Annotated in this window: 77 protein-coding genes; 45 read left to right on the top strand and 32 right to left on the bottom strand. The window is 40.7% G+C overall.

Annotated features, from left to right (window positions below):
• A partial coding sequence (locus tag VK664_RS24595; RefSeq protein WP_461401373.1) for a T9SS type A sorting domain-containing protein occupies positions 1 to 1,666 on the top strand: 1,666 nt, incomplete at its 5' end.
• A gap of 560 nt (positions 1,667 to 2,226) precedes the next feature.
• On the opposite strand, the gene VK664_RS24590 is transcribed toward VK664_RS24595, so the two are convergent.
• Positions 2,227 to 3,594 (bottom strand): serine hydrolase domain-containing protein, encoded by a 1,368-nt coding sequence (locus VK664_RS24590; RefSeq protein ID WP_461401372.1) that lies wholly within the window; start codon positions 3,592 to 3,594, stop codon positions 2,227 to 2,229.
• A gap of 221 nt (positions 3,595 to 3,815) precedes the next feature.
• On the opposite strand from VK664_RS24590, the gene VK664_RS24585 reads away from it, so the two are divergent.
• The 6 genes from VK664_RS24585 (at position 3,816) to VK664_RS24560 (ending at position 12,130) form a co-directional block, all read left to right on the top strand.
• Complete coding sequence (locus VK664_RS24585; RefSeq protein WP_461401371.1) at positions 3,816 to 4,949, top strand: sensor histidine kinase; 1,134 nt, start codon at positions 3,816 to 3,818, stop codon at positions 4,947 to 4,949.
• Positions 4,942 to 5,646: a LytR/AlgR family response regulator transcription factor gene (locus VK664_RS24580; RefSeq protein ID WP_461401370.1), complete on the top strand. Its 705-nt coding sequence runs from the start codon at positions 4,942 to 4,944 to the stop codon at positions 5,644 to 5,646. Before VK664_RS24585 ends, VK664_RS24580 begins: the two co-directional genes overlap by 8 nt.
• A 64-nt stretch (positions 5,647 to 5,710) precedes the next feature.
• Positions 5,711 to 7,375, top strand: a complete 1,665-nt coding sequence (locus VK664_RS24575) for a M28 family metallopeptidase (RefSeq protein WP_461401369.1) — start codon at positions 5,711 to 5,713, stop codon at positions 7,373 to 7,375.
• 517 nt (positions 7,376 to 7,892) lie between these two features.
• Positions 7,893 to 8,564: a DUF6565 domain-containing protein gene (locus tag VK664_RS24570; protein WP_461401368.1), complete on the top strand. Its 672-nt coding sequence runs from the start codon at positions 7,893 to 7,895 to the stop codon at positions 8,562 to 8,564.
• Positions 8,565 to 8,757: 193 nt separating this feature from the next.
• A complete protein-coding gene (locus VK664_RS24565) occupies positions 8,758 to 10,941 on the top strand; it encodes a carbohydrate binding family 9 domain-containing protein (protein ID WP_461401374.1) in 2,184 nt (727 codons plus the stop codon).
• 109 nt (positions 10,942 to 11,050) lie between these two features.
• Positions 11,051 to 12,130 carry a peptidyl-alpha-hydroxyglycine alpha-amidating lyase family protein gene (locus tag VK664_RS24560; protein WP_461401367.1) on the top strand — a complete coding sequence of 360 codons (1,080 nt, stop codon included), beginning with the start codon at positions 11,051 to 11,053 and terminating at the stop codon, positions 12,128 to 12,130.
• Between the two features lie 233 nt (positions 12,131 to 12,363).
• Here the strand turns inward: VK664_RS24560 and VK664_RS24555 are convergent, their stop codons facing one another.
• The 5 genes from VK664_RS24555 to VK664_RS24535 are packed head-to-tail and all read right to left on the bottom strand — an operon-like array spanning position 12,364 to position 15,118.
• A complete protein-coding gene (locus VK664_RS24555) occupies positions 12,364 to 12,576 on the bottom strand; it encodes a hypothetical protein (RefSeq protein ID WP_461401366.1) in 213 nt (70 codons plus the stop codon).
• Positions 12,577 to 12,625: 49 nt separating this feature from the next.
• Positions 12,626 to 12,937 carry a hypothetical protein gene (locus tag VK664_RS24550; RefSeq protein ID WP_461401365.1) on the bottom strand — a complete coding sequence of 104 codons (312 nt, stop codon included), beginning with the start codon at positions 12,935 to 12,937 and terminating at the stop codon, positions 12,626 to 12,628.
• Positions 12,938 to 12,972: 35 nt separating this feature from the next.
• Complete coding sequence (locus VK664_RS24545) at positions 12,973 to 13,377, bottom strand: AraC family ligand binding domain-containing protein (protein WP_461401364.1); 405 nt, start codon at positions 13,375 to 13,377, stop codon at positions 12,973 to 12,975.
• A 2-nt stretch (positions 13,378 to 13,379) separates the two neighbouring features.
• On the bottom strand, positions 13,380 to 14,105 hold the full coding sequence (locus VK664_RS24540; protein ID WP_461401363.1) for a LytR/AlgR family response regulator transcription factor: 726 nt from the start codon (positions 14,103 to 14,105) through the stop codon (positions 13,380 to 13,382).
• A complete protein-coding gene (locus VK664_RS24535; RefSeq protein WP_461401362.1) occupies positions 14,105 to 15,118 on the bottom strand; it encodes a sensor histidine kinase in 1,014 nt (337 codons plus the stop codon). The genes VK664_RS24540 and VK664_RS24535 overlap by 1 nt, the downstream gene beginning before the upstream one ends.
• Before the next feature lie 335 nt (positions 15,119 to 15,453).
• On the opposite strand from VK664_RS24535, the gene VK664_RS24530 reads away from it, so the two are divergent.
• Together VK664_RS24530 and VK664_RS24525 are read left to right on the top strand one after the other, a co-directional pair.
• Positions 15,454 to 15,849 carry a DUF6223 family protein gene (locus VK664_RS24530; protein WP_461401361.1) on the top strand — a complete coding sequence of 132 codons (396 nt, stop codon included), beginning with the start codon at positions 15,454 to 15,456 and terminating at the stop codon, positions 15,847 to 15,849.
• A 66-nt stretch (positions 15,850 to 15,915) separates the two neighbouring features.
• Positions 15,916 to 16,071 carry a hypothetical protein gene (locus VK664_RS24525; RefSeq protein WP_461401360.1) on the top strand — a complete coding sequence of 52 codons (156 nt, stop codon included), beginning with the start codon at positions 15,916 to 15,918 and terminating at the stop codon, positions 16,069 to 16,071.
• Here VK664_RS24525 and VK664_RS24520 read toward each other — a convergent pair.
• From VK664_RS24520 to VK664_RS24500, 5 genes are all read right to left on the bottom strand, one after another.
• Positions 16,068 to 16,337, bottom strand: a complete 270-nt coding sequence (locus tag VK664_RS24520; RefSeq protein WP_461401359.1) for a hypothetical protein — start codon at positions 16,335 to 16,337, stop codon at positions 16,068 to 16,070. The genes VK664_RS24525 and VK664_RS24520 overlap by 4 nt on opposite strands.
• 101 nt (positions 16,338 to 16,438) lie before the next feature.
• A complete protein-coding gene (locus VK664_RS24515; protein ID WP_461401358.1) occupies positions 16,439 to 16,957 on the bottom strand; it encodes a hypothetical protein in 519 nt (172 codons plus the stop codon).
• 395 nt (positions 16,958 to 17,352) lie between these two features.
• A complete protein-coding gene (locus VK664_RS24510) occupies positions 17,353 to 18,579 on the bottom strand; it encodes an RNA polymerase sigma factor (protein ID WP_461401357.1) in 1,227 nt (408 codons plus the stop codon).
• 6 nt (positions 18,580 to 18,585) lie between these two features.
• Positions 18,586 to 18,936: a YciI family protein gene (locus VK664_RS24505; RefSeq protein WP_461401356.1), complete on the bottom strand. Its 351-nt coding sequence runs from the start codon at positions 18,934 to 18,936 to the stop codon at positions 18,586 to 18,588.
• 52 nt (positions 18,937 to 18,988) lie between these two features.
• A complete protein-coding gene (locus tag VK664_RS24500) occupies positions 18,989 to 19,468 on the bottom strand; it encodes a carboxymuconolactone decarboxylase family protein (protein WP_461401355.1) in 480 nt (159 codons plus the stop codon).
• A 158-nt stretch (positions 19,469 to 19,626) separates the two neighbouring features.
• Between VK664_RS24500 and VK664_RS24495 the strand changes: the two genes are divergently transcribed.
• The 5 genes from VK664_RS24495 (at position 19,627) to VK664_RS24475 (ending at position 26,547) form a co-directional block, all read left to right on the top strand.
• Positions 19,627 to 19,980 carry a nuclear transport factor 2 family protein gene (locus tag VK664_RS24495; RefSeq protein WP_461401354.1) on the top strand — a complete coding sequence of 118 codons (354 nt, stop codon included), beginning with the start codon at positions 19,627 to 19,629 and terminating at the stop codon, positions 19,978 to 19,980.
• A gap of 94 nt (positions 19,981 to 20,074) precedes the next feature.
• Positions 20,075 to 20,734, top strand: a complete 660-nt coding sequence (locus VK664_RS24490; RefSeq protein ID WP_461401353.1) for a dihydrofolate reductase family protein — start codon at positions 20,075 to 20,077, stop codon at positions 20,732 to 20,734.
• A gap of 127 nt (positions 20,735 to 20,861) precedes the next feature.
• Positions 20,862 to 21,593, top strand: coding sequence for an ImuA family protein (locus tag VK664_RS24485; protein ID WP_461401352.1), 732 nt, complete (start codon positions 20,862 to 20,864; stop codon positions 21,591 to 21,593).
• A gap of 1 nt (position 21,594) precedes the next feature.
• On the top strand, positions 21,595 to 23,097 hold the full coding sequence (locus VK664_RS24480; protein ID WP_461401351.1) for a Y-family DNA polymerase: 1,503 nt from the start codon (positions 21,595 to 21,597) through the stop codon (positions 23,095 to 23,097).
• Between the two features lie 222 nt (positions 23,098 to 23,319).
• The gene (locus VK664_RS24475) at positions 23,320 to 26,547 is read left to right on the top strand and encodes an error-prone DNA polymerase (protein ID WP_461401350.1); all 3,228 of its coding nucleotides are present in this window, start codon (positions 23,320 to 23,322) and stop codon (positions 26,545 to 26,547) included.
• A gap of 256 nt (positions 26,548 to 26,803) precedes the next feature.
• On the opposite strand, the gene VK664_RS24470 is transcribed toward VK664_RS24475, so the two are convergent.
• A complete protein-coding gene (locus VK664_RS24470) occupies positions 26,804 to 27,589 on the bottom strand; it encodes a hypothetical protein (protein ID WP_461401349.1) in 786 nt (261 codons plus the stop codon).
• Between the two features lie 630 nt (positions 27,590 to 28,219).
• Between VK664_RS24470 and VK664_RS24465 the strand changes: the two genes are divergently transcribed.
• Both VK664_RS24465 and VK664_RS24460 read left to right on the top strand, forming a co-directional pair.
• The gene (locus VK664_RS24465; protein WP_461401348.1) at positions 28,220 to 29,443 is read left to right on the top strand and encodes a glycoside hydrolase family 172 protein; all 1,224 of its coding nucleotides are present in this window, start codon (positions 28,220 to 28,222) and stop codon (positions 29,441 to 29,443) included.
• Positions 29,444 to 29,526: 83 nt separating this feature from the next.
• On the top strand, positions 29,527 to 30,609 hold the full coding sequence (locus VK664_RS24460) for a GTP-binding protein (RefSeq protein WP_461401347.1): 1,083 nt from the start codon (positions 29,527 to 29,529) through the stop codon (positions 30,607 to 30,609).
• A gap of 792 nt (positions 30,610 to 31,401) precedes the next feature.
• On the opposite strand, the gene VK664_RS24455 is transcribed toward VK664_RS24460, so the two are convergent.
• Positions 31,402 to 34,023, bottom strand: coding sequence for a GH116 family glycosyl hydrolase (locus tag VK664_RS24455; protein WP_461401346.1), 2,622 nt, complete (start codon positions 34,021 to 34,023; stop codon positions 31,402 to 31,404).
• A 204-nt stretch (positions 34,024 to 34,227) separates the two neighbouring features.
• Between VK664_RS24455 and VK664_RS24450 the strand changes: the two genes are divergently transcribed.
• From VK664_RS24450 to VK664_RS24425, 6 genes are all read left to right on the top strand, one after another.
• Positions 34,228 to 34,851: a hypothetical protein gene (locus VK664_RS24450; protein ID WP_461401345.1), complete on the top strand. Its 624-nt coding sequence runs from the start codon at positions 34,228 to 34,230 to the stop codon at positions 34,849 to 34,851.
• A 242-nt stretch (positions 34,852 to 35,093) separates the two neighbouring features.
• Entirely contained in the window at positions 35,094 to 36,626 is a 1,533-nt protein-coding gene (locus VK664_RS24445; protein ID WP_461401344.1) for a sulfatase family protein, read from the top strand.
• Positions 36,627 to 36,747: 121 nt separating this feature from the next.
• On the top strand, positions 36,748 to 37,296 hold the full coding sequence (locus VK664_RS24440) for an RNA polymerase sigma factor (protein WP_461401343.1): 549 nt from the start codon (positions 36,748 to 36,750) through the stop codon (positions 37,294 to 37,296).
• Between the two features lie 2 nt (positions 37,297 to 37,298).
• Complete coding sequence (locus VK664_RS24435) at positions 37,299 to 38,114, top strand: zf-HC2 domain-containing protein (protein WP_461401342.1); 816 nt, start codon at positions 37,299 to 37,301, stop codon at positions 38,112 to 38,114.
• A gap of 261 nt (positions 38,115 to 38,375) precedes the next feature.
• On the top strand, positions 38,376 to 39,158 hold the full coding sequence (locus tag VK664_RS24430) for a DUF4097 family beta strand repeat-containing protein (RefSeq protein WP_461401341.1): 783 nt from the start codon (positions 38,376 to 38,378) through the stop codon (positions 39,156 to 39,158).
• A 67-nt stretch (positions 39,159 to 39,225) separates the two neighbouring features.
• Complete coding sequence (locus VK664_RS24425) at positions 39,226 to 39,870, top strand: DUF4097 family beta strand repeat-containing protein (protein ID WP_461401340.1); 645 nt, start codon at positions 39,226 to 39,228, stop codon at positions 39,868 to 39,870.
• Positions 39,871 to 39,937: 67 nt separating this feature from the next.
• Here the strand turns inward: VK664_RS24425 and VK664_RS24420 are convergent, their stop codons facing one another.
• The 5 genes from VK664_RS24420 to VK664_RS24400 form a co-directional block, all read right to left on the bottom strand.
• The gene (locus tag VK664_RS24420; protein ID WP_461401339.1) at positions 39,938 to 40,327 is read right to left on the bottom strand and encodes a group III truncated hemoglobin; all 390 of its coding nucleotides are present in this window, start codon (positions 40,325 to 40,327) and stop codon (positions 39,938 to 39,940) included.
• A 79-nt stretch (positions 40,328 to 40,406) separates the two neighbouring features.
• Positions 40,407 to 41,840, bottom strand: coding sequence for an arabinose isomerase (locus VK664_RS24415; RefSeq protein ID WP_461401338.1), 1,434 nt, complete (start codon positions 41,838 to 41,840; stop codon positions 40,407 to 40,409).
• 32 nt (positions 41,841 to 41,872) lie between these two features.
• Positions 41,873 to 45,058, bottom strand: coding sequence for a glycosyl hydrolase (locus VK664_RS24410; protein ID WP_461401337.1), 3,186 nt, complete (start codon positions 45,056 to 45,058; stop codon positions 41,873 to 41,875).
• Positions 45,059 to 45,070: 12 nt separating this feature from the next.
• Positions 45,071 to 46,771 (bottom strand): RagB/SusD family nutrient uptake outer membrane protein, encoded by a 1,701-nt coding sequence (locus VK664_RS24405; RefSeq protein WP_461401336.1) that lies wholly within the window; start codon positions 46,769 to 46,771, stop codon positions 45,071 to 45,073.
• Positions 46,772 to 46,801: 30 nt separating this feature from the next.
• On the bottom strand, positions 46,802 to 49,921 hold the full coding sequence (locus VK664_RS24400; protein WP_461401335.1) for a SusC/RagA family TonB-linked outer membrane protein: 3,120 nt from the start codon (positions 49,919 to 49,921) through the stop codon (positions 46,802 to 46,804).
• A 110-nt stretch (positions 49,922 to 50,031) separates the two neighbouring features.
• Here VK664_RS24400 and VK664_RS24395 point away from each other — a divergent pair, with 110 nt between their 5' ends.
• The 5 genes from VK664_RS24395 (at position 50,032) to VK664_RS24375 (ending at position 59,258) form a co-directional block, all read left to right on the top strand.
• The gene (locus VK664_RS24395) at positions 50,032 to 50,904 is read left to right on the top strand and encodes an AraC family transcriptional regulator (protein ID WP_461401334.1); all 873 of its coding nucleotides are present in this window, start codon (positions 50,032 to 50,034) and stop codon (positions 50,902 to 50,904) included.
• 126 nt (positions 50,905 to 51,030) lie between these two features.
• Entirely contained in the window at positions 51,031 to 53,397 is a 2,367-nt protein-coding gene (locus VK664_RS24390) for an ABC transporter permease (protein WP_461401333.1), read from the top strand.
• Between the two features lie 220 nt (positions 53,398 to 53,617).
• Positions 53,618 to 56,041, top strand: a complete 2,424-nt coding sequence (locus tag VK664_RS24385) for an ABC transporter permease (RefSeq protein WP_461401332.1) — start codon at positions 53,618 to 53,620, stop codon at positions 56,039 to 56,041.
• A gap of 133 nt (positions 56,042 to 56,174) precedes the next feature.
• Positions 56,175 to 57,701: a PAS domain-containing sensor histidine kinase gene (locus VK664_RS24380; protein WP_461401331.1), complete on the top strand. Its 1,527-nt coding sequence runs from the start codon at positions 56,175 to 56,177 to the stop codon at positions 57,699 to 57,701.
• Between the two features lie 108 nt (positions 57,702 to 57,809).
• Positions 57,810 to 59,258: a PAS domain-containing sensor histidine kinase gene (locus tag VK664_RS24375; protein ID WP_461401330.1), complete on the top strand. Its 1,449-nt coding sequence runs from the start codon at positions 57,810 to 57,812 to the stop codon at positions 59,256 to 59,258.
• A gap of 53 nt (positions 59,259 to 59,311) precedes the next feature.
• Here the strand turns inward: VK664_RS24375 and VK664_RS24370 are convergent, their stop codons facing one another.
• Positions 59,312 to 59,824 (bottom strand): RidA family protein, encoded by a 513-nt coding sequence (locus tag VK664_RS24370; protein WP_461401329.1) that lies wholly within the window; start codon positions 59,822 to 59,824, stop codon positions 59,312 to 59,314.
• A 198-nt stretch (positions 59,825 to 60,022) separates the two neighbouring features.
• Here VK664_RS24370 and VK664_RS24365 point away from each other — a divergent pair, with 198 nt between their 5' ends.
• Positions 60,023 to 60,682, top strand: coding sequence for a DinB family protein (locus tag VK664_RS24365; protein WP_461401328.1), 660 nt, complete (start codon positions 60,023 to 60,025; stop codon positions 60,680 to 60,682).
• On the opposite strand, the gene VK664_RS24360 is transcribed toward VK664_RS24365, so the two are convergent.
• Positions 60,657 to 62,405: a PAS domain-containing sensor histidine kinase gene (locus VK664_RS24360; protein ID WP_461401327.1), complete on the bottom strand. Its 1,749-nt coding sequence runs from the start codon at positions 62,403 to 62,405 to the stop codon at positions 60,657 to 60,659. The two genes, VK664_RS24365 and VK664_RS24360, sit on opposite strands and share 26 nt — an antisense overlap.
• Positions 62,406 to 62,744: 339 nt before the next feature.
• Here VK664_RS24360 and VK664_RS24355 point away from each other — a divergent pair, with 339 nt between their 5' ends.
• The gene (locus tag VK664_RS24355; protein WP_461401326.1) at positions 62,745 to 63,758 is read left to right on the top strand and encodes a zinc-binding alcohol dehydrogenase family protein; all 1,014 of its coding nucleotides are present in this window, start codon (positions 62,745 to 62,747) and stop codon (positions 63,756 to 63,758) included.
• Positions 63,759 to 63,860: 102 nt separating this feature from the next.
• Positions 63,861 to 65,489 (top strand): carboxylesterase/lipase family protein, encoded by a 1,629-nt coding sequence (locus VK664_RS24350; protein WP_461401325.1) that lies wholly within the window; start codon positions 63,861 to 63,863, stop codon positions 65,487 to 65,489.
• A gap of 233 nt (positions 65,490 to 65,722) precedes the next feature.
• Here the strand turns inward: VK664_RS24350 and VK664_RS24345 are convergent, their stop codons facing one another.
• Together VK664_RS24345 and VK664_RS24340 are read right to left on the bottom strand one after the other, a co-directional pair.
• A complete protein-coding gene (locus VK664_RS24345; protein ID WP_461401324.1) occupies positions 65,723 to 66,049 on the bottom strand; it encodes a VOC family protein in 327 nt (108 codons plus the stop codon).
• A gap of 174 nt (positions 66,050 to 66,223) precedes the next feature.
• Entirely contained in the window at positions 66,224 to 66,565 is a 342-nt protein-coding gene (locus VK664_RS24340) for an ArsR/SmtB family transcription factor (protein ID WP_461401323.1), read from the bottom strand.
• Positions 66,566 to 66,801: 236 nt separating this feature from the next.
• Here VK664_RS24340 and VK664_RS24335 point away from each other — a divergent pair, with 236 nt between their 5' ends.
• The 4 genes from VK664_RS24335 (at position 66,802) to VK664_RS24320 (ending at position 70,418) form a co-directional block, all read left to right on the top strand.
• Positions 66,802 to 67,311 (top strand): hypothetical protein, encoded by a 510-nt coding sequence (locus VK664_RS24335; protein ID WP_461401322.1) that lies wholly within the window; start codon positions 66,802 to 66,804, stop codon positions 67,309 to 67,311.
• Positions 67,312 to 67,377: 66 nt separating this feature from the next.
• Positions 67,378 to 68,154 (top strand): exodeoxyribonuclease III, encoded by a 777-nt coding sequence (gene xth, locus VK664_RS24330; protein ID WP_461401321.1) that lies wholly within the window; start codon positions 67,378 to 67,380, stop codon positions 68,152 to 68,154.
• Between the two features lie 67 nt (positions 68,155 to 68,221).
• Complete coding sequence (locus VK664_RS24325) at positions 68,222 to 69,205, top strand: S1C family serine protease (protein ID WP_461401320.1); 984 nt, start codon at positions 68,222 to 68,224, stop codon at positions 69,203 to 69,205.
• A 193-nt stretch (positions 69,206 to 69,398) separates the two neighbouring features.
• Entirely contained in the window at positions 69,399 to 70,418 is a 1,020-nt protein-coding gene (locus VK664_RS24320) for an LLM class flavin-dependent oxidoreductase (RefSeq protein ID WP_461401319.1), read from the top strand.
• A gap of 52 nt (positions 70,419 to 70,470) precedes the next feature.
• On the opposite strand, the gene VK664_RS24315 is transcribed toward VK664_RS24320, so the two are convergent.
• Complete coding sequence (locus tag VK664_RS24315; RefSeq protein WP_461401318.1) at positions 70,471 to 71,685, bottom strand: sialidase family protein; 1,215 nt, start codon at positions 71,683 to 71,685, stop codon at positions 70,471 to 70,473.
• Positions 71,686 to 71,833: 148 nt separating this feature from the next.
• Here VK664_RS24315 and VK664_RS24310 point away from each other — a divergent pair, with 148 nt between their 5' ends.
• The 5 genes from VK664_RS24310 to VK664_RS24290 all read left to right on the top strand — a co-directional run bounded on the left by VK664_RS24310 (position 71,834) and on the right by VK664_RS24290 (position 74,790).
• Positions 71,834 to 72,187, top strand: a complete 354-nt coding sequence (locus tag VK664_RS24310) for a YciI family protein (protein ID WP_461401317.1) — start codon at positions 71,834 to 71,836, stop codon at positions 72,185 to 72,187.
• A 43-nt stretch (positions 72,188 to 72,230) separates the two neighbouring features.
• Positions 72,231 to 72,683, top strand: coding sequence for a sigma factor (locus VK664_RS24305; protein ID WP_461401316.1), 453 nt, complete (start codon positions 72,231 to 72,233; stop codon positions 72,681 to 72,683).
• Positions 72,670 to 72,852 carry a hypothetical protein gene (locus VK664_RS24300; protein WP_461401315.1) on the top strand — a complete coding sequence of 61 codons (183 nt, stop codon included), beginning with the start codon at positions 72,670 to 72,672 and terminating at the stop codon, positions 72,850 to 72,852. Before VK664_RS24305 ends, VK664_RS24300 begins: the two co-directional genes overlap by 14 nt.
• Positions 72,853 to 73,056: 204 nt before the next feature.
• The gene (locus VK664_RS24295; protein ID WP_461401314.1) at positions 73,057 to 73,449 is read left to right on the top strand and encodes a nuclear transport factor 2 family protein; all 393 of its coding nucleotides are present in this window, start codon (positions 73,057 to 73,059) and stop codon (positions 73,447 to 73,449) included.
• 96 nt (positions 73,450 to 73,545) lie between these two features.
• Positions 73,546 to 74,790, top strand: a complete 1,245-nt coding sequence (locus VK664_RS24290; protein WP_461401313.1) for an MFS transporter — start codon at positions 73,546 to 73,548, stop codon at positions 74,788 to 74,790.
• Positions 74,791 to 74,831: 41 nt separating this feature from the next.
• On the opposite strand, the gene VK664_RS24285 is transcribed toward VK664_RS24290, so the two are convergent.
• Positions 74,832 to 76,094: a serine hydrolase domain-containing protein gene (locus VK664_RS24285; RefSeq protein WP_461401312.1), complete on the bottom strand. Its 1,263-nt coding sequence runs from the start codon at positions 76,092 to 76,094 to the stop codon at positions 74,832 to 74,834.
• A 67-nt stretch (positions 76,095 to 76,161) separates the two neighbouring features.
• Complete coding sequence (locus tag VK664_RS24280) at positions 76,162 to 78,621, bottom strand: ABC transporter permease (RefSeq protein WP_461401311.1); 2,460 nt, start codon at positions 78,619 to 78,621, stop codon at positions 76,162 to 76,164.
• 190 nt (positions 78,622 to 78,811) lie between these two features.
• Between VK664_RS24280 and VK664_RS24275 the strand changes: the two genes are divergently transcribed.
• A complete protein-coding gene (locus tag VK664_RS24275; RefSeq protein WP_461401310.1) occupies positions 78,812 to 79,786 on the top strand; it encodes an SDR family oxidoreductase in 975 nt (324 codons plus the stop codon).
• A 2-nt stretch (positions 79,787 to 79,788) separates the two neighbouring features.
• Here the strand turns inward: VK664_RS24275 and VK664_RS24270 are convergent, their stop codons facing one another.
• Positions 79,789 to 80,097, bottom strand: a complete 309-nt coding sequence (locus VK664_RS24270; protein ID WP_461401309.1) for a hypothetical protein — start codon at positions 80,095 to 80,097, stop codon at positions 79,789 to 79,791.
• A gap of 80 nt (positions 80,098 to 80,177) precedes the next feature.
• On the opposite strand from VK664_RS24270, the gene VK664_RS24265 reads away from it, so the two are divergent.
• A complete protein-coding gene (locus VK664_RS24265; protein WP_461401308.1) occupies positions 80,178 to 80,375 on the top strand; it encodes a hypothetical protein in 198 nt (65 codons plus the stop codon).
• Between the two features lie 145 nt (positions 80,376 to 80,520).
• Here VK664_RS24265 and VK664_RS24260 read toward each other — a convergent pair whose 3' ends face one another.
• Entirely contained in the window at positions 80,521 to 81,261 is a 741-nt protein-coding gene (locus VK664_RS24260) for a class I SAM-dependent methyltransferase (protein ID WP_461401307.1), read from the bottom strand.
• Positions 81,262 to 81,353: 92 nt separating this feature from the next.
• On the opposite strand from VK664_RS24260, the gene VK664_RS24255 reads away from it, so the two are divergent.
• The 3 genes from VK664_RS24255 to VK664_RS24245 all read left to right on the top strand — a co-directional run bounded on the left by VK664_RS24255 (position 81,354) and on the right by VK664_RS24245 (position 83,762).
• Positions 81,354 to 82,646: a metal-dependent hydrolase family protein gene (locus tag VK664_RS24255; protein WP_461401306.1), complete on the top strand. Its 1,293-nt coding sequence runs from the start codon at positions 81,354 to 81,356 to the stop codon at positions 82,644 to 82,646.
• A gap of 116 nt (positions 82,647 to 82,762) precedes the next feature.
• Positions 82,763 to 83,071, top strand: coding sequence for an antibiotic biosynthesis monooxygenase (locus VK664_RS24250; protein ID WP_461401305.1), 309 nt, complete (start codon positions 82,763 to 82,765; stop codon positions 83,069 to 83,071).
• 49 nt (positions 83,072 to 83,120) lie between these two features.
• Entirely contained in the window at positions 83,121 to 83,762 is a 642-nt protein-coding gene (locus tag VK664_RS24245; protein ID WP_461401304.1) for a 3-keto-disaccharide hydrolase, read from the top strand.
• A gap of 113 nt (positions 83,763 to 83,875) precedes the next feature.
• Here VK664_RS24245 and VK664_RS24240 read toward each other — a convergent pair whose 3' ends face one another.
• The 4 genes from VK664_RS24240 to VK664_RS24225 form a co-directional block, all read right to left on the bottom strand.
• The gene (locus VK664_RS24240) at positions 83,876 to 85,732 is read right to left on the bottom strand and encodes an ABC transporter ATP-binding protein (RefSeq protein ID WP_461401303.1); all 1,857 of its coding nucleotides are present in this window, start codon (positions 85,730 to 85,732) and stop codon (positions 83,876 to 83,878) included.
• A gap of 9 nt (positions 85,733 to 85,741) precedes the next feature.
• On the bottom strand, positions 85,742 to 86,518 hold the full coding sequence (locus VK664_RS24235; protein WP_461401302.1) for a DUF72 domain-containing protein: 777 nt from the start codon (positions 86,516 to 86,518) through the stop codon (positions 85,742 to 85,744).
• Positions 86,519 to 86,617: 99 nt separating this feature from the next.
• A complete protein-coding gene (locus tag VK664_RS24230) occupies positions 86,618 to 87,154 on the bottom strand; it encodes a pyridoxamine 5'-phosphate oxidase family protein (protein ID WP_461401301.1) in 537 nt (178 codons plus the stop codon).
• Positions 87,155 to 87,279: 125 nt separating this feature from the next.
• Positions 87,280 to 87,870 carry an outer membrane beta-barrel protein gene (locus VK664_RS24225; RefSeq protein ID WP_461401300.1) on the bottom strand — a complete coding sequence of 197 codons (591 nt, stop codon included), beginning with the start codon at positions 87,868 to 87,870 and terminating at the stop codon, positions 87,280 to 87,282.
• A 307-nt stretch (positions 87,871 to 88,177) separates the two neighbouring features.
• Here VK664_RS24225 and VK664_RS24220 point away from each other — a divergent pair, with 307 nt between their 5' ends.
• Positions 88,178 to 88,606: an SRPBCC family protein gene (locus VK664_RS24220; RefSeq protein ID WP_461401299.1), complete on the top strand. Its 429-nt coding sequence runs from the start codon at positions 88,178 to 88,180 to the stop codon at positions 88,604 to 88,606.
• A 17-nt stretch (positions 88,607 to 88,623) separates the two neighbouring features.
• On the opposite strand, the gene VK664_RS24215 is transcribed toward VK664_RS24220, so the two are convergent.
• Complete coding sequence (locus tag VK664_RS24215; protein WP_461401298.1) at positions 88,624 to 89,328, bottom strand: GNAT family N-acetyltransferase; 705 nt, start codon at positions 89,326 to 89,328, stop codon at positions 88,624 to 88,626.
• Positions 89,329 to 89,851: the final 523 nt, after the last annotated feature.

The raw sequence follows: 89,851 nt of genomic DNA, 5'->3' as shown, positions 1-89,851 counted from the left end.
ATTTGCCTTGCAACCTGTTGCCAATCAGTACGACCTCTCTGTAAACATTATACCATTAACACCGGTAAGACCAGGCATGGTTACCCGTTACCGGCTTGAATACAGGAATACCGGTACGATGGTAGCAACCAATGCGAAACTTAAATTTATAAAAAGCGGAAAAACAATAATAACCGGTGCGACACCTGCTTATGCCGGTATCTCAGGTGACACATTAACCTGGAACCTTAACACGCTAAACCCTGCTGCATTTGGTGCTATTGAAATTCAGAGCCTGGTTGCAGTGCCCCCAATTGCAAATTTTGCAGATTCAATGTATTCGAAAGTTATCATCACGCAGTCCGACACAGACGTGCGACCATTTAACGATACTGTCAAACTGAGGCAACTGATTACCGGGTCATACGATCCTAACGATAAGATAGAAACTCATGGTGGCTATATGAGCCGGGCACAGGTGAATAATGGCGAATACCTCAATTACATAATACGCTTTCAGAATACCGGCAATGACACAGCATTTAAAGTATTGATCAGAGATACCCTTGAAAACAATCTTGATGCAGCATCATTGCAGATGATCGGGTCGAGCCACGATTATACACTTCAAATTACAGACAACAACAAACTGGAGTGGAACTTTGAAAACATCTTACTGGCCGATAGCAATACAAATGAAAAGGCGAGCCATGGTTACCTGGTGTTCAGGATTAAACCGCAGGCTTTTGTTACCAATGGAACTGTGATCAGTAACAGGAGCGATATATATTTTGATCTTAACCTGCCTGTCCGCACCAAAACGGTTCAGACCCTGATCAGGGATCTTCCTCAGGCGCCGCCAAAACCATCATTAGCTATTGATTCGGCATATTGTGGAGCAATTGTGCAGCAAAAAATTAAAGTGAATAATCCAGGCAATTATTTCAAAGCAAAAGTGATTGTTGGAACGGCTTCATTACCTGTCAGCCCTGATAGTGTCTTTAACATCAGTCCGAAATTAATACCGCCCGGAAGCTATACGGTATTGGTTCAATACATCAATGAAAGTGGCGAAAGCTGGCTCATTGTGCCGGTTAAGATTACGAGCCCGGTGACACCTGAAGTTGGCTTAACTTCGGGAACTACAACCATCAGTAGTCTCTCTGAAGTTGCTATGCTCACTGCAACAAACAAAAAGTCCGGTGGTCCGGCTCCACGTTACACCTTTGCAACAGACAGGAACTTCACAAATATTCTGCAGGCTGAAAGTGCATCAGCTACATATGTTCTTACTGCCGACAAACTTGTTAATGGCAGCAACTGGATCTATGTCAGGATGAAAACCAGTGAAGCTTGTTACACGGCAGTTAATGCTATAGATAGTATTAAGATAACGAAGAGCCTGATGACCACAAGTGTGACTGATGTGGATAATCCGGGTGTCACAATAGCTGGTTATCCGAATCCGTTTATCAGTGACTTTACCTTAAAAGGTTTACTTGCAAGCAAAACTTATAGTGTGATCATCTATGATGCGAGAGGAGTGGTGATAAATTCTTATAAGTTCAGCAACAAAACGATTCATACGCTTAATACTTCGCAACTTGGTACCGGTACTTACTGGATCAGTATCAGGGACGCTAAGAAAAACAAGCTGATAGGTACACTGAAGGCAGTTCGCAGTTAAGTCGAATAGAAAAACAAGCTTATAGGTACACTAAAGGCAGTGTGCAGTTAAGTCGAATAATTGAACATTAAAATCCGGAACCCATTACCCGCTACTTGGAGTAAGCGGTTAATGGGTTCCGGATTTGCTTAATACCCATAAGTCATTGCTGTAAATAAAATCTGGCTGATCATGTGTGCCACCATATTTACCCCACGGCCATTTACACGATTAAAATGTTTTTCCTGATGAAATACAGTTGTTCACCATTGGTTTGAAGTATCTGGGCGTATAATAGCAGTCCCGCAGTCCCTTGAGCTATTTCAAATTCGTCTTAATGGGGTTTTGTAATAAAGCCAGGCACTGTTACTTCTTCGCACCAAAATATTTGACCGATATACCGGTCAAAGCCGCCTAAGTTTGACCGGTATATCGGTCAATTTTCAAATCGCTCCAAAAAGACATGTAATTATAGGATTCGCCCAAAAATAGATATGTAATAATAGGCTGCAAGCGATATGGTGGTAATGCAAGCTATATGGTGGTAAGCAAGGTATTCGTTATCATTTCTGTCCATCTTATCATTTCTGCGCACCCAAAAACTCTCCTTTATTAAAAATCATCACCTGGTTGTATTGGCCTTTGCCAGGCCCTGAAAATTCTATCCTTGCCGAACCTGAGCGAAAAACATTTGGGTTCAGGGCTTCAAGCCTCATTTCTTTATTGCCGGGAATGCTCAGAACGAGATCATCTTTGTCGAGGGCGATAGAAATCTTTTCTTTATCTGATGATCCAAACCGGTAGGTTCCGGTATAGGCAGTCTTCAGGCTATCCGGCAGTCGCAATACAGGTGCATCCATTATGGATTTTGAGAACGGCTGATCATATAATATGTTAACGATATTCCTGACCATCCCACCTACCGCACTATTGTTTGCGTTACTGAGGGCAATGATACAAGTGTTGTCACCAGGGAAGCGGTTTATATTCGATTTATAACCCTGAATATTTCCATCGTGCGACACTCTTTGTTTTCCATATAAAGAGTCCGTGAACCAGCCAAAACCATAATTACCTTTGTCCCGATGATACATAGCAATTAATGATAGTTTATTTAAAAACTTACCTGATTGCAGCGCTTCGTGCCATTTAGACAAATCACCGGTTGTACTATAAATCGCACCGGTTGCGTAGGAAATTGATGGATGAACAGCAGGAGTAAGGCGTTGAAAGTTCTTAAAATACATCCCATAACCCCTGGCAAGTTTAGCTGTATCTTTTGGAGGACCAAAACTTGTATGGTTCATTTCAAGAGGTTTGAATATATATTTTACCAATGCTTCACTATATGGCATCCCTGTTATTTTTTCAATCACATAACCTAATAAAGTATAACCGCTGTTACTATACATGAACTTCGTGCCGGGTTCGAAATTGAGTGGTTTATCCCTGAACCAACCGATCATAACTTCCAGTGTAGCCTCCTTTGTTTGATCAGAATTGCGAAATCCCTGGTCCTGTACATAATCGGGAAGGCCGGAACTATGAGTTAATAAATGCCTGATCGTTATTTTATCGGCATTGGGAAATCCAGGATAATATTTCGACAAATTGTCTTCAACAGAAACCTTTCCCGATTCCTGTAATTTCATGATCAGTGCCGAAGTAAAGGTTTTAGTTATAGAAGCAATATTATAAATAGTCTCCTCACCGTTATGGATCTTGTTCATGACATCACTGTAACCATAACCCTTGTGCATTAACAGCTTTCCATCTTTTATCACGAAAACGGTGCCCGTAAACTCCCGGTTTTCAAAACCGGCATTAACAAGACTATCAATCCTGTCGGATTTTTTTTTATCAAACTTTTTTTGAGCAGACTTTTTTTGAGCGGTTGCAGTTAAGTGAACTACTATTACAACCAGCGATATCAATATCATTTTTTTCATATAAAATATTTAGACTACAAAGTGACCGCAGGAAATGGCGCAAAAAAAACTTAACCGATAGAGTGTTCAACCTTTTCTACCGGTATGGGTATCTGGCCGATCAGTTTAATCCGGAGATTGTATATTTTGCATCATTGGCTGTTTTGTCGTCTTTATAGAATTTAAACAGCCGTTTATCGGTTAGATTATGTGGCTGGTGCAAAAAATCGCAATTTGAAGCCATGAACATCGAAAAAATATTGCATACTGTTTATACGAGGAAACCAGTAAGGCCTGCATTACACTTACTATTCTGGGCGGGACTGATATTTATACAACAATACCTGGTCAGTATCTCATTTAACAACTTCCACGGATGGCCTCAAAGCAGGGTATTTGCAAATATTGTCACCGGCACTGTTTGTAATGCTATATTTTATTATCCTTTTGTTTACTGGGTAATTCCCCGGTATCTATACCGGAAAAGATTCGCGGCAGCTGTCACAGGAACCTTTGTTTTGCTCATCATTTATGCGCTGGCCGATATTGTAAGGGAGGAATTGATAATAAAAACCTGCTCAGCCTGCATGGCCGCCCTAGAAAGGGACAATTCCGGATATGCGCCTTTTCTTGGAAAACAAGTTACCGGCAGGTTAATGTTGAAGGTGCTGAGCCTTGGCAGTCTCATTGGTTTAATCTTTAACATCGCGTTACCATTAAGTATTAAATATGCGATCATGTTTCTCCGGCAACAGATTTTATCTTTAAAACTTAGTCAGGAAAATTTACAGCTTGAATTCGATTTTCTAAGATCACAGGTAAACCCGCATTTTCTTTTCAATACGATGAATAATATTTACGGACTGATCATGAACGATGAAAAGAAAAAATCACTTGAAACTGTTGCTGGTCTCACCCAGTTTCTGCGTTACTCCTTATATGAAAGTAATAGCGATAAATTGCCTGTGGAAAAAGAGGTTCAACTGATGAAAAATTATATAGATCTTGAATCTATACGCCTGAATCATATAAATGTGAATTTTAATTATGAAAGTGACGGATCGATAAAGAATATCGCTCCTCTTTTATTGATCCCGGTTATAGAGAATGCTTTTAAACACACGGAAGATGCAGAAAATGCCAATATCAATTTTGATTTTATAATCAAAAAGAATCATATAATTTTCAGCGCAGATAATTCAAACACTGGTTTAAATAATAATCAGGAAATAGGTAATAATCAGGAAAAGGGTGGGATAGGCCTGGCTAACCTGCAAAAGCGTTTAAATCTTTATTATAAAGACAGGTTTTACTATAAAGTTAGCACGACAGGGGAACAATATGCAGTTTCAATCAATATAGAATCACATGAATGAGATCAGATGTATGATAGTGGATGACGAACCACTGGCACGTGATATTCTTAAAAATCATATTGCTGCGACACCAGGCCTGGTTCTTATGAAAACCTGTATAAATGCTTCTGAGGCATATGAAGGCATTCATCAACATACGATTGATTTAATCTTCCTTGATATCCAGATGCCCGTAATTACCGGTACTGAATTTTTGCGATCACTTAGAAAACCACCACTGGTAATATTTACAACTGCGTACCACAACTATGCAGTTGAAGGCTTCGAGCTGAATTCTGTTGATTATTTACTAAAGCCCATCACTTACGATCGTTTTTACCAGGCCATTGAAAAAGTCAAAGAAAGGAGGAGAGCTAATATCGCTGTAACGCCAACACCTATGGTGGATTATATTTTCATCAAACAGGACTCGAGATTAACTAAAGTTCTATTCAATAATATCCGGTATATTGAAGCTGAAAAAGATTTCAGCAGCGTTTACCTGCACGATAAAAAGATATTGGCAGGATTGCATCTTAAGCTTTTTGAATCGCTGCTACCAGAAAACCTTTTTGTCCGCGTTCACCGCTCTTTCATCATAAATTTAAGCAAGGTTAATTCAATAAATGGTAACATGGTTGAACTCGAAAAAACTGAAATTCCGATAGGTGCCAATTATAAAGAAAACCTGCTTAAGAAACTTGGAATCGGGCTATAAATCCAATTAGCTCCATACGCCGGATGATTGAATTCAGTATCTTCCGTGGATTAAAAGTTTTTACATGCACAAATTACGATCCCTGTTTGCTTTCGTTTTTATTATGATGATCATTTCATGTGATAACCATGAACAGCATGGGCTTACAGATGAAGGGTTAACAAATTTTCGTGCTGATACGCTAAAAAAATATATCGCTGTGCTTTCTTCAGACTCCTTTTTGGGTCGCATGCCTTTTACGGAAGGTGAAACACGAACAATAAATTACCTGGAAAAGGAATTTGCGTCACTTGGTCTTGAACCCGGGAATGGCAAAAGTTACCTGCAGGATGTGCCAATGGTAAATATCCTCGCAACGGCGGCACCGTTTATGAAAGTTCAGGATCCACGCGGAAGTTTTAACCTGAAGGCATATGATGATTATGTGATCTGGACCGATAAAACCGATTCGACGATTTCATTAACCGAAACAGAATTGGTTTTTGCAGGATTTGGTGTAGTTGCACCCGAGTATCAATGGAATGACTATGAGGGCCTGGATGTAAAAGGCAAGGTAGTGATGGTAATGGTCAACGATCCTGGTTTCTGGATTGGTGATACTTCCTTATTCAAAGGGGCGGAAATGACCTATTATGGCCGGTGGACTTATAAATTTGAAGAAGCTGCCCGACAGGGTGCAAAAGGCTGTTTGATAGTTCATAACACAGCTGCCGCCAGTTACCCTTTTATAGTTCAGCAGAACGGCTTCAACAGCCCCAGACTGCAACTCGATAACCGCGGTAAAGATGTAAAAAACTGTGATGTTATCGGTTGGATCAATGAACAATCGGCCAACCGGCTTTTCGAAGCGGCGGGTATGGACAGTACAATGCTGACCCGCGCCAATAAACGCGGATTTAAGGCAGTGCCCTTGAATCTCAAGCTTAGTACTACAATGAAAGTACAGGCCACTTATAATATGAGTCATAATGTGGTTGCTAAAATACCCGGTACAAAAAGGCCGGATGAGGTCATTATTTATAGTGCACACTGGGATCATTTTGGTATTGCAAAACCTGATGAAAGCGGGGACTCTATATATAATGGCGCACTTGACAACGCAACCGGTACCGCCGGTTTACTAGAGCTGGCCAGGGTTTTTCAAAGCCTGAAAGTTAAGCCGGAGCGAACCATTGTATTTTTGTCGGTAACTTCCGAGGAACAGGGTCTATGGGGTTCAGCATATTATTCCCAAAATCCTGTTTTCCCATTGACAAAAACGGTTGCCAATATTAATATGGACGGTCTGAATCCATATGATTCCTCGAAAGATATAATCATAATAGGCAAAGGCCAATCCGAGCTTGAAGACTATCTTAAAGCAGCTACTGAAAAACAAGGCAGGGTGCTTGCGTTTGAAACACATCCTGAAGCTGGTTATTATTATCGCTCTGATCATTTTAATTTTGCCAAGGTAGGAGTACCGGCACTTTACACAAAACGTGGAGTAGACATCATTGGCAAAGGCGCTGAATATGGTGAAAGGCTGGAAGCTGAATACCGGGATAAACATTATCATCGTCCATCTGATGAATTTGATCCATCCACCTGGACAATGATTGGTGGTATCGAAGATTTGAAGTTAATGTTTATGGTTGGCAAACGCCTGGCATTCGAAACAAGGATGGTGGAATGGAAAAAATCTTCTGAATTCAAACAGATAAGAGATAAGTCTATTTCAGGTAAATAATACTGAGCTTTTGAAACTGTGCTTCTGATATTGTACTTCTGATACTGAGCTGCTAATACTGAGCTTCTGATACTGAGCTTCTGATATTGAACTTCTGATACTGAACTTCTGATACTGAGTTCCTGATACTGAGCTTCCCACTACTTTGTGTTAATTGCACACTTTGCAAGTGGTCTACGCAATAAATACCCACTTACATGGCGCCTGATGGCACGATTCTTTTACTTAAGTATAATTGTTGTTCGTGTGTTCTATATTGTTGTCGTGTGTTCTATTTAGTTAGAGTTGGCTTAGTTTCTCCCCACAAAATAAATAAGTTGATCCCCCTTCAAAATCCAATGTCTGAAGACAAGATTTTTCTAGGTAATCCAATGTCCAGAGACAAGATTATTAGGGTAATATTCTGTTCTTAATGCAAAGCAATATCCTGTGTTTGATAAAACAGAAGCATATTCAAATTGAATCCTAAAACATCATCATTAAAATCTTAAAACATCAACATTTAAAATTTATGACAATGAAAATTTCAAAATTAGTAGCTGCGACATTTATTGTTTGTTTTGGATTTACAGCTTGTAATTCCATCGATAGCGAGATTGAACGCGATCTTAGTAGCCTGGACGCTTATCTTGATTCTGTTAAAAGTATAAAACCTGTTTATTCAGAAGAAAGATGGGCAGAAATCAAAACTGAATATAACCGTACTATCGACAAAGTGCAGGTAGCTGGTAAAGAGCTTTCCAATGACGCCAATAAAAAGCTGGAAGAAGTAAAAGCTGAATACAACAAATTAAAAGATGAATTCGAAGTTCATATCGCAGATAAAAAGAAGGAAGCTGAAGCAAATGATTATAAAGCAAACCTTCGCAAATCATTGTTTGGTGAAGAACAGGTTGGAACGGATATGCAATTTACCTGGGTTACCGGTAAGAATGCCCTGCCCGTTTATGATCGCTTCGTAAACACCGTTAAGGAAAACCGGGATAAATATAGCCGGGAAGACTGGGATGAAATCAAAACACTTTATGAAGCGCTTGATACCAGGAAAAATGAAATCGAAAAAGACCTTCCTTCTTCAGACAACCTGAAAATAGCTAAGCTGAAAGTACAGTTTTCAGGTCTTAAAGCTGTCAGACGTCCAGCCTCAAAAATTGGTGAAAACGAAAAAGCTAAAGATGATAAAAGTTAATAAATGATAATCTTAAAAGGCATAAGTCCTTTCTATAATATATAGTAACCTTCTCTTTTTAACCCCCGGGTAAAATCAAATAGCTATCGTTTCCTTGAAATGGTAGCTTTTTTTTGCTTTTTTTTCAACAGATAAAACATTTACCTTCCAAGGCAATTTATCTCATTGAAATAATTCCAGGTTGGTGTCTTACATGCGTTATTCTTATTTTTTTAAAATATTCGTTTTCCTGTTCTCCGCGGTATTTATAATCTCTGCACAGGTCAGGGCTCAAAAAAAGAACTCAGGTTTCAGGTATCATATCCGCAAAACCACCAGTCCGGTTGTTATTGATGGAAAAATGCAGGAGCTCGCCTGGGATCTTGCCGACTCTACTTCAGAGTTCTACATGTCACTTCCAATGGATACCAGCCTGGCGAATGTACGTACCCAGGTAAGGATGACCTATGACGATAAAAATATCTATATCATCGTCCATTGTTATAATAAACTTGCCGGCCCATATATGGTCGAATCGCTAAAGCGCGACTTCAGTTTTGTAAAAAACGACAATTTCATATTTTTTATGGACCCTTTTGATGCCCGCACCGATGGATTCAGTTTTGGCGCCAATGCAGCTGGCGCCCAATGGGATGGGAGTATGTATGAAGGCGGGAAGGTTGATTTAAACTGGGATACTAAATGGATATCAGCAATTTCGCAGGATGATATCAAATGGGTTTGGGAAGCAGCCATTCCATTTAAAAGCATCCGCTATAAAAAAGGCATTAATGAATGGGGAATAAATTTTAGTCGAAATGATCTGAAAACAACAGAAAAATCTGCCTGGGCACCAGTTCCACGTCAATTTCCAACAGCAGCCCTCGCCTATACCGGTACCCTGGTCTGGGACACTGCGCCCCCGGCAGCGGGTACCAATGTTTCAATCATTCCTTATGTATTGGGCGCTGTGGCCACCGATCATATTAATAACAAACCCACGGATTATCGATACGATATTGGTGGAGACGCAAAAATCGCAGTAACCTCATCACTGAACCTTGACCTTACCGTAAATCCTGATTTTTCACAGGTCGATGTTGATCAGCAGGTCATCAACCTAAACCGATTTGAGTTATTTTTTCCTGAGAAAAGACAATTTTTTCTTGAGAATGGTGATTTGTTTAACAACTTTGGATACCAGGATATCAGGCCTTTTTTCTCCCGTCGTATTGGACTAAATGCACCTATACAGTTTGGCGCAAGGCTTACCGGAAAGATCAACAAACAATGGCGGGTAGGTATAATGGATCTTCAAACGGGGCACTCAAATACCAATGATGCAGCTGCACAGAATTTTGGCGTGGTTACCTTGCAACGTCGTGTTTTCTCAAGATCCAATATTGGTTTCATCTTTATTAATAAGCAGGCCACTGAAACCTGGAAGTCAACCAGTCCTTCAGCTAATTATAACCGTACTGCAGGGCTTGAATATAATCTCGCTTCGTCAAATAATTTATGGACTGGTAAGTTACTTGCTTTAAAATCATTTACACCGGATGTGAAATCCACGGACCAGGTAGTTGCCGGGCATCTGCAGTATCTGAGTAAATACTGGACGATCTATCTCCAGCATCAATACGTTGGAAAAAATTATAATGCTGAAGTTGGATATATTCCGCGCAGTGGTTTTAATAAGATAAGTCCTTTAGTGTTGCATAATTTTTTTCCAAAAAGTGGTTCAGTATTAAGCCATGGAGTCCAGATCCTGTCTAATTATTATTTTGATGAGAATTTTAATAAGACAGATAATGAAAGTACGCTTTCCTATATTCTTACGTTTCGCAATCGTACAGTTTTTACTCTTAGCGGAATCAACAGTTACGTAAAACTTTTAAAACCTTTTGATCCTACAAATACCGGCGCTCCCTTATTGCCGGTTGGGTTTGAAAACCACTGGAATTCTGTCCAGGCACAATTTGTATCTAAACCACAGTCTTTATTAACATATCTGTTCGACGCGATTTATGGCGGATACTATAATCATGGCAAACGGGTCAGTACAACTGCGCAGGTTGGTTATCGTTTTCAGCCATTTGTGAATATTGCTTTGAACGCTAACTACATTGACTTGAAAATGCCTTCTCCTTATGATCATTATAAGTTCTGGCTGATAGGTCCGCGTATAGATGTCACCTTCACTAAAACACTGTATTTTACAGCCTTTGTACAATACAACGAACAAATCAAAAATGTGAATGTGAATACGCGTTTGCAATGGCGCTATAAGCCTGCTTCCGATTTATTTATAGTTTACGGAGATAATTTCGATCCATCTCCATTTACCTCAAAAAGCCGGCAATTTGTGCTAAAATGGACTTATTGGTGGAACGTATAATTATCGGTGTAATGTTTGATTTTTGGTGGAGCGTATAATATTGATGTAACGTTTAATTATTGGTGGAGCGTATAATTATTGATGGGATAGTTCTCTTAATAACAGGATTTTGACCAGAACCCAATCTTTGTCCTTTTTTGCTTTTTTTCTGACACTGGTTCGCCTGTTGTTAACTGGCTGTACGAGCGTTTTGTTAATTGGTTGTACAAGTGTTTTGTTAACTGGCTGTACAACAGTTGACAGTACAGATTCCGGAACGTATTCAAACCCAGAGGTAGTATATCATGAAGTGATAGGCTGGCCACAACTTGCACCTGGTTTTCAATTGGGCAATCCTACCGGCATCGGCATAGATACATCTAACCACATTTTCGTTTTTCATCGAGCAGACAGGCAATGGCCATTAACCGGCCCGATGCCGGATTCACGGATTTCTTCCCCAACGATACTTGAACTTAATCCCGTAGATGGAAAGATCATTAACAGCTGGGGCCAGGGCCTTTTTATTATGCCGCATGGACTAACCATCGATAAAGAAAATAATATATGGGTCACCGATATAGGGTTACACCAGGTTATTAAATTTAATCATAACGGAAAACTGTTGCTGAAAATAGGAGAGGCAGGTGTTCCAGGTAATGACAAAACCCATTTCAATAAACCGACTGATGTAGCTATTGCAAAAAATGGCTGTCTATATGTAACAGATGGATATGGCAATAACAGGGTTGTTAAGTTTTCACCGGAGGGATTATATATGTTTGAATGGGGAACTGGTGGAAAAAAAACAGGTGAATTTGATATACCACATGCTATAGATCTGGATGAATCCGGGAATGTATATATAGCAGACAGGGAAAATAGCAGGATACAGGTTTTCGATGCGGCAGGAAAATATATCAATCAATGGAAGAATAAAAATGGAAAAATTACTGCTGTTTCCGTTTTGAAAAATAAAAAAGGGTTTGTAGCGACCGATGATAACAATTCATGGTTTGGATTGAGACATAATGGTTCAAATATTCTCCTGTTTGACTCATCAGGCATTTTTACAAAGTTTGTAAACAGGAATTTGACAAAGAGTAAGAATAAATCCTGGTTTCATGATGTTGCAGTTGATGAAGAGAACAACATATATGTTGGAGACATCTCCAACAACCGTCTCCGGAAGTTTGAAATAAAAAATTAAATAGTTCAATAATTTAGTGCCTGATAACGAGTCCTAACCTCCAGATCATTCACATACTGTGTCGGTGTTTTCCCAAATTCCTGCTTAAAATATGAGGCAATAAAGGACGAAGGTTATGGTATATTTGAAAATAGTACGGTATCCAGGAATAAGTATAAAAGGATGCTTCACCGAAATGGCATGGCATCCTTTAAACTATGAAAGTAAGTATTAAGTAAACCCAAAAACTCGTATTAACTTTGCCAGGCTTTTTCATTTTTTTTTTCAAAATCGGTAAACGCCATTTGAAGGCCGGTAAGTACTTCGGCAGAAACTTCAAATAGCGCCTTTGCGGCTGGATCATTTAATTTCTCAATATCCTCACGCAAATGATTAGTAAGATTTGAAAGATCTTCTTTCACTTTAGGTGTGTGCTCAAGTGGATTACTGTGTGATCGTATTGCCATAATCTTAATTTAAAGTGATTAAACTATTTTTTACAATCTTACTGTTACGTCATAGCACAGTTTGAGTAAACTGCGATAACTCATAAACCGTATTATTTGTGTAGTGCAATAAACGCTTCGCTTCGCTGATTATAGATTCAGCCAGTACTTCCGCTGCTGAATGACTTACTGCTTTGCGACATACCGCATTCAGATTCTGAGGAGAAGTATTCAATTGTTCTGCATAGTAATGCACCGAATTTTTGACCACCTGCCCCGTGTTCAATTGTTCAAGGAAAGATTGGTACAGATCAGATCTTATCTCTGGATTGTTTATATAAGGTTTTGAAGCTTCCAGCACTTTTGCCAATAACGCTTTCAATAGTCCTTCGATGACATGAAAGGAATTTTCATTTTCTATCTTATTTTCTTTGTCATCAATTCAAACAAATGATGAATAGTGGTGTTATCGTCAATGCCCAGGCAGTTATGACTACTGAGTTTTGTCAATAGCAGCTTCAATTCATTATCAAGACTTTTTTCAATAAATGTTTTTTTAATAATAATTACAAACCCTTCCGGCTCACCTTCCAGGTCAAAATTGTGTGCCTGCTCTTTTCTAATGAAAAATATTATAGGAGGTATTACCGGGTATTTACGCGAATCAATCGAGTGATAACCACTGCCGCCAGATAAATAAATGATCTCAAAATAATTGTTGTGTTTGTGAGGCTCTGTTTTTTTTACTTCTTTCCTGAAAGGAAGAACCTTTATTGTTTCAATGGCTTCCGTCTTATCTTTTACTTGTAATAGTTTGGACATGATTAATCGTCAGTTAATTTTTTTTTAAATTTCAGAACCCTGCTAATATTTTCCCTGAAAGTTTCGCTTACGGGAATCTCAGTTGCACCAATACAAACAAAGTCACGTTTGATAGTTGTAATCTTGGATATTGCCACAAGGAAGGATTTGTGAGTACGTATAAAGGTGCCAACAGGGAGTTTTGCTTCAATAGACTTTAGTGACATGCGGGTCAGAACAGGTTTAGCCATTGAGGAAAGATATATCTGAATGTAATCTTTGAGACCTTCTATGTACTCGATATCGGCAGGAACAATCTTTACGAACGTATATTCAACATTTACAAAGAAATCATTGTTTTTTACTATTTCTGAAGACATTGCAGAGTTCTTCATGCGGAGCAATTCCGCAGCCCGGTTACACGCTTTTAGGAACCGGTCAAAACTGAAAGGCTTTAATATATAATCTGCCACCTGTAGGTCAAAACTTTCCACCGCATATTTTTCATAAGCCGTCACCATGATGACCAGAGGAGGATGATCCAGTGATTGCAGAAACTGCAGGCCGTTTAGCCGGGGCATCTGGATGTCCAGGAAGATAATATCAATCTGCTCTTCCTGCAATGTCTTCAATGCTTCCAGAGCAGTTTTACATGATTTTACCAGTTCCAAAAAAGGGACCTGACTCAAATTATCTTCAAGTAATTCACGAACCAGGGGTTCATCATCAACAATAATACAGCGCATCATTATATTAGCTTCAGTGTTAAATTAATACTGAACAGGTTATTGTCAGTGTGTATGGCCAGATCATGCCTGCCTGCATAAAGTAGTGTTAATCTCGAGCGGACGTTACTCAATCCAATACCCGAACTTTCGTCTTTGCTTGCATCTGCCTCTCCGTCAAATTTGTTCTTTACCTGAAAAAGAAGTACTCCCTCCCTGAGGGTTAAGTTGATATCTATAATGGGCTGATCCACGTAACCCGTCCCATGCTTAAATGCATTCTCGACAAAAGCGATCAGGAGCATCGGTTCAATACTATAGTTTGTTTCTTCATGCGGTAACTCAAGGTTGAATACAATTTTCACATCACGACCGAACCTTAATTTCTGCAAAGCTATATAGCTCTCCAGATATTCCACTTCCTGTTGCAGGGATATCTTTTTACCAGCATCATAAAGCATATAGCGCATTAAACCGGAAAGCATTAAAAGCGATGTTTCGAGATCATCGGACTTCTTTCTAGCGAGGGAAACAAGGTTTGTTAATATGTTAAAAAGGAAATGCGGGCTGATCTGAGAACGGAGGAATTTCAGCTCCATCCCCAATTGCATTGCCTCGTTTTCTTTTTGCAGTTTTTCATCGCGAATCCTATCTGCCGCTATGCTGTAGAAAACACTGACAGTAAATACCAGGACAGAAGGAAAGAGTACGTGGGATCTTGCGTCCTGCAAAACGTCGGGAAACCATGACGTGAGTATATAGAATTTCACCCTGACGGAAAAAATAATAAGTAAAATGGCGGAGACGATATATAACCACCAGTATGCCCGGTTAAGAAGCTTTGGATAGAGAAAAAGGGTATTGCCATAAAAAATGATCATATGGATAACGCCCGACAATGTAAAATAAAGCCCTGGAAGCGGACCAATTTTGTACTGGTTATCAGCATCGGAAACCAGGTAAGGAAAAAAAAGTACGATACTCCATGCGAGCGCATGAATTATAAAATTAAAATACCTGTACTTAACTATTTTCATTATTTAGCGACACATGAAGACTTTTAGTTCTCACCAATCCATATCAAATTTATTGGTTTTAAATTTACTACGACCTGACACCATGTATAAATACCACGGTACAGTGAAACATAAGTGAATAGTATCTCCTACAGGAACACGTTAAAAAGAAAGTCGCCGGATCTTTTGACATTGTCGCAACATTTACCGCTGTTGTCTATTTGTCAGAAAAGTTGCGATTGCCACCGTTAGTTTTGCACATCAACTCGTAAGCAATTGCAGATAAATGGTCTCTCTTCTACGGGGTGTAACGAAAAAAGACAACAGTGATTAGAATTATTAATATCTAAAAGACAATGAATATGCAAAGTTTGCTTGAAGTCGGTTTGTTTTTACAGGTTAGTGGCATCACTTCTGGGCGAGCTGCGGCACTCTTACCCGCTATGGTTGGGCTGATCAGTGTGATCGTCGGTTGGTTGGCTTTGGCCCGTTCCGCCTGTCGTATCAGATCCGGGCGGTTCAAGGCCATCGTGGCCCTGGTGATGGGACTGATCGGCATAGTCCTTAGCGGGCTGCACCTGGTCCGCGCCTCCGGTGGTATCGGCACGGGGTCCGGACGACTCGGTGCCACCGTGGCTCTGGTGGTGGGGCTGATCGGAATGGTCCTCGGTGGGCTTGCTCTGGCCCGCTTCCGGCGGATCGCTACGGGCAGCAGTATTGCAGCGACGTCCAGCCCCAGGGAAAGAGCATAAATCAAAAAATTACGCTATTGATATGTCTGTTGGCATAGAGATTTTGCGAAAGAACAATACCGGGAATTGCAGAATCCTGGAAAGTTCGATACGAAAATATCGAGCTGGTTAATAACTCCTTCTGATCCGCGTATTCGTTTGGTAGATAGCAATAGTTGGTATACAGCAATAAGTGTTACTCAGTTCTCAAGCTTTTCATGGGATTGGCAATACCTGCCTTAATAGCCTGAAACGGAAATTATTTGTCCAGGGAGGGCCGCCAATAACTCCATCAGCGCCTGCAACCTTTTTACTCTGGGAATTTGAGGAAGAGTATTTTTAAAACTTTCATATCGCTGCCTTGATGGATACGAACCTATTCCTTCAATCAGCATTACCTGTTCCTTGTTAAATCCCAATTTTGATTTTTGAAGAAAACTGATTTGCTGATATATGATCAAAGTGCCGGTTATTAACACTGTTGAAATAATAAACTGCAGTACAACCATTGTTTTGCGCAGATTAATATTTTTGCAATCTCCTTTTCAATACCGGTAATGTCAAGGTTTTCTGCATTAGCCAATAATACATTAGCTGATTTTTTTGAGGCCTAAACCGCAAGCTTTTTATGCACATACTTGCTTTCTTTCCGTCTTATCTCTTTATCCGTTTTAAGTTCATGCTCTCTTTGTTTCTGAACCAGCTTGAACCAATATGTGGCAGGAATAGCATTGTTGGAATGAATTTCAAGTCTTACTGCTACATATTCAGGTGGCATACGATGCATATTAATAAATTGACTTAACAAGGTTTCATCAATACTGATTTCGTCAGCAAATTCTTTTCTTTTTACCCGAAGTAGATCCACATATTGCTTAAGAAAATGACCAAAGGTCAGATCAGGGTTAAATTCCTTGTTTTGAAAATAATCCTCCAATTGAAATTTTAATTGAAAAAGTTGTAAGGATAATCTATCATTCTCAGTCATATCCTTTTGCTCTTTTTTTCTTGATGCAGTCAATTGTTCTGCCGCTTCCTTTTTTTGAGCGGGAGTGAGTGTGACAGGAAAGACAATAGCCTCTGCTAATTCTTCCGATGTATGTTTTGTAGAAAGTTTTTTAGATTTCATAAATATTCTTTAAGCAGTTTATTCAATTTATTTCCTTCAAGGTATAGTTGCCAGCCTGCATGTTCCATGTAATACTTTTGCATATAACTGCCTTTTTTATCCCGGTGGCACCTCGATTATTTCCATATACAAGGTAATTAAAAGTTTACAATATTTGTAAAGTTTTTGAAGCATCGGATTTCCTGCAACCATCAGGTCGTTTAAAATCAACCGCATAAGGCCTATAATTTAAAAAGCACGGGCCGAATTATGTCACAAGTTCAGGCGCATTTTATCTTATTTATGTAACAAAATCAGGGGTATTCTCTCGCATTTTTGTAACAAAATATGGGCAATTTTGGCAATTTTATGTCACAGAATTAAATGTTTTTCTACCATCTTCTTCGCAATCCGATTCAAAATTTCTCTATCTGTTTCGTGATGATTTTTTTATCGGTGGTCGTTCGCGCCAGCTTAAGTGCAGTGCGATAATGTTGCAGGGCCTTTTTATTGTCTATACCTGAATAAAGATTACCCAGCAACGAAAAGTAAAAATGATTATCCGTTAATTTGAGTTTTTCAGCTTCCACGATAGCGGCTTCTTTGCTTTTGACCTTGGAGAGAACGAAGGTTCTGTTTAATGCAGCGATGGGGGAATATTGAAGGATAAGCAACTGATTATATAACTGTAAGATCTCTTCCCATTTTTCCGGCACATCTTCTTTGTATGTGTGCCAGTACGATATACCCGCTTCAAGATGATAACGGGTTAACTCATTGCCTGTTGAGGCGAGATTTAAATAATGTATGCCGCGTTCGATAAGTTCCCTGTCCCACAATGCCTCATCCTGATCATCATATAAAATAATCTCTCCGTCTTCATCTGTTCTTGCATCAAAACGCGAAGCATGAAAACACATCAGTGCGTACAGGGCATTTACCTTAGGCCTATTTGTACCGGGATTATTGATGAGGAGCAGTGTCAGCCGCATCGCTTCTTCGCACAGATCTTTTCTTAAAACACTATTGTGTGACTTTGAATAATATCCTTCGGAAAACAACAAATATAGCGTAGACAGCACCACGTCTAATCTATCGTTGATTTCAGCAATAGCGGGTTGCTGAATCTGAATATTTTTTTCTTTAAGTTTTTCTTTCGCCCTGCTAACTCTTTTGTAAATAACTTCTTTGGTAGTCAACCAGGCATCCGCAATTTCCTGTATGCCGAAACCGCAAAGCAAATGCAAAGCAAGCGCGGTTTGTGCTTCCTCGGATATCACCGGGTCACAGACGGTGAATATCATTGCCAGCTGGCTGTCGGAAATATTTTTGGGCGACAAATCTAACTCGGTTTCTTCTGTTAACTGTGTAGTGTGTTTTATTTCCGGTGATAATTTGTTCTCGAAAATATCCCTGTGCTTGAAATAATTTTTCGTTTTATTTTTTGCCACCGCATACAACCATGCAATGGGATTATCCGGCACACCTTTTAAAGACCATGTTTCTGTAGCAGTAAGAAATGTATCGCTAACAATATCTTCAGCAACCTCAATATGTTTAATGCCGAATAAATGAACGAGTACCGAAACAATGTTCCGGTACTCGTTCCTGAATAAACCAGGTAAAAGTTCTTGCTGATCCATCAACATCTATTGAACCGGTGCAGAAACAGCCATGCGGACCTCTAACGTAGCACCCCAGTCTAAAATCGGGCAACCTTTTGCGATTTCTACAGCATCATCATAGTCTTCAGCCCTTATCAATATTACTCCTCCCAGCGACTCTTTTATTTCCGCATAGGGACCTTCGGTTACTGAGTTATGTTTTATCACTTTTCCACCGGCATCCCAACGATTAGGCGGCATAACTAATTTATTTTGTGCTGCAATACCACCGATCCAATCCTGGAACAGTTTTATAGTTGCCTGCATCTTTTCAGGTGATGGTTGCGCATCTTTACTTTTAAGATCGCGGTGAATAGCTATTAAGAATTCGTTCATAATGTTGAATTGAGAAGATATAAAATTATCGATATTGTTTGGAATGACGAGATTATCCGAATTGTCCAACGCGGTATGTGCCCGGTGTTGTGGCGAAAGCGATATTGAGTCGGTTCCAGGTGGCGACAGTTGAAATTGCCAGCGTCAGGTCGATTAATTCCTGTTCAGAAAAATACTGCTGTACATCGGCGTAGAGTTCGTCACTCACGTGGCATTTAGTTACAGCTTCGGCCCAGGCGAGTGCAGCCCTTTCACGATCACTGTAATAAGGTGTCTCGCGCCAGCAGCTCAAACCAAACAACCGTTGCTCCGTTTCTCCCATTGCGCGGGCATCTTGTGTATGCATATCGATGCAAAATCCACATCCATTCATTTGTGATACCCGGAAGTTCAAGAGCTCGAGTAGCGGTTTTTCAATAGTAGAATTTTTAATATAAGCACCCAGGCCAAAGAGAGCTTTCAGTGCGTTTTGTCCTTTTTCCAGGATGCTGATTCTTTGTTCAGTACCTGCCACTGTTGTTGTCGTTGTCATAATGTTTGTTTTAATACACTACTGACAACCGACTTTATCAGATTGGACAAAAGCGGACAAATATTTTTTTATTTTTTTATGCGCCTGGCCATCAGTTTTTCAATTTGGACAGTCAGTCAGGATTTGTTAATTTATATAATTAAATTAAACCATTGAAAATGGAAACTATTGCCATAAAAGAGATCAGTGATACATTTTCTAAGGGAGATCTAAAGTCGGTTTATAATCATTTTGATGATGAAATCCAATGGAACATTGTGGGATCTCCGGCTATTACAGGTAAAGAAAATGTTATTGCCCATTGCAACAAGATGTTGGCTGAAATGGCAAGTTCTTTGATGAATAACACCCACCATGTTGTAACAGATAATACAGTTGTCGTACAAGGTTATTGTAGCTTTACCAACCAGGACAATACCCCGGGAAAAGTTGAATATTGTGACATCTTTCGATTTAATGATGATAAACTTTTTGAAATAACTTCCTATATCATAGAGGTTGTAGAAAATTAAGGCTTTCTGGCGCGATCGCACCTCTTAAAGGTCGTAAACACACATCTTTTATCTAATCTACCCAGGTTAACTTCGTATACAAATAAACATAGTTATGCGAAAAATTATTGTTACAACCTTTATCAGCCTCGATGGTGTAATGCAGGGACCGGGAGGCCCGGAAGAAGATCCTACCAATGGCTTTAAATGGGGAGGATGGACTGCCACTTTCTGGGATGAGATCATGAACAATAAGATGGCTGCTTCAATGAAAAATCCATATGATTTACTGCTGGGTAGAAAAACCTATGAAATTTTTGCTTCACACTGGCCATATGCTGACGATCCGATTTCAGAAACATTCAACAGGATAACAAAATATGTTGTTTCCGGTAAGGGGCTTGAATTAACCTGGAAAAATGCTGTTTTGATTACAGGTGACATAGTTGCTAAGCTGGCTCAACTTCGAAAAGAAGATGGCCCCGACCTGCTGGTTAACGGTAGCGGGAAACTAGTTCAGACTTTATTATCAAATGGACTTGTTGATCTTTTATATCTATGGATATTTCCTACGACAATTGGAAAAGGTAAACGCTTATTTGAAGAAGGAACAAGTCCTGCTAACTGGGAATTGCTTGAATCAACGACCTCCACCACTGGAGTCATCATTGCCAGCTATAAACCTTCAGGAGCGATAAAACTGGGATCTTTTGCACTTGAACCTCCAACAGAAGCAGAGCTAATCCGCCGGGAAAAAATGAAAAGAGAATTATAAATTCCTTCCTATCTCGTTGAAAATCTGTTTACTACAAATATTGGTGTTAAATACTAAATAATTTAGTATTATTGCTTTGGGAATTCAATGGAAATTTATTTCCTCCATTTGCCCAATAGAAAAAACAGTGGTAACAGACAAATCAACCATATTAGCCCAATTACAAAGAGATATACTCCCTTTGCAAGGTCTTAAGAAAGCCAACGGTACTCCATTAAATATCGGGTGGGGATCAATTGATTCGTCTTTTCCAAATAAGTCATTCCCGGTGGGGTCTGTGCATGAATTTATCAGCGCAGCACCGGAAGACAAAGCGGCTACTGGTGGATTTGTAGCTGGCATACTTAATGCGCTTATGAAAAATGGGGGGTCCTGTATCTGGATCAGTGCATCAAGAACATTATTTCCTCCCGCTCTCAAATTGTTTGGCGTAGAACCCCATCATATTATTTTCGTGGATCTTCAAAAGGAACGTGATATTCTCTGGGCCATGGAAGAATCATTAAAATGTCCCGGACTTGGCGCAGTAGTTGGTGAATTAAGTGATTTAAGTTTTACAGCTTCTAGAAGACTTCAACTCGCAGTAGAACAAAGTTGCGTTACCGGTTTTGTTCTCCGCCATCAGCCCCGAAATCTAAATACCAATGCTTGTGTAACCCGTTGGAAAATTTCTTCATTGCCAGGCAAGATTGATGAAGGAATGCCCGGAATTGGATTTCCGAACTGGAATGTGGAGTTAACAAAAGTAAGAAATGGAAAACCCGGATCCTGGCAAATAGGATGGGAGGCAGGCAAGTTCAGGAATCATTCAGGATTGATAAGCTTGATTACAAGCGGGCAAAAGAAAAAAGTTGGATGATATGGCTAAACGTTTTGTATCAATATGGTTTCGTCAACTGAAAACCGACTGGTTCGTTATCAGGCAACCAGAAATAAAAGAACATCCTTTTGTTGTTGCTGCCCCTGATCATGGCAGGATGATAATTAATGCCGTAAATGCAGAAGCCAGCGCTAATGGTATTGAAACCGGTATGGCTGTAGCTGATGCCCGTGCTATGGTTCCAGACCTAAAGGTTATGGATGATAAGCCAGGCCTTTCCGGGCGATTGCTTAAAGGCATAGCTGAATGGTGCATTCGCTATTCACCTGAAGTTGCCATTGATCTTCCTGATGGCATAATGATTGATGCTACCGGCTGCGCTCATCTCTGGGGTGGTGAAAAACTGTTTCTGAAAGAAATCACAAACAGGCTGAAAAGTCTTGGATATACTGTTCGTGCAGCTATGGCTGATACCATTGGGGCAGCATGGGCAATTGCAAGATATGGTCAAATAACACCTGTTATAGAACCCGGGCAACAATCTGCAGCTTTGCTTTCATTACCACCTGCCGCACTCCGTTTAGAAACTCTTATCATTGAACGTTTGGATAAACTAGGGCTTCACCAGGTTAAGAATATTATCGGTATGCCAAGGTTTGCGCTGCGCCGTCGTTTTGGTGAATCATTACTATTGCAAATTGACAAAGCACTGGGTCTTGCCGAAGAAATTATCATACCGGTAAATCCTATAGAACCATTCCAGGAAAGGTTGCCTTGCCTGGAACCAATTGTAACTGCAACTGGTATAGAGATCGCATTAAAACAATTGTTGGAAAAACTCAACCATCGTTTGAACAAAGAACAAAAAGGCTTAAGACATGCAATTTTCAAATGTTACAGGGTAGATGGGAAGGTCATTCAGATTGAAATCGGCACACATCGTCCATCTGTAAGTACCAGGCATCTATTCAAATTATTTGAGATAAAACTGCAGACTATTGAGCCAGCACTCGGAATAGAACTTTTTATCCTTGAAGCGCCAAAAGTGGAAGAACTTATTCCTATACAGGAAAGATTATGGGAAGGTTCATGCGGTTTGGAAGCTAATGGCCTGGCAGAATTGATTGATCGCCTGGCGAATAAGATTGGTTCAAAAAACATTCATCGTTATTTGCCGGACCAGCATCATTGGCCCGAGCGATCCATCAGGCAGGCTTCATCAATCACTGAAAAGCCGGATATCCCCTGGAGAATTCATCGACCAAGGCCTTTACAGTTATTAAATAAACCTGAGGCCATTGGTGTCGCAGCCCCGATTCCAGACTATCCACCAATGTTATTTCGATACAAGGGCAAGGTGCATAACATAAAAAAAGCCGATGGGCCTGAAAGAATCGAAACAGAATGGTGGCTCGAAGAGGGACAGCATAGGGATTATTATAGTGTTGAAGATGAAGAAGGGCATCGCTACTGGATTTTCAGATCGGGCCATTATTCAGCCGAAAACAATTATCAATGGTTCCTTCACGGAATTTTTGCCTGAATCGAAAATGGTACAACCAGTATTGAAAACAAAGAACATCTTGATAGGCCAAATTGTAAATCCAGAATGGACCAAAGAAAAAATTATCAAATGAACTATGAGTTATGAATAAGAATTATTGAATGCTTATCATGCTAAGAATGTTCTGAATTTCATAACTCATATTTCATCACTAAATTTCATAATTCATAACTCATAATTCATATCTCTTTTTACATAACTATGTTTTTTACGGAGTTGCAAGTAACAACAAATTTCAGTTTCCTTCGCGGAGCATCTCATCCTGAAGAACTGGTGACAGCGGCTGCTGAATTTGGCTATCATGAAATAGCCATCACAGATCGAAACAGCCTTGCCGGAATTGTGCGTGCTCATAGTGCCGCGAAAAAAAAGGGCATGCGTATAATTCCAGGATGCCGGTTGGACTTATTGGATGGTCCATCCCTGCTCGTTTATCCAACTACAGGAAATGCATATTCGCAGTTGTGTACATTACTAACAAAAGGAAATCTAAGAGCAGAAAAAGGCGACTGTCATCTGTATAAAAATGATGTTTTTGAGTATGCAGACGAATTTAAACTGATAGCGATTCCACCCACTGAATTAAATGATCATTTTGAATTTGACCCTTCATTTAAAATTGCAATAAAAGAATACAGGAACGTATTTGGCTCTAACCTTTATCTTGCCGCCACCCGCCATTATTTTGGAGATGATGCCAAACAACTCCATCGATTGGCTGAAATTTCAGCTGAATTGCATGTGCCTTTGGTTGCCACCAATGATGTTCATTATAATAATCCTGACCGAAGGCAATTACAGGATGTTTTAACCTGTATCAGGGAAAAATGTACTATTTATACTGCAGGATTTCGCTTGCATGAAAATGCAGAAAGGCACCTGAAGCCCCGTGATGAAATGATACGTTTGTTCCGTCACTATCCTGATGCCATTAACCGTACCCAGGAAATTTCAGCTGCCTGCCAATTTTCGCTTGACTCATTGAAGTATGAATACCCTGAAGAGATTACATCTGAAGGACGTACACCCCAGGAAGAGTTGGTTTTCCTTGCCTGGGAGGGAGCTAAAGAAAAGTTCGGGGAAATCATCCCGGAAAAAACCATTACTGCAATTAATCATGAATTAGGGTTTATAGATCAGTTGAATTACGCGCCTTATTTCCTCACGGTTTATGATATAGTCAGGTTCGCAAGATCCCAGGGAATCCTTTGCCAGGGCCGTGGATCAGCCGCGAATTCAACAATTTGTTTTTGTCTCGGCATCACATCAGTAAATCCTACAAAATTTGATTTACTTTTTGAAAGGTTTATTTCTTCGGCGCGTAATGAACCCCCGGATATAGATGTAGACTTTGAACATGAAAGGCGCGAAGAAGTGATTCAATATATTTATAACAAATATGGCCGTGACAGAGCTGCTATTATTGCTACTGTAACTCAACAGCATCAGAAAGGAGCCATCAGGGATGTAGGAAAAGCAATGGGTTTATCTGTTGATACGATTAACAGGCTATCCGGATCTATCTGGGAATTTACAACCGAATGGTTTGAAGGTAAGAAAATTGTTGAACAAGGATTCAATCCAAACGATAAACATCTCAGGAAAGTGTTGAAGCTAACTGAACAGTTTATGGGTTTTCCCAGGCAGTTGGGTCAGCATACAGGTGGTTTTGTAATTACACGTGGCAAACTTTCCAACTTATGTCCGATTATGAATGCAAGGATGGAAAACCGCACCTGTATTGAATGGAACAAAGATGATATTGATATACTGGGGTTTTTAAAAATTGATGTACTTGGCTTAGGTATGTTAACCTGCATAAGAAAAGCGTTTCAAGCTGCAAAGGATCACTATGGATTGGATCTTACACTGGCAAATATTCCCCAGGATGACAGCGCAGTATATGAAATGATCTGTCATGCAGATACTATAGGTGTTTTTCAGATTGAAAGTCGTGCACAGCAATCTATGTTACCAAGATTGAAGCCCCGTACATTTTATGACCTGGTAATCGAAGTAGCGATTGTAAGACCCGGCCCTATCCAGGGAGACATGGTTCATCCGTATTTGAGAAGAAGAAATGGTGAAGAGCCTGTTGAGTATCCTTCAAAAGAACTTGAAGATATTCTGGGCAGAACATTAGGTGTACCTCTATTCCAGGAACAGGCAATGAAGATTGCAATTGTAGCAGCAGGATTCACTCCCAGTGAAGCAGATGAGTTGAGAAGAAGTATGGCTACATTTAAAGCAAAAGGCCTGGTTGCACAGTTTGAGAAAAAGTTAATAAATGGAATGCTTGAGCGGGGATATAAGCTGGAATATGCTCAGCGTGTCTTCAAACAATTGGAAGGTTTTGGAAGTTATGGATTTCCAGAGAGCCATGCAGCCAGTTTTGCATTGCTGGTTTATGTATCATCATGGATAAAATGTTATTACCCCGATGTATTTGCATGCGCAATTTTGAATAGTATGCCCATGGGATTTTATCAACCTGCGCAGATTGTAATTGATGCAAAAAAACATGGAGTAGATGTAAGACCTGTGGACATCAATTACTCATTGTGGGATAACAGGCTTGAAGAAAAATCAGGTAAATATTGTGCCCTGAGGTTAGGATTCAGGCAGGTGAAGGGTTTACGAGAAGAGGATATGAAAGTGTTAACTGACCGAAGAAATAAACCATACAATAATATTAATGCTTTAAGGGAAGCAGGTGTGCCTGAAGCTGCCCTGGAAAAACTTGCGGATGCAGATGCATTCAGATCAATGGGTTTAGATAGGAGACAGGCATTGTGGGAAGTCTCCACAAAAAACGATCGACCGGTTGCTCTTTTTGCAGGACAGGATGCCGCAGATATTTCCGAAAAAAATATTTCCCTTCCAGGCATGTCACACTCCGAACACGTTGTTCACGATTATGCCGCTACTTCGTTGTCTTTAAAGGCGCACCCGGTGAGTTTTGTCAGAGAAAAGCTTGACCAGCTTTATATTAAATCTACTAAAGACCTCGCAGATCTGAAGGATGGTCAGTTGGTGAAAGTGGCTGGTCTTGTGCTCGTGCGTCAAAGACCGGGAACAGCCGGGGGTATATGTTTTATGACAATCGAAGATGAAACAGGTTTTGCTAATCTCGTAGTTTTTGAAAGCTTGTTTGAAAAATACCGGAAAGAAGTTCTGCAATCAAGGCTTATAATGGTAGAGGGTAAATTGCAAATAGAAGGGGAGGTGATTCATGTAATAGTAAGAACCTGTCATGATTTTTCCAGGTTGTTACGTCATCTCACACCATCAAGAAACCAAGATCTTCCTCTTTTGACATTATCCCGTGGTGATGAAAAAACAATTCCTGTTCATGCTCAGAATAAAAGGTCTCAGACTCGCGAGGATGCTGGTGAAAAGATATTTCCGGGAGCAAGAAATTTTAAATAAGTATTCTGAACTTGAGATTTTCAAGTTGTTATTCTACGAGTATTCTGAACTTGAGTTTTTCAAGTGGGTATTCTAAATTTTTTATAATATTCAGAAAATAATCAATAAATAAATAGAATGAATAAATAGAATGAATATCAAGAAAGGATATAAAGAATGAATATAAGAATTGATATTCTTGCCAAAACTAAAAGGGATTTGAATAACCAAACCCCTTTTTTTAGATCTATTTAACCAAAAGCATATTAAATTGAAATCAAGATTCTGTACGATATACCATTCCATCAAGAATAATATCAGTCACCCCGTCGTGTTTTACAATTTTCAATTTGGTGGGATAATAACCACTTTTCTGGACTTTCATTGGTTGCGGAATTACTCTTTCAAAATTATTATTGTTCTTAATGAAATCTAGGGTAATCATAGGCTCGTAAAAATTTACCTTGCCGTTATATGATCCATAGATAAAAGTCTGTGTAAATGGCTGTCCGATAAATTCTGGTGAAGTTGGATCTACCCAATGTGCACCCATTTTCGGAACTCCGCCTCCTGCATTAAAATAGTTTACTGGGAGATAAGCCGGGGCAGGTGAGTTTTTGAATTTGATACTATCTGCTTCATAGGCCGGAATCGCATCAACTTCTGCTGGTGTCATCATATAAAAATGGAAGTCAAAATGAGATTTTCCATAGATAGGATCTGGTTCATGACCAACCGGGTTCCAATCGAGTCCCAGATAATTAAATGGCGAAATATTTGCCTTTGGATGAAAGTTCAGGACCCAGTTATTAACTCCGTTATTACCATGATTGTGGCCATTGTCGCCACCTGTGGTTGGCAAACTATTCATAGCTGCATCATTGATAGCAATGGCCATTTTTTGTGGATTACCATTATGATCCAATTGAACCCAGGTCCAGGCTTTACCATAATGCACCTGCATTTCAGGTCCTTTAAAAATGCCGTCTTTATCATCTTTTTCTTTCTTGCATGATGCAAAGATTACAGCCGCTAATAAGAATAATACTCCTGTCTTTTTCATGGTTGTCTATGTTTTGTTTTTTTTATGGCTCAAAACTCGGGCGGTTGAAGTTATAGACCAATCATGAAGAATATAGAACGGGATAATTGATGCATGAATTGAGCAAGTAGATACCTGACAACTTTTGTAACAAAAAACACAATAGTGTATTTGAATTTTTGATCACAATAGTGTATTTGAATTTTTGATCATTGAAGCTATTGCTATTCAGCTTTTTTAAAAATGACCGATATTTCAGTCAACCACTCCAGTTTGACCGAAATATCGGTCATCGTATCAACTGGGTATATTTGAACATTATCGTTTGATGGTTTATGATGATAGATGACATTAATGACCGTTGAATTTTGAAACGCGATCCTGCGAATTTGTCTCGATGGAAAGGATTACTTTCAACCGTCAAAATTGTGATAGAGCTTAAATTGATTTTGCTATTTGTTAAAATGAAACTGCCTTGCGCTGAAATTTATAATGTGATACGTGAAGTCTAATATGACAATGCGTGTAAAATAATTTTGTCTATGCGCTTAAATAATATTGGTATTGTTTAAATTAATATGGCTTTACGCTGAAATTTATAATGTGATACTTGAAAATTAATATTGCTATAAGTTTAAAATATTGTAAGCTATGAAAAAGATTGTATTGCCAGCCATGAAACTGATAATATCGGTTTTTGCCCTTCTTATGTTAATCATCCCGCTCAATGCCCAGGTCGGTGAAAATGATATGATTGAACTGGCTAAAATAAAAAAAGGTATAAGGTCTAAACGGGTCAGCAGTTATGACACTACTGGTGGTAACGGTGATTACCTTGCGAAAATAAAAAGTGGCGAAAAAAAATCGTTGTTCGATGTAAAAGGTGCGGGTATCATCAATCATATCTGGATAACAATTGCACCAGGTCCGGAAACAATATTGCGCGATGATATTATTCTCCGGATGTATTGGGACGGCAATTCATTTCCCTCCGTGGAGGCTCCGCTGGGATCCTTTTTCGGGCAGGGATGGAACGAAGCTTATCCATACTACACCCAGCCTCTGAATGTTACACCGGGAAATTCAAAGGCCCTGGTAAGTTATTTCGCGATGCCATTCGCCAAAGGCGCGAGGATTGAAATCGAAAATCAAAACGAAAAAACCATTGACAATTTCTACTATTATGTCGACTACCAAGAATTGGATCAACTCCCGGCTGACCTTGGGCGTTTTCATGCCTGGTTTAATAACCAGGTAACAGAAACTGATCCTGTTGAAAGAGAAAATGAATGGAGTGTATTGAAACAACAGGTTCCAAATAAAACCCCCGAACGCAATTATCTTATTGCAGATATAAAAGGAAAGGGCCAGTTTGTAGGCGTAAATTATTATGTTAATTCACCTTCACCAATCTGGTATGGAGAGGGTGATGACATGTTCTTTATTGATGGATCAACACGGCCAGCTCTTCATGGTACAGGAACTGAAGACTATTTCAATACGTCCTGGTGTCCAAAGGAAATTTTTATGACGCCATATTTTGGGTATCCAAAAATCCACCTTGCTGAAAATTCAGACAAAAGATTTGATATCGGTTTTAGTGGCAGAACTCATGTTTACCGGTATCATATAATGGACCCCGTCTATTTCGATAAATCGCTAAAGTTTAGTATTGAACACGGACATAATAATGTGCTGGTTCTTGAACTAAGATCGGTAGCCTATTGGTACCAGTCAGAAGCTGCACAGGTACCTTCCATAAAATCAAAAACAGAGCGAAAACCAATGCCAATCATCAACCCTGTTGATGTGCACAGGTGGCGGGATGTTTGGAGAAAATCAAAAGGAGATAGTTTAAAATTGTGGGGTAATTAAATATTCATGTAATTCCTCCAAATAATAATTCCTCTAAATATAATTCCTCTAAATATAACTCCTCTAAATAATAATTATTTCAAATGAAATTATATCTGATCAACGGATTTCTCGGAAGTGGAAAAACAACAGCTATTCAAATGGCTTGTCAGACCTTGCTGGACAATAAAAGAAAGGTAGGTGTTGTAACCAACGACCAGGGAGAAGAACTGGTCGATACAGCATTTTTGAAAAATAATAACCTTCCTACACTCGAGGTAACGGGTGGTTGTTTCTGTTGTAATTATGAAAAGCTTTCATCAGCAATAACAACATTAGACAGGAACGAACATCCGGATGTGATATTTGCTGAATCCGTAGGCTCCTGCACTGATCTTATTGCAACGGTTGCCAAACCATTGAATAAGTTTTATCCTGATCTGGAAATCGTTATCACTGTTCTTGCCGATGCAAGATTGTTACATGCCCTGATGACAAACAATACTTCATTTGTAAGTGAAGAAGTTCAATATGTGTATAAACAACAACTGGCAGAAGCGGATATAATGATCGTGAATAAGATTGACTTGCTGAATGCAGAAGAGCTGTCCGGGATTCAAATCATTATTGAGCAGGAGTACAGAGAAAAATTGATTTTATATCAAAATTCCACTGATAAGCGTCATATAAATACCTGGCTTATAAAGTTGGAAAGCTTCAGACAGCCTGCATTGAGGCATTCCCTGCAAATTGACTATGAGGTTTATGCAAAGGGAGAATCTTTACTTGCCTGGTTGGATCAAAGCCTTGAAATAACCACCGTTGATGGCTCTGCATTAACAGTTGCAGAAGAACTGATCACCGGGATAGTCGACCGGATACACGAAAGTAATTATCTCATCGGTCACCTGAAATATATGGTGGATGATGGAAAAAATAAATCCAAAATAAGTTATACTTCCATTCATGATCAACATCAGGATTTAAATATGTCAGGAAGTTCAAAGTCCGATAAAATCGATCTTTTGATAAATGCAAGGATACAATCAACACCAGGGCAATTATCAGACATCGTATCACTGGCGATCAATGAAATTATCAAACGAGGAACTAGTAGGATCAATGTGAAAAAACTATCTTCTTTCCAGCCGGGTTATCCCAGGCCGACTTATCGGATGGTTGACTGAGAATTGCGGTTACTGCTGATTGGTAGTAGCACTCTTTATGCAACAGTTCTATTGCATTCCTTCGCTCCGTGGGGAGCAGGTTATTGCTTTTTTGTGTCTGTTTTCCCTGTCTTAATAAGAGTGTTTATGCAGGGAAACACGATTGGCCCTGATCGGCTTTTTGTTCCCTGGTCAGCTTTGTTAACCATTCTTTTAGCGATAGTTGCTTGTATCGTCTTGATCGGCTTTAGTAACTATCCTCTATTGCTGGTTTCAATGCCGGTATCATCAAATTGTTCGTCGGCTCTAATCCCTTTATTAAAAGTATAGAATCACCAGGTGAATGTGCAGGTTTACTTCTGCCATGGCAAATTATCACTGCAATGCCGATAATTTTAACGCCGGCTTTTGCAATAAGTGAATGTTGAATTTTGTTGTACAAGTCGCATATCCCCCTAAGTGAACGAGGTTAGAACGTGCAGGATGGGCCTGAGGTTGGTTTGATTGCCACCTTCGATTCCTGCCCGGAGTTACCCAAGTTGATCAGGGCCCAACAGCAAACCAGCGCTACAAGTATATCTAAAAAAGCCGATCAGGGAACAAAAGCCGATCGGAGACAACAGCAGCCACCGGGATGAACAAGGGTATTAACCAGGAATCACAGTGGCAAATCAAACCAACCGAAAGGCCCATCCGGCGGAGTGAAGAACCGAGTGAACGCCATGAACCTGCATAATCAACAATGTAAAAATGAAGTAACTGCATTATCAAACAGGCGATGCAGGCTTCAGCTAAACCAATATTGGATCTAACTCATGCGCCTACTTTTACTTTATCATATGGTATCCGTCCATAAACCACATCTACCGTCACTTTGCCTTTTATAAACGAAACCGTTCCGAACCCGGTTTCAGTGGATATAAATGACTTGAAATCACCAACCTTTGAATCCACATAAAGTGTTTTGGTAACAGCATCAAACCGAACGCCGGTCAAACACTGCAGATATCCATAGCTTGACAAAGCCCGGGCATACCAATGTCCACATTCGTATTCATTGAAAGGATTACGGATACGCCCATCATAACGGTTTCGACTGATCCTGACGATCTCAAGTCCATCCTTTACATTGCCCATCAACATCAGGTGAGCCGCAACCTGGTGCTCAATACCGGTCCAGACTTCATCACTATATACAAATGGCAACGATAATTTTCCTCCTTTAGGCCAGGAACATAAAAGTAATCCGCCTTCATCTCCCAATGCGTAAGATGGCCGTTGCGGATTCGCATGATCGCTCAGATCAGATTTTAAGTTGTATTTATGAACGGCCTTTAAATGACTCAATATCTTTTTAGAATCAACCGGATCCGGAAGTCCGCACATCCTTGCTATCCAGGCTCCGAGAATTCCATCTGATAAACAACCGGTTCCATACTGATATTTCGGTCCTTCTTTTTCCAACAGTTTCTTTGCTTCATCAGAATAGGTGCCACCCATAGAAATGGCAGATGCTTCGATCGGATTTTTTGCTTTTAGCCCGGTAAATTTTATCTCCTGGATAAAATATTCACCATCATACAATTTTTCCTCCATGTATTTCCGGCCCCTTTCGAACAAGACTTTATACTTTGATACGTCTTTCCCCAGGTGAGTGCCCATATCCGTTATGGCTTTTAATGCGCCCAGGTAGAATGACGAATGCATTCCATCCGGTCCCCAAAACTCAATATCATAAGTGTTATGATGAGGTTCTTCTATCAGGCCTTTTTCATCCGGATCCCAGGTACGGATGCAATAGTCAAGACTTGTCTTAACCATTGGATACATTTTTTTCAGCCATTCGTTATCGCCACTGATCCTCCACTCACGATGAACTTTCATGATACCTCCGAGTTGGCCATCAGCTGCCGGATGAAAATCGTGTGTTGCAGGTTTGATTGGAAGTGTAGCCCTGAAGTTCTGGTGGCCTTCCTTACTCTGACTTTCACAAAACTCTGTGTGACGCAGACTTCTTTCCAACGCCGGAAACAGATATGGTATTGCCTGGGCATAATTCCAGACATGCGTACATGAGCCATGACAACAGCCTGAGTTATCACTACAACCTTCAAAACTCCATAACCGCCCATCATATTGACGAAGTACGGTAGGGGACTTGAGAATAGTGAGGTTGGAAGCAATTGCTTCCATTATTTCAGGTGGTAATGTGCTTGAAAAAAACGCGTCACTGAAAACTGTACTGTTTTTTCTTAGTTCACCATAATGGTCAGTCCAGTATTTACCAACCTCTTCTACTGATTTATAGGCACTGCTGTACCAGGGCTTATAAAAAGGTGCATCAAAATCTTTATCATATTTATCGAGCCCGAGATCTGAAGGTGATGAGCAACAACCGGATTCAGGATCACAGTCTTTTTTCTCACCGGCTTTACCATGTGTTTGATCAGACTCAGGTACAAACCAGGCAAAATATACGATGATTGATTTTTTAGCTCCGGCATTTAACCTGAAGGGCACAAATAATGAAGCCCCGACTGCCCCTGAGTCCACGGGATCAACCGCTTCTGATTGCCCGCTTTTGATTTTGTTCCAGGCCATCGTTAAAGGATCCCACCATCCTCCCCTGAACCAGGAGTGATCTACCACGGTTTCATCCTGGTCAGTGAATATGGCAAAATCGCTTTTCAAAAACGCCTTTTCTTTTGTACCCTGCTCCGATAATATAAATCCATTCTTGTATTTTCTGATTTCACTTTTGCCGTTTTCGACTCTTAGAAAATTCTTCGCATTATATGAAAATACCAGCTCAACCGGAGTAGTGCCGGCATTTGTAAATGAGTACTCGAGAGCACCGGCGGGCAGGCTTGAATTGTTTTCATCAGTCGGTATAAACGGACTCCATCCTTTTATCTGAACACGAACAGGAAGATCAGGATCATTAAGACTGATAGTGGCAAAGGGAAATCTTGCTTTAAATATTGCCTGCTGAAAATGCGGCAAACCTGTGATAGCACCCGATGAACCATTGCCAGCGTTTGGTTGTCCAAATTTTTTCCAGTCGGGAACGGGGCCTTCAAGAATCTTTGCACCGTTCTTTGAACCTTTAACATATAGAGCGCCAAATAATCCAGGTTCGTTAAACACCTCAGGTTTATTCCTGATTGACATATGTGAAATGGCACCTGCACCTTCCACGCAAAACATTCCTGCGCCGAGACCACCAACAGGAAAGGCGATCCTGTTTAGATACTGCCCGGTGTAGCTGTCATTATAAACATGTTTCGCTGTTGATTCAAAATGATGATTTAAGACGGATTCTTCCTTGAGATTTTTGGCTTCAACAGGTGTCAACATAGTTACAGGCGAAATACCTGCTGCCAATCCTCCCAATCCCAGGTGTTTAATAAATTTCCTGCGTGATTTATTTTTCATTGGTCAACTTTTATGGTTGAAATCAAATCGTTCTATGAGATTTTCAGTAGCATTAAATGTTATGAGGGTTTAAATTAAACATTATTTCGAATAACTGTCAACCACTCAGTAATTATACCGCCGGCTCATCACAAATATCCAGGGGGTGGTGAAGCTTCTACATTTACATTGAAACAATAATCAGTTCAAATCAGTCAAGTAAAAATGAAAATAGCAAGTATAACTTTTATGATCTTCTCTTCGGTTTTAATCAACGCAACGGCGATTTGCCAGGGGTCCGCCGGCCCTGTAAATTATTTAAACACACCATTAAACATGTCGTTTAATAATAACAATTATAGTTTGTCGTGGACCTCTCATCCTGCCAATAACTATTACAAGCAGGAGTACATCCAAAAAGGGGAGACAGCAGAAAAGTTTTCATCCATGCTTATGCTGGAGGTACTCGATTCCAAAGTAAATGTGAAGGATGCAGCTGCCAATAAAATTGCAGAACTCGAAAAAATGAAATCCGGCAATCCATATATAAATTATGAAACCAGTTATGATGCGGCAAAAGGTGAACAGATACTGGATTTCATGATAACAGCCAACTCGCGTGATGGCAAAGAGGTTGTGATCGCCGAACGGAATATCTACAGGTATACCGCATTCGTAAATCAAAAAGGTGAAAAGGGCTTACTGCTGGTTGCAATGAGCGTCAGAAGTTATGGTACTGAGTCAAAGAAATTTATTGAAAAGGCAAAATCAGGAAAAGCAGATCTGGTTTCAAAAGTGAAAGATTTTAAGATACCTGCTATATCGGTAAAGCCAGGTAAGACAGTTTAAAGTTAAACTTCTTCAGCATGACCCGCCTGAGATAATTGATGGGTACTAAATGCATATAACAGATTTAAAAGAAATCAAAACCGAGGGACCTAAAAAAAACGAGGAGTACAAAAACGCAAATAACAGATTTAACAGGACAAACCCCGGTACTTATCGACTGGGGATTGTCCTGTTTATTGGCCAAAGGCAAGACTGGCTCTTTAGTAAAATGAATGCTATAAATTCGGCATTCAATATGTAATATGCCAAATTACCGGTCAGCCTTTCAGACTACATCAGCCATTCCGGCCATGTCAGCTATTGCTGTGACTTCAACTATTACTGCGAGGTCAGCTTTTACTGCAATGTCAGCTATTCCTGTGACCTCAGCTATTCCGGCGACCTCAACCATTCCAGCTACTTCGGCCATTCCGACGACCTCTGTCTTTCAGGCCACGATGGTTACTTGCTTCTTTTTTTTAAGTTTTCCAACCCCATCTGCGGGGCAAGCTAAAGTGGTGAACGATAAACCACCGAATATCATTTTTATCCTGACAGATGATATGGGATATGGTGACCTGAGTTGCTACAATGGTAGTTACCGGACTCCAAACCTTGATAAAATGGCGAAGGAAGGAAGAAGATTTACGAATTATTATAGTGCTTCCCCTGTTTGCTCACCATCGCGTGTAGGATTTCTTACGGGCATGCACCCAACAAAATGGAATATCACAAATTATTTGAGTGACAAGAAACATAACCTCGATTGTGAACAAAATGACTACCTGAATCCATCTGCTCCGACATTAGCAAAAACACTCAAAAACGCCGGCTACCTTACCGCTCATTTTGGAAAATGGCATATGGGCGGAGGACGGGATGTGAAGGATGCGCCATCAATAAGCAACTATGGTTTTTCCGAATGGAGCAGTACCTGGGAGAGCCCAGATCCTGACCCAATGCTAACTTCCTCGAACTGGATCTGGGCGGACACAGATAGCGTCCGTCGCTGGAACAGAACAGCCTATTTTGTTGACAAGACGCTGGATTTTCTCAGGAAAAATAAAGGAAAGCCCTGCTTTATAAATCTATGGCCCGATGACGTGCATACTCCCTGGGTGCCAGGAACCGATTTTATAAAAAAAGAAGGTGACCTCGAAAAAAATTTCTTAAGGGTCTTAAATGAATATGACGTCCAGATCGGGCGGTTATTGGATAGTCTTAAAACGATGGGATTTGATAAAAATACCTTGGTGGTTTTTACCAGCGACAATGGCCCTGCCCCAAATTTCCGGCATGAACGTTCTGCAGGTATGCGCGGCACAAAACTTTCTCTTTTTGAAGGCGGAATCAGGATGCCTTTCATTGTATGGGGCAGAAATATTCCAAAAGGGACTATAGATTCATCTTCGGTTATTACGGCTCTAGATCTCTTGCCGTCTTTTGCAAGCCTGGGCGGAGTTAGGAGAGATGTCTCAAGTGACGGTGAAGATTTGAGCATGGTTCTGCTTGGTAAGCAAACAAAACGCAAAAAAGAAATTTTTTGGGAGTATGGTCGGAACGAAGTTGGGTTTGATTATCCCAAACAACCGGGTGACAGGAGTCCACAACTTGCTGTACGCAGCGGACCATGGAAACTATTAATGAACAGGGATGGGAGTGATGTTCAATTATATAATATAGCTGACGATAGATTTGAAAAGAACAACCTGGCCATACAGGAAATACAAATAGTGAATACTCTCAGGAAAAAATTGGTTGCCTGGAGGGAAAACGTAACGGCATCAACCAGATAATCCAGGATAGCCCGAGACAGTCAATCCAGGTTTTATGAATAATATTTCATTTTTTTTTAAAATTCCTGTAACTATTTATTCAAACCGGAGTATCCATATAACAAATCAATACAAGTAACTGGTGTCAGCTTTATCAGACGAAAAAATAATGGTTAGCGTTAAGAACGGTCATTTGTCCGATCTGTCTGAACTTTTCAATCGTTATCATGTAGCGATCTTCAACTTTTTCCTGAAATTGACAACCGATAAACAAAAAAGTGAAGATCTGACTCAAAACCTTTTCTATAGGATAATACGGTATAGGGATAGCTACCATACCGACAAAGGGTCGTTTAAATCATGGATGTACCAAATGGCCCGGAACATGCACGCAGACTATTGTAAGCAGGAAAAAAGAATCACGGATATAACAAAGAACTCATTTCATTTTTCAGAAATAGAAACGGCCGTTGCCGAACGAGGCTTTGTAGAAAAGGATTTTGAAAAATTGCATCTCGCCCTTGGTAAACTTGGCCCGGTTGACCGTGAGCTGATAGTATTAAGCAGGTTTGAAGGACTTAAATACCGCGAGATCTCGAAGATGAAGAACATGTCTGAAGGGTCGATTAAGGTCCAGATTCACCGGGCAATTAAAGAGTTGAAACAAATTTATTTCAAACAAAAGGATTGAAGATGATGAAATGTAATGATGTGCTATTGTTATTAATAGATTATCTGGATAATGAGCTGCCTCAAACCAGCAGAACGGCTTTGGAACTGCATCTGAATACCTGTGAGTCTTGTAGCCGGGAGTTGATGGAATATAAAGAAATATTCAGCTCAATTGCAGGTCAACATCCGGTTCTTCCTGGTATTGGCCTCAAAGAGAATTTTGATACCATGCTTCAATCGGAGATAAATATTCTGGCTACAACAAGAATCATAGACCCGATTGCAGAGAAGGCGGTGCCTTTATTGCCAATCAGAAATATCCTGATGAAGATCGCGGCCTGTATATTACTGATAGCAGGCGGTGTAGTGATTGGTAGCGTGGTTACCCGCTCAAAAAGTGAAAATGAAACTACTGCACAGATGGCCGGTCTGAAAACTGAGGTAAAGGAAATGAAAGAAGCAATTATGCTTAACCTGCTCAATGATGAATCGGCGAGTGAAAGAATCAAGGCGGTAACTTATGTGGAACAGATGAACAACCCAGGGGAAGATGTAATACGGGCGCTTATCAATACGCTTAATCTTGATCAAAATGTAAATGTCAGGCTGGCCGCACTGAACACCGTGTCGAGATTTACTTCCAACCAGACAGTCAGAGATTCGCTGGTCAATTCCCTGCGGCAGCAAAAAGAACCCATTGTTCAGATTGTGCTGATAAATATACTTACAGATAAAAAAGAAGTGAAAGCGATCGGCCCGATTAAAGAGATCCTTTCTGATAAGTCGACTCTTCCCCCGGTTAAAGATGCTGCATCAAAGGGCCTGAAGTTATTGTGACTTCTGAAATACCCGGGAGCTTTTGCTCACGATTAATACCTGAATCAACAAGCGCTTGTTGTTTATGGGAATTATCTGCACCAAAAATCCAGGATTTTCATACAAATACATACAATTATCAAGATCTGACAATAAGATCTGACAACAAGATCTGGCAATAAAATCTGATAACACAATCTGATAACAAAATCTGATAACAAAATTTCACGAAAAAAAAATAAGTAATCAATGCTGGCAAGCTTAAACATAAAACAATTAAAAATGAAAAATACCATATTAAAAAACGTTCTGTTCTTCATTTGTATCGGTGGATTTTTATCGGGGGCATTAAATGCACAGGAATACAAGATACAGGTGCAAAATTCAAAAGAAGGCAAGCTAACGCTGAATCAATTCCCGGGTAATCTTCCGATAGAAGGTTATAGTGGCAATGAGATAATCATTGTTTCTGATCACTCTACAAAACCTCCCGACCGTGCAAAAGGGCTGACCCCTGTTTACTCACAGGGTACGGACAATACCGGGATAGCTATTGCAGTGGAAAAAAATGGCAACCAGATTACATTGAATTGTTTACTGCCGATATATAAAAAAGCAAATTATAAGATCAGGGTTCCGGAAAACTTCAGTCTCCGTGTTAGCAATGAATGTGGCAATTCCGGAAAGGTGAGTGTTTCAAATATCAAAAACGAAGTGGAAGTAAAAAATTGCCAGGATATAACCCTGAAAAATGTAACCGGTCCCCTGGTGTTGTCTACCATTGCAGGAGATGTGAACATCGTCTTTACTGAATTGAGTAAAGATAAGCCAATATCACTGGCATCTATAAGCGGTGAAATTGATGTTACACTACCAGCAAAATCAGGTATTGATCTTGAAATGGAAACAGTTTCCGGTGCGTTCTTTTCTGATTTTGATTTAACAACAACCGACAAAAAACTAAAGCAGGTTGGTGGATCAAAACTAAAAGCACAGTTGAATGGTGGAGGAGTAACCTTCAAAATAACCAATATCAGCGGAAACATTTATCTCCGCAAATCATAAGGCAACGATTTTACAAGAGACAATGTTTTCGAACCACTATCATTTTATTATTCTTAACTACTCATGTATGAAAAATATATCGGTCGCATTAATTTTTTGCATCATAGCCACTGCAGTAAGCGCACAAAAAATGATCGACAAAACGTTTAACTATAGTGACAAAAAAGATATCAGACTGAAACTGCAGATCGCAGATTCAATCAAAATTACTACCTGGAACAAAAACGAAGTGTCGGTCAAGGCTTCTATTTCAATTGCCGAAAACAGGTACAATGACGAATATATTGTTGAATTTGATGACTCAAAAGATGCCATAACGGTTAATGCAAAGATTGAATCAAAGCGTAGCAATAACTGGAAGGAAGATTCTAATTGTTGTAAAACTGATATCTACTGGGATATCTATGTTCCTGAAAAAGCTCCGATCAAGGTAGAAACCATTAATGGGAATATTGTAATAACCGGGCAGACTGCCGAAGTAAAGGCAAATAGTATCAGCGGGTTTATCGACCTTCTTATACCATCGGATCTGAAAGCTGATTTCAAATTAAGTACGATTACAGGTACCGTGTACAGCAATATCCTGGACAAAGAGTCTATCAATTCCAAAAAGGGCTCAGCAGATATCAGCAGCCGTTACAAAGGCGGCGGCACGGAAGTAAATCTTAAAACGATCAGTGGCGATATATTTTTGAGAGATTCTTCTAAATAATATCAGGGAAATAATGTAAGGGAGATGATATCAGGCAGATGAAATCAGGGCGGTGAATAAAATAATATCAGGAGGGTGAATGAAGTATCTTAATCTGCATAGTAGTTGAAATACCAAGGGCTCTTTGTTTTGCGAGAATTGCTTTTTCACCTTCAAACAGTTCATCAACTGTTGCACAAAACAAATCGGTCCATCTTTTAAACTGCTGCGACGACAAAGGTGTTACATCATTTATGTGCCTGTGAATTTGCATAAGGTTACCGCTGTAATTGCCAGTGTAAAGAATTGTGTTTTCCCAAAAGTTATAAATAGCTGGCAGGTGTTCCTGCCAGTTTATTTTCATGATATCAGTGAATATATAACCGATCACGGGATCAGGTTTGACCTTATCATAAAAACTGTTGATGAGCAATTCCACATCCGCGCGGTTTTCAATATCCTTCTTAATCTTCACCATCTTTCCCTATATTCAACATGAATTTTATATTTTTCGAAATAGCAAGGTACTGCTAAGATGGTATCTGGTAAATATAATTTCAGCAAACCTTGATTGTTTCCAGCCCGAGGAGATCTCCAAGTTTTTTTATTTTGGAAGCAATGTGTCCGACACCGATTGCACAATGGTGTGCCGGTCCCTGGGCATTCCATTCATTTACAAATTTCCTGGCACCGATAGAGAATTGGTAACGGCTATTGGTATTTCCGATTTGAAGTATAGGCCCCGGTACCGATTCACCTTCAGCAACCAGGAACTTTAAGCGTCCGTTTATTTCAACCACTGACAGGCAGGTGATTGCTCCGTGTTTTACACTCATCTCCACTGAAAGACCACTGCTTGCTTTTCCATGATACTGTTCAAGCTGACGGACCTTTGTTTTTTTATCCGCAATTCCAATATGACCAGGACCATCGTGACCCATCAATACTACATCGTCATCAAAGTCCATGGCATAATACTCAGTAAATGATCCACCGGCTCCAAAACTATCCATGATCTTCATTGCCTGCGCGTTTTTTATTTCATATTCACCTGCTACGGGAATACCTCTTGCAGTTAGTAAGGAAGTTCCGAGAATTATTGATGTAATGGTTTCCTGGTTTTCGCTGCCAGATGTGCCTTTGTAATAATATGCCAGTGAACCTAAATCATATTTTGTGGCGAGTTTGTCAAGGGCAATGGATGTACGGGCAGATTTTACCAATTCATCAGGATGGCAACCTGGCTGAATGTCAAAACTATCCTGGAACTGCTGAACCCTTTTGTTAATATCGATATCCGGAACTTCTTTTCTAAGATCAGTCAGTTCATCTACTTCTATTATCTCTATATGACCTCCAAAACTGGCAACCTGGAGCGTAAGATCAGTGTATATGTCCAGCATGCCGGGATAATAATTGCCCATTGCACCGAGTGTATTATGTGCTAATATATGTGCGACCTTTGCTGCATCAACCCATTCTTTCAATTCATTCCAGCATTCTATATCGTTCTCGAGAATTCCGGTCACCTCAAAAAATTTGATTCCGGCACGTTTTAGGACGTTGGCAATTTCCGGAACGGGGCAGGCGGAACAGTAAGAAAGCCATTCAGCTGTCATAGCATTACGATCGTTCATCGAATTGAAAGCTGCATAATCAATGGCTGGTGCCGGCGATAAGTTAAGGATTACCACAGGCACTTTTGCTCTTTGTACGACTGGCAATACTGTTGATGAAAGCGCGTAGGTAGACACATATAAAAATATGATATCAACATCTGACTGACGAAAACGGTGGCCCGCCTGCATGGCCATCCGGGGATTATCTACCAGCCCAAGGTTCACTATCTCTGCATCAAACTCACTAATTCTTTCACTGATCAGGTTGAGGTTTGATTGCAGCTTACATTTCAAACCAGGAAACTGCTGCCAATAAGTTTCAAGTCCAATTCCGAACAGCCCAGCTTTGAATTTGAATTTTTCTGTTGTCATGGTATTAAGATCTTCCCTGGTTTGGTATTTTATTATTTTTTGCTGAGAACTAATTTGGTAAATCGAGTATACGTAAGCGTTACCGGTCCAATCAGACCAGATTCCCGCAGCATTTTTTCTGAATCGGGTTTGTCATATTTCATGATATTCGTTTTTGTAAGGCGTTTCTCGGCAGGTAATTTACTATCGCCGATCAGCCTGTTTGGCCATAGGTTTACCACTTCAACCTCCAGCTTGTTATTGCCTGCCTTAACAAATTGCGTGATCTCAAATTCGAACGGAGCACTCCATTTCACAGGCAACTTATGACCATTGACCGTTATTGAAGCCATTTCCAAAACATTGCCAAGGTCGAGCATAATTTTCGAATCGCTCATGTTTTTTCCGATCACAAAGTCTTTCTTATACACTGCCTTACCTGAGTAATATTTTATACGCTCATCATCAAACGCAGTCCAGGATCTGAGGCTATCAGTTGATATTTCAGCCGGACCTCCCCAGGCAGGATCGAAGAATATGTTCCATTTACCCGGCAGCGTCTGAATCTGCTCATTGACCCTGAGATTGTGTTGACTTTTAGTTCCATCTGACCAGGATAATTCATAGTTTCCGCTTTTAGTCACGGAAGCCGCTATGCTATTACCCGATTTTACAATATCAATGGGCCTTTCATTATTGATGGGCCTTTTATTATCCAACTGACTACCCGGAAATATGAGTTTGCCATCGGCCAGGATGCTCACAATATGTGGTTTCGCTATCAGGCCATTCGCGGATGTTGGTTTCCGGAATATGATAAACTTTGATCCTTCAGGCTCAAACGATATCGGGATAATTGTCTGGCCATTTTCTTCATGGTAGACAGAGATCTCAGTGACTTTTCCGGTCATCGGATCCCACCATTCGGGAATCATACCGCTGACACGAAACCTGCATTCTGTTTGTTCATACCTGTCAGGTAAGGATGTGAGATAATGAAACTGGAAATCATTAATGTCTTTGCGACCAAATCTGTTCACGACGAAATAAATCTCCATGGAATCGGTAGAACGATGTATATAGTCAAGCGCAGTGTTTTCATTGTTGCCCTTAAACTCAAGATCAGGTTTTACCTGCATTTCTTTTAGAACTGTATTGACATCTATTCCCCAGATTACCTTACCCTTGCCATAAACATTTTCTTTCACTGAACTTCCATCAATGGAACCCCATAATCTTGAGGCTATTTCGTTTATTTCATTATCATTAGCAGGATAGTTCGTGAGACTGTTTGATTTATCCGGTCTTGGTCCGATAACTGTCAGACCATTTTTGACCAATGTGTCTATCTTTCTAAGCACTTGCAGGTCGATCGCATTTTCTTCAGGCAAAATCAACACACGGTAAGTCATTCCATCTTTTAGCAAAAGCTTTTGATCCCTTACAGATGATCTTTCCAATAAAACCTGTTTTGAACATTTGTCCCAATCATAGCCAAACGCAAGATTCTTGACCTCTTCTTTGAGGAACACAAAATTAGGAACATCATCGCCGTAATAATATAAAGCATCAGCTACAAATAAGCCTTTTGCAAGGAGATGAGAACAACGGTTAAGATAATCGATAAAACTGCCAGCCTGGTTCCACCAGGTGACGTTTGGATTCATATGTGTACCGGCAAAATATTCATTCCCGGGTTTACCATATTCAGGGGGAGACGATGTGAAAGTGTGCCAAACTATCCGGTTCACACCCGAACAAAACACGCGGTCGATATTAGATTTAAGATCCTTTGGTGATCTTTCCCATTGAGGTCCGATTGAAGTGGGGCCCTCAGCAGCGACATATCTTTTCCCATAAGTATGAGCCACAGAAGCGCTTTGTTTCACCGCAAGCCTTTCATCATCTTTAATTCTGTGAGTGTTGGCTGTTGCCCAGAATTCACCTTGAGGAAATTCGCTTATACCAAGCACCCTTAAAGCATCAACAGGAGCTGAATGTGGCCCACCAGATTCGGGATGAATACCAAGCCCGTTTTTATGAGCAAGGTCACTCAATAGCTGGTAATGATTTGCAGCGATGCAATCACCGATTGTTTTACGATAGTCCTGCAAAAACCGGTTAGACTGTTCAACGCTTTCAACAACACGGCCTGCAAGTACCGGCAGATAAGGACTTATGTCATAGCCGCGATATTTTTTAAATTCATTCGGAAAATTGTCAGTCCATCCAACATTTCCCATTTCCCAGCTATCTGTCTGAAGATAATGAAGACTGTTTCCCGCTTCCTTTGCAGTGTTGATTAAAGGGGATATTACATCAGTATTGAATTTCTCAAATGCAGCAGGATCAAGATGATCAAGTGACAAGCCGTTCCAGCCATCACTGGTCGTAGAAGTCACTGCACCGGTTGCCGTCCAGCCATACCTGATTATGGTCCATTTTCCCGGGGGAGCTTCCCAGTTCAGTTTTCCATCGGTAAATTTATCAGTTAAATCAATTATTTCTTCTTTCCTTATGCCGGTTATTTTTTCTGCGTCATCATATTCTTCCCGAAGTTTATACAAAGGATAAGTTCCCTTGAAGCCAAAACTTTGATTGAATGATTTGATACCCCAGTTTTTAATAACACTATCTTTTATTTGTTGAATACCTGGTATTTCTTTGAAAGCCTGTATAATGATGTCCTTATAAATCAGTTTTGAAAGAGGTTGGCGAAGCGTCATTTCTATTCGCTTTCCGCCTTCCGATATAGTATCTGAATAAACAATTTTTTTCAGTGCAAGCTCAGGGGTTATTGTGGGCCCGCCAGGGTTCCATCCACTTTGTATATTTACACTTAACTCTATGCCCAGGCGCTGCGCCTCTTTTATTGCATGTTTATAAAGCTCCATCCAGCCATCACTCATAAAGGCAGGGCCGGCCGCGGTCTTTTTTGCAACATCATAACTTGAGCTTCCTGCATCAACAATCGATGCTCCACCGTAACCCTTGGCTTTCATTTCTTCCAGGTCACGGGTAATGGACTGTTTGGTTGCCATACTGTTTAACCACCACCAATAACATCTTAAGCGACTTTCCGGCGGCGGTGAAACAAACTCTTTTTTTAATTGATCATAACGGACAGCGGTGGATGTACTCAGCCCGTAACCCGGGTTTTGTGCTGAAAGCAGGACAGAGATAAGAATGCACCAGGAAAAAAGAAGCGTTTTGAACATAATGGATTTGATGAATTTCATACAGGGCCGGCTTTACCATCCGGGGTTTTGTTCCAATTTAACATCTTTATTGGCATCGATAACCAATTGTGGAATTGGCCATAAATTATAATTGAAAGTTAATGTGGCACTTGCCTCGGGCCAGAACGCGTATTTCTTTATACGCTCAGTGGCTATTCTTCCACCCATCCGCAATAATGTGTTCCACCTGCATTCTTCATAAATAAGTTCACGTGCCCTTTCATCTAAAATAAGATTGAAATCGTTATCAACATCTGCTGCAGTCACCTTGTATCCTGACTTAGCACGGTCTCTCAGGAGGTTGATATCAGATGCTGCCCCGTTTTTATCTCCCAGTCTTTGCTTTGCTTCAGCGCGTAATAAGATTGTTTCAGACAGGCGGATAAAATAATCATCCCTGAAAAGATTGCTCAGATTTTCTCCATCTGCAACTCCGGTGTACTTGTCAGTAGCAATCTTACAGGACACAGGATAATCCAGGCTTTGGTTATCTTTTGTATTGTATAATACAGACCATGGAACAGGTATTCCAAAATAAGGAGATGTGGTAATGTTGCCAAGAAATATCCGTCTGAAAACAATTTCCGAATTACGCATATCATCTGCGTACTTGTCAGAATAGATCAGGTCTCTCGTGTATAGAGTAGGAGTGATCTGTGATATACCACGACCACCTACATCTTCAAGAGTTCCACCCAGGTGGGCGGGGGCGCCATTGCGAAAAACCGGTCCGTAAGTTCGTGAGTATGGCAATTTGGACCGGGGATCTTCAGCCCTGTAAGCTGCATAATCAATCTGGATTGCCCAGATACATTCACGGTTTCCATCCTGGTAATTCACGTTATTTTCCTGGAACAGATCCCAATATACATTTCCCTTGGTCTCAGTTCGTCTCGCTCCAAAACGGTCTTTCATTAACGAATAAGTACCTCCGTCAATAACCTTATTGCCATAGGTTACAGATTTGGTGAACGCAGTCTGCGCACCGGAAGCATTGCCATCTGCAGCGAGTTGTGTGCCCAGGGCAAGATATAATTCACAGAGATTATGTTGCGCAGCGCCTTTCACCAGTCTGCCACCGCTGGCAGTCACTTCAGGTAAATCATTTTCGATAGCAAGTAGTTCGTCTATTGCATACTGATAGGTCTCTACCCTGGTGGAGCGTTTGAAATCATATTTCGCACTAGTGGAAATTTCAGTAACGATAGGAACTCCGCCGAATAATTCCCCAAGGTTACGATATGCAAATGCCCTGAAGAACCTGGCCTGCGCAAGGGTATTTGCTTTTTCTGCTGCCGACGACCAGGTTATAGCAGGAAGTTCTGCACTATAGATTGCCAGGTTTGCTTTGGCTATTATCTGGTACCAGGTTGCAAACGCACTGTTGAATATTGCATTATTGGCATTTATTGTACCATAGTTATTAAATGTATTTGCCCGCCTGATGCTCGGTACATCAAACATATCTGTGCCATTGCCACGAAATACGAAGATCCAGTTTTCTTCGTTGGGATTTGCCCAAATGTCTCTTAGCTGCGAATAGATGGCTACCACAGCCTGGTCAACCTGGGCTGAGGTTGAAAATATGTTATCAACCGTATAGAAGGTTTCAGGGGTTGCCTGCAAAAACCGCTCATCAACCTTTGTGCAGCTGAATACAAATACGAGGCAGAATATGTAAGCGAACAGCGTTTTAAGTTTGCTATATTTCATCTTAAACTTTTTTTATGTTAGAAGCCGGAGTTAAAAGCCCAGGCTGATACCAAGTGATAATGTAGTGGGTACCGGAAAAGTATTTGCCTGCACAGAAGTACCTGTTTCAGGATCACCTCCGACCCAGTCGGTTAATGTGGCAACATTTTTCGCAGCTGCAAAAACCCGGAAGTTATTGATCCGTGCCGGTTTCATCCATTTACCATCAAATGTGTAGGAAAGAGATAAATCCTGGATTCTTACAAAACCTCTTGACTGAAGACCAAGGAACCTACTATCCCCCGAAAAATATGCGGATGGATAAACATTAGTCATATTTGTTGGTGTCCAATAAGGTTTTGAGATAGTGTTATCGTTAAAACGACCGGTACCGGAAGTCATATAAGCTGCCGTGTTGCTTTGCTGATAAAAATCGTTACCACCAAAAATTCCGGAGATCATCACATATAATTCGAGGTTCTTATACTGCACGGTATTGCTTAGGTTCAGTCGAAAGTTTTCCTTAGTATAGCCAAGAATAGTTCTGTCTGTAGGATCAATTTTTTTGTCATTGTTCAGGTCTTTGTATTTCGGTGCGCCTGGTGCTGCCCCTGTCATTGCTATATAAGAAGCATCGGCTGTCTGTACAATTCCATCTTGTTCATACCCATAAATGGCGCCAAGTGATTTGCCTATAAAAAAGTTGTTTGCAATATCATCATCTTCAAGTCCGTCCTTATTTTTGTCTTCGTTATACAGGTGTTCAAGTATATTGCTATTCTTCCAGAATGTTAGGGCAGATGACCAGGTCAGATTTTTTTTCTGAATGTTGACAGTTCTTACCGTTAACTCAATCCCTTTGTTTGAAACTTCACCCAGTGATGCGAGTTGCGTATTAAAACCGGTAAATATTGGAATGACGCGTACGAAGATCTGATCTGTGGTTGATGACTTATAAGCATCCATATCAACAAATAAACGATTGTGTAGCCACCCTGACTCAAACCCGAAATTGAACGCTGTTGTTTTTTCCCAGCCAAGTGATGGATTACCTAGCGTAGTCTGCACGAGTCCATAACTTATACTGCCGGGCGCATTGGAAAATTCATAACGTGCATTTCCCGCCGCGCTGTTCTGTACTTGTGAAAGGGTAGCGTAAGGACTAAGTCCCTGGTTACCGTTCTGTCCCCATGATGCTTTAAGTTTGAGAGAACTCAATGCACCAAAGTTTTTAAGGAAGTTTTCGTTCGAGATCATCCAGGCGCCGCCAATTGCAGCAAAATTTGCCCAGATCTTGTCCGCTCCAAACACAGACGCGCCATCGCGGCGTATGGATGCAGTCAGATAATACTTGTCATTAAATGAATAATTAAGACGCGCCAGGTAACCTATATTGGACCTCTCTTCGTTTGTAAGAATCACACGTTGAACTGCTGCTTTTGATAATCCAAAATAACCGAGGGTTGTATTACCATTTGCAGCGAAATTACTACCGGTAGTGTTTACATCTTCGTATTTGCGGTGATCCCTGGTGGCAACCAACGTAACATTGATCCTGTGTTTTAGAATATTTGTTTCGTAGTTTACGATGTTATCGAACACATAACTTGTGGTGGTGCCGTTATCAATATTACCATTTGCATTAGTCAGCAGGCTTTGAACGGAGGCGGGGTCATACCTGCCTGGTATCCCAGCACCTTCCTTTATATAATAGTCTTCAAATGTGAAAGTGCCGGTATGCCGTCTGTCAAGATTCGAAAGAAAGTTGGCGCGGTAGCTCAGCCCCTTTACCCAGGGTACACGTACTACGCCATAAGCATTCAACCTGAAATTATCAGTGACATCTTTATTTGTAATAGTACCATCCTGCACACCCCATAATGGACTTATAAGGGACTGTGTATATGGATATTTTTCAAGGTTACCCTGGTCATCACGATACTCTACGCCATAGGGTGACATGAGTTGGGCGGCGCCGACATTTGCCGGTACACCGGCATAATCTCTCTGGGAATAGTTTCCATCAACACCAACCTCCAGCCAGGAAGTAATTTTGGCATTTAACTTACCGAATATTGATTTTCGATTGAAGTCATCACCAACTATGATGCCCTTGTTGTCATTGAAAGAAGTTGAAAGATAATAGTTGATGTTTTGTGCTGCTCCGGAAACAGAAACCTGGTAGTCCTGCACAACACCGGTTTGTGTAACCTCATCGAGCCAGACTGTTTCCTTGCCCGCGTTGTAATTGGCAAGTTCGCCCGCCTGTAACCAGTTAGTACTACCAGGAGCATACCTGTTGCGATCATTTACAACTGTTATCCATTCAGCTCCCTTCATCATCACCGGTTGATTTTGCCAGGTCTGAACTCCTCCATTTGCCCTGAAATTTATTGCCGGTTTACCCGTTTTTCCTTTTTTGGTGGTGATTGCAATTATCCCGTTTGCTGACCGGGAACCATAAGTTGCAGCTGATACTGCATCCTTCAATATATCAAAACTGGCGATATCATTAGGATTGATATCGCTGATGGAGCCGAGATAAATCACGCCATCAAGAAGGATTAGCGGATCATTTATGCCGCTTATGCTTCTTTGTCCGCGGATGATCACTGCGGGCTGCGCGCCGGCAGTATTAACCGGACCGATATTCAAACCAGATACGTTTCCCTTTAGTGACTCCAGGGCGTTAACGTTAGGTAAAAGTGATAAAGCAGTGCCTTCTACTTTTACCGAGGATACAGCACCGGTGATATCTTTTCTTCTTGCAGTACCATAACCAATAACCACAACATCATTCAGATTACCTGAGTCTCTTTTCATGGTTACAGCTATCTCGCTTTGAAGATCAATGGTCACTTCCTGGGTAGCGTAACCGATATAGCTGAAAACAAGTGTTTTGATGGAATCAGTTATTGTGATGCTGAATTTACCATCAGTGGAAGAAGAAACCCCTTTTGAAGAACCTTTTGGCAACACTGACACACCCTGCATTGATAAACCACTTTCATCATTAACCGTTCCGCTTATAGTTCTTGTCTGGGCAGAGAGGGTGTTTGCAAGGAGAAATGAAATTATAAAAAAGAGGATCAGCTGTTTGCCCCAGGCTTGCTTAAGTTGTGGGGAACATAACTCTACCTGTTCCTTGGGGGGAGGAAAATGTTTCATCATATGGCAATTGTTTTGGAAGTTTGAGAAACAAATATATCTTTCCTGCCAATGAAAGGAAATGACCAAACTGATATTTGAGTTGCACTTTTTGATATTCATTTTGAGATCAGATGATTAATTATTTCAAATACCTTCCCACCAGTTCAGAAGATGAAAGCTGGGGTTTGCATGTGTTGAACGCAGGATGCAACAGGATAAATAAAAACGTATGTTATCCATCTCCCGATCATCCTGCTCATCATTATTTCAATTGGTCAAAGGGAAGGGTGCTTGATGAATACCAGATTATTTATATCTCTAAAGGCGAGGGCAGTTTTGAATCAATAAAGTGCCCTGAACAACCTGTAAAGGAAGGGTCCATAATACTTTTGTTCCCCGGGGAATGGCACCGTTTTAAGCCAGGTACTACAACAGGATGGGATGAATATTGGGTGGGTTTTAAGGGAACAATCATAGACAATATCGCACCAAATTTTTTTTCTAAAGAAAATGCTGTACTGGAGGTTGGACTCCATGAGATCATTGTACAGTTATTTGATGAAATAATAGAAAAGACCAAGGAGGAAAGAACAGGTTATCAACCATTGATCGCAGGTATCGTGATGCATTTGCTTGGTGAGATACATTCTTTTAACAAACAACAACAATTTCCCGGAGAAGATATTACAGCATCAGTAATAAAGAAAGCAGGGATTATATTCCGCACTAATGTTGAGAGTGATTTGTCGATGGAGCAGGTCGCAGAACAATTAAATGTTAGTTATGCCTGGTTCAGGAAAGCATTTAAAAACTACACAGGGATCGCACCACATAAATACCTGCTTCAATTGAAAATCGAAAAGGCTAAATTGCTATTATCTGATCAGTCAATTTCAATCAAGGATGTTGCTTTTCGATTAAATTTTGAATCTGCATTTTATTTCTCAAGGCTGTTCAAAGAGAAAACAGGGGTCTCCCCGGAACTGTATCGAAAAAACTTATAGTTCAATCGGACAATGAGTTTGGATGAAAAAATATCTTATAAAAAATATCTCATAAAATGTAACAAATCCAAAAGCCGGGGCGTCACAGAGTTGTAATAACTGAAACTCACCTCAATTACACCTGCCATGATAAAAAACTATTTTAAGATTGCATTCCGGAATATTACCCGTCATAAAGCATATGCATTAATAAATATTTCCGGCCTGGCTATCGGGATGGCTTGCAGTATACTTATCCTGTTATGGGTTCAGCATGAATTGAGTTATGATCGGTTCCATAAAAATGCTGATCACATATTTCGCATAACCTGTAACGCGAGTGACTTCAAAGCAGCGGTGAACACGGCAGGGATGCCGGCCGGGTTAAAGGCGGAGTTACCGGCTGTAAGGAACTTCGTAAGACTCAGTCATCTGACCACCACGTTATTTGAAGCCGGTGAAAATAAGTTCCAAGAGAAAAATACTTTTTATGCTGACTCTACTTTTTTGGAGATATTCTCATTCCCTTTGATTGCCGGTAATCCAACGACAGCGCTTGCAAGACCAGACGCCGTAGTGCTCACTCAATCGATGGCAAAAAAGTATTTTGGCAAGAACCAGGCCCTGGGGAAAACCCTGAAAAGAAACAATGGTGATTTTGTAACCGTTACAGGAATCTTTGCTGACCTGCCGCCAAACTCTCATCTCAAATTTGATTTTATAATGCCCATGTCTGCAATAGCCAATACAGACCAGGATCTGAAAATCAATACATGGGGCAATTTTAATTATTATGCATACCTGCTGTTAGACAAAACTGTTGTAGCCGGAACGGCCTCGGCGAAAAAGTTTGAAAAGCAGATGGATGCGATCTATAAAACAAAACAGCCGAAGTTCAAGATCAATTTTCAAATACAGCCGCTGACCAGCATTCATCTTCATTCAAACTTACAGGTAGATCTTCCGGGACATGGTAATGTTCAATATGTAAACATTTTTTTGATCGTTGCTGTATTTATCCTCGTAGTTGCCTGCATCAATTTCATGAACCTTGCCACAGCGAGATCTGCCCGGAGGGCCAGGGAAGTAGGCATAAGAAAAGTAGCCGGCGCAAAGCGTGGACAACTCATTCAGCAGTTCATGGGCGAATCGCTGGTAATCTCATTCCTGGCATTATTGATTGCCATTGGCCTCGTGTTTATCTTTCTCCCATTGTTCAATAATATTGCCGGTAAAAAGCTTAGCATCAATTTTATGGATGGGAAGATCTGGCTGGGCCTGGCGGGTATGGCTTTGGCAACCGGGCTTGTTTCGGGCAGTTATCCTGCATTGTTCCTATCAGGATTTCGCCCGGTGAAAGTGTTAAAGGGGTCATTAAATAAATCAGGTGGCAGCCTGTTCTTCCGGAATACCCTTGTAGTTACACAATTTATCGTTTCCATTGTGCTGTTGATTGGTACCGTAGTTGTTTACAAGCAACTGAATTTTATTCATAAAAGAAACATCGGGTTTGACAAGGAGAATCTTCTCTATATGCCTATGACGGGCGAGATGTGGGGTAAGCTAGATGCAATGAAGGCTGCTTTAAAACAAAACCCTTTAACAACAGAATTCACAATCATAAATGATCTCCCGACAAATCTCACTTCAGGTACGATAGATGTTGTATGGGAAGGAAAAGATCCAAAGTCACAGGTAGTGATTCCCAACCTGGCTATCTCTGAAAACTTCATCAGGATATTCAAGATGCAACTTTTAAGCGGTCGGGATTTTTCTGAATCCTTTAAAGGCGATTCCTCCAACTTCCTTGTTAATGAAACTGCCCTTAAAGTTATGGGAATAAAAACCAGTGAAGCAGTAGGCAAATCCCTGTCTATGTGGGGAAACAAAGGTGTTATCATCGGCGTAGTAAAAGATTTTAATTTCAAACCTATTCAGCAGCCAATCGAACCTCTTGTTCTTAACCTCAATCGGTGGGGCGGGTTTGTAATTGTGCGAACTTCACCAGGTAATAGTGAAGCAACCATAAAAGCGTTGAAACGAATCAGCGATGATCTTAACCCGGCTTATCCTTTTGCATTTAATTTCCTTGATCAGGACATAGCTAATCTTTACCAGGGCGAGCAACGTCTCGGTACATTGTTCAACATATTTGCGGTATTGGCCATACTGATATCAAGTATGGGTTTATATGGATTGTCGGCCTTTCTTGCGGAACAACGCAGGCGCGAGATAGGGGTGAGGAAAGTACTTGGAGCTTCTGTATTCGGGATTATGTATTTATTATCCACCGGCTTCACGAAGTTAATCTTGCTGGCGATACTTATTGCTATCCCGGTTTCATGGTACTTCATCAATAGCTGGCTTGAAAGTTATGCTTATCATATTGATATAAGCTGGCTGATATTTGTAGTTGCTTCAATCATTGCTTTAATGATAGCCTGGATAACGGTAAGTTATGAGTCCCTGAAAGCAGCAGTTACAAATCCTGTCCGCAGTCTCCGATCTGAGTAAGATTAAACCTTCATTATATTGGACTATAATTATCGGGTTGTAATTATTTGGCTTTAATTATAAGACGCAATATAAAAAATGTCAATTCCAGACAGTAAATGTCCGAAAACGAACAGTTTCGTAGATTGTTAAAGCTATAACTGGCTGATCATGAGAACTTATTACAATTGGCTTATTTTTCGTGGATTCAGCAGTATTGGACATAAAATAACTGCCAACTATGCTGAGAAACTATTTTAAGGTCGCCTTGCGAAACTTATGGCGCTACAAAGGATTTAGTTTGATAAACATCCTCGGGCTTACTATTGGAATCGCGGGTTGCCTGGTAATTGGATTATTTGTGCACGATGAGCTTCAGTATGATAAATTCGTTCGCAATGGAGATAATATTTATCGGATTTATCTGAAAACCACTACTGCATCCGGCAACACATCGTCAGCAAATACACCGCCGGTTTTCGCACCTTATCTTCAGCAGCATTATCCGGAAGTAGAGAACACAAGCCGTTTGTTGATGTGGAGTGGAAAAAAATTGCTGGAAGCCGGTGATGTTCGGGGTTACGAAGAAAAAGGATTCATAGCGGATTCAACGTTCTTTGACATGTTTCCATTGGAATTTGTGAAAGGTGACAGTAAACATGGCCTGGAAGGAAGGTTATCAATTGTAATAAGTGAACCTTTAGCAAAAAAATATTTCAAAAATGCTGATCCGGTTGGCCAGGTGATCAAACTTGACAAAGTGGATTTTATTGTTAGAGGTGTTTTTGCGCCTTTACCAGAACACTTTCATCTGGACTTCAATTACATGTTGTCGATAGCTTCGGCGGACCTTCCGCGTGATCTGCTCGGAAGCTGGCGTTGGCAACAGTTTTTTACATATGTACGTCTCAAGCCTAATGCTGATATAAAGGCACTTCAGAATAAGTTCCACACAGCTATTACAAAAGAGGCACATCCACAAACTAAGGTGCAGGGATTTACTTATTTACCCTATTTCCAACCATTAAAAAGTATTCATCTTGGTTCAGCTGAGTTTAGTTTTGATATTGCGAAAAGAGGGAACGAAACTTATGTAAAAGGTTTAATAGTGATTGCCTTGTTTGTATTGGTTATAGCTTGTTTTAATTTTATCAACCTGGCAACTGCAAGGTCGTTCCGCAGGGCAAAAGAAATTGGGTTGCGGAAAGTAGTTGGGGCAGACAGGATTCAACTGATTATTCAATATACCGGTGAAACGATTTTCTTGTCATTGATTGCAATTATATTCGCTACTATATCGACCATTATTATCATTCATTACCTGAATAGCTTTACCGGCAAATCCATACAATTTAACCCTGTAATAAATCCTTTGCTTGGTTTCGCGCTCCTGGCCTTTGCTGTAATGATTGGTGTTTTATCAGGTTTATATCCTGCGTTAATTATGTCCGGTTTTCAACCGATAAGGGTATTAAAAGGGCTGAAACCAACAAAAAATACCAGCAGTTCATCCGGCAGCATCCGCCAGGCACTGGTGATAGGGCAATTTGCATTATCCGCTTTCCTGATTGTAAGCACAGTGATTGTTTACCGTCAAATGAATTTTTTACATCAGAAAGATCTTGGCTTTAGTAAAGACCAATTAATCTATTTTGATGTACGGAGTGGAGTTGCATCAAATTCACAGCTGTTTAAAGATGAATTAAAATCTTTTCCTGGCGTTATCGGAGTTACCGGTGGTTATGGACTTCCGGGCGACGCAGTGGCAGGTGATGGAATCACGGTACCGGGGAAGGATGGTGATCAATCACATGGGGCGGTACAACTGATTGTGGATTATGATTACATCCATACCATGAATTTGAAGATGGTAGCCGGACGTCCATTTTCAAAAGAATTTGCAACTGATGCAGAAGAGGCTTTTATCATCAATGAAACGGCGGTTCGGGAATTGGGATTCATTACGCCTGTAAAAGCCCTTGGTCAGCGATTGAACTGGGACAAATGGATACCTGATTCAATCAACCCCGTAAAAAAAGGAAAGGTTATAGGTGTGGTAAAAGACTTTCATGTTAAGAGTTTACATGAGAAACTAAGTACAACAGTGCTCCAGATTTATCCCCCTGTTTTAGAGAAGATGGCAGTTAAAGTCAGGACGGAAAATCTTGCAGCAACTATCAGTTCGATAAAAGCGGTTTGGAACAGGCTGGCACCTGATTACCCATTTGATTATAAATTTCTTGATGAAAATTTTGCGGCTATGTATAGCCAGGAAGATAAGCTGAGCACTATACTTCTTGTATTTACCGTTATGGCGGTTTTTGTAGGTTGTATGGGCTTGTTTGGGCTCACGGCTTTTGCAGCTGAACAAAGAGTGAAGGAAATAGGAATTCGAAAAGTATTGGGTGCCAGTGTTGCGGGTATTGTTACTATGCTTTGCAGTTCATTTCTGAGGCCTGTGATAATAGCATTCATCATAGCGTTCCCACTTTCATGGTGGATAATGAATGGTTGGTTGCAAGACTTCCCATACCGGGTTTCAATCAGCTGGGTTGTATATCTTGTCGCGGCGTTTACAGCACTAGGCATAGCACTCGTCACCATAAGTTTTCAATCTATAAAAGCGGCTACCGCGGATCCGGTCAAAAATTTAAGGACAGAATAAACCATTTTTATAGAATTTTATTTCCACATATTTATGCTGAACTAAGTAGAATTGAGAAGGAAAGATATAAATGTAATCATGTAGACCATAAAATAATCGTCATTAGGTTGTCCTGATTATTTTAATTTTGATTATGATTGATCGCGATTATTTGTTGGAAGTTTTCAAGGCTTCCCGGAATCCGTGTTTTATAGTTCTTCCTGATTCACCTGTTTTCACTATAGTTGCAGCCAGCAAGATATTTTTATCTGCCATTGCAGCTAATGAAAACGAAATCATTAATAAAAGTACAGCTGAAATTTTCCCAGGCTCTCCGGCCGCAACTAATTCAGTAACTGAATCCATCCTGATTCAATCATTCAACAAGGTCATTGTTACCGCGAAATCGCAACCCGTGGCTAACTGGTGTCCCGATCCTTCGCACCTGAATGCAAACCAGGAATTGATGTATTGGGAAGGTGAAAGCATTCCTTTATTTGATGAAATGGGTGCACTGAAATATATACTTCATTCGGCAATTGATATTACTGATCGCGAAAGAGTGGCAGAGAAGATCAGGGACAGTGAGGAGAAGAGCAGGCTGATTATGAATGCCGCGCTTGATGCAATCATTTGTATGGATATTAGAGGTGACATTACATTCTGGAACCCAAAAGCGAAGGCACTTTTTGGATGGGATACTAACGAAGTAATGGGGAAAAAGCTTTCTACATTTATTATCCCGGAAAGGTTCCGGCATCGTCATGATGCTGGTCTTGATCATTATCTTAGAACCGGGGAAAAACGGGCGCTTAACCGGATTCTTGAACTCGACGGCCTGAGGCGTGGGGGTGATGAATTCCCCGTTGAACTAACTGTTATCCCAATCAGCCAACCTAACGAATCATTTTTCTGTGCATTCATCAGGGATATATCGGCACGCAAAAAAGCAGAAGAAAATATAAAGCAACAAGCCATCCAGCTTGAAATCTCAAATAAGGAACTGGAACAATTCGCTTATGTAGCATCTCATGATCTGCAGGAACCGCTTAGGATGGTCACTAGTTTCTTAAAGCAATTGGAGAGCAGATATTCAGATATTATCGACGACAGGGGTAAACAGTATATCCATTTTGCAGTTGATGGAGCAAAAAGGATGAGACAAATCATTCTTGATTTACTCGAGTTTTCAAAAGTAGGGCGATGGGAAAAAAGGATGGAACCGGTCGACATAAAGAAACTTGTTCAGGAGAGCTTACAATTATTAGCAAACCAGATAGAAGAAGCCGGGGCTATGGTTACCATTCGACCTCTACCTGTTATTTCAACATATAAAACGCCACTAACACAGGTATTTCAAAATCTTCTAAGCAATGCTCTTAAATACCGGCAGGATGCCAGAGCACCGCTGATTGAAATCAGTGCCCAAGAAAATGAATCAGACTGGGAATTCTGCGTAAAAGATAATGGTATTGGGATAAGCAAAGAATATTACGAAAGGGTATTTGTAATTTTTCAAAGACTTCATAACCGGGGCGAGTATTCAGGTACCGGTATCGGGCTCGCAATTGTAAAAAAGATTATCACCCACCTTGGAGGAAAAATCTGGATTAATTCCCAGGAAGGAAAAGGAACAGCATTTCATTTTACCATTCCAAAATCTGATAGTTCCGGAGACTAATCAGGCCGTTTAAACAATGTCAGCATACAGAAAAACTTGAGTATTTTAGTGATGGTTTTGCGTCCGTGGGGAAATCGATGTCTCGGTATCATCTAAAAACAATTTCTGATGTTTAAAGACAAAAGGCCCGTTAAGATACTTGTAATAGAGGATAATCCGGGCGATTTCACTTTGATACAAGATTACCTCCAAGAGCAATTTGCAAATCCCGAAATTAAACATGCCCGCACTTTCGCAGGCGCCAAGGCCTTGCTCACTGTCCATGAAGCTCACTACGAAGTTATATTGTTGGATCTGTCACTTTCTGACAGGAGTGGAGAGTCATTGATAGCGGAAGTCACTTCTCTTGGTTGGGACAGTGTAGTCATTGTTCTGACCGGTTTTTCGGATATGAGTTTTAGTGTTAAATCAATCGCTTTAGGTGCAGCCGACTACCTGATGAAAGATGACATTAATGCAACCACCTTATATAAAAGTATTATCTATAATATTGAGCGCAAGAAAATGAATCAGCAATTGACTGAATCCGAAAAGAGGTTCAGCAACCTTTTTCAAATGAGCCCGCAACCTATGTGGGTGTATGATCCGGTTACACTGATGATCGTCCAGGTAAATATTGCAGCAATCAACAAATACGGATATAGCGAAGCAGAATTTCTAAATCTGAGTATTATGGATATCAGGCCTGAAGAAGATATACCAAAAGTAAGAACCCTGATTGAAAGTCGCGATCACTTGTCGCTTAACTTAACTGCTAACAGGTTCCGTCATCGAAAAAAATCCCAGGAAATAATTGATGTAGAAATTTATAGCAGCCCTATAGTTTTACAAGATAAAGCTTACCGCTCAGTAATTGCCATTGATGTAACAGAGAAGATATTAGTCGACCATAAAATCACAAAAGCAATTATCAAAACCCAGGAAGATGAGAGATATGAAATCGGCAGTGAATTACATGATAATGTTTGTCAATTGCTTGCCACAAGCCAGATGCTGCTTGGAATGCTGAAAAATTCCATTGATCCTGCCGGCACAAGATTGTTTGATCAGTGCAAACAATATATTTCAATGGCATTGAATGATATCAGGAATGTCAGCCACAGGCTTGCACCCGCCTTCCATGAAGAATCGACCATGGAAGAAGCGCTTCGTAACTTAATCAGGAATTCCAATCCTGGCAACAACCATAAAATAGCTATGAAATTTTCTGAACTTGTTAATAAAAGCCGGCTTGGGAGAGAATTACAATTAAATCTTTACCGGATACTCCAGGAGCAGCTTAGAAATATTAATAAATATGCGAACGCTCAATCAATAACAATTGATGTTGATATTGAGGAGCAAAATCTTATTATGAAGATTATTGACGATGGAGTGGGCTTTGACATTTCGGAAGTAAAAGCCGGGATAGGACTTTCCAACATGAAAAGGCGGGCTGAATTGTTTGCAGGCAAAATGAATATAGATTCATCACCAGGCGAAGGCTGTAAAATTACTGTAGAGATTCCACTTAAAAATGTTGATACTCACAGCAACAAAGAAATTGCCAATGCATAGCATTCAATGACCAGGATCACCTTGATTCGACCACTCACAACTCACAACTAAATTCAGTAGGTTTCTACTATCATCTCAACTTCAACTAACATATTAAACGGGAGCGTATTTACACCCAGGGCTGTTCTTGCATGTTTACCTTTGTCACCAAAAATTTCAACCATAAGGTCAGAAAATCCATTCATCACTTTAGGCTGATCATGGAAGTTATCTTCAGAGTTTACATATCCATTTACCTTGACTATCCTTTTCACTTTGTTTAAATCACCAAGCTCTTGCTTTAAAACAGCCAGGTGTATTGCTCCCGTCAATCTTGCAGCCTGGTAGCCCTGATCAATGGAGACATCTTTTCCCAGCTTTCCCTTTAAATATTCACCGTTTTCCAGTTGTGGCCCTTTGCCCGACAAATAGATAAGATTACCGGTACGGACAGCATGAACATAATTAGCCACTGGCGACTTAAGTTCATGCAGTTTTATTCCTGACTTTATCAGTCTCTCTTCTGGCGACTGGCTGAAGACATAAACACTTATCAAAAGGCAGGATAAAACGAAAAATGATCGCATAAACGTTGATTTGAGTTGTGAAGATATCGGATTGCCAGTAAAATGATTCTGCTAACCCCTTTATCCTGGTAAAGTCTTTTTGATAAATAAGCCTATCATATATGCAATTCGAAATATGCTGAAAAGACCAGATCTCTAAAGAATACATATCGAATAAATTTCATATTTTCAATATCAAACTTAACCTAATCTTATTTTATGCACCAACAATCTAACCGTCGTAGTTTCATAAGAACTACCTTGTCAGCTGCAGCAATAGGAGGCCTGGGCATGATTCCTTCTATATCCCTGGCGAATGATAAATTTGCTGACAGTTCTTTTTATGTAATCGGTCCAATGGAAGGTTTTTCACCCCAGATAGGTACCCTTGTAAGCATGCTAAACTATAACCGGATGACAATAATCCAGGTCGTTAAAGGGTTGACTATCCCGCAACTTGATTTTTTGCTTGATGACCAGGCAAATACAATAGGAGGATTGTTAATGCACCTGGCTGCTACTGAAAAATATTACCAGGTAAATACTTTTGAAGGCAGGCAGGAGTATAATGCAGATGAAAAAAAAATCTGGAATGCGGCATCGGAACTGGGAGATGCGGGAAGAAAAGAAATAAAGGGTAAAGAACTTTCATATTATCTGGATCTGCTGGAAACAGGCAGAAAAAAAACACTGGAAGAATTCAAAAAGAAAGATGATAAATGGCTGTTGGCTATAGATCCGATTTGGTCAAAAGAAGAAAAGCTCAACACTTATTGGAAATGGTTTCATGTGTGTGAACATGAAGCAAACCATCGCGGACAAATTTCATTCTTAAAGAGCCGGCTTCCGGGTGCTAAGAAAAGTGGGGGAGAAGGGTAGGTTTCTTTTCACATGTGATAGGAAATTTGACGCTGATTGTACATCCTTTTCCGGGATGAGAATTCAGGTCGAGTTTTCCATTGTAAGCCGCGGCCCGTCTCATCATATTGTTTAGGCCTATGCCTTCACTTGCTTTATAAGTATCGAATCCTATACCGTTGTCTTCAACTTTTAATAAGATGTCGGTTTTGTTTTGTGAGAGCGTGACTTTGACCAGGCTCGCTTTTGCGTGTTTTATAATATTATTGAGCTGTTCCTGTATTATTCTAAAAATATTTAACTGGAATTTGCTGTCCGATCCATATTCGACAAAACTGCTGGTTGAACATTTAATAACAAAGTTATTTGTCTCCATGGTATCGTTTACAATTTGGTTTATGGCATCTTTAAGACCCATGTTTTTTATCGTATCTGTTACCAGGCTGCGGCTTAAATTTCGTATTTCGTTTATCGCCATTAGCGTATATTCTGATGATTTGGTGATATAAATTTCGGCATCCTTACCACCGTTTTTTGCTATGTCGAGATAGAGCTTTGAAGCACCTAAGAGCTGATTGATATTGTCATGAAGTTCCTGTCCTATGCTGGATCGTTCCTCATCCCTGGCATCTGCCATGGCATTGGCAATCTGGAGGTCTTTAAGGTTAATTTCTTTTGCATGTTGTAATTCCACGATATTTTCTTTGTCAACCTGGACTTGTATCTGGTTTTTCAGTTCCCAAAGACTGCTTGTGTCCTGGATGCTTCCTATCAGATGTAAGGCTTTTCCTTTTTCGTTTCTAATGATACTTGCCCTTGTGGTAATGTTTGCTATTGAACCGTCATATCGTTTAATCTTAAATGAGTCGTTCCAGTTTTCAGAAATCCCATCAATTGCCAGTTGAATTTTTTGCTCTATTGCAGCTCTTTCGTCAGGCATTAATAAATTCAGGCAATCCTTATACCTGATAGTGTTGGCTCTGACACGATAGCCAAAAACTTCTTCTATGCTGTCACCAACATACATAAGCCCCGTTGCTATATTCCAGTCCCACATGACATCATATGAATTCCTGGCTATTTCTTTTATCCAGTCATTATTTTCTTCAACCAGCAATGCCGACTTTTTCAAAGCGATTTTAATGTCCCTGGCTATTGATTTTGCTTTTTTGATATCAAGGCTTTTTTGTTTAGTCTGCACCATCAACAGATGGCGTTTTGTTTTTATTTTCTGAGTACGATCAATTTTGAATTGTTTGGAAATGGCAAGCTGTATATCGTGTTCAACTGTTTCGGCTTTCACTGCATCAATATATTCTTGTTTTAGTATCTGTTGGCTCTGATCTACTATAGTTGTGATTGATTTTTCTATCCCATCATCGTCCAGAAAAACTGCCGAGGTAATCATACAACGAAAAGACTCCTGGTTTTTTTTGAAGGCCGTTCCTTCCGCACTGGAGCTTCCTTCCGCAGTCTGCTCTTTTATCATTCTGGTAAAACTGATTTCTGAAACATCAAAAATATCGGCACGGCTTTTTGATAACAATTCCTTCATTGTATATCCCAGTAACTCGCAACAGGCGGAGTTGGCGATCAGGATGTTGCCGTTGCTGACAATCGAAATAAGGTTGGCTTGTAGCGAGTGATCAAATGCTAAATGATGCAATGCATCATTGGCGGTGGATGGTAAAGGAACGTCAATACTGGCAGATTTACGTGTAGGGGTTGCAGGTGTTTTAGGCATATGGGATTAGGTTCGCTTGTAATATAGACCTATTTACCCATAAGAAATGATTAATAACAACACCATAAGATTAAATTCTGTGACATGGAGAAATAATGCTCAAAATCCAGCCAACAACACAGTTTTACCCCTATGCCTAAGTGTTTTTTGATATATGAAAAAGCGCTGAAATTAAGTGCTTCTTTAATAACGTTCATCATCAAACGATAATTTCGTATAATTTATGCTGGCCTGATAATATTTGACAAAGAGCCATGCGGTTTAAATTCATGGCAACTGCAAAACTAAGGTTGAATAAAAATGAAATGGAGCAATCATTATCTTTAACAGATGGAAAAGATGAACACCCTGGTGTGCATGGAACCAGGCAAATTTGAATACAAGGATGCCTTCCGGCCAACCATGGCTTCCGGGCATGCTATCCTTAAAATAAAAAAGATTGGCATCTGCGGTACCGATTTACACGCTTATGAAGGAACCCAACCCTATTTTTCCTATCCAAGAATCTTAGGCCATGAACTGGCTGCAGAGTTAGTAGATTGGGATGGAGCCGAAGGATTCAGAAAAGGCGAAACCGTTACTTTTATTCCATACCTGCATTGCGGTATTTGTATAGCTTGCCGACTGGGAAAAACAAATTGCTGTCAGTACCTCAAGGTGAGCGGTGTTCACCAGGATGGAGGAATGGTAGAATATTTATCTGTTCCATCTTCACTATTGGTTCATGGTAACGGCTTAACTACCGATGAACTGGCACTTGTTGAACCCCTGGCCATTGGTGCACACGGAATAGCAAAAGCTGGGATTAAAGAAAGTGAGTTTGTGTTGATCACAGGAGCAGGACCTATTGGATTGGGCGCGATGGAGATGGCAAAAATTGCAGGGGCCAAAGTAATAGCCCTGGACGTGAATGAAAACAGGCTGAAATTCTGTAAGGAAAAACTAAATGTCTTTCATACAATTAATGCATTGTCTCCAGACATCTATAATCAATTAATGGAATTAACCTCAGGTGAAATGCCAGCAACCGTAATAGATGCCACAGGAAACCTGAAAGCAATTAATAATGCTTTTAATTATATTGCTCATGGTGGGAAATATCTGCTGATTGGTTTGCAAAAAGGAGATATCACATTCAGCCATCCTGAGTTTCACAAACGTGAAGCTACATTGATGAGCAGTCGGAATGCAACGCGGTCAGATTTTGAATATGTTATTAATTGCATGAAACTCGGACTGATCGATCCCACAAATTATATTACACACCGTGTAGCTTTTACTGAAGTGAAAGAACAATTCGGCGATTGGTTAAATCCTCAAAGCGGTGTCATTAAAGTAATGGTATCAGTCTGATGAACATCAGGTTGCCGGTCTTTTATTTGGCAATCCAGGGATAATTTTTCAATATTGTTGCAGATTGCAACAATAGTAAAACTCTTCTAAATACTGCTCATTATGAAATCTTTTTTTTTATTGACACTGATTGGTTCACTTACGCTACCGGCCATAAATGCACAGACGCCCAAAACCCCTTCTGCAGGAACTATTGTAACAACCCAATATGGACAACTGGAAGGAGTTAAGGAAGCCAGCGGCATTTATGCTTTCAAAGGAATTCCATTCGCAGCTCCGCCGGTTGGCGAACTTCGATGGAAGGAACCGCAGCCTCTCAAAAAATGGGATGGAGTGCGCAGGGCAGTGGCATTTGGTCCGAGAGCTATGCAAAAACCAATTTTTGGAGATATGGGATTTCGTTCAGATGGTGAAAATGAAGACTGCCTTTATCTCAATGTGTGGACACCCGCCAAATCACCTAAGGAAAAACTGCCGGTACTTGTTTATTTTTATGGAGGTGGATTTATGGCAGGTGATGGATCTGAGTCTCGTTATGATGGCGAACAGATGGCTAAAAAAGGCATTGTTGCACTTACGGTTAACTACCGGTTAGGTGTATTCGGATTTTTCACACATCCTGAATTAACAAAAGAATCGCCGCATAAAGCATCCGGCAACTATGGTTTACTTGATCAACAGACTGCTTTAGCCTGGGTCAAAGATAATATTGCCGCATTCGGAGGTGATCCAAAACGGGTAACTATAGCCGGTGAGTCCGCGGGCTCAATTGCAGTAAGCGCATTGATGGCATCACCATTATCAAAGGACCTTATAGCCGGCGCTATTGGTGAAAGCGGTTCTATCATGGGAACGCTTACTCCGGTGACACTACCTGAAGCGGAAAAAATCTGTGTTCAGTTTGCTGATGGTCTCGGTGCTAATTCACTGGCAGCATTGAGGGCAATGCCGGCAAACCAATTGCTGGATGCAACAGTAAAACCGGGCGTACCAAGATTTCCGATTGTTATAGACGGATACTTCCTGCCTAAACAGCCTGTAGCAATTTTTGCAGCAGGAGAACAGGCAAAGGTTCCTCTATTGGTTGGCTGGAATTCTGAAGAGATGAGTTATCGCATGTTGTTAGGGGCAGAAATCCCAACTCCAGAGAACTATCGCAAAGCTGTTGAGAAAGCATATGGTGAAAAAACGGAAGAGGTATTGAAGCTTTATCCCGCGTCAACCCAGGATGAAGTTGTTCAAAGCGCAACTGATCTTTCCAGCGACAGATTCATTGGATTCAGCACCTGGAAATGGTCCGATATGCAGGCCAAAACAGGAACCAAACCAGTATACCGGTATTATTTCTCGCGTCCGAGGCCGGCAATGAACGCTTCGATGGGAAATGCAACACCAGGCCTTGCAGGTGGGGTTGTCAAAAATTCAGATGCACCAAAACCGCCACCAGCCCGTGGTGCTGTTCATTCGGCTGAAATAGAATATGCTATGGGTAATCTTGCCGGTAACAAGGTTTATGCCTGGACACCCGATGACTATAAAGTATCTCAAGTGATGCTTGATTATTTCGCGAATTTTATCAAAACAGGGAATCCAAACGGCAAGGGACTGCCCCGGTGGCCAACAGTTGGAGCCAATGAAGCTGAAGTCATGATCATTGATGTCAACACCCGTGCCGAAAAAGAAAAACACCGTGACCGTTATTTGTTTCTTGATCAGGCTGCAGCTAAATAGGGTCACCTGATTAAATTATTTATTAGTGATTACTTTATAAATTATTTACTACAACATCACTCATTATTCAGACAACATCACTTAGTCATATAAATATAAATTCCCGGCAGTTTTGGTTCTGCCGGGAATTATATTTTTCATTAAATGAAATTTGAATCAATACTGGTAACGGGAAAACAGGTTAATCACTTTTCAATCTTGCTGAATTGAAAACATGATAAAAAGCTTTGACATTATTTTGCTTTTTCAGCACAGGTAACCATCCATTGCACACTATATTTGTCAGTAAAACTTCCAAAATAATCTCCCCAGAACATATCCTGCAAATCCATAGTTATCTTTCCGCCTGCGGATAAAGCTTCAAATAGTTTTTTTGTTTCTGTCCTTGTATCAATATGAAGATTGATATGAATATTATTTCCAAAATTTACCTGGAAACCCATAGAAGCCGGCGCATCAGTTCCCATCAAAATGTGACCACCAATTATGGGCAACTCGATATGAACAACCATATTTTTGTCTGCTTCAGCAAGAGGGGGCATTCCTTCCTGCGGGGGCATTGATCCAAAACGGACTATCCCACTGCCACCGAAATCACCTCCAAATCTGATTTGTAAAAATTAAAAACTTCCTCGGTATTACCGGGGAAATTAAGATAAGTGCTGACTTTTGACATTGTTTAAGGTTTTGATTGTGTTATGGAATTGTGTTATAGGTGAATTGATTAATAGTCGTTATTTTTTTGGATTTTTCTTCTTTTTAGACTGAACAGCAACCAGGTATTTATCGAGCCGATCATATTTTTTATCCCAGTATTGCCGATACTGCTCAATCCATCGGGTAACATCTGCCAAATGATCCAACCTGGCTTCACAAAATCTTTCTCTTCCTTCCTTACGAACAGTAACAAGCCCACACTCCGTAAGAATTTTTATCTGTTGTGAAACCGCTGGCCGGCTGATATCAAACCTATCAGCAATCGCATTCAGGTTCATTGGCTTACCTGCAATCATCCCTATTATCTGCCTCCGGGTGGGGTCAGCTATTGCCTGGAAAACATCCCTTCTCGCTTCCATAATAGTAACGTAAGTATTTGCTTACAAATATATGAGTAAGCATTTACTTACACAAATATTGTTTTGAAAAAGTTATTCTTTTTTCAGGCAACTGATCACTACAGAATTATATTTTAATAAGTGTTTTTTTTTAAGCGGGTATGACGTTTTTAATCTTCTATCATGTAATTTGGCCCCGAATACTAATTGCTAAACCCCGACGCGATTTTCGCCGCTTAGAAACCAAAGAAACCTCAATGAAACTCAAAACGTTTGTGGCGCTGCTGCTATTACTATGCACAGTCTTGACCTCATGTAAAAAAGACTCCAACCTCAATGAAAAAGAAAAACAGGAACTCGAAGAACAAACTGCCGCACTTTTACCAAATGAAATCAGGGAACAGGAGGGGATCAGGTTTATTATCAATTATGATCAAGAAAGTGCAAAAATTGCTTTGAAGCTATTCAGAGGAACAGGAGTTGCCCAAACACCCATAAAATTAGATGAGGAACAACCATTTGTGAACTATTCCGTGTTAACAGATTCTTTGTCCGAGAACTCGGAATTTACGATCCAGGCAGATTTTTCAAGTGTTACAAAAGGCGGGACGATAGACATAACCGTAATTGGATTTACAAATCTTGACGCTTCGAAAAAGTTTACCGTATCCACCATTCAATTTTCGCCTACCGACCAGGGTTCTGTCAAAAGTATTTTACGGATGAAAAAAGGGCTTAAAAAATATTCGTTTTATGCTTTCCAATAGATAAGATGATTCCCCATTGTGGTGAGGCTTGATTATTTTAGCAATTGAAATAATCAAACTGTTCACATGAAATTAGCTACCTACAACGTTAATGGCGTTAACGGGAGACTCCCTGTTTTACTCCGATGGCTGCAAGAAGCGAAGCCGGATATAGTTTGTTTACAGGAATTGAAAGCACCCCAGGAAAAATTTCCTGAAACTGCAATCCGGGACCTGGATTACCATGCTATATGGCATGGACAAAAAAGCTGGAATGGTGTAGCTATTCTTTCAAAAGGTGTAAAGCCTGAAGAAGTAAGGCGGGCGCTCCCCGGCGATCCCGAAGACGTCCATAGTCGTTATATCGAAGCGCTTATCAATGATGTAGTTATTGGTTGTCTTTACCTGCCAAATGGAAATCCTGCCCCGGGGCCAAAGTTCGATTATAAGCTTGCTTGGTTCAAGCGTTTGCATGCACATGCAAAACAGTTGTTGGCCCATGATGTTCCGGCTGTACTTGCAGGTGATTATAATGTAATGCCCACTGAGCTTGATGTATATAAACCTGAACGGTGGTTGGATGATGCACTTTTCAGACCTGAAGTGCGTACGGCTTTTAAGAAACTTGTTGAACTTGGCTGGACGGATGCCATCAGGAAACTCTATCCTGATCAGAAAATCTACACTTTTTGGGATTATTTCCGAAACGCGTATGCCCGGGATGCCGGTTTACGAATCGATCATTTTTTATTAAGCGAACATATAAGCGACCGTCTTATCAGCGGTGGAGTGGATCGTCATGTGAGAGGCTGGGAAAAAACCAGCGATCATGCACCAACCTGGATCGAGCTAAAAGACAAGTAATTAATTTCGGTGCCTGTGCCATAAAGTCAGCTTAATCAATCTGGTGAAAAGTTTGTGAATGTAGTATATGCTTCAGACAATATCTTTCGAACCAGGCACAGATAAAGATCTGCTTGATTCATATAGTGAAACGGTCAGTGCTGCATCCGGGCATGCTTCAGATGCGGTGGTTCATATAATAGTTGAAAAACAGGTTAAAAACCGTCAAACGGGGCAAAAGTCTGCCGCATCGGGCAGCGGCACTGGCTTTATCATCAGTAGTGATGGTTATATAGTTACCAATAATCATGTTATTGAAAATGCCACTACTATTAAAGTTATTTTAACAAGTGGCACCGAAGTGATAGCACAGCTTACCGGCAGGGATCCAAGTACTGACCTGGCCGTTATCAAGATCCATGAATTTGGTTTGAAGAGTCTCCGTTTCGCCGATAGTAAACAATTAAAACCAGGCCAGATTGCTATTGCTATCGGTAATCCAATGGGACTCCAGTTTACAGTAACAGCGGGCGTTGTAAGCGCACTTGGTAGAACCCTCAGGGCATCCAACGGAAAACTTATTGATGATATTATCCAGACAGATGCTGCTCTTAATCCTGGTAACAGTGGTGGTCCATTATTGAACAGTGCCGGTTTAGTAATAGGAGTTAACACGGCTATAATTAACGGCGGACAGGGGCTTTGTTTCGCGGTAAGCAGCAATCTTGCAGCTTATGTTGCAGGAAAACTAATAATGGAAGGTAAAGTCCGTCGTGCTTTTCTGGGTATAGCCGGAAACACCATAAACCTTACAGAAAGAATGATTTCTTCTAACCGGCTATCAGTCAAAACAGGTATTTATGTCAGCGAGGTAGTGACAGATGCGCCGGCAATAAATGAAGCTATACATGTCGGGGACATCATTGTGTCTTTTAATGATCAGCCCGTTGCCGGCATAGACGAACTTCATGGTAAACTCAAAGCTGAAATGATTGGAGAATATGTTCAACTGAGTGTTTTGAGGAACGGATATAAAACGGATCTTACTGTTATGCCAGGGGAATCACAGTAATCTTTAAAGGTTATTCCAGGACAATCAATGTAATTCTCTTAAGATTTCAAATTCATTTAAGATTTTCTCTTGCAAAAGGCTTGATTTTGAAAACTCATATCCTGAGGTTATCGCTTTTTTGAAGCAAACAAAACGAAGCCGTATTTGTTATTAGTAAACCACCAACCAAAATACTCAATATAATTTTTATCAAATGTTGAAAATTCCGATATCTGTACTCGAACTGGCAATCGTAACCGAAGGTGGCAATGCAGCTACTGCTATTGCGGGAACAGTTGAAGTCGCGAAACGGGCAGAATCCCTGGGTTATACAAGAATCTGGATGGCCGAACATCATAATATGGAACATATTGCCAGTTCTGCTACCGCCATTCTTATTGGTCATGTGGCTGGTAAAACGAACCATATCCGTGTGGGTTCAGGCGGTATTATGTTGCCCAATCATACACCTTTGGCTATCGCGGAACAGTTTGGCACCCTTGAAACCATATATAACGGAAGAATTGACCTGGGGCTTGGAAGAGCACCCGGTACAGATCAGGCTACTGCTGCAGCGTTGCGTCGTAACAACATGAATTCAACTTACAATTTTCCCACAGATATCAGGGAGCTTCAAACATATTTCAGTACGCGCAACAGTAGTTCCAGGGTACGTGCCTTTCCGGGTGAGGGATTGAGCCTTCCAATCTGGATACTTGGCTCGAGTACTGATAGTGCACATCTCGCAGCCCAGATGGGTCTGCCTTATGCATTTGCCGCCCATTTTGCACCGGCACAGTTCAGGCAGGCAATTAACATTTACCGCCAGGAATTCCGCCCTTCACCACAATTGGATAAACCATATGTGTTGGCTTGTGTAAATGTAATGGCTGCCGATACGGATGAAGAAGCTGAATTTCTTTCGACCAGTCTATACCGGATGTTTATGGGTATTCTTACCAATACCCGAAGTCCTTTGCAACCTCCGGCGCCTTTGGGTCCGGAGTTCTACACTCCTGATGTTAAATATGCTGTTGACAGCATGACTTCCTGCACATTCACAGGGAACGAAGAAACATTAAGGCAAAAACTTTCGGTTTTCATAGCTGAAACCGGTATAGATGAATTGATGGTTACCAGCCATGTGTATGACCCCGCCGCGAAACTCAAATCTTTCTCCATATTGAAAAACGCAATGACGATTAAGGAATACGAGTCAAATACGGTGATCTGATAACAAATACAGTGATCTGATAAACAATGCAGACTTTGACCCAGGCCATAAATTAATTAAGGCCAATTGAGGCAATTTTGATGGATTTTGTTTTGTTATCTGTCCAGGCGATGAACAGTTCAGATCCGCTTTTTGCTATTTGCGGAAAACCACTTGACCTTGCTTCCGAAGATTGAGCTACGATTATTGTTGCGTCTCTCGTTCCATCATCATGCACTTTTGCAAGCTTAATCGTTGAACCCTCCATCCATGAAACCATCGCCGTTGCACTATCAAGCAAAACCATATCAACCCGGCCAAGTGCCTTTGATTCACTAACCTTTACTGGCGCCTTGAAACTTTGACCACCGTTATTTGAAAAGGCAAACTTTACCACACCAATACCATTTTCCACTGTGAACCAGGCTACTCCAAGATTGTTGTCTATTGCTTCAGCCCGTGGACCGTTAACAGGACAGCCTTCGATCTTCCAATTATCAGCATATATGAGGGCCAGTTTTGACCATTCACCGTTTACCATTCGCACAAGACTCATATCCCTGATTTCAGCATCTGATCTATCCCGATATATGATTATAGGGCCTTCCTTACCCATACTTATGCTTGTCTGGCAACAATCACAAACCCTGTTATCCAGTTCCCATTCCTTTTCCTTTTGTCCATACTTGTCAATTAGTGCGGCACGAAGGCTCATTTGACCATGATGTCCTTCATGTCCGGATGAAGAAATTTCAGCTGTGTTCCGGCCATCCAGCCATGACACGAAATATTTCTCATCATATGGAACTACCGACAAAAAACCATGTTCTGCTTTCTTTCCATCCTCGTTTAATAACTTTGGTTTAGTCCAGGTTTTGCCCAGGTCTGCTGATATAACATATCTCACATCATAAGTATAGGCACCGGAATCACTTTTTTCAAGAAACATTGCCATTAGGTGATTGTTGCCGTTACTTGCTATAACGGGATAATCTGCCCAGTTTACAAACCAGTTAACCCCTTCAGCAATGGAAACGGCTTTTGTCCATCCATTATCATGAAAAGTGGAAAATCTCAACTGGTAAGCATTACCTTTTTTTTCGATCCATGAGAGGTATACAAGGCCATTTTTATCTGTAACAAGATAGGGCTCGCCACAGGAATCCGTAGCTGGTGACTGCAGGATTTTTATTGCTTTTGGGGGTTTGGTTTTTTCATTCTTGCTGCCGTCATTGCATCCGGTTAGAAAAATAAATACACAGATGCCTGAAAAAATCTTATTGATCATTAATGCTGATTATAAGGTATTTAAAATTATTTTCTTTGTGATGTCCAATAATACATTTGAGATGTCCAATAATACAAATGTCGATTGTTATAAGATGGAAAGTACATCATTTTAACTGTCTGCAAAGTCAGACGCAAAATCGAATATTATGCAGGAATACATGTTAATTTTCAGGCACGAAGACGGGACGAAAGATGCTTCTCCCGAGCAAATCCAGGAATGGATGAAACAAACTATGGATTGGATAGGAGGCATAGCAGCCCGGAATAAGTTCAGCTATGGGAATGGCTTACCATTCGATGACAGCCGGGTTGTCTGGCATAACAATGTAGTCACGAATGGTGCTTTTGGTGATATCAAAGAAACAATTGGCGGATACATAGTTGTTAAAGCAGACTCAATAGACGAAGCCGTCGAGTTTGCCAAAGGTTCACCGGTTTTACAAGGTGAAGGCAACAGCGTGGAAGTCAGAAAAATCGCAAAAGGCGACGGAATTCATTAATGGATAACTACCACTGTACTTTAATAGTGCAGTGGTTTTTTTTATGTTGAAAACGGAAATTATACCAGGACTATTCAAAACTGAATTCAGCAAAATTTGCTCAGTACTTTGTAAATACCTGGGCATTCAGCACCTTGATGCAGCTGAAGATATCGCCAGCGAAACATTTTTATCGGCGCTCGAAACCTGGCCATATAAAGGTATTCCTGAAAACCCGACAGCATGGCTGTATACAGTTGCAAAAAACAAGGCCCGCAACTTCATGATCCGGAAAAATCTTTTCAATTCAAAAATTGCGGGTGAATTATCAGCGACGATCCGGAATGAACAACAAATGGAACCAGATCTTTCCATAACAAACATTGCTGACAGCCAGCTCCAGATGTTATTTGCCGTTTGTGATCCCTCGATATCATTTGAATCCCAGATTGGCCTGGCACTGAGAATACTTTGTGGATTTGGTATTGACGAAATAGCCTGCAGTGGCAATCGATGAAGCCACCAAACTAGGCCTGGAAGGAAACAGGTTCTATCATGCGTTACTTGGCGAATTATATACTGGCAATGACAACTCCGTGGCCAGGGAACAATTTCAAAAAGCAATAAATCTCACCAACGCTTTTGCAGAAAGGGAATCACTTCAAAGAAAATCAGAACAACTTTAGTATTCAATGAAGTCTTATCATGCAAATAAGTCATAGCATGTATATAAGTCTTAGCCTATATATGCGGTCTTAGCATCCAATGAATTCTCAGCATTCAAATAAATTCTACGCATCCATCGAAGTTTTTAATCCACATGAAATATATGTCGTTTTTTTCCAATTTACAGCCCTTTTGCTTTGATACCTTTCGCTAAAATAATCAAAATGCAAAACGAAAAGGATATATTTTTTCAGAATTGTCTTGCCTGGGACCGGGCTATGGAAAAAAATAACGCTGAAGAGATTGGAAGTTATATGGCTAATGACTGGATCTGCGTTGCCACTGATGGTGGCATAACCTCCAAAGCAGCATTTCTTTCAGAAATAGATTCGGGCAATTTATCACATACTAAAATGAGCAGTGATGAACACGAAATCCGGTTATACGATCAAACAGCAATCCTCATAAGTAAAGGCATCAGCAGTGGAACCTACAAAGGCGAAGCTTTCACATTTTACGAATGGTCCACATCGGTATTTGTATTAAAAGACTCCCAATGGTTATGCGTAGTCACAATGCTCACACCTTCAAGAGAATTATTAGCAAAAGAAATATGAATTATGAGTGATGAGTTGTGAAATTCATCACTAACTCATAACTCATAACTCATAACTCATAACTTCTTAACGGTTTTTTCCCTAAATTGAGTTCCCATGAATGCTACCTTATCCAGGAAACGCTGGTACCAACTCATACCGGTTGTATTTATAACTTACAGTCTCGCTTATCTCGATCGCGCCAACTTTTCTTTTGGTGTAGCCGGTGGTATGGCAAAGGATCTTCAGATTACCGCTGCCACTTCATCATTGTTAGGTTCGCTGTTTTTTCTTGGTTATTTTTTTTTCCAGATTCCAGGAGCTCATTACGCAGCTAAACGTAGCGCGAAAAAACTTGTATTCTGGTCACTGTTATTCTGGGGTTCGCTCGCCGCAGCTACTGGTATTGTCAGCAATGTAAGCTGGCTTATTGTTATTCGCTTTATGCTCGGGGTAGTTGAAAGTGCGGTGATGCCGGCTATGCTTATATTCTTAAGCAGGTGGTTCACTAAATCCGAGCGGTCAAGAGCAAACGCTTTCCTGATTCTTGGAAATCCAGTGACTATATTGTGGATGTCGATTCTTTCAGGTTACCTCCTTAACTCATTCGGATGGAGATGGATGTTTATTATCCAGGGGATTCCTGCAATCATCTGGGCATTTTTATGGTGGATGCTTGTGGAAGATCAACCCCGTGATGTGAAATGGCTGACCTCCCCTGAAAAAGAAGCACTTGAAACAGCGCTGGCCAATGAGCAACAGGGTATCAAACCGGTGAAGAATTATATAGCAGTATTCAAATCCCGTGCGGTTATTTTATTGTCATTACAATATGCATGCTGGAGTATCGGAGTCTATGGCTTTGTTATGTGGTTGCCATCGATCATTAAATCAGCGCCGGATATTGATATAATAACTACTGGCTGGTACTCCTCATTGCCATATGTATTTGCAGTTATCGGTATGCTGACTGCATCCTATTTTTCAGATAAAACTTTAAACAGGAAAATATTCGTGTGGCCATTCCTGTTGGTTGCTTCCTTAGCATTTTATACATCTTATCTAATTGGCCCGGGAAATTTCTGGTTATCGTTCACTTTGCTGATCATAGCCGGTACGGCAATGTACGCGCCATATGGTCCTTTTTTTGCCATTATCCCCGAAATCCTTCCCCAGAATGTAGCAGGGGTTGCCATGGCGCTAATAAACAGTTTTGGGGCCCTAGGATCCTTTGCCGGTGCTTATATTGTAGGGAGACTAAATGCTGACACCGGGGGTTATGGTGCATCTTATATTTTTATGTCTGTGGCACTCCTGATATCGGCATTGATAACGCTTGTCGCTGTGAAAAACAAACAATAGCATCATTGAGAAGCAATCGTATTATTGGACAGGCAATAGAATCATTTTGATTTAACTGCCTTCAGAAGTTCCTTTACCAATCCATCAAGTTTCCTGCTGTCGATCCAGCGAACCACCATCACCAGTTCATTCTCCGGATCAACATAAATAATATTCGCACCGTTGCCTAAATGAATAAAGGCAGTAGCAGGCGCAGAAGGCATCAGTTTTTTATCCAGGTTGAGATACCAGTTCATAAATCCGTACCCGGCTTTTCCAGGAGTAGGGGTGAGGGCTAGCTTTATCCAATCACGGCTGATCAGCTGTTTGCCTCTCCAGTTTCCCATATGCATAGTTAGCAGTCCAAACCTTGCCAAATCATAGGCATTGATAAGCATGCCACCGCCCCAATGACCTCCGCCACTGACACTTTGAATTGCATGTCCATCCAACACTATCCATGCGTTGCGATAACCAGTCCATCTCCAGGAATTAGAAGCACCAATAGGATCCATTATCTTTTCTTTAAGTACTTCGGGTAAGGATCTCCGCCATACGCTGGTTGCTGCCAATGCGAGCGCATTAACGCGTACATCATTGTATTCCCATACTGAACCGCTTTTATGACGCGGCCTGTTTTTCCAGTCAACCTGGCTGCTGTCTGGCCGGTCCGCCCATTCAGGCTTACCCCACAAAGTGCCTTCCCAATCACTCGTTTGCCTGAGCATATCATTCCAGGTGATTGTACGATTATGGATAGTAGAAAACGGATTCAATAATTCAGAGACTATTCCCGCGTTTGAACCGGTTGCGTTTGTACCGGTATTAAGTATTTCAATCGGCGGTACATAAGAAGCCACGGTATCCTGCACATTCCTGATCAATCCACTGTCTATTGCAAGACCGACAACAGTACTCAGGAAACTTTTGGTAACACTGTGCGTCATGTCACATCTCAGTGGCTCACCCCAGGATTTAATAATAAAACCCTTGTAAACGATGATACCTGTTGGTTCACCGCGATCAGGCATCGGGCCAATTATTTCTCCAAACGGTTCCTTTCCAAATGTTGCAGCCTGGTCGTTTCTGAGAATGCGCGGGTTTTTGGATTCGTTTAAAATGGCATAAGCTACAGTGGAGTCTAAGGCGGCAGGGTTAAGTCCCATTGACGCAGGAGTTCTGATATCCCAACTACCGGCTGGTGGAAAGTATAAGGAAGCTTTTGAAATTACACTCTGCTGACCCGTGACCGTGTCTTCAAAAAAGATAAAAAAGAATATTGCCAATAAAGTTTTAATTGCTGGCGACTGAAATGATTTACTCAACTTATAGTTATTTTATTACAGCAAGTTAATACATTCAATACGAGCAAATGTTTCAATCAACCTTGTATCAATCCGGGGATCTCAGAGAATCTATCGGGTTTACTATTGCTGCTTTCATCGATTGGTAAGCTACCGTGATCAGGGCAATAGTCGTTGCAGTTAAACCAACGGCCACAAACATCCATCCTGTGATTTCAATACGATACTCATAATCCTTTAACCAGCCATTCATCAGCCACCAGCCAAAAGGCATGGCAATTAACATTGAAATGATGATCATTCCAATAAAGTCCAGCGCGAGCTTCCCTGCAATATTAGAAGCATTTGCGCCCAGGATCTTCCTTATTCCAATTTCTTTAGTGCGGTTTGCTGCATTAATGCCAGATAATCCGAACAAGCCCATACATGCTATAATAATAGCAAACACGCAACTGCCCTGCACCAATTTCTGCCAGCGTTTATCTGCTTCATACATTCGCGCTATGGTGTCGTCAAGGAATGTGAATTCGAATGGCAGATTATTGCTGAATGTTGCCCACTCTTTTTTTATCTTATTGATTGCTGCCTGCATTTGTCCAGCCTGCACCTTGAAGAGGAAATTCCGGGCATATCGCCTGGTTAAGATATGCTGCCTTGGTTCAATTTTCTTTGCCAGGCTTTCAAAATGGTAATCTTCAACAACACCAATAATTGTTGACCTGATGTCTTCATTATAAACTCCGATCTTCGCATTTTTACCCAGCATATTGAATAGGGTTTCATTAATCACAGAAGCGCTTATATCAGATGAAGTATCTGATGTCATTGTTCTTTGAAATGACCGGCCTTTTAAAATTTTAAGATCAAGCATTTCAAAAAAGTCATAGTCCACCGACAGCTGCTTCAACCATTTCTGCTCACCATTCAACATAAATCCATTGGTACTGCCAATACCATCCATACCACCATTCATAACAGTATACTGCCGGATAATCGGCTCCCGGGTTACCCAGGTTTCGAATCTTTCCCGGATTTTTTTTGTGAACTCCATATCAAAACCCTGGTTTTTAACAATCAGGATTTGCTCTTTATCAAAACCCAGGTCCTTATTGAAAATATAATTCATTTGCTTTGTAATCACATATGCAGCCATCATCAATACTATACAACATGAGTATTGAACGATAATCATGAGCCTGGAAAATGCAGGGCTTATTTTGAAGGTTTGGGAACTCTTTACTATACTGATAGGTTTGAGGGCTGATATAACGCGTGCCGGGTAGTAACCAGCTATAAAACCGAGTAATGCAGACAGGATGACCAGTGCCACGATAACTTCGCCAAAGGAAAAATTTTTCAATGAAATAGAACTTCCTGTAAGATTGTTGTAAAAAGGTAACATAAGCCATGCAAGGCAAAATCCCATGGTTACTGAAAGCAAGACTATAATTTGTGTTTCGATCCAGAATTGAAACACAACAGATCTTTTATCAGCCCCCATAATTTTTCTTACACCAACTTCCCTGGACCTTGAAGCTGCATTTGCTACAGTCAATAATATATAATTAATGGAAGCAAGTAATAGGATAATAATAACCAGGCAAGCGAGTTGATACAGGTTTTTCGCATTCGTATAATGCCCCCATGGCGATGAAACATTATAATGTGCTTTTGCCAGCGGCCTGAGGAACCACCGCAAAGTCTGGGGATCAAACCCATCCATTCTTGTTTTCTTGTCTGAAAAGAAAGGCTCTGTGAAATAACTTTTCACCCATTTGTTCATTTTGGTTTCAAAAATTGAAGCATTCACATTGTCTTTCAATTCAACCAGCATCAGATGGTGTAACCAGTTGAATCTTTGTTTAGAATACTCTTCATAATTTGCTGCTGCATCCAGGGGCAGGATGAAACTATATTTTATACTCGAATTTTGCGGTGCATCTTCTACGATTCCGGAGACTTTAAAAACCGCGGAATCCAAATCCGTGATAGTAATTGTTTGTCCAATCGGATTTGCGTCACCGAAATATTTTGCGGCCAGGGTTTCAGATAGCACTATGTTATTCTTGTTATTTAGAACCGTTTGAGGATCGCCGTAGATCATTTTAAACGACAACGATTGAAAAAACTGTTGCCCGACAAACAGGCTGTTATCTTCCTTAAAAATTTTATTGTTAACCTGTACAAAGGAAGGTCCTTCACTTTTCATTGGAATTACATTCTCAACTTCGGGAAAATTTCTTTTCAGATCTTCAGCTGTAACTAGTGGGAAATTGAGTTGATTTTTTAAATCATCATCTTTAGTAAGAAACGAAAGCAGGTGTGGCTTTTGTTCTTTTCCGGCATGATTCCAAAATTCGGTCATCTCAAGCCTGTACAAACGGTCTTTTTTTTCATGAAAGATGTCATACGATTGTTCGTGCCGGATATGAAAATACAAAAGCAGGCAGAATGCTACAGATAAGGATAGTCCAACGATGTTAATGATAGTGAAGATTTTATGTTTTCGAAGACTGCGAAAACCTGCCTTCAGATAATTCTTAAACATTGAAAAAGTTTTGGTTGGTAAAACAGATCTGATTTCCTGCCTTTCGGAAGGCTATTAAATTAAGCAAAACTTGAGTATGCATAACCTGGCTTAAGCATTTTTTAATATGGCGGGCATGTTTTTCGTAACATTTGGTCGGATCCGACTTGCCTTGGCGTATTTATTGCCGCCGGATATTTCAAAGATTTGTATGAAAACATGGGAACAACAGGTTATTGTTATAACCGGCGCATCCAGCGGTACCGGTAGAGCAATTGCAACGAAACTGGCTTCAAAGCAACCTATCCTGGTGCTCGCTGCCCGGCGCGAACATGCATTGGAAGAAGTAGCTGCAGAATGCCGGGAATCCGGTGCCTCTGTTCAAATCATGGTCACAGACACCCGTAATGCGAATGATGTTCAGCACCTGGCAAAGGTTGCCGCCGAAATAACCGGAAGCATTGATGTGTGGATAAATAACGCAGGGGTTCTGGCAGCCGGAGCATTAGAAGATGTGCCACCTGCAGTGAATGAACAGGTTATTCTTACTAATTTGGTTGGTTATATTAATGGCGCTCACGAGGTAATACCATATTTCAAACAACAGGGCTATGGGATTCTTTTCAACAATATTTCAGTGGGTGGCTGGTTCCCTACGCCTTATGCAGCAGCATATTCTGCCAGTAAATTTGGATTGAGGGGGTATTCCGAATCCCTGAAGGGAGAATTGAGTCACTACCCTGATATCCATGTAGTAGACCTGTATCCGGCCTTCCTGGATACGCCAGGTATTCAACACGCCGCGAATTATACAGGTAAAGTCATTAAACCGGCAGCTCCTGTCTATGATCCTATAAAAGTTGCGGAGGCGATAATTAAGCTTATCGAGAACCCAAAATCAAGAAAAACTATTGGTGCTGCAGCGGGTTTTCTAAAACTCGCTTATGCGCTATTTCCAAAATTAAGCCGAAACATAACAGCCAGTGTCATCCGCAAATATGTTCAGAAAGCAGAACCTATAAGGCATACTGCCGGTAATACTATTCTGCCCCTTGAATTCGGTACCAGCATTCATGGGGGCTGGGATAAAAAAATCAACCCAAGCAAAACTGTTATAGCAGCGGCAGTATTAGCCGCGGTTACTGCCGGCTTAATATCCTATAACCGGAGTACTTCTGCCAGATAGATTCATTGTTCAGTTTTACGGTCCCCGAGTTTCCAGTTATCCGGTTTCCCGTGCTCATTTCTTTTTTTACCTATTGGTATTACCTGTGTAGATTGCTGATTATTCTTTTTGTTCAGGAACTCCTGCACCTCCTGTGAGTAACGGCTGAGCTGCACGATATTAAAATACTTAAGGTCACGGTAAACACCATTTGCTTTCATCTCATATTGGTTCCAAAGTTTGTCAATCGGTTCTTCTTCTAAAACACGGACAGCGGAGATTGATTTGCCACCAGATGGCACAATTGTAATAAGATAAAAAGCAGTTTTCATGACTTAAATTGAATGCTAAAATATTTAGTATTCCTTAACCAGCAAAATAATGTTTACCTTAAAACCAAATTCTATTTAAAATGCGTCTCCCTATCCAAGAAGCCAATGATTTTCTTAACGCCAATAAAGACCTGCTGGAAGAAATGAATCGTTATTATGTTGAGAGGAGACAAGCTCAAGATGAGGTAAATGAAGGTGACGAAAAAGTGATGAATCAATATCACAGGCTTAAGACATATATACTCGAAAAAAAGATGGGGCTGTTAACCGGGAAATAAATAAAAGCCTGATTACCCCTGGTTGTCTTCAAATTTCAAGTGACAAAGTCATCTGTTCATCTTCAAGTGATAAAAAACTGTGTCAACTTTCATAAATACAAATCTGTAATATTTTTTTCAATCCATAACTCATCTCAGTTATCATTTACCTGCCTGGCATTATTTTTTTGTATAAAAGAAAATGCTGAATCGGTAAAAAATCACCTTTGATAACCGGTTCAAAACCATGGGCACGCATTTCCTTATCTACCTGCGCCATGGTCATCTTATGTACCGCTTTAATGGGAACCTTGGGGTCTTCACCACGATATTCTATCAATAAAATCTTTCCTGTTGGCTTGAGACTTTTGCTAACAGAACGAATAACTTCTTTAGGCCAGGCAAGTTCATGGTAAACATCAACCATAATCGCAAGATCAACCTTGTTATCAGGTAGATTTACATTGGCAGTATCCCCCTTTACTACTTCAACGTTTGGTGTTTTCAGTTCTTTTTTGCGTGCATTTAGATATTTTATCAATTCATCCTGTAGTTCAACAGCATATACTTTTCCATCGGGCACTTCCGCTGCGATCCTGAAAGTATAATAACCAGTTCCCGCGCCGATATCAGCTACTACATCCCCGGGTTTTAATTGCATTTTGGAGATCGCCAATGCCGTATTTTCTTCCAGTTGTCTTTCCGGCCTTTCAAGCCAATCTGCTCCTGTAGCACTCATTACCCGGGCAATTTCTCTTCCGAGAAAATACTTGCCTGTTCCGTCCTGGGTTGCTGTACGATAAATATAGGTAGTGTCAGTAGCTGCATTGCTAACCTTGCCCGTTGATGGCTGACTGTTCACGGTGGCGGACATATATAAGAGCGCAACTATGAGGGAGATTTTCATACAAACTTATTACACAATTTAGCTACATTTTGTTTAGGGATTGAAATGGAGCTATTATCGAAAATTCAGAGAAAAGCTTGAATTGTGTATGTTTGGAAAAAGAAGAAATGATATTACGCATGACTTTTGTATCTACCTACCTGGTTATGATTTTCATGACGGCTGTGGCCCAAAATAAAAATGATACCGTCTATGCTCTGAGACCTGACAGGGTTTTTGATGGCGAAGAAATGCATGAGGGATGGCAGGTGCTGGTAAAACACAACCTGATTGTGGCGGTCGGGCCCGTAAAAGATTTACCAAAAGGTGTAACAATTTTATTGCTGAAAGGAACCACTATTTTACCTGGACTTATAGAAGGACACAGTCATCTTTTTTTACATCCGTATAATGAAGTTACCTGGGACGAACAGGTACTGAATGAATCCCGTGCAGAACGAACTGCAAGAGCAGTTAATCATGCCCGCGCTACATTGATGGCAGGTTTCACAACCGTTCGCGATCTTGGAACAGAAGGTGCAGGCTATGACGATGTTGGACTTAAAATAGCCATTGAAAAAGGCATAGTTCCTGGTCCGCGTATGTTGATTGCTACCAGGGCCATAGTAGCGACTGGCAGCTATGGACCTAAATCTGGCGTGGCGGAAATCGATTTTCCAAGAGGAGCAGCAGAAGCAGGAGGAATGGAAGCACTCAGCAATGAGGTACGATATCAGATCGGCAAAGGGGCGGATCTTATCAAGATCTATGCGGATTACCGCTGGGGTCTCAACAAACAGGCTGCACCTACTTTTACCCAGGCGGAATTAACCCATGCGGTCGAACTAACGGCCTCGGGTGGCCGAAAGGTTGTGGTTCATGCCTCTACAGAAGAAGCGATGCACAGAGCGGTGATGGCGGGAGTTTCAACCATCGAGCACGGTGACGCAGGTACACCGGAAATATTTGCCCTGATGAAATTGAAGGGCGTTGCATTATGCCCCACACTGTCTGCCGGTGATGCTGTTGAACAATACAAAGGCTGGAATAAATCTGCCGGGAAAGAGCCGATAAGAATTATCGAAAAACGTAAGAGCTTTGCAGCTGCCCTTGCTGCGGGTGTAACCATTTGTATGGGCGGCGATGTTGGCGTTTATGCCCACGGTGATAATGCAAGAGAAATGGAGATGATGGTTGACTATGGAATGAAACCGATTGATGTGCTGAAGTCTGCCACTTCGGTGAATGCTGACGTATTTGGTATTTCCCGGGAAGTTGGAAGGCTAAGACCTGGCCTCGTAGCTGATATAATTGCAGTAGATGGCAACCCTTCAGTATCTATCAGTGATGTTCGCAAGATAAGATTGATAATCAAAGACGGGAAAAGAGTTATGAGTTATGAGTGATGAGTTATGAGTGAGTGATGAATGAGTTTATGAGTGGAACACAGTGAATCATAACTCTTAACTAAAAACCTAATCTCTCCACTCATCACTCATAACTATATTAACTACATTAACATATGAAAAAAATAACGCGGGTCTGGCACGGGAGAACGAATGCTATTCATGCCGATGAATATCTTCATTACGTGGAGGCAACCGGTATGAAAGAATATAGAAAAATTCCGGGTAACTTGTCGGCAAGGATACTAAGAAGGATAGATGGTGAAATTTGTCACTTTCTGACTGTGACTGAATGGGATTCTTATGATAGTATCAAGGCTTTTGCGGGAGAGGAGTACCAGAAAGCGAAATATTATCCGGAGGATAAATTGTATTTACTTGAGTTTGAAGATAAGGTTGTCCATTACGAAACATTCGAATATTGATCGGTTGGGGTGTATTTTCTATATCTTTAAGAACAATAACCGGGAAACAATGAAACACTTTTTAATTATTATTTTTCTTGTCAGCTTTTGTTTTTGTGCCACATCAAAGAAGACCAGCAAGCAGGATGGCTGGATCTCTTTGTTTGATGGTAAATCACTTTCGGGTTGGAAGATTAATGAACACGATTCGACATTTTCAATCGAAAACGGAGCCATCAAAGTTAATGGCCTTATCTCACATATATTTTATGATGGGCCCGTTATGAACCATATGTTTAAAAATTTTGAATTTAAGGCCCGGGTTATGACTACGCCCGGTTCGAATTCAGGTATATACTTTCATACCGCTTTTAAGCCGAAAGGGTTCCCGTCAAAAGGTTACGAAGTTCAGGTTAATAATTCACACACCGACTGGAGGAGAACAGGAAGTCTTTACGCAGTCCAGGATGTAAGAAAGTTATATGTAAAAGACGATGAATGGTATACTGAATACATCAAAGTACAGGGTAAAAGGATAACGATAAAGATAAATGACTCCACAGTGGTTGATTATACCGAACCAGAAGGAATTGAAAATACGAAGGGGAGAGCAGAAAAACGTATTGGCACCGGAACTTTTGCTTTACAGGGCCATGATCCTAAAAGCAAAGTGTTCTATAAAGACATATACGTAAAACCACTGCCTGACTAATGATATTGCCCAGGAATTAATTATAAATTTATACTTCAACCAAAACTTTTCATACTTCAACCAAAACTTTCATACTTCAACTAAAACTTTTTATACTTCAACTAAAATTGTAATTACCGGTAACCCTGGGCCTGCAACTGAAACAGTTCTGCATACCGACCATCTTTCTCCAAAAGTTCTTCATGGGTACCGGATTCAATCAACTGTCCCTTTTCTAGAACCAATATCCGGTCTGCCATCCGGACAGTTGAAAAGCGATGAGATATCAGCACAGCCGACTTGCCCTTAGTGAGCTCTGCAAAACGCTGAAACACTTCATATTCGGCCCTGGCATCCAATGCGCTGGTGGGTTCATCCAATATCAGTAATTGTGCATCTTTCATATAAGCTCTCGCAAGAGCTATTTTCTGCCATTCGCCACCTGATAACTCGACGCCATTATTGAAACGACGGCCAAGCGCCTGGTCATATTGTGCAGGTAGTTTGAGGGCAAGCAAATCTGCCAGACTTTTTTCGGCCGCAGTTTTAATAAGCGGGCGATTTTTTTCTTCGGCTATATTACCCACCGCGATATTCTGAGCAAAGGTCATCTGGTATCGCAGATAGTCCTGGAAAATGATACCCATGTTTAACCGAAGATCTTTAAGATCATATTCCTTTAAATCAATTCCATCCAACAATATGCGTCCTTCTACCGGATCATAAAGCCTGGCAAGCAATTTTACAAGCGTGGTTTTGCCCGCGCCATTCTCACCAACCAGCGCAAGTTTTTCATTGGGATGAAGTGTGAAATTCAGATGCCGGTTAGCCCAGCGATCAGTATGAATATAACGGAAACCGACATTCTCAAATCGAAACCCTTGTCTTATGGGTTTTGGAAATGGAAGAGGATTAACGGACACCTTAATTTTGGGCTCTATCTCAAAGAAATCAAAAAAGTCACGCAAATAAATGGCTCCCTGTGACACACTTGTAAACCTGTTGAGTATACCTTCAAGCAAACCCCTGAGTTGTCTGAAAGAACCTGCCAGGAAAGTGAGATCCCCAATAGATATCTGACCCTGGGCTGTTTTCAGAATCATGATAACATAAGCAGCATAGTAACCCATACTGCCAATGACAGCAAACACGGTTCCCCATAAGGATCGTTTTATTGTCAGTTTTTTATTATCGTTATAAAATTTGTCGGAAAGGGTTTTAAACCTGTCAACCAGGAATGCTGATAGATTGAAGATTTTAACTTCCTTGGCTGTTTCATCGCTTGCACCAAGATATCGTACATAATCCAGTTCCCGCCGCTCCGGTGTTTGACCCCGGCTTAGCGCGTAACTGCGGTCGTTGAAATATGATTCACCCAAAAAAGCAGGAACAATTGCAATGATAAGTAGCAGAATCAGCCATGGATTGAATGTCATTAACCCTGCGGCAAGAAAAGCCATTGTGATAAAATCCTGCACCTGTGTTAAAACCTGTGACAACAGGACTGTTCTTCCAACGGTTTGTTGTCTTGCGCGTTCCAGTTTATCATAAAATTCAGAATCTTCGAACTGGTCAAGATCGAGAGTCGCGGCATGTTCCATGATGGTTATCGAGGTATGATTGGAAAACTGAACACCCAGCAAACTGTCAACCAGCGATATAGCCCTGCTCAAAGCATCCGAAAGTATTGCCAGGCCGAATTCTGTCGCCACGAGTTCCCATAGATAAGTATTGAAGATGCCGGGTTTTGCTGTACTTGATAGGACAACTTCATCTATGATAAGTTTTCCAACATAAAGTATGGCTACAGGCATTGCGGATTTTGCAATTCTGAGCAATGCGTTGGCGATAGTGAGCCAACGATTGGTTTGCCATACAAGGGCAAAAAAACGTGGAAGATTTTTTAAGGCAGCGAATTTTTCCTTGATTGAAGGCCTGTCAGTAATTGCATTTTTTGATCTCCGCTCATGGGGTATTCCCGACTTCATCATTTGGCAAAATTAAGCAAACCGTGGCTCGGTTAATTCATTCACCATCTTCTTTAATAAAACAGCATTTTCAAAGGCCGAACCAATCGTGTTATTGAAATATGCGTAGACATCCTTACCAGTCTTCATCCACTTAAGAATTTGTTTTGCCCGCTGAGCCAGGAACTCTTCTGTGTACGAATCCCGGTAATCCCCTTTAGGGCCATGAAACCGCAGATATACAAACGCCGGATCTGTGAGGTGTTCGGTTACTCTTGAAGCGGGTATATCATGAATAACCATTGCTGCATCGTATTCGTTCAACAACTCGTAAATTTCACGAAAGTACCAGCTGTTGTGTCTGAATTCAACCGCTATGCGCCATTTTTCTCCAGGGTCTGATAAACGCACATAATTTAATATTTCAAAAACCCTGGTTGAATCATCGGCTTTAATGCTTGCCGGAAATTGTATTAATAAACATCCACGGTTTTTATTAAGTTGATCAGCAGCCATCAGGAAATTCTCTATTGCTGCTGGTTGGTAGATTAATTTATTATGTGTGACCCCTTTCCATAATTTAACAGTAAATGTAAAATTTTGTGATACTTCGGTGGTCCATCTTTCAAAAGTACGGGGGAGTGGAACCTTATAAAAGCTGCTGTTTACTTCCAGGCTGTTGAATAATGTTGAATAGTAATGAAGCCTGCTTTTGTTCCTGAACGGTTCGGGAAAACTCTGCCTGTTTCCCGGGACAACGACATTGCTCGTACCGATATGTAGTTTACCTATGCGCGGCTTTCTTGCCATCAATAATGCGGATTTGACCTGGTTAGTTATAAAGTCTGTGTTCTTTCTATTTATGAAGTCAGGGTTCTTTCTATTAATAAAGTCAGCGTACTTTTCTATTTATAATGTCAGTGTTCCTTCTATTGAATCATCCAATGTTTTCCCTATTGCTGCACCTATAAGCATTTTGATACCTGCAACAGCATTACCATGTTTGGTATCCCAGTAATAACCATCGTTGGGGACTACTTTGATTACAGAGATCCTGGGATCCTCTTTTCCTTCGGTAAACCAGGTTTTCAAAACCGGTTCCCATAACTCATCGATCTTATTTTTATCTGTGGAAATAGTTGCGTTTCCTGAAAGAAAAAGAAAATCCGAATGGGCTGAGCCCTGGAAAAAAAGCCTTACAGAGGAATCGTGGGTAATCTCCTTGTTTTTATAACTATCGGTTGCGCTAAGAAACCAAATATTTCCCGAATCATCTACCTGCTGTACACTCATGGGTCTGACACCATCTGAAGGTCCGGTACCATTCCCTGTGCAAAAGAAGCAGCTCTTTGCATTATCTGCAAGTTCTTTCAATTTTGATATGGCTGCTTTTGAGCCGAGATCATCTCGGTTGTCTTCAATCTGTTGCTTGTTGATGCTATCCATTTTCTTAATGATTAACTGATTAAGATTTCATTGTTAGAAATGGTTCAACAAGTGTGCCTCGCCACTTATTGAACCTTTGTATTAAAAACTCCCCAGAAAGCTAATCAGTATTGCAGCGAATATTATTATTTGGTTTCACTCTTTATTTCATCCCGGATAGTCCGGGCTCTCGCAGAAGATAAATAAATCTGGAAGCCGACAGAAATATTCAGATCATTGGAAGTTGGCTTAGTCCCGAATCCGATTATTCCATTGTATTTCAATAATGCCTCCAGGCCTATGTTAGGGGTGATAAAATAGGCGATACCGGGTCCTATTCCAAGACCAAGGCCATTGGTGTTGTCACCGACAGCCGGATTATCTCCGTTGATACCCACTGTACCTTCTGCAAACAAACGGGTATGTTTAATGAGATCAACTGATTCGCCCCCGAGATAATATCGGGCAAGTGCACCAACGCCATACTGAACGCTGGTCCCTTCACCTTTTGCGGTGGACAGCCCGGTGAGGAGGTATCCTCCAATAGCTACATTATCCTTGATAAACCAGGCAATTTTAGGACGAATCAGGAAGGAGAAATTGCCGCCCGCGTCAAGACTAAGATTGACGTTGGCCAGGTCGGCGCCAATAAGGGCATTCCCGCGCTGAATCTGGGCTTCAGCCGAAAAACATAAAACAATCAAAAGGGAATTGAGGCAGATAAAAACTTTTTTCATACATTTCTTTTTATGGTATTTTCCATAACCATAAATATTGTGCCTCCACACCGTAAAAACTAAAAGTTCAAGAACATATCTCATCTCCGAAAATTCAACCGGTAAGATCAATAAAATTGACCTAGAAAAACGTTTTCGTTAGTGGTGTTCCCAACCCGCAGCGTTTATCCAACGATAATTTCGGCGAAGTAACCTGGCTAAATACCTGACAGGATTGCCAGCCTTGCTTTGGGACAAAATACGGGTTGGTAAAATCTGATCTTTCCATTACTTTAATGTTTCATTTACATTAAAGGTTAGCATTGATATGGAAAAGATAGAACACATCAATTACATAAAAGTACCAGCGGCAGTAATATATGAGGCGTTAACAACCCAGGATGGTTTGGGGAAGGTCTGGACCAATAAACTTATTGTTAAACCTCAGCTCAACTTTATAAATGAATTTGATTTCGACGATAACTACGGAACAAAGATGAAAGTTGTCGAATTATCAGAGTATAAAAAAATTGTCTGGGAATGTGTTGAATCAGATCCGGAATGGATTGGAACCGGTATCTCTTTTGAATTAGAGGAGAAAAACAATGTTACAACTATAGTGTTAAAACATTATGGATGGAGAAAGCTAACCGAATTTTACCGTTGGTGCAATTATAACTGGGCGATGTTCTTGCTAAGCCTGAAAAATTATTGCGAAAGTGGAAAAGGTGAGGTATACCAGGAAAGGACATTCTGAGGATGCTGTCCGGGCTTTCATTTTCTGAAAATGATTACCTCCAGTTTTCGACGGATTTCAAATCCAAGTGACTCGTATAAGGAAACAGCCGCTTTGTTGTCTATTTTAACATGAAGCATTGGTTTGCGATCCTCACCTCGAATAATCTTCAATTGGTGGAGCAACAACCTGCGCGCATAACCATGCCCCTGGTGATCAGGATGCGTACATACAGCGCTTATTTCTGAATATTCATGTACCTGTAAACGTTGCCCGGCCATCGCAACCAGTTGATCACCCGAAAATATTCCAAAAAAATTTCCGAATTCTATTGTTCGTTCATTGAATGGTCCCGGATTGGTCAGCCTGGTCAGGTTCAACATTTCCGGTATATCCTTATTAGTGAGTTTAACTATCTTATCATCTGTATCATCTGTATCATCAGTATCATCGGAACCGATCTGAGTAATATGGCCAGTATCAATCATCTGGTATATCTCCAGGCCAGGCAATAATTGCCATGGTGCAGGCACTTCAATATGATAAGGTATAAAAGTTGCGCGCACGCTTCCCTGGGGCAGCATATCATATAATAATCTAAATTCTTCCGCCTCAAAGCCCCTGAAACCGGCAAAAGTGGTAACCAGGGCCGGGAAATATTTTACGCTTTCATTGCCTGAAGCAAAATGTTTATTACCTGTATTCAGGCCTTCCCAAATGGGATTATCCAAAATGTGATTCATTAATTTTCGGTTTGACAGCATTTGACCAACAAAATTAGTTAATAGAACCTGATTTCGCTTTAGTGACATTGTGCATGTTAACTGCGGAGATAGTTACCTTTGTTCATTCCGGTCTCTGCTGTTGTCTCCGATCGGCTTTTTTAGGAATGCTTGTAGCGCTGATTGCCTTATTGGTTATATGTTGACGTTGCGCGTTCATGGCGTTCACTCGGTTCTTCACTCCGCCGGATGGGCCTTTTGGTTGGTTTGATTTGCCACTGTGATTCCTGGTTAATACCATTGTTCATGCCGGTGGCTGCTGTTGTCTCCGATCGGCTTTTTGTTCCCTGATCGGCTTTTTTAGGTATTCATGTTGTGCTAGGGGTTGTTTGGCCCTGATCGGCTTCAGTAACTCCGAACAGGTCTCATGTATGAGAATGGTTTCTGCAAATGTGTAAATTTAAGTTGAAGCTTCTTTCATAAACACATTAAAACAGAAACCATGAAACAAAGTAAAACTTTAGATTTTAGCGGTACAACTATA

The organism is Flavitalea sp. (genome assembly GCF_035489435.1).
Lineage (GTDB): Bacteria > Bacteroidota > Bacteroidia > Chitinophagales > Chitinophagaceae > DATHKG01.
This window is presented reverse-complemented; position numbering and strand designations above follow the sequence as displayed.

What these genes read in the sequence shown, in the direction of transcription:
- VK664_RS24315 (WP_461401318.1), bottom strand. Translation starts at nt 71,685, where the DNA reads ATGATCAATAAGATTTTTTCAGGCATCTGTGTATTTATTTTTCTAACC.
- VK664_RS24240 (WP_461401303.1), bottom strand. Translation starts at nt 85,732, where the DNA reads ATGATGAAGTCGGGAATACCCCATGAGCGGAGATCAAAAAATGCAATT.
- VK664_RS24350 (WP_461401325.1), top strand. Translation starts at nt 63,861, where the DNA reads ATGAAATCTTTTTTTTTATTGACACTGATTGGTTCACTTACGCTACCG.
- VK664_RS24270 (WP_461401309.1), bottom strand. Translation starts at nt 80,097, where the DNA reads ATGAAAACTGCTTTTTATCTTATTACAATTGTGCCATCTGGTGGCAAA.
- VK664_RS24555 (WP_461401366.1), bottom strand. Translation starts at nt 12,576, where the DNA reads ATGGCAATACGATCACACAGTAATCCACTTGAGCACACACCTAAAGTG.
- VK664_RS24320 (WP_461401319.1), top strand. Translation starts at nt 69,399, where the DNA reads ATGTTGAAAATTCCGATATCTGTACTCGAACTGGCAATCGTAACCGAA.
- VK664_RS24250 (WP_461401305.1), top strand. Translation starts at nt 82,763, where the DNA reads ATGAAAAAAATAACGCGGGTCTGGCACGGGAGAACGAATGCTATTCAT.
- VK664_RS24565 (WP_461401374.1), top strand. Translation starts at nt 8,758, where the DNA reads ATGCGTTATTCTTATTTTTTTAAAATATTCGTTTTCCTGTTCTCCGCG.
- VK664_RS24215 (WP_461401298.1), bottom strand. Translation starts at nt 89,328, where the DNA reads ATGAATCACATTTTGGATAATCCCATTTGGGAAGGCCTGAATACAGGT.
- VK664_RS24335 (WP_461401322.1), top strand. Translation starts at nt 66,802, where the DNA reads ATGAAACTCAAAACGTTTGTGGCGCTGCTGCTATTACTATGCACAGTC.
- VK664_RS24415 (WP_461401338.1), bottom strand. Translation starts at nt 41,840, where the DNA reads ATGACAACAGAAAAATTCAAATTCAAAGCTGGGCTGTTCGGAATTGGA.
- VK664_RS24290 (WP_461401313.1), top strand. Translation starts at nt 73,546, where the DNA reads ATGAATGCTACCTTATCCAGGAAACGCTGGTACCAACTCATACCGGTT.
- VK664_RS24445 (WP_461401344.1), top strand. Translation starts at nt 35,094, where the DNA reads ATGCCAAATTACCGGTCAGCCTTTCAGACTACATCAGCCATTCCGGCC.
- VK664_RS24355 (WP_461401326.1), top strand. Translation starts at nt 62,745, where the DNA reads ATGAACACCCTGGTGTGCATGGAACCAGGCAAATTTGAATACAAGGAT.
- VK664_RS24455 (WP_461401346.1), bottom strand. Translation starts at nt 34,023, where the DNA reads ATGAAAAATAAATCACGCAGGAAATTTATTAAACACCTGGGATTGGGA.
- VK664_RS24545 (WP_461401364.1), bottom strand. Translation starts at nt 13,377, where the DNA reads ATGTCCAAACTATTACAAGTAAAAGATAAGACGGAAGCCATTGAAACA.
- VK664_RS24570 (WP_461401368.1), top strand. Translation starts at nt 7,893, where the DNA reads ATGAAAATTTCAAAATTAGTAGCTGCGACATTTATTGTTTGTTTTGGA.
- VK664_RS24500 (WP_461401355.1), bottom strand. Translation starts at nt 19,468, where the DNA reads ATGACAACGACAACAACAGTGGCAGGTACTGAACAAAGAATCAGCATC.
- VK664_RS24225 (WP_461401300.1), bottom strand. Translation starts at nt 87,870, where the DNA reads ATGAAAAAAGTTTTTATCTGCCTCAATTCCCTTTTGATTGTTTTATGT.
- VK664_RS24410 (WP_461401337.1), bottom strand. Translation starts at nt 45,058, where the DNA reads ATGAAATTCATCAAATCCATTATGTTCAAAACGCTTCTTTTTTCCTGG.
- VK664_RS24325 (WP_461401320.1), top strand. Translation starts at nt 68,222, where the DNA reads ATGCTTCAGACAATATCTTTCGAACCAGGCACAGATAAAGATCTGCTT.
- VK664_RS24375 (WP_461401330.1), top strand. Translation starts at nt 57,810, where the DNA reads ATGTTTAAAGACAAAAGGCCCGTTAAGATACTTGTAATAGAGGATAAT.
- VK664_RS24275 (WP_461401310.1), top strand. Translation starts at nt 78,812, where the DNA reads ATGAAAACATGGGAACAACAGGTTATTGTTATAACCGGCGCATCCAGC.
- xth (WP_461401321.1), top strand. Translation starts at nt 67,378, where the DNA reads ATGAAATTAGCTACCTACAACGTTAATGGCGTTAACGGGAGACTCCCT.
- VK664_RS24245 (WP_461401304.1), top strand. Translation starts at nt 83,121, where the DNA reads ATGAAACACTTTTTAATTATTATTTTTCTTGTCAGCTTTTGTTTTTGT.
- VK664_RS24265 (WP_461401308.1), top strand. Translation starts at nt 80,178, where the DNA reads ATGCGTCTCCCTATCCAAGAAGCCAATGATTTTCTTAACGCCAATAAA.
- VK664_RS24390 (WP_461401333.1), top strand. Translation starts at nt 51,031, where the DNA reads ATGATAAAAAACTATTTTAAGATTGCATTCCGGAATATTACCCGTCAT.
- VK664_RS24505 (WP_461401356.1), bottom strand. Translation starts at nt 18,936, where the DNA reads ATGAACGAATTCTTAATAGCTATTCACCGCGATCTTAAAAGTAAAGAT.
- VK664_RS24345 (WP_461401324.1), bottom strand. Translation starts at nt 66,049, where the DNA reads ATGCCCCCGCAGGAAGGAATGCCCCCTCTTGCTGAAGCAGACAAAAAT.
- VK664_RS24360 (WP_461401327.1), bottom strand. Translation starts at nt 62,405, where the DNA reads ATGCCTAAAACACCTGCAACCCCTACACGTAAATCTGCCAGTATTGAC.
- VK664_RS24230 (WP_461401301.1), bottom strand. Translation starts at nt 87,154, where the DNA reads ATGGATAGCATCAACAAGCAACAGATTGAAGACAACCGAGATGATCTC.
- VK664_RS24575 (WP_461401369.1), top strand. Translation starts at nt 5,711, where the DNA reads ATGCACAAATTACGATCCCTGTTTGCTTTCGTTTTTATTATGATGATC.
- VK664_RS24385 (WP_461401332.1), top strand. Translation starts at nt 53,618, where the DNA reads ATGCTGAGAAACTATTTTAAGGTCGCCTTGCGAAACTTATGGCGCTAC.
- VK664_RS24340 (WP_461401323.1), bottom strand. Translation starts at nt 66,565, where the DNA reads ATGGAAGCGAGAAGGGATGTTTTCCAGGCAATAGCTGACCCCACCCGG.
- VK664_RS24520 (WP_461401359.1), bottom strand. Translation starts at nt 16,337, where the DNA reads ATGGTTGTACTGCAGTTTATTATTTCAACAGTGTTAATAACCGGCACT.
- VK664_RS24450 (WP_461401345.1), top strand. Translation starts at nt 34,228, where the DNA reads ATGAAAATAGCAAGTATAACTTTTATGATCTTCTCTTCGGTTTTAATC.
- VK664_RS24365 (WP_461401328.1), top strand. Translation starts at nt 60,023, where the DNA reads ATGCACCAACAATCTAACCGTCGTAGTTTCATAAGAACTACCTTGTCA.
- VK664_RS24260 (WP_461401307.1), bottom strand. Translation starts at nt 81,261, where the DNA reads ATGAAAATCTCCCTCATAGTTGCGCTCTTATATATGTCCGCCACCGTG.
- VK664_RS24540 (WP_461401363.1), bottom strand. Translation starts at nt 14,105, where the DNA reads ATGATGCGCTGTATTATTGTTGATGATGAACCCCTGGTTCGTGAATTA.
- VK664_RS24580 (WP_461401370.1), top strand. Translation starts at nt 4,942, where the DNA reads ATGAATGAGATCAGATGTATGATAGTGGATGACGAACCACTGGCACGT.
- VK664_RS24400 (WP_461401335.1), bottom strand. Translation starts at nt 49,921, where the DNA reads ATGATGAAACATTTTCCTCCCCCCAAGGAACAGGTAGAGTTATGTTCC.
- VK664_RS24310 (WP_461401317.1), top strand. Translation starts at nt 71,834, where the DNA reads ATGCAGGAATACATGTTAATTTTCAGGCACGAAGACGGGACGAAAGAT.
- VK664_RS24235 (WP_461401302.1), bottom strand. Translation starts at nt 86,518, where the DNA reads ATGGCAAGAAAGCCGCGCATAGGTAAACTACATATCGGTACGAGCAAT.
- VK664_RS24470 (WP_461401349.1), bottom strand. Translation starts at nt 27,589, where the DNA reads ATGAAAAAGACAGGAGTATTATTCTTATTAGCGGCTGTAATCTTTGCA.
- VK664_RS24490 (WP_461401353.1), top strand. Translation starts at nt 20,075, where the DNA reads ATGCGAAAAATTATTGTTACAACCTTTATCAGCCTCGATGGTGTAATG.
- VK664_RS24515 (WP_461401358.1), bottom strand. Translation starts at nt 16,957, where the DNA reads ATGAAATCTAAAAAACTTTCTACAAAACATACATCGGAAGAATTAGCA.
- VK664_RS24530 (WP_461401361.1), top strand. Translation starts at nt 15,454, where the DNA reads ATGAATATGCAAAGTTTGCTTGAAGTCGGTTTGTTTTTACAGGTTAGT.
- VK664_RS24535 (WP_461401362.1), bottom strand. Translation starts at nt 15,118, where the DNA reads ATGAAAATAGTTAAGTACAGGTATTTTAATTTTATAATTCATGCGCTC.
- VK664_RS24590 (WP_461401372.1), bottom strand. Translation starts at nt 3,594, where the DNA reads ATGAAAAAAATGATATTGATATCGCTGGTTGTAATAGTAGTTCACTTA.
- VK664_RS24295 (WP_461401314.1), top strand. Translation starts at nt 73,057, where the DNA reads ATGCAAAACGAAAAGGATATATTTTTTCAGAATTGTCTTGCCTGGGAC.
- VK664_RS24220 (WP_461401299.1), top strand. Translation starts at nt 88,178, where the DNA reads ATGGAAAAGATAGAACACATCAATTACATAAAAGTACCAGCGGCAGTA.
- VK664_RS24280 (WP_461401311.1), bottom strand. Translation starts at nt 78,621, where the DNA reads ATGTTTAAGAATTATCTGAAGGCAGGTTTTCGCAGTCTTCGAAAACAT.
- VK664_RS24395 (WP_461401334.1), top strand. Translation starts at nt 50,032, where the DNA reads ATGATTAATTATTTCAAATACCTTCCCACCAGTTCAGAAGATGAAAGC.
- VK664_RS24405 (WP_461401336.1), bottom strand. Translation starts at nt 46,771, where the DNA reads ATGAAATATAGCAAACTTAAAACGCTGTTCGCTTACATATTCTGCCTC.
- VK664_RS24420 (WP_461401339.1), bottom strand. Translation starts at nt 40,327, where the DNA reads ATGGTGAAGATTAAGAAGGATATTGAAAACCGCGCGGATGTGGAATTG.
- VK664_RS24585 (WP_461401371.1), top strand. Translation starts at nt 3,816, where the DNA reads ATGAACATCGAAAAAATATTGCATACTGTTTATACGAGGAAACCAGTA.
- VK664_RS24305 (WP_461401316.1), top strand. Translation starts at nt 72,231, where the DNA reads ATGTTGAAAACGGAAATTATACCAGGACTATTCAAAACTGAATTCAGC.
- VK664_RS24510 (WP_461401357.1), bottom strand. Translation starts at nt 18,579, where the DNA reads ATGGATCAGCAAGAACTTTTACCTGGTTTATTCAGGAACGAGTACCGG.
- VK664_RS24475 (WP_461401350.1), top strand. Translation starts at nt 23,320, where the DNA reads ATGTTTTTTACGGAGTTGCAAGTAACAACAAATTTCAGTTTCCTTCGC.
- VK664_RS24430 (WP_461401341.1), top strand. Translation starts at nt 38,376, where the DNA reads ATGAAAAATACCATATTAAAAAACGTTCTGTTCTTCATTTGTATCGGT.
- VK664_RS24435 (WP_461401342.1), top strand. Translation starts at nt 37,299, where the DNA reads ATGATGAAATGTAATGATGTGCTATTGTTATTAATAGATTATCTGGAT.
- VK664_RS24460 (WP_461401347.1), top strand. Translation starts at nt 29,527, where the DNA reads ATGAAATTATATCTGATCAACGGATTTCTCGGAAGTGGAAAAACAACA.
- VK664_RS24425 (WP_461401340.1), top strand. Translation starts at nt 39,226, where the DNA reads ATGAAAAATATATCGGTCGCATTAATTTTTTGCATCATAGCCACTGCA.
- VK664_RS24465 (WP_461401348.1), top strand. Translation starts at nt 28,220, where the DNA reads ATGAAAAAGATTGTATTGCCAGCCATGAAACTGATAATATCGGTTTTT.
- VK664_RS24370 (WP_461401329.1), bottom strand. Translation starts at nt 59,824, where the DNA reads ATGCGATCATTTTTCGTTTTATCCTGCCTTTTGATAAGTGTTTATGTC.
- VK664_RS24495 (WP_461401354.1), top strand. Translation starts at nt 19,627, where the DNA reads ATGGAAACTATTGCCATAAAAGAGATCAGTGATACATTTTCTAAGGGA.
- VK664_RS24380 (WP_461401331.1), top strand. Translation starts at nt 56,175, where the DNA reads ATGATTGATCGCGATTATTTGTTGGAAGTTTTCAAGGCTTCCCGGAAT.
- VK664_RS24480 (WP_461401351.1), top strand. Translation starts at nt 21,595, where the DNA reads ATGGCTAAACGTTTTGTATCAATATGGTTTCGTCAACTGAAAACCGAC.